Source organism: Pseudomonas sp. 2,4-D (genome assembly GCF_030418155.1).
GTDB classification, from domain to species: Bacteria; Pseudomonadota; Gammaproteobacteria; order Pseudomonadales; family Pseudomonadaceae; genus Aquipseudomonas; species Aquipseudomonas alloputida.
The window spans coordinates 1-99,809 of record NZ_JAUHUI010000019.1 but is presented as its reverse complement, the minus strand read 5'-3'; the positions used below and the strand labels follow the sequence as shown (position 1 = coordinate 99,809).

At 62.0% G+C, this 99,809-nt stretch carries 94 protein-coding genes, 1 tRNA gene and 1 pseudogene; 52 read left to right on the top strand and 44 right to left on the bottom strand.

All coding sequences use genetic code 11. From position 1 onward, the window contains the following. The 3 genes and pseudogenes from QYE47_RS15540 to QYE47_RS15530 form a co-directional block, all read left to right on the top strand. Positions 1 to 3,672, top strand: a 3,672-nt coding sequence (locus tag QYE47_RS15540; RefSeq protein ID WP_301159097.1) for an immunoglobulin-like domain-containing protein, incomplete at its 5' end; no start/stop codon positions are given. 145 nt (positions 3,673 to 3,817) lie between these two features. Further along, positions 3,818 to 4,159, top strand: coding sequence for a hypothetical protein (locus QYE47_RS15535; RefSeq protein WP_003255921.1), 342 nt, complete (start codon positions 3,818 to 3,820; stop codon positions 4,157 to 4,159). Between the two features lie 67 nt (positions 4,160 to 4,226). After that, positions 4,227 to 4,352 (top strand): annotated as a pseudogene (locus QYE47_RS15530) (ABC transporter permease); the annotation flags it as partial. 187 nt (positions 4,353 to 4,539) lie between these two features. Here QYE47_RS15530 and QYE47_RS15525 read toward each other — a convergent pair. Together QYE47_RS15525 and QYE47_RS15520 are read right to left on the bottom strand one after the other, a co-directional pair. Then, entirely contained in the window at positions 4,540 to 5,484 is a 945-nt protein-coding gene (locus tag QYE47_RS15525) for an RHS repeat-associated core domain-containing protein (protein ID WP_081343564.1), read from the bottom strand. A 300-nt stretch (positions 5,485 to 5,784) separates the two neighbouring features. Next, positions 5,785 to 6,345 (bottom strand): WYL domain-containing protein, encoded by a 561-nt coding sequence (locus QYE47_RS15520; protein WP_003255912.1) that lies wholly within the window; start codon positions 6,343 to 6,345, stop codon positions 5,785 to 5,787. A gap of 207 nt (positions 6,346 to 6,552) precedes the next feature. On the opposite strand from QYE47_RS15520, the gene QYE47_RS15515 reads away from it, so the two are divergent. The 7 genes from QYE47_RS15515 to QYE47_RS15485 all read left to right on the top strand — a co-directional run bounded on the left by QYE47_RS15515 (position 6,553) and on the right by QYE47_RS15485 (position 14,567). Continuing rightward, a complete protein-coding gene (locus QYE47_RS15515; RefSeq protein WP_014589291.1) occupies positions 6,553 to 7,347 on the top strand; it encodes a tetratricopeptide repeat protein in 795 nt (264 codons plus the stop codon). A 133-nt stretch (positions 7,348 to 7,480) separates the two neighbouring features. Continuing rightward, positions 7,481 to 7,933 carry a MarR family transcriptional regulator gene (locus QYE47_RS15510; protein WP_026031987.1) on the top strand — a complete coding sequence of 151 codons (453 nt, stop codon included), beginning with the start codon at positions 7,481 to 7,483 and terminating at the stop codon, positions 7,931 to 7,933. Beyond that, a complete protein-coding gene (locus QYE47_RS15505; RefSeq protein ID WP_070383344.1) occupies positions 7,930 to 10,017 on the top strand; it encodes an FUSC family protein in 2,088 nt (695 codons plus the stop codon). Before QYE47_RS15510 ends, QYE47_RS15505 begins: the two co-directional genes overlap by 4 nt. Beyond that, positions 10,014 to 10,226, top strand: a complete 213-nt coding sequence (locus QYE47_RS15500) for a DUF1656 domain-containing protein (protein WP_003255905.1) — start codon at positions 10,014 to 10,016, stop codon at positions 10,224 to 10,226. Before QYE47_RS15505 ends, QYE47_RS15500 begins: the two co-directional genes overlap by 4 nt. Then, on the top strand, positions 10,223 to 11,098 hold the full coding sequence (locus QYE47_RS15495; protein ID WP_010951565.1) for an HlyD family secretion protein: 876 nt from the start codon (positions 10,223 to 10,225) through the stop codon (positions 11,096 to 11,098). The genes QYE47_RS15500 and QYE47_RS15495 overlap by 4 nt, the downstream gene beginning before the upstream one ends. After that, complete coding sequence (locus tag QYE47_RS15490) at positions 11,095 to 12,513, top strand: efflux transporter outer membrane subunit (RefSeq protein ID WP_070383345.1); 1,419 nt, start codon at positions 11,095 to 11,097, stop codon at positions 12,511 to 12,513. Before QYE47_RS15495 ends, QYE47_RS15490 begins: the two co-directional genes overlap by 4 nt. 110 nt (positions 12,514 to 12,623) lie before the next feature. Then, positions 12,624 to 14,567 carry an FTR1 family protein gene (locus QYE47_RS15485; RefSeq protein WP_014589294.1) on the top strand — a complete coding sequence of 648 codons (1,944 nt, stop codon included), beginning with the start codon at positions 12,624 to 12,626 and terminating at the stop codon, positions 14,565 to 14,567. A gap of 62 nt (positions 14,568 to 14,629) precedes the next feature. On the opposite strand, the gene QYE47_RS15480 is transcribed toward QYE47_RS15485, so the two are convergent. Both QYE47_RS15480 and QYE47_RS15475 read right to left on the bottom strand, forming a co-directional pair. After that, entirely contained in the window at positions 14,630 to 14,875 is a 246-nt protein-coding gene (locus QYE47_RS15480; RefSeq protein ID WP_003255900.1) for a TIGR02647 family protein, read from the bottom strand. A 69-nt stretch (positions 14,876 to 14,944) separates the two neighbouring features. After that, positions 14,945 to 15,247 (bottom strand): hypothetical protein, encoded by a 303-nt coding sequence (locus tag QYE47_RS15475; protein ID WP_010951568.1) that lies wholly within the window; start codon positions 15,245 to 15,247, stop codon positions 14,945 to 14,947. A gap of 148 nt (positions 15,248 to 15,395) precedes the next feature. On the opposite strand from QYE47_RS15475, the gene QYE47_RS15470 reads away from it, so the two are divergent. Continuing rightward, on the top strand, positions 15,396 to 16,058 hold the full coding sequence (locus tag QYE47_RS15470; protein WP_019439226.1) for a glutathione S-transferase: 663 nt from the start codon (positions 15,396 to 15,398) through the stop codon (positions 16,056 to 16,058). A 124-nt stretch (positions 16,059 to 16,182) separates the two neighbouring features. Here the strand turns inward: QYE47_RS15470 and argH are convergent, their stop codons facing one another. Then, positions 16,183 to 17,577: an argininosuccinate lyase gene (gene argH, locus QYE47_RS15465; protein WP_070383346.1), complete on the bottom strand. Its 1,395-nt coding sequence runs from the start codon at positions 17,575 to 17,577 to the stop codon at positions 16,183 to 16,185. Positions 17,578 to 17,874: 297 nt separating this feature from the next. On the opposite strand from argH, the gene QYE47_RS15460 reads away from it, so the two are divergent. From QYE47_RS15460 to QYE47_RS15430, 7 genes are all read left to right on the top strand, one after another. After that, positions 17,875 to 18,618 carry a LytTR family DNA-binding domain-containing protein gene (locus QYE47_RS15460; protein ID WP_010951571.1) on the top strand — a complete coding sequence of 248 codons (744 nt, stop codon included), beginning with the start codon at positions 17,875 to 17,877 and terminating at the stop codon, positions 18,616 to 18,618. A 119-nt stretch (positions 18,619 to 18,737) separates the two neighbouring features. Beyond that, positions 18,738 to 19,679 carry a hydroxymethylbilane synthase gene (gene hemC, locus QYE47_RS15455; protein WP_014589297.1) on the top strand — a complete coding sequence of 314 codons (942 nt, stop codon included), beginning with the start codon at positions 18,738 to 18,740 and terminating at the stop codon, positions 19,677 to 19,679. After that, on the top strand, positions 19,676 to 20,443 hold the full coding sequence (locus QYE47_RS15450; protein ID WP_014589298.1) for a uroporphyrinogen-III synthase: 768 nt from the start codon (positions 19,676 to 19,678) through the stop codon (positions 20,441 to 20,443). The genes hemC and QYE47_RS15450 overlap by 4 nt, the downstream gene beginning before the upstream one ends. A gap of 45 nt (positions 20,444 to 20,488) precedes the next feature. Then, positions 20,489 to 21,589, top strand: coding sequence for a uroporphyrinogen-III C-methyltransferase (locus tag QYE47_RS15445; protein ID WP_003255892.1), 1,101 nt, complete (start codon positions 20,489 to 20,491; stop codon positions 21,587 to 21,589). Further along, entirely contained in the window at positions 21,586 to 22,824 is a 1,239-nt protein-coding gene (locus QYE47_RS15440) for a heme biosynthesis protein HemY (protein ID WP_014589299.1), read from the top strand. The genes QYE47_RS15445 and QYE47_RS15440 overlap by 4 nt, the downstream gene beginning before the upstream one ends. A gap of 222 nt (positions 22,825 to 23,046) precedes the next feature. Continuing rightward, positions 23,047 to 23,553, top strand: a complete 507-nt coding sequence (locus QYE47_RS15435; RefSeq protein WP_014589300.1) for a disulfide bond formation protein B — start codon at positions 23,047 to 23,049, stop codon at positions 23,551 to 23,553. 231 nt (positions 23,554 to 23,784) lie between these two features. Beyond that, the gene (locus QYE47_RS15430; RefSeq protein WP_014589301.1) at positions 23,785 to 24,255 is read left to right on the top strand and encodes an Rsd/AlgQ family anti-sigma factor; all 471 of its coding nucleotides are present in this window, start codon (positions 23,785 to 23,787) and stop codon (positions 24,253 to 24,255) included. An 8-nt stretch (positions 24,256 to 24,263) separates the two neighbouring features. Here the strand turns inward: QYE47_RS15430 and QYE47_RS15425 are convergent, their stop codons facing one another. Beyond that, a complete protein-coding gene (locus tag QYE47_RS15425; RefSeq protein ID WP_041166816.1) occupies positions 24,264 to 24,902 on the bottom strand; it encodes an FKBP-type peptidyl-prolyl cis-trans isomerase in 639 nt (212 codons plus the stop codon). A gap of 178 nt (positions 24,903 to 25,080) precedes the next feature. On the opposite strand from QYE47_RS15425, the gene QYE47_RS15420 reads away from it, so the two are divergent. Beyond that, on the top strand, positions 25,081 to 25,848 hold the full coding sequence (locus tag QYE47_RS15420) for an AlgP family protein (RefSeq protein WP_301159096.1): 768 nt from the start codon (positions 25,081 to 25,083) through the stop codon (positions 25,846 to 25,848). Here the strand turns inward: QYE47_RS15420 and QYE47_RS15415 are convergent. Continuing rightward, complete coding sequence (locus QYE47_RS15415) at positions 25,827 to 26,306, bottom strand: TIGR02444 family protein (protein ID WP_070383348.1); 480 nt, start codon at positions 26,304 to 26,306, stop codon at positions 25,827 to 25,829. The genes QYE47_RS15420 and QYE47_RS15415 overlap by 22 nt on opposite strands. 50 nt (positions 26,307 to 26,356) lie before the next feature. Here QYE47_RS15415 and QYE47_RS15410 point away from each other — a divergent pair, with 50 nt between their 5' ends. The 3 genes from QYE47_RS15410 (at position 26,357) to QYE47_RS15400 (ending at position 29,685) form a co-directional block, all read left to right on the top strand. After that, positions 26,357 to 28,267, top strand: a complete 1,911-nt coding sequence (locus QYE47_RS15410) for an ATP-binding cassette domain-containing protein (RefSeq protein ID WP_023389966.1) — start codon at positions 26,357 to 26,359, stop codon at positions 28,265 to 28,267. Next, on the top strand, positions 28,267 to 28,854 hold the full coding sequence (locus QYE47_RS15405) for a mechanosensitive ion channel family protein (RefSeq protein ID WP_014589306.1): 588 nt from the start codon (positions 28,267 to 28,269) through the stop codon (positions 28,852 to 28,854). The genes QYE47_RS15410 and QYE47_RS15405 overlap by 1 nt, the downstream gene beginning before the upstream one ends. A gap of 198 nt (positions 28,855 to 29,052) precedes the next feature. Next, on the top strand, positions 29,053 to 29,685 hold the full coding sequence (locus QYE47_RS15400) for a LysE family transporter (RefSeq protein WP_010951582.1): 633 nt from the start codon (positions 29,053 to 29,055) through the stop codon (positions 29,683 to 29,685). A gap of 48 nt (positions 29,686 to 29,733) precedes the next feature. Here QYE47_RS15400 and QYE47_RS15395 read toward each other — a convergent pair whose 3' ends face one another. Further along, a complete protein-coding gene (locus QYE47_RS15395) occupies positions 29,734 to 30,486 on the bottom strand; it encodes a slipin family protein (protein WP_014589307.1) in 753 nt (250 codons plus the stop codon). 2 nt (positions 30,487 to 30,488) lie between these two features. Next, complete coding sequence (locus QYE47_RS15390; RefSeq protein ID WP_014589308.1) at positions 30,489 to 31,835, bottom strand: nodulation protein NfeD; 1,347 nt, start codon at positions 31,833 to 31,835, stop codon at positions 30,489 to 30,491. 98 nt (positions 31,836 to 31,933) lie between these two features. Between QYE47_RS15390 and QYE47_RS15385 the strand changes: the two genes are divergently transcribed. The 3 genes from QYE47_RS15385 (at position 31,934) to QYE47_RS15375 (ending at position 33,404) form a co-directional block, all read left to right on the top strand. Next, positions 31,934 to 32,392, top strand: a complete 459-nt coding sequence (locus QYE47_RS15385) for an aminoacyl-tRNA deacylase (RefSeq protein WP_003255874.1) — start codon at positions 31,934 to 31,936, stop codon at positions 32,390 to 32,392. A gap of 61 nt (positions 32,393 to 32,453) precedes the next feature. After that, the gene (locus QYE47_RS15380) at positions 32,454 to 32,696 is read left to right on the top strand and encodes a DUF2789 domain-containing protein (protein ID WP_014589309.1); all 243 of its coding nucleotides are present in this window, start codon (positions 32,454 to 32,456) and stop codon (positions 32,694 to 32,696) included. Between the two features lie 69 nt (positions 32,697 to 32,765). Further along, the gene (locus QYE47_RS15375) at positions 32,766 to 33,404 is read left to right on the top strand and encodes a hypothetical protein (RefSeq protein WP_003255871.1); all 639 of its coding nucleotides are present in this window, start codon (positions 32,766 to 32,768) and stop codon (positions 33,402 to 33,404) included. Positions 33,405 to 33,410: 6 nt separating this feature from the next. Here QYE47_RS15375 and QYE47_RS15370 read toward each other — a convergent pair whose 3' ends face one another. The 3 genes from QYE47_RS15370 to QYE47_RS15360 form a co-directional block, all read right to left on the bottom strand. Beyond that, complete coding sequence (locus tag QYE47_RS15370) at positions 33,411 to 33,848, bottom strand: CBS domain-containing protein (protein ID WP_070383349.1); 438 nt, start codon at positions 33,846 to 33,848, stop codon at positions 33,411 to 33,413. Positions 33,849 to 34,017: 169 nt separating this feature from the next. Continuing rightward, on the bottom strand, positions 34,018 to 35,748 hold the full coding sequence (locus tag QYE47_RS15365) for a dipeptidase (RefSeq protein WP_070383350.1): 1,731 nt from the start codon (positions 35,746 to 35,748) through the stop codon (positions 34,018 to 34,020). Between the two features lie 162 nt (positions 35,749 to 35,910). Continuing rightward, positions 35,911 to 35,987 (bottom strand) — tRNA-Arg (locus QYE47_RS15360). A gap of 120 nt (positions 35,988 to 36,107) precedes the next feature. On the opposite strand from QYE47_RS15360, the gene QYE47_RS15355 reads away from it, so the two are divergent. The 4 genes from QYE47_RS15355 (at position 36,108) to QYE47_RS15340 (ending at position 40,762) form a co-directional block, all read left to right on the top strand. After that, the gene (locus tag QYE47_RS15355) at positions 36,108 to 36,233 is read left to right on the top strand and encodes an aryl-sulfate sulfotransferase (protein ID WP_014589313.1); all 126 of its coding nucleotides are present in this window, start codon (positions 36,108 to 36,110) and stop codon (positions 36,231 to 36,233) included. Positions 36,234 to 36,462: 229 nt separating this feature from the next. Next, positions 36,463 to 37,905 (top strand): NADP-dependent succinate-semialdehyde dehydrogenase, encoded by a 1,443-nt coding sequence (gene gabD, locus QYE47_RS15350; protein WP_010951596.1) that lies wholly within the window; start codon positions 36,463 to 36,465, stop codon positions 37,903 to 37,905. A 182-nt stretch (positions 37,906 to 38,087) separates the two neighbouring features. Next, positions 38,088 to 39,365 carry a 4-aminobutyrate--2-oxoglutarate transaminase gene (gabT, locus tag QYE47_RS15345; protein ID WP_003255866.1) on the top strand — a complete coding sequence of 426 codons (1,278 nt, stop codon included), beginning with the start codon at positions 38,088 to 38,090 and terminating at the stop codon, positions 39,363 to 39,365. A gap of 137 nt (positions 39,366 to 39,502) precedes the next feature. Beyond that, positions 39,503 to 40,762, top strand: a complete 1,260-nt coding sequence (locus tag QYE47_RS15340) for a response regulator (protein ID WP_014589314.1) — start codon at positions 39,503 to 39,505, stop codon at positions 40,760 to 40,762. A gap of 90 nt (positions 40,763 to 40,852) precedes the next feature. Here the strand turns inward: QYE47_RS15340 and QYE47_RS15335 are convergent, their stop codons facing one another. Then, positions 40,853 to 41,881, bottom strand: coding sequence for a sensor domain-containing diguanylate cyclase (locus QYE47_RS15335; protein WP_014589315.1), 1,029 nt, complete (start codon positions 41,879 to 41,881; stop codon positions 40,853 to 40,855). A gap of 99 nt (positions 41,882 to 41,980) precedes the next feature. After that, entirely contained in the window at positions 41,981 to 43,165 is a 1,185-nt protein-coding gene (gene desA / locus QYE47_RS15330) for a delta-9 fatty acid desaturase DesA (protein WP_070383351.1), read from the bottom strand. A gap of 146 nt (positions 43,166 to 43,311) precedes the next feature. On the opposite strand from desA, the gene dibA reads away from it, so the two are divergent. Continuing rightward, a complete protein-coding gene (gene dibA / locus QYE47_RS15325) occupies positions 43,312 to 45,207 on the top strand; it encodes a phosphodiesterase DibA (RefSeq protein ID WP_014589317.1) in 1,896 nt (631 codons plus the stop codon). Between the two features lie 27 nt (positions 45,208 to 45,234). Here the strand turns inward: dibA and QYE47_RS15320 are convergent, their stop codons facing one another. From QYE47_RS15320 to tcyJ, 9 genes are all read right to left on the bottom strand, one after another. Beyond that, on the bottom strand, positions 45,235 to 45,879 hold the full coding sequence (locus tag QYE47_RS15320; RefSeq protein WP_014589318.1) for a methionine ABC transporter permease: 645 nt from the start codon (positions 45,877 to 45,879) through the stop codon (positions 45,235 to 45,237). Continuing rightward, positions 45,869 to 46,978, bottom strand: a complete 1,110-nt coding sequence (locus QYE47_RS15315; RefSeq protein ID WP_014589319.1) for a methionine ABC transporter ATP-binding protein — start codon at positions 46,976 to 46,978, stop codon at positions 45,869 to 45,871. Before QYE47_RS15315 ends, QYE47_RS15320 begins: the two co-directional genes overlap by 11 nt. Position 46,979: 1 nt before the next feature. Beyond that, a complete protein-coding gene (locus QYE47_RS15310) occupies positions 46,980 to 47,780 on the bottom strand; it encodes a MetQ/NlpA family ABC transporter substrate-binding protein (protein ID WP_014589320.1) in 801 nt (266 codons plus the stop codon). After that, entirely contained in the window at positions 47,773 to 49,158 is a 1,386-nt protein-coding gene (locus tag QYE47_RS15305; protein WP_014589321.1) for an LLM class flavin-dependent oxidoreductase, read from the bottom strand. Before QYE47_RS15305 ends, QYE47_RS15310 begins: the two co-directional genes overlap by 8 nt. Beyond that, entirely contained in the window at positions 49,158 to 50,339 is a 1,182-nt protein-coding gene (locus tag QYE47_RS15300) for an SfnB family sulfur acquisition oxidoreductase (RefSeq protein ID WP_070383352.1), read from the bottom strand. Before QYE47_RS15300 ends, QYE47_RS15305 begins: the two co-directional genes overlap by 1 nt. A gap of 142 nt (positions 50,340 to 50,481) precedes the next feature. Further along, positions 50,482 to 51,723: an SfnB family sulfur acquisition oxidoreductase gene (locus tag QYE47_RS15295; protein ID WP_014589323.1), complete on the bottom strand. Its 1,242-nt coding sequence runs from the start codon at positions 51,721 to 51,723 to the stop codon at positions 50,482 to 50,484. Between the two features lie 313 nt (positions 51,724 to 52,036). Then, positions 52,037 to 52,795, bottom strand: coding sequence for an L-cystine ABC transporter ATP-binding protein TcyN (gene tcyN / locus QYE47_RS15290; RefSeq protein WP_003255850.1), 759 nt, complete (start codon positions 52,793 to 52,795; stop codon positions 52,037 to 52,039). 2 nt (positions 52,796 to 52,797) lie between these two features. Further along, positions 52,798 to 53,466 carry a cystine ABC transporter permease gene (gene tcyL, locus QYE47_RS15285; protein WP_003255849.1) on the bottom strand — a complete coding sequence of 223 codons (669 nt, stop codon included), beginning with the start codon at positions 53,464 to 53,466 and terminating at the stop codon, positions 52,798 to 52,800. After that, positions 53,463 to 54,257, bottom strand: a complete 795-nt coding sequence (gene tcyJ / locus QYE47_RS15280; protein ID WP_014589324.1) for a cystine ABC transporter substrate-binding protein — start codon at positions 54,255 to 54,257, stop codon at positions 53,463 to 53,465. The genes tcyL and tcyJ overlap by 4 nt, the downstream gene beginning before the upstream one ends. A gap of 309 nt (positions 54,258 to 54,566) precedes the next feature. On the opposite strand from tcyJ, the gene epsC reads away from it, so the two are divergent. Continuing rightward, a complete protein-coding gene (gene epsC, locus QYE47_RS15275) occupies positions 54,567 to 55,499 on the top strand; it encodes a serine O-acetyltransferase EpsC (RefSeq protein ID WP_003255846.1) in 933 nt (310 codons plus the stop codon). A gap of 270 nt (positions 55,500 to 55,769) precedes the next feature. Then, positions 55,770 to 57,773, top strand: coding sequence for a choline transporter BetT (betT, locus tag QYE47_RS15270; protein WP_003255844.1), 2,004 nt, complete (start codon positions 55,770 to 55,772; stop codon positions 57,771 to 57,773). Between the two features lie 124 nt (positions 57,774 to 57,897). Here the strand turns inward: betT and tauD are convergent, their stop codons facing one another. From tauD to tauA, 4 genes are read right to left on the bottom strand one after another with little or no spacing between them, the layout of a single operon-like run. After that, positions 57,898 to 58,731, bottom strand: coding sequence for a taurine dioxygenase (gene tauD / locus QYE47_RS15265; protein WP_014589327.1), 834 nt, complete (start codon positions 58,729 to 58,731; stop codon positions 57,898 to 57,900). Between the two features lie 48 nt (positions 58,732 to 58,779). Beyond that, on the bottom strand, positions 58,780 to 59,619 hold the full coding sequence (gene tauC, locus QYE47_RS15260; protein ID WP_014589328.1) for a taurine ABC transporter permease TauC: 840 nt from the start codon (positions 59,617 to 59,619) through the stop codon (positions 58,780 to 58,782). Continuing rightward, positions 59,616 to 60,404 (bottom strand): taurine ABC transporter ATP-binding subunit, encoded by a 789-nt coding sequence (tauB, locus tag QYE47_RS15255; protein WP_014589329.1) that lies wholly within the window; start codon positions 60,402 to 60,404, stop codon positions 59,616 to 59,618. Before tauB ends, tauC begins: the two co-directional genes overlap by 4 nt. Positions 60,405 to 60,417: 13 nt before the next feature. Further along, positions 60,418 to 61,389 (bottom strand): taurine ABC transporter substrate-binding protein, encoded by a 972-nt coding sequence (gene tauA / locus QYE47_RS15250; protein ID WP_003255840.1) that lies wholly within the window; start codon positions 61,387 to 61,389, stop codon positions 60,418 to 60,420. A gap of 474 nt (positions 61,390 to 61,863) precedes the next feature. Between tauA and QYE47_RS15245 the strand changes: the two genes are divergently transcribed. The 8 genes from QYE47_RS15245 (at position 61,864) to QYE47_RS15210 (ending at position 68,940) form a co-directional block, all read left to right on the top strand. Beyond that, the gene (locus QYE47_RS15245) at positions 61,864 to 63,204 is read left to right on the top strand and encodes an OprD family porin (protein WP_014589330.1); all 1,341 of its coding nucleotides are present in this window, start codon (positions 61,864 to 61,866) and stop codon (positions 63,202 to 63,204) included. 165 nt (positions 63,205 to 63,369) lie between these two features. Further along, positions 63,370 to 64,008 carry a peroxiredoxin gene (locus tag QYE47_RS15240; RefSeq protein ID WP_003255836.1) on the top strand — a complete coding sequence of 213 codons (639 nt, stop codon included), beginning with the start codon at positions 63,370 to 63,372 and terminating at the stop codon, positions 64,006 to 64,008. A gap of 219 nt (positions 64,009 to 64,227) precedes the next feature. After that, positions 64,228 to 64,821 (top strand): NADPH-dependent FMN reductase, encoded by a 594-nt coding sequence (gene ssuE, locus QYE47_RS15235; RefSeq protein ID WP_003255835.1) that lies wholly within the window; start codon positions 64,228 to 64,230, stop codon positions 64,819 to 64,821. 85 nt (positions 64,822 to 64,906) lie between these two features. After that, positions 64,907 to 65,872 (top strand): sulfonate ABC transporter substrate-binding protein, encoded by a 966-nt coding sequence (locus QYE47_RS15230; RefSeq protein ID WP_014589331.1) that lies wholly within the window; start codon positions 64,907 to 64,909, stop codon positions 65,870 to 65,872. 59 nt (positions 65,873 to 65,931) lie between these two features. Then, positions 65,932 to 67,080, top strand: a complete 1,149-nt coding sequence (gene ssuD / locus QYE47_RS15225; RefSeq protein ID WP_014589332.1) for an FMNH2-dependent alkanesulfonate monooxygenase — start codon at positions 65,932 to 65,934, stop codon at positions 67,078 to 67,080. A 10-nt stretch (positions 67,081 to 67,090) separates the two neighbouring features. Next, a complete protein-coding gene (gene ssuC, locus QYE47_RS15220; RefSeq protein ID WP_003255831.1) occupies positions 67,091 to 67,888 on the top strand; it encodes an aliphatic sulfonate ABC transporter permease SsuC in 798 nt (265 codons plus the stop codon). Further along, positions 67,885 to 68,697: an aliphatic sulfonates ABC transporter ATP-binding protein gene (ssuB, locus tag QYE47_RS15215; protein WP_014589333.1), complete on the top strand. Its 813-nt coding sequence runs from the start codon at positions 67,885 to 67,887 to the stop codon at positions 68,695 to 68,697. Before ssuC ends, ssuB begins: the two co-directional genes overlap by 4 nt. Before the next feature lie 27 nt (positions 68,698 to 68,724). Beyond that, on the top strand, positions 68,725 to 68,940 hold the full coding sequence (locus QYE47_RS15210) for a molybdopterin-binding protein (protein WP_003255829.1): 216 nt from the start codon (positions 68,725 to 68,727) through the stop codon (positions 68,938 to 68,940). A gap of 142 nt (positions 68,941 to 69,082) precedes the next feature. On the opposite strand, the gene QYE47_RS15205 is transcribed toward QYE47_RS15210, so the two are convergent. The 4 genes from QYE47_RS15205 to QYE47_RS15190 form a co-directional block, all read right to left on the bottom strand. Further along, positions 69,083 to 69,715 (bottom strand): TetR/AcrR family transcriptional regulator, encoded by a 633-nt coding sequence (locus QYE47_RS15205; RefSeq protein ID WP_010951618.1) that lies wholly within the window; start codon positions 69,713 to 69,715, stop codon positions 69,083 to 69,085. Then, positions 69,715 to 71,307 carry a glutamate--cysteine ligase gene (gene gshA, locus QYE47_RS15200; protein ID WP_041166819.1) on the bottom strand — a complete coding sequence of 531 codons (1,593 nt, stop codon included), beginning with the start codon at positions 71,305 to 71,307 and terminating at the stop codon, positions 69,715 to 69,717. Before gshA ends, QYE47_RS15205 begins: the two co-directional genes overlap by 1 nt. Before the next feature lie 138 nt (positions 71,308 to 71,445). Beyond that, the gene (locus tag QYE47_RS15195) at positions 71,446 to 71,829 is read right to left on the bottom strand and encodes a PaaI family thioesterase (RefSeq protein ID WP_010951620.1); all 384 of its coding nucleotides are present in this window, start codon (positions 71,827 to 71,829) and stop codon (positions 71,446 to 71,448) included. Continuing rightward, positions 71,829 to 74,153 carry a Tex family protein gene (locus QYE47_RS15190; protein ID WP_014589335.1) on the bottom strand — a complete coding sequence of 775 codons (2,325 nt, stop codon included), beginning with the start codon at positions 74,151 to 74,153 and terminating at the stop codon, positions 71,829 to 71,831. Before QYE47_RS15190 ends, QYE47_RS15195 begins: the two co-directional genes overlap by 1 nt. 217 nt (positions 74,154 to 74,370) lie before the next feature. Between QYE47_RS15190 and ompR the strand changes: the two genes are divergently transcribed. Beyond that, positions 74,371 to 75,111 carry a two-component system response regulator OmpR gene (gene ompR, locus QYE47_RS15185; protein ID WP_012270052.1) on the top strand — a complete coding sequence of 247 codons (741 nt, stop codon included), beginning with the start codon at positions 74,371 to 74,373 and terminating at the stop codon, positions 75,109 to 75,111. Between the two features lie 13 nt (positions 75,112 to 75,124). Then, positions 75,125 to 76,438 carry an ATP-binding protein gene (locus QYE47_RS15180; protein WP_014589336.1) on the top strand — a complete coding sequence of 438 codons (1,314 nt, stop codon included), beginning with the start codon at positions 75,125 to 75,127 and terminating at the stop codon, positions 76,436 to 76,438. A 97-nt stretch (positions 76,439 to 76,535) separates the two neighbouring features. On the opposite strand, the gene rimK is transcribed toward QYE47_RS15180, so the two are convergent. Then, a complete protein-coding gene (gene rimK / locus QYE47_RS15175; protein WP_003255817.1) occupies positions 76,536 to 77,441 on the bottom strand; it encodes a 30S ribosomal protein S6--L-glutamate ligase in 906 nt (301 codons plus the stop codon). Then, complete coding sequence (locus QYE47_RS15170; protein ID WP_004576370.1) at positions 77,438 to 77,920, bottom strand: ATP-dependent zinc protease; 483 nt, start codon at positions 77,918 to 77,920, stop codon at positions 77,438 to 77,440. The genes rimK and QYE47_RS15170 overlap by 4 nt, the downstream gene beginning before the upstream one ends. 109 nt (positions 77,921 to 78,029) lie before the next feature. On the opposite strand from QYE47_RS15170, the gene QYE47_RS15165 reads away from it, so the two are divergent. Further along, on the top strand, positions 78,030 to 78,431 hold the full coding sequence (locus tag QYE47_RS15165) for an RNA-binding S4 domain-containing protein (RefSeq protein ID WP_014589337.1): 402 nt from the start codon (positions 78,030 to 78,032) through the stop codon (positions 78,429 to 78,431). A gap of 27 nt (positions 78,432 to 78,458) precedes the next feature. On the opposite strand, the gene QYE47_RS15160 is transcribed toward QYE47_RS15165, so the two are convergent. Continuing rightward, positions 78,459 to 79,253 carry a phosphatase PAP2 family protein gene (locus QYE47_RS15160; protein WP_014589338.1) on the bottom strand — a complete coding sequence of 265 codons (795 nt, stop codon included), beginning with the start codon at positions 79,251 to 79,253 and terminating at the stop codon, positions 78,459 to 78,461. 120 nt (positions 79,254 to 79,373) lie between these two features. Here QYE47_RS15160 and hslO point away from each other — a divergent pair, with 120 nt between their 5' ends. The 3 genes from hslO to QYE47_RS15145 all read left to right on the top strand — a co-directional run bounded on the left by hslO (position 79,374) and on the right by QYE47_RS15145 (position 82,716). Beyond that, positions 79,374 to 80,273, top strand: a complete 900-nt coding sequence (hslO, locus tag QYE47_RS15155; RefSeq protein ID WP_014589339.1) for an Hsp33 family molecular chaperone HslO — start codon at positions 79,374 to 79,376, stop codon at positions 80,271 to 80,273. A gap of 179 nt (positions 80,274 to 80,452) precedes the next feature. Next, positions 80,453 to 81,994 (top strand): phosphoenolpyruvate carboxykinase, encoded by a 1,542-nt coding sequence (locus QYE47_RS15150; RefSeq protein ID WP_019438882.1) that lies wholly within the window; start codon positions 80,453 to 80,455, stop codon positions 81,992 to 81,994. Between the two features lie 281 nt (positions 81,995 to 82,275). Next, the gene (locus QYE47_RS15145) at positions 82,276 to 82,716 is read left to right on the top strand and encodes a thioesterase family protein (protein ID WP_014589341.1); all 441 of its coding nucleotides are present in this window, start codon (positions 82,276 to 82,278) and stop codon (positions 82,714 to 82,716) included. Positions 82,717 to 82,772: 56 nt separating this feature from the next. On the opposite strand, the gene QYE47_RS15140 is transcribed toward QYE47_RS15145, so the two are convergent. From QYE47_RS15140 to fdhD, 3 genes are all read right to left on the bottom strand, one after another. After that, complete coding sequence (locus QYE47_RS15140) at positions 82,773 to 83,255, bottom strand: glycine zipper domain-containing protein (RefSeq protein WP_010951626.1); 483 nt, start codon at positions 83,253 to 83,255, stop codon at positions 82,773 to 82,775. Between the two features lie 196 nt (positions 83,256 to 83,451). Further along, entirely contained in the window at positions 83,452 to 85,797 is a 2,346-nt protein-coding gene (locus QYE47_RS15135; protein ID WP_019438881.1) for an FdhF/YdeP family oxidoreductase, read from the bottom strand. Positions 85,798 to 85,802: 5 nt separating this feature from the next. Continuing rightward, entirely contained in the window at positions 85,803 to 86,633 is an 831-nt protein-coding gene (gene fdhD, locus QYE47_RS15130; RefSeq protein WP_019438880.1) for a formate dehydrogenase accessory sulfurtransferase FdhD, read from the bottom strand. Between the two features lie 175 nt (positions 86,634 to 86,808). On the opposite strand from fdhD, the gene lysM reads away from it, so the two are divergent. Next, positions 86,809 to 87,249 carry a peptidoglycan-binding protein LysM gene (lysM, locus tag QYE47_RS15125; RefSeq protein ID WP_014589344.1) on the top strand — a complete coding sequence of 147 codons (441 nt, stop codon included), beginning with the start codon at positions 86,809 to 86,811 and terminating at the stop codon, positions 87,247 to 87,249. Positions 87,250 to 87,360: 111 nt separating this feature from the next. On the opposite strand, the gene yrfG is transcribed toward lysM, so the two are convergent. Further along, positions 87,361 to 88,023, bottom strand: a complete 663-nt coding sequence (yrfG, locus tag QYE47_RS15120; protein WP_003255795.1) for a GMP/IMP nucleotidase — start codon at positions 88,021 to 88,023, stop codon at positions 87,361 to 87,363. A 64-nt stretch (positions 88,024 to 88,087) separates the two neighbouring features. Between yrfG and nudE the strand changes: the two genes are divergently transcribed. Together nudE and cysQ are read left to right on the top strand one after the other, a co-directional pair. Next, positions 88,088 to 88,654, top strand: a complete 567-nt coding sequence (gene nudE, locus QYE47_RS15115) for an ADP compounds hydrolase NudE (protein ID WP_003255794.1) — start codon at positions 88,088 to 88,090, stop codon at positions 88,652 to 88,654. Continuing rightward, a complete protein-coding gene (gene cysQ, locus QYE47_RS15110; RefSeq protein WP_014589345.1) occupies positions 88,651 to 89,469 on the top strand; it encodes a 3'(2'),5'-bisphosphate nucleotidase CysQ in 819 nt (272 codons plus the stop codon). The genes nudE and cysQ overlap by 4 nt, the downstream gene beginning before the upstream one ends. 160 nt (positions 89,470 to 89,629) lie before the next feature. Here the strand turns inward: cysQ and QYE47_RS15105 are convergent, their stop codons facing one another. From QYE47_RS15105 to rfbC, 4 genes are read right to left on the bottom strand one after another with little or no spacing between them, the layout of a single operon-like run. Further along, positions 89,630 to 90,085, bottom strand: a complete 456-nt coding sequence (locus tag QYE47_RS15105) for a YiiD C-terminal domain-containing protein (RefSeq protein ID WP_014589346.1) — start codon at positions 90,083 to 90,085, stop codon at positions 89,630 to 89,632. After that, positions 90,085 to 91,491, bottom strand: a complete 1,407-nt coding sequence (locus tag QYE47_RS15100) for a sigma-54 dependent transcriptional regulator (RefSeq protein ID WP_014589347.1) — start codon at positions 91,489 to 91,491, stop codon at positions 90,085 to 90,087. Before QYE47_RS15100 ends, QYE47_RS15105 begins: the two co-directional genes overlap by 1 nt. After that, positions 91,488 to 93,302, bottom strand: a complete 1,815-nt coding sequence (locus tag QYE47_RS15095) for an ATP-binding protein (protein ID WP_014589348.1) — start codon at positions 93,300 to 93,302, stop codon at positions 91,488 to 91,490. The genes QYE47_RS15100 and QYE47_RS15095 overlap by 4 nt, the downstream gene beginning before the upstream one ends. Positions 93,303 to 93,344: 42 nt before the next feature. Further along, entirely contained in the window at positions 93,345 to 93,890 is a 546-nt protein-coding gene (rfbC, locus tag QYE47_RS15090) for a dTDP-4-dehydrorhamnose 3,5-epimerase (RefSeq protein ID WP_014589349.1), read from the bottom strand. Positions 93,891 to 94,166: 276 nt separating this feature from the next. Between rfbC and aguA the strand changes: the two genes are divergently transcribed. Together aguA and QYE47_RS15080 are read left to right on the top strand one after the other, a co-directional pair. Beyond that, positions 94,167 to 95,273, top strand: coding sequence for an agmatine deiminase (aguA, locus tag QYE47_RS15085; RefSeq protein ID WP_014589350.1), 1,107 nt, complete (start codon positions 94,167 to 94,169; stop codon positions 95,271 to 95,273). Between the two features lie 192 nt (positions 95,274 to 95,465). Further along, positions 95,466 to 95,663 (top strand): hypothetical protein, encoded by a 198-nt coding sequence (locus tag QYE47_RS15080; protein WP_011953221.1) that lies wholly within the window; start codon positions 95,466 to 95,468, stop codon positions 95,661 to 95,663. Between the two features lie 66 nt (positions 95,664 to 95,729). Here QYE47_RS15080 and QYE47_RS15075 read toward each other — a convergent pair whose 3' ends face one another. Beyond that, on the bottom strand, positions 95,730 to 97,799 hold the full coding sequence (locus tag QYE47_RS15075; RefSeq protein ID WP_014589351.1) for a TonB-dependent siderophore receptor: 2,070 nt from the start codon (positions 97,797 to 97,799) through the stop codon (positions 95,730 to 95,732). A gap of 474 nt (positions 97,800 to 98,273) precedes the next feature. Here QYE47_RS15075 and QYE47_RS15070 point away from each other — a divergent pair, with 474 nt between their 5' ends. Then, entirely contained in the window at positions 98,274 to 99,593 is a 1,320-nt protein-coding gene (locus QYE47_RS15070; RefSeq protein ID WP_003255784.1) for an OprD family porin, read from the top strand. 125 nt (positions 99,594 to 99,718) lie between these two features. On the opposite strand, the gene QYE47_RS15065 is transcribed toward QYE47_RS15070, so the two are convergent. Continuing rightward, positions 99,719 to 99,809 (bottom strand): IS3 family transposase (locus tag QYE47_RS15065; RefSeq protein ID WP_144180385.1); only part of this gene is annotated, 91 nt, incomplete at its 5' end.

Genomic DNA, 99,809 nt, shown 5'->3' with positions numbered 1-99,809 from the left:
GTGGCCAAGCTGACCGCGACCCCGTCGGTCACCGAAGGCGGCGAGATCACTTACACCATCACGCTGACCAACAAAGATGGTCTGCCGATCAACAACCACAGTGCATTGACCTTCACGCTGAGCGACGGCAAAACCGTCATAACCGTGCCGGCCAATGGCACCGTGGGCACTGCCACCGTGGCTGCCCCGGACAACGTCTACGTCGGTACCAACGACTCTGTGATCAAATCGATCGCAACCGTTGAAGGTGCGGATGTCGGCAAGTTCGAGCAGCTGACACTGGACAAGACCCCGGTAAGCACCGCCGTGACCGACGAACCCGGTACGGGAACTCCGGGCACCGGCAACCAGGGTGATGTCACTACCGTCGGTATTACCGGCACGACTTCTCTGACCGAGGGTGAAACCGGCCAGTACACCCTGACGCTGAGCAACGCGGCCAAGTCCGAAGTCACTATCACCCTTAGCTACAGCGGTACCGCCAATAACGGTGAGGACTTCACCGGTATCGCGACGGTGAAGATTCCGGCCAACAGCACAGGCACGACCTTCAACATCGCTACCCTCAACGACAAACTGGTCGAAGGTACCGAGAACTTCGTCGTGAAGATCGAAACCGCCACGGGTGGTAACTTCGAGAATCTGCAGGTCGATAGCAGCAAATCGAGCGTGACGACCACCATTCTCGACAATGACCACCTGCCGGTTTCGCCTGGCGGCGCGGTATTTGGCGTGGAGGACACCGATTACGTGTTTGCCTGGAGTGATTTCAAAGTCACTGATGCCGATGGCAACACTGATCTATCCGTGACCATTACCTCGCTCCCGGCCGCCGGCAACTTGCAGTTCTTCAACGGTACTGCATGGGTAAATGTGGCCGTTGGCCAGGTGGTCAGCCAGGCTGATATCACTGCCAAGAACCTGAAGTTCGTCCCGGCCCTCAACCAGTCGGGTGCGGACAACTACGGTGGTAATGGCGTGGGTAACCAGAAGGCTGACTACGCCCAGTTCAAGTTCAAGCCGAACGATGGCACCAACCTGGGCAGCGAAGTGACCATGAAGGTCGATATCAGCCCGGTTGCCGATAAACCGACCCTGAGCTTCGGCAGCGCCGATATCGAGTCCAAAGGGCTGACCAAGGAAGTCTGGGCCAGCCTCAAAGGCCTGGGTACTGGCGGCAACGGCATTACCGGCGAGGATCTGAAGACGGTCTTTGCCAACTCCGGCAGCGCGAACTCCAGCAGCACCACGACCAACGTGCAGTCCGATGGCAGCGTCACCGCTGGCACTGGTTCGAAAACGTCGGGCCTGATCTACCTGGAAGCCGGCAAGGTCTATACCTTCAGCGGTTCGGCCGACGACAGCTTCGTGGTCACCATCGGTGGCAAGACTGTAGTCACGGCCACCTGGGGAGCCGGTGGCGGGGTTTCGGGTACCTTTACCCCGAATACCAGCGGCTACTACCCGATCGAGGTCTACCATGCCAACCAGTCCGGCCCAGGCAGCTATGACCTGAACATCCAGGTAGGCTCCGGTACCGTTACCGACCTGAGCAGCTCGAACGTCAAGATGTACCAGAACGTTACCGAGATGGCGAACGCAGGCCTGGGTGTGTCCGACCTGCACACCGTGAATGGTCAGAGCTACTACGACGGCTACAAGCTCAACGAAGGGCCTGAGGGTGGTTCGGTGAAACTGGTCGGTATTTCCACCGCCCTGACCGACACCGACGGCTCTGAAAGCCTGAACGTGACACTCAGCGGTATCCCGAAAGGTACCGTGTTGAGCGATGGTGCAGGCCACACGGTCACGGTCGGTACTGCCCCGGTCGATGTGACAGGCTGGAAACTCAGCAGCCTGACGCTGACCCCGCCGGCCTATTACAAAGGCTCGTTCGACATCACGGTCACCTCGACTGCCACCGAAAGCCTGGGCGGCTCGGCCATCACCACCGGCAAAATCCCGGTGACGGTGTACGCTGCGACCTACAAGGCCAGTGTGGGTACCTCGGGCAATGACACGATGACCGGTAGTGAAGGCAACGACATCATCGTCGCTGACGTATCCGGGCTGAACGTGGTTCAGGGCAAGAACTACAACATCGCCTTCATGGTCGACAGCTCGGGCAGTATGAGCGACAAGTCGATTGCCGACGCCAAGACGCAGTTGGCCTCGGTGTTCAACACGCTCAAGGCCAGCCTGGGCTCGGACACTTCGGGTACCGTAAACATCTTCCTGGTCGACTTCGATACCCACGTAAACAAGAACGTGGCAGTGAACCTTGCCGACCCGGATGCTTTGAGCAAGTTGCAGGCGGTATTGAACTCGATGGTGGGCGGCTACTACGGTGGCGGTACCAACTATGAAGACGCGTTCAAGACCACGTCCAACTTCTTCAACAGCACCATGGCCACCAGCAACAAAGGTGCGGAGAACCTGACTTACTTCATTACCGACGGTAAGCCAACCTATTATCAGAGCGATGAGTCCACCAACCCTAGCCTGTGGAAGAATGGCAAGAGCCTGGATGATGTAGTCAACGTCAACAACTACAAGATGGGTGACACGTTCAGTGCCTGGGCCGACGCGACTCACAAGGTCGAGATCAGCAGCAATGGGGTGGTCAAAGTGCTGACCTATACCGAGAACCGCCGAGGTGAGTTGGTGCTTGACTCCACCAAGACGGTCGGCACCCTTCATGCGCAAGGTGATGGAACCTATGAGCTCTCCAGCCTGGGCGGTACCGGCTACGCGGATTACTGGAACTTCGTCTACTCGGCCGCAGGTTCTACTGAAAGTTTCGCAGTATTGGGCGGCACCAATGGCTTGAGCAAAGTCCAGGCTATCGGCCTGAACAGCGATGTCACGCTGAACGATCTGAAACCGTACGACAGTGCCGGCAAGCCACAGACCAATATCGACCCGTCCGATTTGGCCAAGGCGATTCTCGGTCACTCCGAAGCAACGGTGCCAGGTGCCGACACCATTGATAGTGGTAATGGCAACGACATCATCTTCGGTGACCTGATCACCCTCAACGGTGTTGTCAGCGAGGGCTACCAGGCTCTGCAGACCTACGTCGCGCAGAAGAGCGGTGTTGAAGTCAGTGCGGTAACCACCAGCAATGTTCACCAGTACGTCACCGAGCACTACACCGAGTTCGATATCTCCGGTGCCAAAGACGGCAATGACATCCTGTCGGGCGGCAATGGCAATGACATCCTCTTCGGCCAAGGTGGCAGCGACACGCTCGATGGTGGCAAAGGTAACGACATCCTGCTGGGCGGTACTGGCAATGACACCCTGATCGGTGGCCAGGGCGACGATATCCTGATCGGTGGCAGCGGTGCCGACACCTTCGTATGGAAGGCTGGCGATATCGGTAACGACGTGATCAAGGACTTCAACAAGGCCGAGGGTGACCGTATCGACCTGAAGGACCTGCTGCAGGGCGAGAAGGGCAGCACCATCGACAACTACCTGAAGCTCACCACGGTGGAGGGTACGACCACGTTGCAAGTCAGCAGCGAAGGCAAGCTCAACGCCGAAGGTGGTATCGCCAACGCCGACGTGACCATCAAGCTGGAAGGCGTCAACTGGTCCAACCAGACGATCAACTCGTTGATCAGCGGTGCCGATCCGACCATCATCATCCACAACAAGGACAGCTGACAGACCACCGGGGCCGCACAGCGGCCCCGGCTCTTTCCTGCCACCCGCCAACAGCGCATACTCTGGCGCCGGGCCTGCGCGCCCGGCGATCTTTGCCTATGCTGCTGTCTACCAACAAGGAAACAACGTGACGAGGGACATCGCCATGTTCTACGTGCAACGCAACGCCGCCGGCCAGTTGCTGCGGGTGGAAGCAGCCGCGTTTGATCAGTTCACCGAAATGCTCCCTTCAGACCATGCCGATATCCAGGAATGGTTTGCCGATGATGTCGTGGAAAACAGCCTCAACCAGCTCAAACAAAGCGACCTGGACATGATCCGCGTGCTCGAGGACCTGATCGACGTGCTGACCGCCAAGGGCGTGTTCAAGATCACCGACCTGCCCGCCGGTGCGCAGGCCAAGCTGCTCAACCGTTCCACGGCGCGCAAGGCGCTCAGCAGCCTCAACAACCTGATTGACGAAGAAGAGCAGGGCGGGCTGATCTGACTGCAGGCGGTCCCCGCCGCAGGACAGTTATATGGTTGTACTTCAAGGGAATCTGGTGCTTGCGGCCTTGCCGTCAATCAAGCTGTGTGCCGGGTTGGCGGTGGTGATCCTGATCGGTCTTCTGGCGGAAGGGCTGGTGTTCAATAACCTGGAGGGGTTGACCGTGCTGCGTTGGGAGACGCCGCGTGGATGACCCGCACAAGCACCGAAGCGGTAAATCAAACTTATCAATATACGCCAGCCCCTCGCGCAGGTCCCCGCCACGGAGCAAAAGGTTGGGCTGGTTACATACGTATGCTGAAGCCGTCATCTTCAGAAACATTGAAAATGGATTCTTAAATGCAGCTGTCTAAACTTTATGTGCAAGGATAAGGAAAGATTCATGGCTCTTGCCGGATAACACTTACATTAAATTCGTCGTAATGCATAGAGTCGTGTATGCTAGTCATGTTTTTAATGGTATTTATTGGGGCTTCATTTAGATCGCCTGCCAATTTTTTTATGTGATTAGCATAGGCGGATCTGGACGGTATGCCCGTAACGGTTGTTGTGCCTAAATCGTGTTTGATTGCCATTGCCCACATTGATGCGGCTACAAGGTCTATGTAGTCATTTTGATTTTCTAGCATGCTGTTCTGAATCGAAGTGATTAGCTTTTTATGAGAGTTTATTTGGTTTACGACAGGTTGAAGGTTTGGATATGGCGGGGTGTCAATCGCTTCTGTATTGATCCCTTTTCTTTGTGCGGCAGTCTTTGCTTCGAGGCGGGCCTTCCGTTCATTGTAAGTCTTGAGCTTGTCAGTAGCTTTTTTAAGTAATTTTAGTGTGGGGCTAGAGGGACGAGCGCTTTTGTTAGAAACTTTACCGTGCCCGCTCGGGTCCGAGTGGTTTAGTGGGTCATTTTCACAATAAGCGTAGGCATTGAGACCGCCAGCGCCAAAGGGGCTCCAGACATCAGGAGTGAAAAAACGCATTAAAGACGAGCTGAGCAATCTGTAACTGCCCAGCAAATAGCAGTTCATCGAGGCTTCGGGCAACTGCCCATTAAATCGCAATCGACCACTGCTCTGAAATCGTTCTTTAGTGTAACCATATGGCGTATAGGCTAGGTTCACTAACGCGTTGGCATTTTTTGTGCGGATGACACTCCCGCTTGAGTCATCACCCGGTAAAATGGCGTAAGGTTCCCTCCCTGGCGGGAGGAGCTGTTCGCTGATGAGCTTTCTGTTGGCACGCAATGCCATCCAGGCTTCGTCTTGCGTCAACAATGTGCACAGCTGTTGGCCTTGATAGAAACGCCTGAGAATCTGGTCGCGACGTGACATTGTTAATCTCCTGTGATTCGGTAGGGCTGTAAAGACAGCATGGATGCAGACGCCATTTCGAACAACTGGTAAAAATACCAGTTTCAATGCGCAGGAGAGTAAAGCTCTTGGTGAGAGTGAATTGCTGCCGAACTTAGATTGTTTGCAGTCTTGTGCTCAAAATATTGAGTAGCTGAAATACGGTAAGATGTAGAACTAATTTGTAATCCTGTTTACACCTCTTCGTGGGAAAGCCCGCGTCTATAAGAATAGGATCAACTTGTGTAGGCGCGGGTTTACTGGCGAAGAGGCCGGTACAGGCTACAAATTCTGGTACTGAGCTGCCGCATTGCTCAGAATCCTGCCAATCTCTTCCCGCAAGCCGGCAGGCTGCTCTACCACCACCCTGTCCCCATGGCTCAACAGCCACCAGCGTAATGGCCAACCGTCACTTACCGTGCCGCGTAATCGATGCCCATGCTCCAGCGCCGTCAGTTGCATGTCGCTGCTCAACGGCGCATCCCGCAACTGCCGCGCCAGTGCATCGCTGATTCGCGCCACCAGCTCCACGCCCTCACCCTGCGATGGCTGCAATGCATCCCCTCGCAGATGTGTCAGCAAGTCGAAATTGCCGCGCAATTCGCCCACAGCACTGGCCGACCAGTGCCAACCGAACGGAATGCTCTTGTCATTGCGCTCCAGCGGGAATATCAGCGAAAGCTCGTTGAGGTCACGCTCGACAGTGCGTTTGCTGACCGTGAAGCCCACGTCACGCAGGCGCCAGACCAGCTCGGCGCTGGTTATGCCTGGGGAACGGCTGGGCAACTGGCGCAGCAGCGCCCACTGTCGGCTGAGGGTGGCGCGAGTGGTGGCGAACGGCAAAAGATAACGTCCTTGTCTAGGCTTGCCGCAATAGGATGGCGGCATGCGAGGGGCATGGCAATTGGCCACAGCCTGCTCAGATCAAGGAAGTCGCATTTGGTTGCCTCGTGCCGAATCGTTCGCGACAGGTTTTGACGTGACATCACGCAGAATCACGCCTCATCACAGCCGAAGGTTGGGGTTGTGCGTCGTTCAATGAGGATGAACATGTCTGTTGCCAGCAATATCCATTCGCTACTTGCCCGCCTTCTGCCCGAGCGGGTCATCGCCCCTCCTGCCCCGGCAGGAAGGCGACAGCGGCTGTTTTCCGGTGTGGGCTTGCCCAGCCAGCGGTCGCTGCTGGTCAACCGCCTGGATGAGGCCAACGACCTGCAGGCGGTGTATGTCGACCTGCGTCGCCAGGCATTGCAAGGCAGCGTGTCCGCATTGAACGACCTCGGCTGGATCTGGCTCAACGGCAAGTACTGGCGGGCCGATACCGTGCTGGCCGGGCACCTGTTGCGCATGGCGGCCCTGCAGGGCAATGCTGCTGCCTGGTTCAACCTTGGCCAGCAGCACTACTTCGGCAAAGGCATCGACCCTTCCTATGTGCAGGCGGCGGAGTGTTACCGGCAGGCCTTCGACCGCGGCATGCTGCATGCCGCCGCCGCACTGGGTGACCTGTACGAGGAGGAGGTGTGCGACGGTGACCTGGAATGGCAGGTTGACCTGGTGCAAGCCTATCAGTGGTTCTTGCGTGGCGCCGAACAGGGCGAGGCGCGTTGTCGTTTTGAAGTGGGCTACCGGTTGATGCATGGGCTGCACGTAGAGGCCAACCTCAAGGCAGCGCTGTACTGGCTTGAGCTGGCGGCAGCGGCGGGGGTGGTGCAAGCGGCAGAGGAGCTGGCGGTGCATTTCAGCAGCCGTGATGCGGTGCGGTATCAGGAGTGGCGGGACCGGGCGGTGCAGATGGGCAGCACATTGGCCTTGACCATGAAGCTGGAAGACCAGATCCATCCCTGAGTATGTCTCTTCAGTGCTGACTGAAAAATGAACAACATTTAACCCAGGCTATCCGTCGCCCCCTGTTGACGACAGGGGGATGTCGGGGCGTATATTGATAGTTAGCAAACTATGAATATATTTGGTTTTCTTCATGTCCCTTGATTTCCTGCGCCTGCAAGTCAGCAGTGGCCTGGTAGTCGCTGCCCGCCACTGGCGGCGCATCTGTCATACCGCCTTGACCGGCTACGGCATTTCCGAGGCCTGCGCTGCACCGCTGCTGATGATCGTGCGCCTGGGCGACGGCGTGCACCAGGTGGCTGTTGCCCAGGCCGCCGGGCTGGAAAGCCCGTCGCTGGTACGCCTGCTTGACCAATTGTGCAAAGCTGGCCTGGTGTGCCGCAGCGAGGACCCACTGGATCGCCGCGCCAAGGCACTAAGCCTGACCGCCGAAGGCCGTGCCCTGGCCGAAGCCATCGAAGCCGAACTGGTGCGCTTGCGCCGCGATGTGCTCGGCGGTATCGATCAGGCCGACCTGGAAGCTGCCTTGCGCGTGCTTCATGCCTTTGAGGCTGCCGGCCTGGGCAGTGCAGGCGGGGTGGCATGAACGGCTTCTTCAGCTCCGTCCCTCCGGCCCGTGACTGGTTCTACGGCGTGCGCACCTTCGGCGCGTCCATGATTGCCCTGTACATTGCTTTGCTCATGCAGCTGCCGCGCCCCTACTGGGCCATGGCGACGGTGTACATCGTCTCCAGCCCCTTCGTCGGCCCGACCAGCTCCAAGGCGTTGTACCGTGCCGTCGGCACGTTGCTCGGCGCTGGCGGGGCAATCTTCCTGGTGCCGCCGCTGGTGCAGTCACCGTTGCTGCTGAGCATCGCCATTGCCCTGTGGACCGGCACCTTGCTGTTCCTTTCGCTGAACCTGCGCACGGCCAACAATTACGTGCTGATGCTGGCCGGTTATACCCTGCCGATGATTGCCTTGGCTGTGGTGGATAATCCGCTGGCAGTGTTCGATGTGGCTTCTTCTCGCGCGCAGGAAATCTGTTTGGGAATCGTCTGCGCGGCAGTCGTCGGGGCTATCTTCTGGCCACGTCGGCTGGCGCCGGTGGTAGTCGGTGCCACCGGAAACTGGTTCACCGAGGCGATTCGCTACAGCGACACATACCTGGCCCGCGATGCCAGCGCCGACAAGGTCGGCGGTATGCGCGGAGCGATGGTCACCACCTTCAACTCGCTGGAGCTGATGATCGGTCAGCTCGCCCACGAAGGTGCTGGCCCGCATACCCTGAAGAACGCCCGCGAATTGCGCGGGCGGATGATCCATCTGCTGCCGGTGATCGACGCCCTCGGCGACGCACTGGTAGCCCTGGAAGGCCGCGCCCCGGCCCAGTTCGCCCAGCTTCAACCCGTGCTTGAAGCCGCTCGTGAATGGCTCAAAGGCACTGCCGACAGCGCTTCGGTAGCGCACTGGGTTGCGTTGCACGAGCAGATCGGCCGCCTGCAGCCCGCTACAGCCGCCCTCGATCAGCGCGCCGAGCTGCTGTTGTCCAACGCCCTGTACCGCCTGACCGAATGGGCCGACCTGTGGCAGGACTGCTGCACCCTGCAGCACGCCCTGCGTACCGATGATGCCAAGCCTTGGCGTGCGGTGTATCGCCACTGGCGGCTGGGCCGCCTCACAGCGTTTTTCGACCGTGGCCTGATGCTGTACTCGGTAGCCTCCACGGTCCTGGCGATCGTGGTCGCCTGCGGCCTGTGGATCGGCCTGGGCTGGAACGACGGCGCCAGTGCGGTAATCCTCGCGGCAGTTGCGTGCAGCTTCTTCGCCGCCATGGACGACCCGGCACCGCAGATCTACCGGTTCTTTTTCTGGACGCTGATGTCGGTCATCTTCTCCAGTCTGTACCTGTTTTTGGTACTGCCCAACCTGCACGACTTCCCGATGCTGGTACTGGCCTTTGCCGTGCCGTTCATCTGCATAGGTACCCTGACCGTGCAGCCGCGCTTCTACTTGGGCACCTTGCTGACCATCGTCAACACGTCGACCTTCATCAGCATCCAGGGCGCCTACGACGCCGACTTCTTCACCTTCCTCAACTCCAACCTTGCCGGCCCCGCGGGCCTTCTGTTCGCCTTTATCTGGACCCTGGTGATGCGCCCGTTCGGCGTGGAGCTGGCGGCCAAGCGCATGACCCGCTTCGCCTGGCGCGACATCGTCGAAATGACCGAGCCTGCGACCTTGGCCGAACACCGCCAGGTTGGCGTACAGATGCTCGACCGCCTGATGCAGCACCTGCCACGTCTGTCGCAAACCGGCCAGGACAGTGGTGTGGCACTGCGCGACCTGCGCGTGGGGTTGAACCTGCTCGACCTGCTGGCGTACATGCCGCGCGCCGGCCAGCAGGCTCGCGAGCGCCTGAACACTGTGGTCGAGGAAGTCGGTGCGCACTATGCCGCCTGCCTGCGTGCTGGCGAACGCCTGCATGCCCCGGCCGCACTGCTGCGCAACATGGAACGCGCTCGCCTGGCGCTGAACCTGGATGAGCTGTACGAGCGCGGCGATGCCCGCACCTACCTGCTGCATGCCCTGAGCGGCCTGCGCCTGGCGCTACTGCCGGGGGTGGAGGTGATGCTCGAACCCGCCGAACAACCGCAACTGCCCCCCGGGCTCGACGGAGCGCCCTTGTGATTGGTGAACTGGATATCAGCGGGGTGTTCCTGCCCACGCTGCTGGTGATGATGTTTGGCACCTACCTGCTGTTCCTGGGGGTGCACGCGGTGCTGGTGCGCCTGCATTTCTACCGCCTGGTCTGGCACCGGGCGTTATTCAACGTTGCCCTGTATGCCGTGCTGCTCGGCGCGGTGGACCACTTTTGTCGAAACCTGATGCTGCCATGAAAAAACCTTTGCTGACCTTGGGCCGTGTGGTCCTGACCTTGCTGGTAGTGACCTTCGCCGCCGTGCTCGTGTGGCAGATGGTGGTCTACTACATGTTTGCCCCCTGGACCCGTGACGGCCATATCCGCGCTGACGTGATCCAGATCGCCCCCGATGTGTCGGGATTGATCCAGAAGGTCGAGGTGCGCGACAACCAGACCGTCAAACGTGGCGACGTGCTGTTCACCATCGACCAGGACCGCTTCACGCTGGCCCTGCGTCAAGCCAAGGCAACCCTTGGCGAGCGCCAGGAGACCCTGGCCCAGGCTTCCCGCGAAGCACAGCGCAACCGCAAGCTGGGCAACCTGGTGGCCGCCGAGCAACTGGAGGAAAGCCAGTCCCGCGAGGCCCGTGCCCGTTCGGCCGTCAGCGAGGCGCAAGTGGCGGTCGATACCGCCCAGCTCAACCTTGACCGCTCGGTGGTGCGCAGCCCGGTAGACGGCTACCTCAACGACCGCGCGCCGCGTAACCACGAGTTCGTCACCGCTGGCCGCCCGGTGCTTTCGGTGGTCGACAGTGCCTCCTACCACGTCGACGGCTACTTCGAGGAAACCAAGCTGGGGGGTATCCATATTGGTGACGCCGTGGATATCCGCGTGATGGGCGACAATACCCGCCTGCGCGGCCATGTGCAGAGCTTCGCCGCTGGCATCGAAGACCGCGACCGCAGCAGTGGCGCCAACCTGCTGCCCAACGTCAACCCAGCGTTCAGCTGGGTACGCCTGGCCCAGCGCATTCCGGTGCGCATCGCCTTTGACGAAGTGCCGCAAGACTTCCGCATGATCGCCGGGCGTACTGCGACGGTGTCGATCATCGAGGGCCAGCGCCCATGAAACAGCTGATCCTGGCTGGCCTGTGCCTGTCGCTGGGGGCCTGCATGATGGTGGGGCCCGACTATGAGGTGCCTGGGGATGCGGCCGTGCAACGCAATGACCTGAACGGCCCGCTGCGCCAGGATGCCGACAGCGTCGTGTCGGCGCCGGTCCCCGAGGACTGGTGGCAGCTGTATCAGGATCAGCGGCTGAACGAGCTGGTGCGTCAGGCGCTGAGTGCCAACACCGAACTGCGCGTGGCGGCAGCCAACATCGCCAAAGCTCGCGCTCAGGTGGAGGTGGCTGAATCGCAAGGCGGCTTCAACGGTGGCGTCAAACTCGGCGCTCAGCGGTTGCAGGAGTCGGGCGAAGCCTTCCTGCAGCCTGAGAAGGTGCCGGTAGCCAACATCGGTGAGGCCATCATCAGTGCCTCGTACCAGTTCGACCTGTGGGGCACCTTCAAGCGTGGTACCGAGGCTGCCGAGGCAAATGCCGACGCGGTGCAGGCCGCTGCCGACACGGCCCGCATCACGCTTGTGGCGGACGTGGTCAAGGCATATACCCAGGTGTGCTCGGCCAACGAGGAATACCACATTGCCCGCGAGTCCCTCGATTTGCAGGAGCAAAGCGTGAAACTCAACCAGCGCCTGCGCGATGCTGGGCGTGGCGATGAAACCCAGGTCACCCGCTCGCAGACCCAGTTCAAATCCTTGCGTGCCGAACTGCCACGCTTCAAGGCCGAACGCGAGACGGGCATGTACACCCTGGCCGCGCTGCTGGCCAAGCCGGTCGACCAACTGCCCGCCGGAACCGCCGATTGTGCCGAGTTGCCGCACCTGAACCAGCTGGTTCCTGTGGGCGATGGCGCGGCGCTGCTCAAGCGCCGCCCCGACGTGCGCCAGGCCGAACGCCAGCTGGCTGCCGCCACCGCCTATATTGGCGTGGCTACCGGCGCGTTGTACCCGGACATCAGCATTGGCGCCCAGGTTGGCACCATCGGTATCCTGGAGAACCTTGGCGAGCCTTCGACCAACCGCTGGGGCTTTGGCCCGCAGATCAGCTGGAGCATCCCCACCAACGGCACCCGTGCCCGTATTCGCATGGCCGAGGCCTCGACCCAGGCGGCCCTGGCGCACTTCGATGGCGTGGTGCTGAACGCCATTCGCGAGACCCAGACCCGGCTGGCACAGTACAGCGCCTTGCTCGATCGGCGCGATGCGCTGGCCGAGGCGGAGAAGTCGGCGAAGGAAGCCGCGGACCAGACGCACCGGTATTATCAGGCAGGGCGTGAGTCGTTCCTGGCGGATTTGCAGGCCACGCGGACCTATACCGATATGCGTGCGCAGTTGGCTGCAGCCAATAGTCAAGTGGCGCAGGGACAAATTGCCGTGTTCCTGGCGTTGGGTGGTGGTTGGAAGGGCACCGCCAAGCCCTGATGCGATCCTTGAGGGCTGGTCCTCTATGCCCTCCACTTCATCTGATTTGTAGCAAGATTTTTCATGAAATCTGCCCAGCACCCTTGAGTGAAGCAAAGTGGAAGTGAACAATGTTCTCTTTCGCATTTCCTTCGAGACTGGCCATGAAAACCCGTTCCCGTCTGCTTGCCTGGCTGCCGGCTGCATTGCTCGGCCCGGTGCTGGCGCTGTGCAGCACCTTGGCGCTGGCCGAGTCCCCCGCCAATGCTGCCAAAGCCCAGCACCTGCTGGACTACATTGGCGCCGACTACCCGCCGACCGTGCAGGACGGCAAGGTGATCGACGAGGGCGAATACCGCGAGCAACAGGAGTTCAGCGCGGTATTGGCTGACCTGGTCAAAGGCCTGCCCGCAAATACTGAACAAGCGGCTTTGGAACAGGGCGTCCAGGCGCTGCGCCAGGCCATCGACCAGCGTCAGGAAGGTACTGCGGTCGCCAAACAGGCCCGGCAGTTGGGTGCGCGACTGGCGGTGGCCTACGAGGTCAGCCAGGCCCCGGTGATTACCCCGGACCCCGCCCGCGGCGCTGCGCTGTACGCACAGAACTGCTCGATCTGCCACGGCGACACCGGCGCCGGCGATGGCCCGGCTGGCGTGGGCCTGGAGCCTGCACCCGCCAACCTGCGCGATGTCTCGCGCCTGGATCAGTTAAGCCTGTTCGACCTCTATAACACCCTGGCCCTGGGTATAGACGGCACCGAAATGCCGTCGTTTGCCGACCAGCTGGACGACCGCCAACGCTGGGATGTGGCCGCGTATATCGCCAGCTTCACCGCCAAGCCGGAAGCGGGCAAAGGTGACAAGACCTGGAACCTCGCCGACCTGGCTCGCCAAACCCCGGCCGAAGTCGCCGTCAACGAAGGCACTGCGGCCGTCGAGGCATTCCGCGCCCAGCGTGCCCAGCCGCCGCAGGTAAAGCGCGGCCCGGCGCAATTGCTCGAATACACTGCCAGCACACTGGACAAGAGCCTGGCGGCCTACCGCGCAGGCGACCACGATCAGGCCTATGACCTGTCAGTGGCGGCCTACCTGGAGGGTTTCGAGCTGGTGGAAAGCTCGCTGGACAACATCGACACCCAGGCGCGCAAGGACACCGAAAAATCGCTGATGGCCTACCGTCAGTCCCTGCAGGACGGCCTGCCCGAGGCCCAGGCCGAACAGCGTCTGGCCGACGCCAAAACCAAGCTCGAGCAGGCGGCCAAGCTGCTGGGCAGCGATGGCCTGAGCTGGACGCTGAGCTATATCTCCGGTTTGCTGATCCTGCTGCGTGAAGGCCTCGAGGCGATTCTGGTGCTGGCGGCGATCCTGGCCTTCCTGCGCAATACCGGGCAGCAGTCGGCAGTACGCAGCGTAAACATCGGTTGGGGTCTGGCGCTGGTTGCCGGCTTCGCCACCTGGGCGCTGGCGGCCTATGTGATCGATGTGGGGGGCGCTCAGCGCGAACTTCTGGAAGGCTGCACGGCGCTGTTCGCCGCGGTAATGGTGCTGTGGCTTGGCGTGTGGATGCATGACCGCCGCCACGCTGCCGCCTGGAAGGACTACATCAAGAGCAGCCTGGTCAGCGGTGGCGGGCGCTTCGGCTTTGCCGTGCTGGCATTCTTCTCGGTATACCGCGAATTGTTCGAAGTGATCCTGTTCTACGAGACCCTGTGGCTGCAGGCAGGCCCCGCCGGGCATCAGGCGGTGCTGGCGGGTGGCGCGACGGCACTGGTGCTGCTGGTGGGCCTGGCCTGGGTGATTCTGCGGGGTTCGGCCAAGCTGCCGCTATCGCTGTTCTTCAGCATCAACGCCGCGCTGCTGTGCGCGCTGTCGGTAGTATTCGCCGGGCATGGCGTGAAGGCGCTGCAAGAGGCCGGTGTGCTGGGCACACGGCCAGTGGCGTTCTTTGAGTTTGACTGGCTGGGGATTCATGCCGATGCCTACTCGCTGTCGGCGCAAGCGGTAGCCTTGCTGGCCATCGTGTTCCTTTACGGCCGCTCGTGGCTGGCGGAAAAGCGCAGTGCTGCGGTCAACTGACTGGAGCCTTCGCGGTCCCACAGGGACCGCGCAGGGTCTCAGATCTTGCGCAAGCCTGATGCTCAGGCCGGCTGTGGCGCCTTGAGAATGTTCTGTAGCAATTGGACACTTTCAACGGCGTCATGACCCAGGCTGGTCAGGTAGCCGCCATCCGGCTGATCGGTCAGCCCCTTCTCATGCAGGCGTTGCGCAGCCGCGATCAGGGCAGGGGATGCGGTGCTGGTTATCTTGATGCCTTCCTGGCTGCTGTCGTGTTTGAACAGCGCGAGTACTTCCATTTCGTCGATCAAATCGGGGGTAAAAGGCATGGCGACTCCTGACTTCCAGACAAGGATTGCGGCACTTTCTACGGTGCCTGATCTTCGAGTGTAGCCGGGTTATTCGTCGTCGCCTTGATCCATCTCAGGCGGCAGCTCCGGCAGTGCCCGCAGAGCGTTCTCATACCACTCGCCGTTGAACGCACGGTCCTCTACCAGCATGTTGTCGATTTCGAAGGCCAGCACATGGGCCATCAGGTTCAGAATGTCTTCACGCTCATAGCCGACCAGCGTCAGCTTGTTGAACGTGGCCTTGGCCGCAGGCGGCTCGCCGCTTTCGATCTGGTTTTCGATGGCCTGGGTCAGCGTTGCCTCGGCGAAGGCTTCGTCGTCGTCATTGTCGATGTCGGTGGGCTCGCTCATCGCGGTACTCCTAGGATGGGATGCAACAGTGTGCCATGCCTGTGGCGGCAATGCCCGAGCATTGACGGAGTGCATGACGCTGGTCAGTGGCAGGTGTTCAGTCTATAAAGGCCACGCCAACCCCTTACGGCCTGGAGGCTGTTTCGTCATGCTCAAGCTTTATGGATTCTCGGTCAGTAACTACTACAACATGGTCAAGCTGGCCCTGCTCGAAAAAGGCCTGCCATTCGAAGAAGTCACCTTCTATGGCGGCCAGGCGCCACAGGCGCTGGAAGTGAGCCCGCGGGGCAAGGTGCCGGTGCTTGAAACCGAGCATGGCTTCCTCAGCGAAACCAGTGTGATCCTCGACTATATCGAGCAGACCCAGGGCGGCAAGGCGCTGCTGCCAGCCGACCCGTTCGGCCAAGCCAAGGTGCGGGAGCTGCTCAAGGAAATCGAGTTGTACATCGAGCTGCCTGCGCGTACCTGTTATGCCGAGTCGTTCTTTGGCATGTCGGTCGACCCGCTGATCAAAGAGAAAGCGCGTGCTGACCTGCTGGCCGGGTTTGCCACGCTCAAGCGCAACGGGCGCTTTGCACCTTATGTTGCGGGCGAGCAACTGACATTGGCAGACCTGATGTTCTGCTTCTCGGTCGACCTGGCCAACGCGGTGGGCAAGAAGGTGCTGGACATCGACTTCCTGGCGGACTTCCCGCAGGCCAAGGCGTTGCTGCAACTGATGGGGGAGAACCCGCACATGCCGCGGATCTTGGCGGACAAGGAAGCGTCGATGCCGGCCTTCATGGAGATGATCCGCAGCGGCAAGCGCTGAGTCTGGTGTTGAGCCCTTCGCGGGCATGCCCGCTCCCACAGGTCTGCACCGTTTTTGAAACTTGTGCAATACCTGTGGGAGCGGGCGTGCCCGCGAACGAGGGCGAAGCCCTCGCCTTGGGGGGTTAGCGAGACGCCAACAGGGCCTTGCCACGCACTACGGCAGCACGCACCTGCGCCGGCGCCGTACCACCAATGTGGTCACGCGCATTCACCGAGCCTTCCAGAGTCAGCACGGCAAACACGTCCTGCTTGATCTGGTCGCTGAACTGGCGCAGTTCGTCCAGGCTCATCTCGGCCAGGTCCTTGCCAGTGTCCACACCATACTTCACCGCGTGGCCAACGATCTCGTGGCAGTCACGGAAAGGCAGGCCGCGGCGAACCAGGTAGTCGGCCAGGTCGGTAGCGGTGGAGAAACCGCGCAGGGCCGCTTCACGCATGATGGCGTGCTTGGGCTTGATCGCCGGGATCATGTCAGCGAAGGCCCGCAGCGAGTCGCGCAGGGTATCGGCGGCGTCGAACAGCGGTTCCTTGTCTTCCTGGTTGTCCTTGTTGTAGGCCAGTGGTTGGCCTTTCATCAGGGTCAGCAGACCGGTCAGGGCGCCGAACACGCGGCCGCTCTTGCCACGTACCAGCTCTGGCACGTCCGGGTTCTTTTTCTGCGGCATGATCGAGCTGCCGGTGCAGAAGCGGTCCGGAAGGTCGATGAACTGGAACTGCGCGCTGGTCCACAGCACCAGCTCTTCGGAGAAGCGCGAAAGGTGCATCATCGCCACGCTGGCAGCGGCGCAGAATTCGATGGCGAAATCACGGTCCGACACGCCATCCAGCGAGTTGCCGGCCACGGCTTCAAAGCCCAGCAGCTTGCAGGTCAGTTCACGGTCGATCGGGTAGGTGGTGCCGGCCAGCGCGGCGCTGCCCAGTGGCATGCGGTTGGTGCGCTTGCGGCAGTCGACCAGGCGCTCATAGTCGCGGCTGAGCATTTCGAACCACGCCAGCAGGTGGTGGCCAAAGGTGACCGGCTGCGCCGTCTGCAGGTGGGTGAAACCAGGCATGATGGTTTCGGCTTCACGCTCTGCCTGCTCCAGCAGGCCCTGTTGCAGGCGGGTGATTTCGGCCAGGATCAGGTCGATTTCGTCGCGCAGCCAAAGGCGGATGTCGGTGGCCACCTGGTCGTTGCGGCTACGCCCGGTGTGCAGCTTCTTGCCGGTGATGCCGATGCGGTCGGTCAGGCGTGCTTCGATGTTCATGTGCACGTCTTCGAGGTCGACACGCCAGTCGAAGTTGCCGGCTTCAATCTCGCCCTGGATGGTTTTCAGGCCATCGATGATGGTGTCGCGCTCGGCGTCACTGAGCACGCCGACCTGCGCCAGCATGGTGGCATGGGCAATCGAACCCATGATGTCGTGACGGTACAGGCGCTTGTCGAAATCTACCGAGGCGGTGAAACGGGCGACGAAGGCGTCGACGGGCTCACTGAAGCGGCCGCCCCAGGACTGATTGGTCTTCTCGGTGCTCATGGATTCACTCATTGCAGGCGTGAACGAAAAAGTGGCGTCGATGATAGCAGGGTTGGGCTGGCTGCCGCAGGGCGCCGGTCGAGAGAAATGCCCGGAAAATCGCAGAGAAGGATTTCAAGGAATGAACGGCAGTGTTCCACGGACCGTCTACAGTTGGACAAAGGACTGGCAGTGAATCTGCCGGGCCGAGTGAATCTTTGGCCATCGCACCGGTCTAGAGCGTGACCGCAGTGTCGCTCGAACCACACCTGTCTACGCTATACCTGTGCGAGACTCATTCAGGAATCCAGCGCAATTATGAATGTCCTGATCGTTGATGACGAACCCCAAGGCCGTGAACGCCTCACCCGGCTGCTCGGCGAACTGGAGGGTTACACTGTGCTGGAGCCCAGCGCCACCAACGGCGATGAGGCCTTGGCGCTGATTGAAAGCCTCAAGCCCGATGTGGTCCTGCTGGACATCGGCATGCCAGGCCTGGATGGCCTGCAGGTTGCCGCTCGCCTGTGCGAACGCGAGGCGCCGCCCGCGGTGGTGTTTTGCTCCGGGGATGATGAATACGGTGCAGAGGCATTCAAGGACAGTACCCTCAGCCATGTGACCAAGCCCTTCCAGGCCCACGCCTTGCGTGATGCCCTGCGCAAGGCCGAAAAACCCAACCGCGCCCAATTGGCGGCGCTTACCCGGCCGGCCAATGAAGGCGGCGGCCCACGCAGCCATATCAGCGCCCGCACGCGCAAAGGCATCGAACTGATCCCGTTACCCCAGGTGATCTATTTCATTGCCGACCACAAGTATGTGACCTTGCGTCACGAAGCCGGTGAAGTGCTGCTTGACGAGCCACTAAAAGCCCTGGAAGACGAATTTGGCGAACGCTTCGTGCGCATCCACCGCAATGCGTTGGTCGCCCGCGAGCGCATCGAACGCTTGCAGCGCACCCCACTGGGTCACTTTCAGCTGTATCTGAAAGGCCTGGACGGCGATGCCTTGACCGTCAGCCGTCGCCATGTGGCCGGTGTGCGCAAGATGATGCAGACCCTCTGAGGCCCTTGGACTCGGCCCGCACCTGCACCTGAACTGCGTATGAGCTGTTGATCCGTATCTGCAAGCGATACCGGCGATGCTGTTATGATCGACGGTATTTCTCTGGATCGGGGCGTTTCATGTCCACTCGCGAAATCCGCATTGCCACCCGTAAAAGTGCTTTGGCCCTGTGGCAGGCCGAATACGTCAAGGCCCGCCTCGAGCAGGCTCACACCGGTCTGCAGGTGACCCTGGTACCCATGGTCAGCCGCGGTGACAAGTTGCTCGACGCGCCGCTGGCAAAAATCGGCGGTAAGGGGCTGTTCGTCAAGGAACTGGAAACCGCGCTGCTGGACAACGAAGCCGACATCGCCGTGCATTCGATGAAGGACGTGCCCATGGACTTCCCCGAGGGCCTGGGCCTTTACTGCATCTGCGAGCGTGAAGACCCGCGTGATGCCTTCGTTTCCAATACCTTTGACAGCCTCGAAGCGCTGCCCGCCGGCAGTATCGTCGGCACCTCGAGCCTGCGCCGTCAGGCCCAGTTACTGGCGCGCCGCCCGGACCTGCAAATCCGTTTTCTGCGCGGCAACGTCAACACCCGCCTGGCGAAGCTGGATGCCGGCGAGTACGACGCCATCATCCTCGCCGCCGCGGGCCTGATCCGTCTGGGCTTCGAAGACCGCATCACCTCCACCATCAGCGTCGATGACAGCCTGCCGGCAGGTGGTCAGGGTGCGGTGGGCATCGAGTGCCGCAGTGCGGACGTTGAGATCCATGCACTGCTGGCGCCACTGCACCATGTCGACACCGCTGACCGGGTGATGGCCGAGCGCGCGCTGAACAAACGCCTGAATGGTGGCTGCCAAGTGCCGATCGCCTGCTACGCGGTCCTTGAGGGTGACCAGTTGTGGCTGCGTGGCCTGGTCGGCCAGCCTAGCGGCGGGACCTTGCTGGTGGCCGATGCCCGTGCACCCCGTGCTGCCGCCGAGGCCCTGGGCGTACAGGTGGCCGAAGACCTGCTGGGGCAGGGCGCCGAGGCCATTCTGAAGGAAGTCTACGGCGAGGCCGGTCACCCGTGAGCCAATGGCGCCTGTTGCTGACCCGGCCTGCCGAGGACTGTGCGGCGCTGGCGCAAAGCCTGGCGGCTGCGGGAGTGGGCAGCAGTTGCCTGCCACTGCTGGAAATTGAACCTATTACCGTGCAAGCCCCACAGCGACTGTCGCTGGAGGGCTTGCATGACTTCCAGGCGATCATTGTGGTCAGCAAGCCGGCCGCCCGGCTGTTGCTTGAGCATCTGGCCGAGACCAGCATCCAGCCTCCGCAGCGAGGCTGGTTCACCGTGGGTGAGGCAACCGCCGGGGTGCTGCAGGGTGCTGGGCTGGAGGTTAGCTTTCCGCCGCGTGGCGATGACAGCGAAGCCTTGCTGGCACTGCCGGCCCTGCGCCAGGCACTTACCGAGCTGGCACCGCGTGTCTTGATCGTTCGCGGCGTCGGAGGTCGCGAACTGCTGGCAGAGCGTCTTGCAGAGCAAGGTGCTAGTGTCGAATATCTGGAACTGTATCGTCGCTGCCTGCCGGCCTACCCGGCGGGTACGCTGATGCGCCGCATTGAAGCGGAACGCCTCAATGGCCTGGTGGTCAGCAGTGGGCAGGGTTTTGAACATTTGCAGCAGATGGCCGGTGCCGATTGGCTGCGGTTGGCCCAGTTGCCGCTGTTCGTGCCCAGCCCGCGGGTCGCCGAGCAGGCCAAGGCCGCCGGGGCCCAACAGGTTGTGGATTGCCGTGGCGCCAGTGCCACGGCCTTGCTGGCAGCCGTGCAGCGTAGCGCTGCACCTGCCTCTTAAGGCGCTAAGCTGAATGCGGTGCGCCCCCATGCAAAGGATGGATACGTGAGCGAGACTGTCTTGTCCAATAACGATCAACCGTCGGCGCAGGCGCCTGCGGAACCCGTTACCACCCCACCTGCCAAGCGCTCCGGCAGTGGCCTGGCAGCGCTGGCCTTGCTGCTTGGAGCGGCCGGGGTGGCGGTAGGTGGCTGGGGTGTCTGGCAGGTGCGTCAACTGCAGGGCAGTGAGTTCAACCAGGGCCAGCACATCGAGGCGCTGACCCAGCGCGCCGAGGCGCTGCAGCAACGTGAACAGCAGATCAGTGCGCAACTGGCCAGTCTGCCAGCCGCCAGCGAGCTGGAAGACCGCCGGCGTTTGGTAGCCCAACTGCAGGGCGACCAGCAGCGTCTCAGCCAGCGCCTGGAAACCGTGCTGGGAGAAAGCCGCAAAGAGTGGCGTCTGGCCGAAGCCGAGCACCTCCTGCGGCTGGCTACCCTGCGCCTTTCGGCGTTGCAGGACATCACCAGTGCCAAAGCCCTGGTCGAAGGCGCCGACGAGATCCTGCGCGAGCAGAGCGACCCGGGTGCCTTCGCCGCCCGCGAGCAACTGGCCCGCAGCCTGGCCACGCTCAACAGCACTCAGCAACCGGACCGTACTGGCCTGTTCTTGAAACTGGCTGCACAGCGTGAGCTGGTACAGCAGCTGAGCGCCCAGTCCCCCGAGTTCGACAGTAACGCCGATGCGCTTGGCGCCCTGACCGCCGACGGTGATGGTGCCAGCAGGCTGTCGCAGTGGTGGGCAGAAATATCAAAGTACTTCCAGATCGACTTCAATGCCGATGAAAACGTGCGTCCGTTGCTGGCCGGGCAGCAACTGAACCAGCTGCGTCTGGCCCTGAGCCTTACTATCGAGCAGGCCCAGTGGGCGGCGCTCAATGGTGATGCCAAGGTTTACACGCAGGCGCTGGACGACGCCCGCAGCGTACTGCTGGCCAACTTCAACGCAGACAACCCGCAAAGCAAGGCCATGCTCGACAGCCTCAATGCCCTGGCCGATCAGCCGGTGTCGGTGGTTACCCCTGACCTTAGTGAAAGCCTGGCGGCAGTGCAGGCCTATATTCAGCGCCGTCACCTGCCGGCCGAGGCTGAAGGGGGCAAGCCATGAAGCGTGTCTACTTGTTGGCCGTGCTTGCGATCGTGGTTGCTGCGGCACTGGGCATCGCGGTCGCCAAGCACAGCGGCTATGTACTGATTTCCTATGGTGGCTTCCGTTATCAGTCGGGGCTGTGGGCAGCCTTGGCGGGTATTTTGGCGGTCGTCCTGCTGCTGTGGTTGCTGCGCTATCTGGTCGGCCTGGTGCTGACTTCCAGTGGTGTGGTCAACCCGTGGTCACGGCGTAACCGCAGCCGACGTATCCGCCTGGCGATCGAACAGGGCCAGCTCGATCTTGCCGAAGGCCGCTGGGCCAGTGCCCAACGGCACTTGCACCGTGCCGCCGAGGCTGAGCGCCAACCGTTGCTGTACTACCTTGGTGCCGCGCGTGCTGCCAACGAACAAGGCCGTACCGAAGACAGCGACAACTTGCTGGAGCGCGCCCTGGAGCGCCAGCCGCAAGCGGAGCTGGCCATTGCCCTGACCCATGCCCAGTTGCAAATGGATCGTGGCGAAAACGATGGGGCGCTGGAAACCCTGCTGGCAATGCAGGAACGCCACCCGCACAACGGCCAGGTGCTGCGCTTGCTACAACGCCTTTACGTGGAGCGCGGCGACTGGTCTGCGCTGATCCGCCTGCTGCCCGACCTGCGCAAGGGCAAGGTGCTGCCGGCCGCCGAGTTGGCTGCTCTGGAGCAACGCGCCTGGGGCCAGAACCTGAGCCTGGCGACCACCCGTGGCGAAGATGCGCTCAGTGCACGTCAATCCTTGGAGCGCGCTTGGCAGCAGCTGACCGCAGCCCAGCGCCAGGAGCCACAACTGGTGCTGGCGTACGCCGAGCAACTGCGCCAGGTAGGTGCCCAGAACGAAGCCGAACAAGTACTGCGCACGGCCCTCAAGCGCGACTACGAAAGCCACCTGGCCCGTCTTTACGGCCTGGTGCGTGGTGATGACCCGGTGCGTCAGCTGCAAACCGCCGAAGGTTGGCTCAAGGCTCACCCGCAAGACGCCAGCCTGCTGCTGACATTGGGCCGTCTGAGCCTGCAAAACCGCTTGTGGGGCAAGGCGCGTGACTACCTGGAAAGCAGCCTGCGCATGGAGCGCAACCCCGAGGCCTGTGCTGAGCTGGCCCGCCTGCTCGCGGGGCTGGGCGAGACCGAGCGCAGCAACCAGCTGTTCCAGGAGGGCCTTGGCCTGCTGGACGAGCGCCTGCTGGCGCTGCCTTTGCCAGAAGGCGTGCGCGCCTGACCTACCCCAAGGCCCGCGCAAAGGTGCGGGCATTGGGGGCAGGTAATTTATCTTCCGCTGTCAGTTTGATCTGAAGTCTATTTCTTCCGTCGCCTCCTACGGCATATCTGGAAATTTCCTACGCGTTTCAGTGACTTGTCGTTGCTGTCGTGCCTTGAAACAAAGCGTGTCTTTCCTCTACCGTTTCAAGCCACTACTTTTTCCCCGGGACCTTCACCGCCCATGCTGCCGGCCCGTTTGCGCACCTTTTTTCTTCCTGCCTGCCTGGTCGCACTGGCAGTACTGGTTGCGTCTTTCCGTCTGGAAAACACAGTGGGGCTGATGCCGTGCCCATTGTGCCTCAGCCAACGGTTGCTGCTTGGCGGGTACGCGCTCCTGTGTTTCGCAGCCGTGCTGCAGGCGCCGGGCACGCGGGGCATCCTTCGTTATGCTCGGCTGGCGCTGGGCTGCTCGCTGGCCGGCGCATTGCTGGCAGCACGGCATGTCTGGTTGCAGGGGGCTGAGGGGGTCAATGAGGTATGCCCGGTGCCGATCGGGCGAGTGTTCGAACAATCCTGGGGTGAGGCGGCACGGCAACTGTTGCTGGGTGGCCCGGATTGTCGTTCGCTTGCCTGGAGTTTTCTCGATCTGACACTGCCGGAATGGAGCCTGTTAGCCTTCCTGCTGCTGGCGGTGCTGCCCTTGAGTTGCCTGCTGGCGTATCGTTTCCGCACCCTGGCAAGAGCATGACCTGGCGCAAGGTTGTGCCATTAGCGCGACCAATGGTGATGTAACAGGGTATTAAACACTTGTATGAACTTTGTGTGCTGCGTACCTTGAAGGGCAGCACGCGCGGGAATAATCTCCCAGCACGCATACCGGAAAAACAACTGCTCGATGCCGTCCTGCTGATGTCACCTTTGTGCTGCGCGGTCGTGGTGCGAGGTGCAGCGGCATCTACCCAGAAGGGAAGAGATCGCCATGCTCGATAGTTGTCAGAACGCCCAGGAACGCTGGGGTGGGGTTCACAAGCTGATCGACCGTTGGCTGGAGGAGCGCCAGGAACTGGTGCAGGCTTTTCGCGCCCTGCGCGATGTGAGGCCAGCCTTCGCCGACAAGGACACCAACGGGGACTTTTGCGCCCTTCTGGTCGACTACGTTTCGGCGTGGCACTTCGAAGTCTGCGAGCAACTGGTCAGCGAGGCCAAGGCGTTCGGAGACGAGAAGGCGCTGAAGCTGGCCGAAGAGATCAACCCACGGATCAACGACAGTACTCAGATCGCACTGGCCTTCAACGACCATTGCGCCAAGGGGGAGTGCAAGGACACCGAACGCTTTGCCGAGAAGCTGGCCAAGTTGGGCGGGTTGTTGCATGAGCGCTTCGAGCTTGAAGACTGCCTGATCGAAGTGCTGCACAACGCACACAAGGAAGAGGGTGCAGTGCAGGCCTGAGGTTGGCGTCAGTCACCAACCGCCAGCAGTTCGATCTCGAATATCAAGGGGGTATAGGGTGCAATCAGGTCTCCCGCCCCCTCGGCGCCATAGGCTTGCGCTGAAGGAATTACCAAGCGCCATTTGGCGCCGGTGTGCATTTTCGGCAACGCGACCTGCCAGCCTTCGATAACCGAATCCAGGTTGAACCATTGGGGGGTTTGGTTTTGGTCGAATATTGAGCCATCCGGCAATCTGCCCACATAACGCACCTGCACTTTGCCGCCCGCTTTTGGCTGTGCGCCCGTGCCTGCCTGCAATTCGCTGTACAGCACACCTTCCGTTAGTTCGTGCACCCCATAACGCCCACGTTCATTAGCCATGAAACGCGTTTCGGCGGCCTGCAGCTTTTGCGTAGCGGCGTCACCTTCCTGGGCTTCAAGCTGCTGCAGCACTGCCTGCATGCGTGTCTTGTCGAGCTTGAGGGGTTGCCCCTGATAGGACTGTTTCAGGCCTTCGACCAGTGCATCCAGTTGCAAGCCCGGCATCTCCTGGCGCAGGCGTTCACCCAGGCTGGCACCCAGGCTGTAGGCCAAATCGTGGTCGTCGTTGTCGGCCAAGGCGAGGGGTGCCATCAGGCATAAACCCAAAACAAGATTTCGAGGCAACGCCTGACTCCCAAATACCAGCAATGATTAATTCAGCAACTACACTTTCACGCAGCTGCAAGATAACAACTTTGCCCAGGCATGCAACGCGGCGTAAACATTACGGTCAACATGCCCTAGCGGCGGTAGCAGCAGAAGCATAGTATGAGCCGCAATCTCGTCAGCCAGGAGGTAAACCATGTCGGCCAAAAAGAAGCCAGTAAGTACGCCGTTACACCTGCTCCAGCAACTTTCGGGCAGCTTGCTCGAACACTTGGAAGAGGCCTGCTCGCAAGCGCTGGCTGATGCGGAAAAACTGCTGGCGAAGTTGGAAAAGCAGCGTGGCAAGGCGCAGGAAAAACTGCACAACGGTCGCCTGAAACTGCAGGACGCGGCCAAGGCAGGTAAAGCCAAGGCGCAAAGCAAGGCGCAAAAAGCCATCGGTGAACTTGAAGAACTGCTCGAGTCTCTCAAGGAACGTCAAACCCAGACGCGCTCTTACATTCAGCAACTCAAACGCGATGCTCAGGACAGCCTCAAGCTGGCTCAGGGTGTAGGTAAAGTACGCGAAGCTGCAGGCAAGGCCCTTGATCAACGTGCGGCCAAACCGGCTGCCAAGGCAACCGCTGCTGCCAAGCCTGCGGCCAAACCAGCTGCCAGGGCGACCGCTGCCGCCAAGCCTGCGGCCAAACCAGCTGCCAGGGCGACCGCTGCGGCCAAACCGGCTGCCAAGGCGACTGCGGCAGCCAAACCTGCGGCCAAGCCAGCTGCCAAAGCCCCTGCTGCCAAGCCGGCCGCAAAACCAGCTGCCGCCAAGGCACCAGCACCCACGGCCGCCAAACCCGCCGCCAAACCTGCTGAAGCCAAACCCGCTACACCGGCCGCCGCAACCAACTCGGTGAGCCCGGCTGCTGCAGCACCGTCGGCACCTGTGAGCACGCCGTCTCAGGCACCTTCGGCGTCCTGAAGCGCAGCCGCTGCGACGCGCAACTGAACTAGCGCGTCATGATGCAGAGCCTGGTCCGGTGCCAGCCGGGCCAGCCAGTCGTCCGCGGGCTCATGGGAGCCCACGGGCCACTGTTGCGAACGTTCCTGCAAGCGCTCCAGCAAGGCTTTTTCTGCCTGTAACTCCAACCCCTTCACTTGTTCACGCAATGCGGCCAATTGTGCATCACCCGATGCTGGGGTTTGCCATTGCTGGCGCAGGCTGCGCAGCGGGGCGACCACGTCACGCTGCCAAGGCTCGGCAAGTTCTTGCAGTGCTTGCGCACGTTCGCCTAGTACGGCCACACCACGTGCTTGCAGCCAGGTCGCGCACAGCAGCAGGCAGACATCGCCACCCAGTGCCTGCAGTTCAAGGCAGGCGGCTTCCACGCCGGGCCTGGCATACAGGGCCAGGGCGTAATTCCACAGGTCGGTGTGCATGGTTCCACTCGCGCTATGGGCCGAGGAAGCTGGTAGACTCCGCGACCATCATGATCAGACTATCCAACCTCACTTTACAGCGTGGTCCGCAGCGCTTGCTAGAAGGCGCCGAGATGACCCTGCACGCCGGTCACAAGGCCGGCCTGATCGGCGCCAACGGCGCCGGAAAATCCAGCCTGTTCGCCTTGCTGCGCGGTGAACTGTCGCCCGATGCCGGTGACTGCCAACTGCCCGGCGACTGGCGCATCGCCCACATGCGTCAAGAGGTCGACACCCTCGACCGCCTGGCTGTGGACTATGTGCTTGACGGCGACGTGCGCCTGCGCAAGGTCCAGGCCGAACTGGCCGCGGCCGAGCAGGCCCACGACGGCACCGCCCTGGCGCGCCTGCACAGTGAGCTGGAAAGCGCCGACGGCTATACCGCCGACGCCCGTGCGCGCAAGTTGCTGGCTGGGCTGGGCTTCACCAACGACCAGATGGACCGCCGTGTCGGCGATTTCTCTGGTGGCTGGCGGATGCGCCTGAACCTGGCCCAGGCACTGATGTGCCCGTCCGACCTGTTGCTGCTCGACGAGCCCACCAACCACCTCGACCTCGACGCTATCCTGTGGCTGGAAGACTGGCTCAAGGGCTACCCCGGCACATTGTTGCTGATCTCCCACGACCGTGACTTCCTCGATGCCGTGGTCGACCATGTGCTGCACGTCGAGCAGCGCAAGCTCAACTTGTACAAAGGCGGCTACACCGCCTTTGAGCGCACCCGTGCCGAGCGCCTGGCGCAGCAGCAGCAAGCCTACGAGAAGCAGCAGGCGCAGCGCGCGCACATGGAAAAGTACATTGCCCGCTTCAAGGCGCAAGCCACCAAGGCCCGTCAGGCGCAAAGCCGGATCAAGGCCCTGGAGCGCATGGAAGAGCTATCGGCGGCGCATGTCGACTCGCCGTTCGACTTTGTCTTCCGTGAATCGCAGAAAATTTCCAGCCCGTTGCTTAGCCTTTCCGAAGGTCGCTTGGGTTATGGCGACAAGGCCATCCTCGACAAGGTCAAGCTGCAGCTGACCCCGGGTGCTCGTATTGGTCTGCTCGGGCCCAATGGCGCCGGCAAGTCGACCCTGATCAAGAACCTTGCAGGTGAGCTGGAGCCGTTGTCGGGCCGCCTGGTTCGTGGCGAGAACCTGGCTGTAGGCTACTTTGCCCAGCACCAGCTGGACTCGCTGGACGACAAGGCCAGCCCGCTGCTGCACCTGCAGCGCATCGCTCCTACCGAGCGTGAGCAGACGCTGCGCGACTTCCTCGGCGGCTTCGACTTCCACGGTGCCCGTTGCGACGAGCCGGTGGTGAACTTCTCCGGTGGCGAAAAGGCCCGCCTGGCACTCGCGCTGATTGCCTGGGAGCGGCCAAACCTGCTGCTGCTCGACGAACCGACCAACCACCTCGATCTGGAAATGCGTCTGGCGCTGACCATGGCCTTGCAGGAGTTTGCCGGTGCAGTGGTGGTGGTGTCCCACGACCGTCATTTGCTCAAGAGCACCACGGACGACTTCCTGCTGGTGGCCGACGGCAAGGTCGACACCTTCGACGGTGACCTGGAGGACTACAGCCGCTGGCTGGTCGAGTACCGCCAGCGCAGTGCGCCGGCCAGTACTGCACCGGTCAACCCGGACAAGACCGACAAGAAAGCCCAGCGCCAGGCTGCCGCAGCCTTGCGTCAGCAGTTGGCACCGCACAAGAAGGCTGCCGACAAGCTGGAAACCGAGCTCAACCAGGTGCACGCGCAATTGGCCGAGATCGAGACCGCGCTGGGTGATGGTGGCCTTTACGATGCGGCGCGCAAGGACGAGTTGCGTGACCTGCTGGCGCGCCAGACCCGGCTCAAGCAACGCGAAGGCGAGCTGGAAGAGGCCTGGATGGAAGCGCTGGAAACCCTGGAAAGCATGCAGGCCGAACTCGAGGCGTTGTCCTGATGGAGGAACTGCGTTCGCTGCTGCCAGGGCAATGGATGGACACCTTCTGGCTGGGTTTGCAGATCCTCCTGATCCTGGCAGCGGCGTTCATCCTGCAACGTATCGTCGCCCGCGGGCTGAGCCGTCTGGGCCAGCGTTACCCGTTACCGCCGGAGCTGCTGGTGCCCGTGCGCGGTGGCCTGCGCTGGCTGATCATGGGCAGCGCGCTGCTGTTCGTGCTGGAGCGCATGGGTGTTTCGGCAACCGTGTTGTGGACAGCACTTTCCGGCTTCGTAGCGGTAGCGGCGGTGGCCTTCTTCGCCATGTGGAGCGTGCTGTCCAACCTGTTGTGCGCGGTGTTGATCTTCACGGTCGGGCCGTTTCGCATCGGCGATGTGGTCGAGCTGGTCGACACCCTCGACAAGCCAGGCGTGAAAGGCCGGGTGATTGCTATCAACCTGCTTTTTACCACCCTGCTGGAAGTGCCCGAAGCGGGCGGAGCGCTGGTGCAGGTGCCCAATAGTCAGTTCTTCCAGAAGTCGGTGCGGCGCTGGCGCGGGGCCGAGGTACAGGCCCTGCACAAAGACACAGCTGCCGAAGCTGACTGAGCCTGTTCTGGCCCCTTCGCGGGCACGCCCGCTCCCGCAGGTATTCCACAGCGTCTGAAAATGCACTGTAGGTGTGGGAGCGGGCGTGCCCGCGAAGAGGCCAGGTCAGGCCACACAAATCCATCAGAAATCACTGGTTATTTTTTCGCCAAAACCTTAGCTTAACGTTTTGCAACATATGTTCGAGCGAGGTGTGTGATGTCGATGGAAGTATGGTTAGGCTTTTTTGCCGCCTGCTGGGTGATCAGCCTTTCACCCGGTGCCGGGGCGATTGCCTCGATGTCCAGCGGCCTGCAATACGGCTTCTGGCGTGGTTACTGGAACGCCCTGGGCCTGCAGCTGGGCCTGATCATGCAGATCGCCATCATCGCCGCCGGCGTCGGTGCCGTGCTGGCTGCCTCGGCCACGGCGTTCCAGGTCATCAAGTGGTTTGGCGTCGGCTACCTTGTGTACCTGGCCTATAAGCAGTGGCGTGCCCTGCCGATGGACATGAGCGATGAATCAGGCGTGCGCCCGATCGGCAAGCCGCTGAGCCTGGTGTTCCGTGGTTTCCTGGTCAACATCAGTAACCCCAAGGCGCTGGTGTTCATGCTGGCGGTGCTGCCGCAGTTTCTCAATCCCCATGCGCCGCTGCTGCCGCAATATGTGGCGATCACCGTGACCATGGTCACTGTCGACCTGCTGGTGATGGCGGGGTACACCGGGTTGGCTTCGCATGTGTTGCGCATGTTGCGCACGCCCAAACAGCAGAAGCGTTTGAACCGCACCTTTGCCGGGTTGTTCATTGGTGCAGCCACCTTCCTGGCGACCTTGCGCCGCGCGCCCGTCTGACAGAGCGCATACAAGCCATTCGCGGGAAAACCCGCGATTGGCCCATCACTATTTTTCCTTGTCCACCAACCCCTTCAGCAGATCTATCGGCAGCGGGAAGACGATGGTCGAGCTCTTGTCCCCGGCAATCATCCCCAGCGTCTGCATATAGCGCAACTGCATCGCCCCTGGCTCCTTGCTCAGCATTTGCGCGGCTTGCATCAGTTTCTCCGACGCCTGCAGTTCACCTTCTGCATGAATCACCTTGGCCCGACGTTCGCGCTCGGCCTCGGCCTGGCGGGCGATGGCGCGTACCATCGACTCGTTCAGATCCACGTGCTTGATCTCGACGTTGGCCACCTTGATGCCCCAGGCATCCGTCTGAGCATCCAGCACCTGACGGATGTCCAGATTAAGTTGCTCGCGTTCTGCCAACAGCTCATCCAGTTCGTGCTTGCCCAGCACCGCACGCAGGGTCGTCTGGGCCAGCTGGCTGGTCGCCACCAGAAAATCCTCGACCTGAATGATCGCTTTCTGCGGGTCGAGCACGCGAAAGTACAACACTGCGTTGACCTTGACCGAAACGTTGTCGCGGGTGATCACATCCTGCGGCGGCACATCCAGTACCACTGTACGCAGGTCGACCCGTACCATTTGCTGGATCACCGGGATCAACAGGATCAGCCCCGGCCCTTTGACCTGCCAGAAGCGCCCCAGCTGGAACACCACGCCCCGCTCGTATTCGCGCAGGATGCGAAACGCCGACAGGACCAGCATGGCCAGCACGATCAGCACAGCGCCGAAACCGAATTGCATGAACATGCTCATTCTCCTTGCGTCGCAGGGGCGGCGGCGCTCACTTCCAGCATCACGCCATGGCGCGCGGTCACCCGCACGTTCTGACCAGTTTGCAGCGGCGTTGCGCACCGTGCTTGCCATGGCTCGCCCTGAGCCAGCACGACACCACAGAAGGGGTCGCTTGCCATCACCTGGGTGACGGTGACCAGGCTGCCGACCAGGCCGGCGTCGCCACTGACCAGAGCCCGTTGCCGGGCCTTGAGGGCCATGCCCAGCACGCCACCGATCAGGAGTGCCGAGAGCAGCGCCAAGGTGCCGATCAAGGCCAGCGGGATGCCGAAACCGGGGGCGTCGGTGTCGATCAGGATCAATGCGCCGACCACAAAGGCAACGATGCCGCCGAAGCCGACCACGCCGAAACTGGGCAAGAAGGCTTCGGCGATCATGAAGGTGATGCCAAGCAGGATCAGCGCCACCCCGGCGAAACTCACCGGCAACAGCTGCAGCGCATACAGCGCCAGCAGCAGGCAGATACCACCGACCACACCGCCCACCGCAGAACCGGGGTTCATGAATTCGAACAACAGGCCGTAAACGCCGATCATGATCAGGATCAGCGCTACGCTGGGGTTGGTGATGACCGCCAGAACCCGTGTGCGCCAGTCTGGCAGGTGCTCGACCACGCTGGCGCCTGCGGTCTGCAACTGGCGTGGCTGGCCGGCCACCTGGAGCGTTTTGCCGTCGAGCTTGCGCAGCAGGTCAGACAGGTCATCGGCCACCTGATCGATCACGTTCAACCGCAAGGCCTCGCTGGCGGACAGGCTGACCGCCTCGCGCACGGCCTGCTCCGCCCAGTCGGCGTTGCGTCCGCGCATCTGCGCCAGGCCACGGATGTAGGCGGCGGCGTCGTTGACCTGTTTGCGAGCGAGAGTTTCATCGTCGCCGCCTTTGGCTTTGTCGTCACTGGGCGTGCCAGGCGCACCGCCGATCCGCACCGGCGTGGCAGCTCCCAGATTGGTTCCGGGCGCCATCGCCGCGACATGGCTGGCGTAGAGAATATAGGTGCCGGCGCTGGCGGCGCGGGCTCCGCTGGGGGCAACGTAGCTGGCGACCGGTACAGGGCTGGCGAGAATTGCCTTGATCATCTGGCGCATGGCGCTGTCCAGCCCGCCCGGGGTATCCATGCGGATAACCACCAGTTGCGCGCCTTGCGCCTGGGCCTGGCTGAGGCTGCGCACCAGGTAGTCGGCGCTGGCCGGGCCGATGGCGTCGTCGATGTTCAGCACCCATACCGCGCCGGGCGCTGCCTGGCCACCTGGCGTGATGCCAAGCAATAACAGCAGCAACAGCAAACGCCAGCAGCGGGCGATCACCTGTCGTCACCTCATTTGCGCGTATTACACAAGTTTAGCCCCGCCCACCCGTACCCGGCCTAAAATTGGAGATTGGGGGGCGAAACCGGAGGTGCATCATGCGTATGGCAAAGACCCTGCAGGCCCGCCTGGACAAGGCCAACTGCGACTACGACATTATTCCCCACCCACATTCGGCCACCAGCCTGGAGTCGGCCCGAACGGCCGGCGTGCCCGCCGAGCGGGTCGCCAAGTCGGTGATGCTCGATGACCGTCATGGCAACTACATCATGGCCGTGCTACCGGCCAACCGGCACCTGGACATGACCAAGGTGCGTATGTCCGGGGCGTGGCATCTGACCCGTGAAAGCGGTCTGCCGAGCCTGTTCAACGACTGCGAGCGCGGTGCCGTGCCGGCCCTTGGCGATGCCTACCAGATAAAAATGCTGCTCGACCCGAGTCTTACCCGCCAAGGCGATGTCTACCTGGAAGCGGGTGACCACGATCACCTGATTCACATGAGCATGGAGCAGTACATGAAACTGGTGCCGCACGCCGAAGTGCGCGAGCTGTGCTGATGTCTTCAAACCAATGCCAGGCGGGCGTCGTGGACGGCTTGCCTGGCGCTCAGGAGGAACCATGGAAGCGCCGATCCATCCCTTTGCCGACCTGTTCAAGCAGCTGGGCTTGCCCGACGATCCCACGAGTATCGATCAGTTCATCACCAGCCATTCCCCGCTGAAGAACGAAATCAAGCTGGTGGACGCGCCGTTCTGGAACGACTCTCAGCGGGCATTTCTCAAGGACAGCATCATTGAAGATTCCGATTGGGCCGTGCCCTTCGATCAACTCAACGAAGCGTTGCGCCGCCCCCGAAAATAAAGCGCCGAGCGGCACCTGACGAGTGATCGGCCGTTGCTATGCTCAGGAAAACAATAAGGGGATAGCGCGATGAAAGATCCCTACGCACCAGGTTTCTGGTGTTCCGTGACGATCCTGGGCACCCTGACGGCCAGTTACTTCTATGGCATCAGACAGACGCAACAGATGAACCAGGCCGTGCATTTCCTGTACGCCGCTGCCGCAGTCACTGTAGCGGTTGCACTGGTGGCGCTGACATGGATCGCCTGGCAGCAGCTGCGCCTGAATAAGCGCGAAGTGGTGCAGGGGCGAACGCTGCTGACCATCTGGAACACCAAGGTTGCGCTACGCCGCGTCGAGACGGTCTTCGACCGTTATTTCTGGGGCAGCTACTGGCATTCGGGGCGTACCTTCGAAGAGGTCATGGGCGAGCTCAGGGGCACTCCGCTGGAGCAGAGCCTGGATGCGCTGAAGCGCCAGTGCCGGGTGCTCGACCGCGAAATCCATGACCGTCATCACCACTGGCTGGCCAACGCTCGCGATCTGTCCAGCGTGGCCCAGGCGATGGCCCGCGAACGCTACCAGCTGGACCTCGGCGAGCCCACGCACAGCGGCCACGGCAATACGGCAGTGCTCAACCGTGACCTGGAAGTGCTGGTGTACACCTGGTCGGCGCGCTTGCGTAGCTTCGACCATCAGCTGGACGAACTGGAGCGCGCCTACCATTGAGGCGCTTCATTCGCCGCGGATGTACTGCTCCATTTGCTTGATCAGGCTCGCCTGTTCGTCAATGGTTTCCTTGACCAGGTCGCCGATCGACAGCAGGCCGAGCAATGTGCCGTTGTCGACCACCGGCAGGTGACGCAGGTGCCGGTCGGTCATCAGGTTCATGCAGAAATCGAGCTTTTGCTTGGGCTCCACGGTGACCACCGGTGCGCTCATGATTTCGCGTACCGGCGTGGCGGCGGAAGAGCGGCCCTTGAGGACCAGTTTTCGCGCATAGTCCCGTTCACTGACGATACCCACCACCTGGCCACCCTCGACCACGGGCAGTGCACCGACGTTTTTCTCCGCCAGCAGTTTCAGGGCGTCGAGCACCGAGTCATCCGGGCCGATGGTGTACACGGTCTGGTGCTGGGACTTGGTCTTGAGGATTTGTTCGACGTTCTTCATACGGGCCTCTGCGGGTGAAAAAACGCTGTCTCGGTTTAACTAAAGCATCCGGTACGGCGCTCTGCACGGCAATGCAGGAAACGGCATGGAGGCGATTGAAAAACGTCATGGGTGGTTGCTTGTGCCGGCCTCTTCTCGGCTTTACCCGCGAAGAGGCCGGTGCAGCCAATCAGAGTTTTGGCATCTGCCCGATCCGCGCCACCATCTCGCTCACTACCTGCAGGTCCAGCATGAACTGTTCCACGGTCTTGAACTCGTTGTCGTTGTGCCCGGTGTACTTCACGTCCGGCATGGCCAGGCCAAATTGCACACCGTTGGGAAGATCGTGCACCGAGGTCGCGCCGGCCGAGGTACCAAACTCATGCTTCATGCCCAGGTTCTCCGTGGCCACAGCGAGCAGGGCCTTGACCCATTCGCCTTCGGGGTTGCGGTACATCGGCTCGTCCAGGCTGTAATCGAACGCCACCGAGGTGTTGCTTTGCCGGGTCCATTTGCCCAGTTTGTCGGCCAGTTCGTCCTTGATCGTGGCGATCGGCTTCCCCTTGGGAATGCGCAGGTTTACCGCCAGTTTCAAGCCTTTGTCATCCACCCCGACAAAGGTCAGCGAGGTGGTCAGCGGGCCCATGAACGGGTCCTTGAAGGCAACGCCGAGCTTGTTGCCCAGGTAGTCCAGGCCCCAGTTGTCGGTGGCGTAGCGGGCAGCGTCGGTAAAGTGGTTGTGCTTGAGCGGCACCTGCTGGCCGAGGCCATTGATGAAGTCGAGCATACGCGCCACCGGGTTGATGCCGGATTCCGGCTCCGAAGAGTGTGCGGAAACACCGGTAACGGTGAGCAACACCTGCTTGCCGTCGGCCTTGGCGTCGATGCTGAAGTCGCTTCCATGCTGCTTCACGTATTTGGCGCCGGCTTGCTGCAGGTGCTTGGTCAGCTGTGCCGGGTTGTCAGAAATCAGGGTCGCTACCGAAGTTGTCGGGATCTGGTTGGTAGCCAGGCCACCGGTCAGGTTGACGATCTCGGCACCTTTGCCGCTGGCTGGGCGCTTATTGAAGCTGGCCATGACCGTGCCGTAGCCTTTCTCGGCAATCACTACCGGGTAGCCGCCGTCGAGGGCCAGGTTGTATTCGGGCGTAGGGTTGCGCTCGAAGTAGTAGGGGATGGCATCACCGCTGGTTTCTTCGGTGGTGTCGATCAGCAGTTTGAACTGCCGGGCGAGCGGCAGGTTTTCATCCTTGGCCACTTTCAGCGCGTACATCGCCACCACGATGCCGTTCTTGTCGTCCTCGGTGCCGCGGCCGTACATGCGGTCACCCACCAGGGTGACCTTGAACGGGTCCAGGCGCGTACCATCGGCCAGCTTCCAGTTGTCCGGGTTGACCGGCACGACGTCAGCGTGGGCATGGATGCCGATCACTTCCTTCCCGCTGCCCAGCGAGATCTCGTACACCCGGTTGTCGATGTTGCGGAAGGCCAGGCCGAAGCTGTCGGCCAAGGCCTTGATCCTGTCGGCGATCTTGAGGAATTCAGGGTTTTCGTACTGCGGCATACCCTCGACGTTGAAGGTGGGGATGGCTACCAGTTCACGCAGGGTTTCTGTAGCGGCCTTGCCATACTTGATGCGGGTATACAGGCCGAGCAGGCGGTTGATCTCGTCTTGTTGCCCGGCGGCCAGTGGCTTGTTGGCCAGGTAGGCGTCGACGGTTGCCTCGAGGTTGTCGGCCTTGCCCAGGTCGCTGCCTTTGAGCTTGCCGAGGAATTGCTTGAAGTCGCTTGGGTCGCTGCCGTCGAAGGCTTTGACGATAGCTGCGGACTGCTGCTGGGTGAGGTTGGCCTGGGCAGGCTGGGTGAACAGGCCGATGCTGGCCAGCAACAGGGTGGTGGCGGTGAGTTTTTTCAACTGCATGGTTGTGCGCATTCCTTCGCCAATCATTGTTATGGGTTACCCGTTCGGAGAACGGGAAGACGCCCACGCTAACATCAATGACCCGTGGCACGGGAGTACCAGAAAGGTGACATGGCGCACAAACGAAAAAGCCCCGGGCTCAGGCCCAGGGCTTTCTTGATATGGCGCACTCGGCGGGATTCGAACCCACGACCCCTGCCTTCGGAGGGCAGTACTCTATCCAGCTGAGCTACGAGTGCAACGCGCACGCATGATACCCATCTGTGTCGTTGACGTCCATCGCCTTGATCTGTAGCTGTTTTTACCGTGTTGGCTGTGCAGATCCCTGTGGGACGGATACACGACAATACAGATCGGAAATGAACAACGGTTGGTCGGGAGGTACCGGCCGGAACTGGGCGCACGTCAATGCCATCGATTACGGCGCCGATAACGACAGCATCATCGTTTCAGCCCAGCATCAGGGCGGAGTAAATTGGCCATGACAAGCAATGAAACGAATTTTGGCTTCGCCCCGCGTCCGGCCGCAGCATCGTCTACCCTTCAGCGGCCATTCTGCGGGCGATTTCAGATGGGCTGTTCAACCATTCGTTCTTTTTTTCGAACAGCCTATTGTCCAACACCCCAGCAGCCGCTTAGCATTCGTTTGAGATTTCAAACGCTCGATGCCCTGCCTTGGGCGCTTTTCAACAATCAACAATTCGGGAAGCCGACATGCAGCTCAAAGACGCTCAGTTGTTCCGCCAGCAAGCCTATATCAATGGTGAGTGGCTGGATGCGGACAACGGCCAGACCATCAAGGTGACCAACCCGGCCACCGGCGAAGTCATCGGTACCGTGCCGAAGATGGGCACTGCGGAAACCCGCCGCGCCATCGAAGCCGCCGACAAGGCCCTGCCGGCATGGCGTGCCCTGACTGCGAAAGAGCGCTCGGCCAAGCTGCGTCGCTGGTTCGAACTGATGATCGAGAACCAGGACGACCTGGCTCGCCTGATGACCACCGAACAGGGCAAGCCGCTGGCCGAAGCCAAGGGCGAAATCGCCTACGCTGCCTCGTTCATCGAGTGGTTCGCCGAAGAAGCCAAGCGCATCTACGGTGACACCATCCCGGGCCACCAGCCAGACAAGCGCCTGATTGTCATCAAGCAGCCAATCGGCGTTACCGCGGCCATCACCCCGTGGAACTTCCCGGCCGCCATGATCACCCGTAAAGCCGGCCCGGCCCTGGCCGCTGGCTGCACCATGGTCCTCAAGCCGGCTTCGCAAACCCCATACTCCGCTCTGGCGCTGGTCGAGCTGGCCCACCGTGCCGGCATCCCGGCTGGCGTGCTGAGTGTGGTTACCGGCAGCGCCGGCGAAGTTGGCGGCGAACTGACCGGCAACTCCCTGGTACGCAAGCTGTCCTTCACCGGCTCGACCGAAATCGGTCGCCAGCTGATGGAAGAATGCGCCAAGGACATCAAGAAGGTTTCCCTGGAGCTGGGTGGCAACGCCCCGTTCATCGTGTTCGACGACGCCGACCTGGACAAGGCGGTCGAGGGCGCGATCATCTCCAAGTACCGTAACAACGGCCAGACCTGCGTCTGCGCCAACCGTATCTACGTGCAGGACGGCGTCTACGACGCGTTCGCCGAGAAGCTGGCCGCTGCAGTTGCCAAGCTGAAGATCGGTAACGGCCTGGAAGAAGGCACCACCACTGGCCCGCTGATCGATGGCAAGGCTGTCGCCAAGGTCCAGGAACACATCGAGGACGCCGTCAGCAAAGGCGCCAAAGTGCTGTCCGGTGGCAAGCTGATCGAAGGCAACTTCTTCGAGCCGACCATCCTGGTTGACGTACCGAAGACCGCTGCTGTCGCCAAGGAAGAGACGTTCGGCCCACTGGCGCCGCTCTTCCGCTTCAAAGACGAAGCCGAAGTCATCGCCATGTCCAACGACACCGAGTTCGGCCTGGCCTCGTACTTCTACGCCCGTGACATGAGCCGTGTGTTCCGTGTCGCCGAAGCCCTGGAGTACGGCATGGTGGGTATCAACACCGGCCTGATCTCCAACGAAGTGGCGCCGTTCGGTGGTATCAAGGCTTCGGGCCTGGGCCGCGAAGGTTCCAAGTACGGTATCGAGGACTACCTCGAAATCAAATACCTGTGCATCAGCGTCTGATAGCACGGTAAAGGCTTTACCTCTGCCAGCGGGGCGCGAGAGCGACGTCTCGCTGGCCTTTTTTACATTGCAGTACCTGGTGGCCAGGGCGTTCACGACAGTCGATCAACGAATACTGTTCGCGAGCACTCCCAGCCGCCCCCGAATAAAAGCGCCATTCCTGTCGGCGCAATGAGGGCATTATGAGCAAAACCAACGAATCCTTGATGCAACGTCGTGTAGCTGCCGTCCCACGTGGCGTCGGCCAGATCCACCCGATCTTCGTCGACACCGCGAAGAACTCGACCGTGATCGACGTTGAAGGCCGCGAACTGATCGACTTCGCTGGCGGCATCGCAGTACTGAACACCGGCCACCTGCACCCGAAAGTGGTTGCAGCCGTGCAAGAGCAGCTGACCAAGGTCAGCCACACCTGCTTCCAGGTGCTGGCTTACGAACCCTACGTAGAGCTGTGCGAAAAGATCAACAAGCTGGTCCCAGGCGACTTCGACAAGAAGACCCTGCTGGTCACCACCGGCTCCGAAGCCGTTGAAAACGCCGTCAAGATCGCCCGTGCTGCCACTGGCCGCGCTGGCGTCATCGCCTTCACCGGCGGTTATCACGGCCGTACCATGATGACCCTGGGCCTGACCGGCAAGGTCGTGCCGTACTCCGCTGGTATGGGCCTGATGCCAGGCGGCATCTTCCGCGCCCTGTTCCCGAGCGAACTGCACGGTATCAGCGTTGACGACGCCATCGCCTCGGTCGAGCGCATCTTCAAGAACGACGCCGAGCCGCGCGACATCGCCGCAATCATCCTTGAGCCAGTGCAAGGCGAAGGCGGCTTCCTGCCAGCGCCGAAAGAGCTGATGAAACGCCTGCGCGCCCTGTGCGACCAGCACGGCATCCTGCTGATCGCCGACGAAGTACAAACTGGCGCTGGCCGTACCGGCACCTTCTTCGCCATGGAACAGATGGGCGTTGCGCCTGACCTGACCACCTTCGCCAAATCCATCGCTGGCGGCTTCCCGCTGGCCGGTGTGTGCGGCAAGGCCGAATACATGGACGCCATCGCTCCTGGCGGCCTGGGCGGTACCTACGCGGGTTCGCCGATCGCTTGCGCCGCGGCCCTGGCCGTGATCGAAGTGTTCGAGGAAGAAAAACTGCTGGACCGCAGCAAGGCTGTGGGTGAGCGCCTGACCGCTGGCCTGCGCGAAATCCAGAAGAAGTACCCGATCATCGGCGACGTCCGTGGTCTGGGCTCGATGATTGCCGTCGAAGTCTTCGAGAAGGGCACTCACACCCCGAACGCTGCTGCTGTTGGCCAGGTTGTCGCCAAGGCTCGTGAAAAGGGTCTGATCCTGCTGTCTTGCGGCACCTACGGCAACGTCCTGCGTATCCTGGTTCCGCTGACCGCCGAAGACGCGCTGCTGGACAAGGGCCTGGCCATCATCGAAGAGTGCTTCGCTGAAATCGCCTGATGTGACGCGCTTCAGAAAAAACCCGCCTAGGCGGGTTTTTTTATGCCCAGATAAGCCATGTGGCGCTATGGTTATCGGAGGACTGGCTTTGGAAGCTGCGACGGACTGTGTGTCAGGCTATTCAGGAGTAGTTGGCGATGAGCGCTGCAGCCCCCACCCCACCAAGCGTACTGATTGTCGAAGGCGATCCTTGGGTACGGGACATGCTCAGCGAGATGCTGCTCAGCGTGCGCTGTGACGCCCGCCTGCAGGTATGCGCGGATGGCTCGCAGGCACTCAGTGCCTTGTCCAGCAAGCCTGACCTGATCATCGCTGCCCGCGAGCTGGCCGGTGTCGACGGCCTCGACCTGCTGCGCAAGGTGCGCGCCAAAGGGCCAGGGGTGCCGTTCATTCTCATGAGTAACCGCAATGACAGCGCCAGTGTGCGCGAAGCGCTGCCCCTGCACCCCACGGCTTACCTGAGCAAGCCGCTGAACCTGGATAACCTGCGCAAGCGCCTGCAAGAGTTGCTGCTGGCCGTTGGCGAGGAGATTGCCTGCCCGATACCGGCGTTGCAGGCGGGAGCCAGCCTGCCAGCCTATCTTGAGCAGCGCCGCGCTACCGCCGATGGCGGGCCGCTGTTGGCCGATGTGCAGGTAGCGATCAATCGAGCGCTGAACCCCCAGGGCCTGAACCTCAGGGTGCTCGAAGAGGAAGTGCGTAACGACCCGCAAGTCACGGCGGTGCTGATCGCTGCCGCCAATAGTGCGGCATTGCACCGTGATGCCCCGGTGCAGACGTTGCTGCAGGCCCTGAACAAGCTTGGCAGTACCCAAAGCATGAACCTGATCCTGGGCATGACCCTCAAGCGCAGCGCACGCCTCAGTGACCCACTGTTGGCGGAGCACGCGACCCGTTACTGGGACCTGTCACTGCACACTGCCGAATATGGCCGCACCTTGGCGCGTATGCTCGAGCTGGACGAGGGACGTTGTTATTGCGCTGGCTTGCTGCATTGCCTGGGCGACCTGGCGGTGTTGCGCTGCCTGCAAGAGTGGCGCTTGGCCGGGGGAGATCTGGACGAGCGCAATGTGCAGCAATCGCTGGAAGAGTTTGGTGCGGCGTTCGGCTCGGCGCTGCGTACTCGCTGGCGTTTGCCGCTGGCACTGCGCGAGTTGATCGCTGCGATATACCAGTTGGGCGGTGGCGTTTACTCGCGGGAGATCCTGGCCATGAACCTGGCTGGGCAGTTGTCGCGGCTGCCGGCTGAGCAGGGGCTGGAGAAGGTGGCCAGCGGCAAGACGGCGCGCCTGCTCAAGCTTGGCCTGCCGGAGCTGAGGCGGTTGCGCAAGGTGGAGAACCCGGAAGTAAAGCCGCAGGAAGATCCGCCGGTGGCAGGGGCCGAGGTTTCCAGCTGAGATTCTGGGGCCGTCGTGGGCTTGCCCGCTTGTATGGCGCCGGCCCCGCGAATACCGGCCAACGCCGGAGTCCTGCCCCGTGCCGCCGGATCAGCCGCGGACTATCTGGTTCTTGCCCTGCCGCTTGGCCTGGTACATTGCCGCATCGGCCCGCGCATACAGGCTGTCCAGCGCCACATCCTCATCGGTCAGCCCGGTCAACCCCTGGCTCACCGTCACCCCGTACGTCTGCTGGCCATGGCTGAAGCTCAAGTGCTGAATCTGCCGTTGCAAGCGCTCGGCAATCTGCTCCGCGACCTGGGCGTTGCAGCCCGGAAACACCGCCGCAAATTCTTCGCCGCCAATGCGTCCGAACAGGTCGCCCCGGCGTAGCACGGCCTTGCCGCTGTCGGCGATGTGTTGCAGCACCTGGTCGCCTTCCTGGTGGCCATAGCTGTCATTGATGCGTTTGAAGTCGTCGATATCCAACAGCAGGAAAGCCAGCGGTGTACCGTCCGCGCGTGCACTGTCGAAGGCTTGCTGAGCACATTCGAAAAAGTGCCTGCGGTTACTGCTCTGGGTCAGCACGTCGGTGGTGGCCAGGCGCTGCAGTTCGCCTTCAAGCTGCTTCTTCTCGGTGATGTCTTCGGCGATACCGACAATGATTACCCGGTCGCCATCGTGCTGCTGGTTGATGTAGCACTTGTCGCTCAGCCAGCGCAGTTGCCCATCGGCATTGAGGATGCGGTACTCGCGGTCTTCCACCGCGCCCTTGAGCAGTACCTGGGCCAGGCTACGTTCGGCGAACTCGAGGTCGTCGGGGTAGATGCTGTCACGCCATTCGTTGTAGTCAGCCAGCACCAGGCTGACCGGGCGGCCGAAGATGCGCTCGTAGGCTGGGCTCACGTACAGCACCTGACGGGTTTCCCAGTCGAAGGCCCAGAGCACTGCGTTGACGCTGTCGAGCAACGAGCTGAACAGCTGATCACGCTCACTCAGGCGGGCAACCTCACCTTGGGCGTGGAGTAACGCCAGTAAAGTCTGGGCGGCTTCGGGAGGAGGGGTGCCGGGGAAAATCGTGGGAATGTTCTTGGCCATGTGCACGGAGCAGGTCTCAACGTGAAAGCGTGCGGCCAGCATCCGGCCCGCCACGCAGGCGATATTCCGGATTCGAGTGGAGAGGTGAGGGCGAAGTTCCGAATGGCACGCCCCGCTGGGGGGCGTGCCGATCAACGGCGGTCAGGCGCCGGTCGGGCGCAGCGAGTAAGTCTTGAGTTGTGCCGCGAAGTCGCGCAGTGCCTGGATGCCGCTGGTTTCGGCCTCATGTACCCAGTCTTTCATGGCTGCCAGCATGTCGTGGCCGTTAGCACTGGTGCGCGCCCAGATCTGCTGCAGGGCCAGGCGCTTTTCGTAGATGGTTTTCAGTGCCTGGCTATGCGCGAGCATGGACTCGATGCGCACGTGGTGGCGGTCTTCCAGGAGGCTGGTTTCGCGAGACAGCAGCCGCTTGGCACGGCGGAAGCGGTGGCGCACCGAGGCATCGACACGGGCCAGTTCCTGTTTCACCAGCGGGCCGATCACCAGCTTGCGGTACTGGGCCATGATCTGGAAGCGGTTGTTGAGGATGGCCATGGCGGTGTCCATGTCCAGGCTGGCCTTGCCGGCCACCCGGTGGGCGATGGGCGCCACGCGCTGCACCTTGGCCAGACGCAGCAGGCAGAACAGGCGGATCCACGCCCAGCCCATGTCGAACTCCCAGCGTTTGACCGAGAGCTTGGCCGAGTTGGGGTAGGTGTGGTGGTTGTTGTGCAGTTCTTCACCGCCGATGACGATGCCCCAGGGCACCAGGTTGGTGGCGGCGTCGCGGCATTCGAAGTTGCGATAGCCCAGGGCATGGCCCAGGCCGTTGACCACCCCGGCGGCCCAGAACGGAATCCACATCATCTGCACCGCCCAGATGGTGATGCCCAGGGTGCCGAACAGCAGCAGGTCGATCACCGCCATCAGTGCGATACCGCCCAGTTTGTAACGCGAGTACAGGTTGCGCTCGATCCAGTCATCCGGGCAGTTCTTGCCATAGATGCGCAAGGTTTCGGGGTTGCGCGCCTCTTCACGGTACAGCTCGGCACCTTTGCGCAGCACTGTTCCCAGGCCCTTGTACACCGGGCTGTGCGGGTCGTCGGGGGTTTCGCACTTGGCGTGGTGCTTGCGGTGGACGGAGGTCCACTCACGGGTGTTCTGCGCCGTGGTCAGCCACAGCCAGAAGCGGAAGAAGTGCTTGAGCGCGCCGTTGAGCTCCAGGGCCCGGTGCGCGGAGTAGCGATGCAGGTAGACCGTGACGCTGACAATGGTCACGTGGGTCATCAACAGAGTGATGCCGACCAGTTGCCAGGCCGACAGGTCGAGCAGGCCGTTATACCACATAGGTGCAAATACCCTCGAAATGCAGGGGGAAGGGCTGATTATCCCTTGGCGGGGAAATAAAACCAGTCAACCGTTGAGATAGGAGGTCACGACATGTTTCAGCCTTTATAATGCCCACTCCTTTTTGATGGCCTTTCCCACCCGACATGTCTGTTTCCGTTCGCGACGCCTTGCGCATGGCTGCGCTGTATGTGGTGCTCTCGATCCTCTGGCTTGCGCTGGCGGAGGTGATGCTGCACAGCATGACTGACGATCCCTTGGCACTGACCGTGGGGCGGCAGATCAACGTGGTGGTCTGGGTGCTGCTCAGTGCCTTGCTGATCTATGTGTCGCGCGTGCGCCTGCTCAATTTCATCGGTCATGGCGCGCGTTTGCGTTGTGAAGACCGTGAACGGCTGCGCATGGCTGCCGCAGTGTTCGACAGTACCCTCGAAGGTGTGCTGGTGACCGACCGCCAAGGCCTGATCGTGCACGTCAATCGTGCCTTCATGCGCATCACCGGCTACCAGCAGGATGAGGTCATCGGCCAGCGCCCGAGCAAGTTCAAGTCCGGCCACCATGGCCTGGCCTTCTACCAGGAGGTTTTCGCCACCCTGGCCGAGAAGGGCGAGTGGAGCGGTGAAATCTGGAATCGGCGCAAAAGCGGCGAGATCTACCCGCAGTGGCAGACTATTTGCGCCATTCGCGACGACGAAGGTGAGCTCAGCCATTACGTGGCGGTGTTCAGTGACATCAGCGCCATCAAGCATTCGGAACAGGAACTTGCCTATCTGGCCCACCACGACCCGCTGACTGGCCTGCCCAACCGCCTGCTGTTTACCGACCGGGTGGAGCAGGCATTGGCGGCGGCGCAGGCCAACAAGCGCGGTTGCGCCTTGTTGCTGCTGGACCTGGATCACTTCCAGAGCATAAACGACGGCCTGGGCCATACCATTGGCGACCAGTTGCTGAAGCTGGTGGGCGAGCGTCTGGGGGAGGTGTTGGGTAACGGTGTGACCCTTGCGCGTCTGGGCGGCGACGAATTCGGCGTGCTGGTCGAGAACTGCCAGCAGGTCGGCCAGGCGGGCAAGCTGGCGCAGTGCATCATCGAGCGTATGCGTGAGCCGTTTCAGTTCGAGGGCAACCGTCTGTTCATCAGCGCCAGCGTCGGAATCAGCCTTTACCCCAGCGATGCCTTGGGTGCCGAGCAATTGCTGCGCAATGCCGACTCGGCGTTGTACAAGGCCAAAAGCAACGGGCGGGCCTGCTATGCGCTGTACACCGAAGAGCTGACCGCCCATGCACAGCATCGGGTCGAGACCGCCGCTGAATTGCGTCGGGCCCTGGAGCAGGATGAACTGCGGGTGTACTTCCAGCCGGTACACGACCTGGCGTCAGGCCGACAGGTCGGGGTCGAGACGCTGGTGCGCTGGCAGCACCCCAGGCGCGGCCTGGTACCGCCGGGCGAGTTCATCCCGATTGCCGAACGCACCGGCCTGATTGCCGAGATCGATACCTGGGTGCTGCAACAGGCCTGTCGGCAAATGGTGCAGTGGCAGGCTCAAGGCCGGCAGCTGACATTTGTGGGGGTGAACATCTCCAGTCGCCTGTTTGGCCAGCATGAGCTGTATCGGCAGGTAGCCGAAGTGCTGCACGACACCGGCCTCGCCCCGGCCTTGCTGGAGCTGGAAGTGACCGAAAGCGCGGTGATGGAAGACCCTGAGGTGGCGCTGGAGCAACTGCACCGCTTGCGCGAACTGGGGGTGACCCTGGCCATCGACGACTTTGGCACCGGGTATTCGTCACTGCTGCGGCTCAAGCGTTTGCCGGTGCAGAAGCTGAAAATCGACCAAGGATTTGTGGCTGGGTTGCCAGTGGATGAAGACGACATCGCCATCGTGCGGGTGATCATCGCCTTGGCCCGTAGCATGGGTATGCAGGTGCATGCCGAGGGCATCGAGCAGGCGGAGCAGGCCAGCTTCCTGTTGCAGGAGGAGTGCCAGTTGGGTCAAGGGTACTGGTTCGGGCGGCCAGTGCCGGCTGAGGATCTTCGCTGGGATTGAGAGCGGGCTGCAACGCAGCCCTGGATTTCAGCGCTTGTTCAAACCCTTCGCCAGGCGGTCCCCGCCCAGTTGGATCAACGCCACTAACGCTACCAGCATGGCGATCACGGTCAGCATGATCTGGCTGTCGAAACGCTGGTAGCCATACCGATAGGCGATATCCCCAAGCCCGCCGGCACCAATCGCCCCGGCCATCGCCGACGAGTTGATCAAGGTCACCAAGGTAATGGTGAAGCCCCCGACGATCCCCGGCAGCGCCTCGGGCAACAGTACATGCCAGATGATGTGCCTGCGCCGGCAGCCCATGGCCTGTGCGGCTTCCACCAGACCATGGTCGACTTCACGCAGGCTGACCTCGGCAATCCGCGCAAAGAACGGTGTGGCGGCAATGGTCAGCGGCACCACGGCCGCCCACACACCATAAGTGGTACCCACCACCAGGCGGGTGAAAGGAATCAGCGCAACCATCAGGATCAGAAACGGAATCGAGCGGAACAGGTTGACGAAGGCGCCCAGCACCCGGTTCAGCAGCCGCGCCTCGAAGATCCCGCCCTTGTCGCTGGTGACCAGCAGCACCGCCATGGGTACACCCACCAGCAGGGCGATCAGTGACGAAACCCCAACCATCAGCAGCGTATCCAGCAAGCCTTCCAGCAGGCGATCAATCCACATGGCCCAATACCTCCACGTCCTCGGCCCAACGGCGGGCACGTTCCAGCAATTGATGGGTGTCGTGCGGCGAGTGTTGCACCGAGAGGATGAGTTGCCCCAAGGCATGTTCGCCGATGGTTTCCACGCCGCCCTGCAGCAGACGCACACGCCCGCCCAGGTCGTTGAACAGGGCAGACAGCTCTGGCTCGCCGAGCACCGTCAGTTTCAGCACTACGGCGCTGTTGCCGCTCGCCGGGCGGGCCTGGAGGCTGGCTTGCAGTGCGGCGGGTAGCTTGGCCTGCAAATGGGCGAGCAGGGTGCGGGTAACCTCGTGACGGGGTGAGCCAAACACCCGCCAGACCTCGCCCTGCTCGACCACTGCGCCGCGTTCCAGTACCACTACCCGGTGACAGATGTCGCGAATCACCGCCATTTCGTGGGTGATCAGCACGATGGTCAGGCCCAGGCGCTGGTTGATATCGCGCAGCAGCTCCAGGATTGAGGCGGTGGTTTCCGGGTCCAGCGCCGAGGTGGCCTCGTCGCACAGCAGGATCTCGGGGCTGTGCACCAGTGCCCTGGCAATGCCCACGCGCTGTTTCTGCCCGCCGGACAGTTGCGCCGGGTACACGTGATGTTTTTCCTGCAGGCCGACCAGTTCCAGCAATTCGCGCACTTTGCGCTGGCGCTCGGCCTTGGGCACGCCGGCGACTTTCAAAGGCAATTCGACGTTCTGCCACACGGTCTTGGCCGACATCAGGTTGAAGTGCTGGAAGATCATGCCGATGCGCCGGCGCAGGGCCACAAGGTGGTCCTCATCGAAAAGCGCGATATCCACCTGGTCGATCAATACGCGGCCCTGGCTGGGTTTCTCCAGGCGGTTGATGGTGCGCAGCAGTGATGACTTACCGGCGCCGCTGCGGCCGATGATGCCGAAGATCTCGCCATGGCGGATGTTCAAGTCGATGCCTTGCAACGCCGGTTGCGCCTGGCCCGGGTAGGTCTTGCCCAGGCCGATGAAGCGTACATGGGCTTCATTGACCTCGGGGCGCAGGGCCTGTTCTCTGGCCAATGGCGGCAGTGCTTGGGGTGTGGGCGCCCTGAGCGCGTTGGCCTGGCTCATTTCAGCCTTCCCAGCCGGCTTGGTAGAGCTTGCCGTGAGCTTTGTTCAACGCAGCGCGCACCGCTGGCGAATGCTGGTAGATGTCGACGAACTTGGCCAGGCGTGGATCGTCCTTGCTTTGCGGGCGGATGACGAACTGGATTACGTACTCCTTGTTTTCCAGCCCGTCGAACAGCAACGCCGAGGTGGCATCGAAGGTATTGGCCAGGCGGATGTAGGCCGGGTAACCCTGCACCAGGTCTGCGTCGTCGTAGGCACGTACCAGTTGCACCGCCTCGACCTGAAGGATCTTGAGCTTTTTAGGGTTGGCGACGATGTCATCCTCGGTGGCCTTGTAGCCCACGCCGGGCTTCAGGGTGATCAACCCTGCCTTGGCCAGCAGCAGCAGGCCGCGGCCGCTGTTGATCGGGTCGTTGGCGATGGCCACGCTGGCGCCTTCAGGCAGCTCGGCAAAGCTTTTGTACTTTTTTGAGTACAGGCCAACGTTGTTGATGATGCCCGGAGCGTAAGGCACGAGGTTGAAGCCTGCAGCAGCCTTGGCGTTTTCCAGGAACGGGATGTGCTGGAAGTAGTTCGCGTCGATGTCGCCGCTGTTGAGGCTGACATTGGGCGCAATCCAGTCGCTGAACTCGATCAGCTTCACTTCCAGGCCTCGCTTGTGGGCTTCTTCCACCGCGGCTTCCAGCGGAATGGCAAAGGCCGAGGTGGTACCGATCTTCAACGGCTCGGCAGCAAGGGCACCGGCGCACAGGCCGAGGGTGATGGCAATGGCCGCGACGGGCCGGAACAGTTTCTCAAGCATGGTGCAGGGCTCCAGTCGGGGCAGGGGTAAAGCGGTAAGCCGAGCCAGGATGGTCGGCGGGTAAGTGCGGGCGGTCGGCCTGGAACAGTTTTTCGCGCAGGGTGCCTTCGGTGTAGGCAGTCTTGTAACGGCCACGCTGCTGAAGTTGCGGGATGACCAGCTCGATGAAGTCCTCGAAGCTCTCCGGGGTGACGGTGCGGGTCAGGTTGAAACCGTCCAAGCCGGTTTCATCGATCCACGCGATCAACTGTTCGGCCACCTGCTCAGGCGCGCCGACCAGGGTTACGTAGCGGCCGCCCAGGGCGTGCTGTTGCAACAGGCGCCGGCGGGTCCAGGCGTTGTCTTGCAACTGGCGCGTGGCTGACTGGATGGCGTTGCCCTGGCTGAAGGCAATGGGTTGGTCCAGTTCATAGGCGGCGAAGTCGATGCCAGTGGACGCGGCGAAGTGCGCGACCCCCGCTTCGGCGCTGGCGTGGCGCAGGTACTCGGCGTGTTTGGCCTGGGCCAGTTGCTCGGTGGCCGCAACGATCACCGTGATGCCCATGAACACCTTGACCGCCTGCGGGTCGCGGCCGGCGGCCTGGGTGGCCGCGCGAACCTTGTCGACCTGGGCACGGGTGGCTGCCTTGTCCTGGCCACTGATGAACACGCATTCGGCATGGTTGCCGGCGAAGGCCAGGCCACGCTGCGAGCTGCCGGCCTGGAACAGCACCGGGGTGCGCTGCGGTGAGGGCTCGCACAGGTGGTAGCCTTCGACCTTGTAGAACTCGCCCTGATGCTGAACCTTGCGCACCTTGTCGGGCGAGGCATAGACGCGATGCTCGCGGTCGGCGACCACTGCGTCATCGGCCCAGCTGCCTTCCAGCAGCTTGTACAACACCTGCAGGTATTCATCGGCCTGGTCGTAGCGGCGATCATGCTCGGGTTGCTGCGCCAGGCCCATGGCCCGGGCGGCGCTGTCGAGGTAGCCGGTGACGATGTTCCAGCCCACCCGGCCATTGCTCAGGTGGTCGAGTGTGGAAAGGCGCCGGGCGAACAGGTACGGCGCCTCGTAGGTGAGGTTGGCGGTAAGGCCGAAACCCAGGTGACGAGTGACCGCAGCCATGGCGGAGACCAGCAGCAGCGGGTCGTTGACCGGCAGCTGGATCGACTCCTTGAGGGTGACGTCCAGTGACTGGCCGTAGATGTCGTAGGTACCGACGATGTCGGCAATGAAAAGCCCGTCGAACAGGCCGCGCTCCAGCAGGCGTGCCAGGTTGGTCCAGTAGTCCAGGGTCTTGTACTGGGTCGAAGTGTCCCGTGGGTGGGTCCACAGGCCGTGGTTGATGTGCCCGATGCAGTTCATGTTGAAGGCATTGAGCAGAATCTGCTTGGCCATCAGATGGTCCCCCGGCGTGGCGGGTTGGCATCGTTGAGGTAGTAGTTGCCGACGGCGTGGTATTTCCAGCGCACCGGGTCGTGCAGGGTGTGCACGCGAGCGTTGCGCCAGTGGCGGTCGAGGTTGTGTTCGGCCAATGTTGCCTGGCTGCCGCCCAGTTCGAACAGGGTGGTACCGGCGGTGAGGGAAATTTCGGTGCTGATGGCGCGTGCTTCGGCCACGGCAATGGAGGCGGCGGCCACATTGTCGGCAGTGCTGTCGTCGCGGGCGCGGTCGAGGTATTCGCCTGCGCGCTCCAGCAGGGCTTCGGCCGCATGCAAGCGGACCGCCAGATGGCCGAAGCTTTTCAGCGTCAGCGGGTCATCCGTGGCCTTGTCCAGGCCGGAGTCGACCCACGGACGGCTGCGGGTGCGGACGAAGTGCAGGGCGTCTTCATAGGCGGCGCGGGCAATACCGGTGTCGATGGCGGCATGGAGGATCTGCGCCAGCGGGCCGACCGGGGTGGGGCGCTCGAAGGCGCTCTGGAACGGCACCACGTCGGCTGCGCTGACGTACACGTTATCGAACACCACCGAACCGCTGCCGGTGGTGCGCTGGCCGAAGCCGCTCCAGTCGTCGATCACCTGCAGCCCCTGGCTGTCGGCCGGGACGAAGGCCAACTGTTGTATGCCTTGTTCATCCACGACCGAGGTTGGAATGCGCTGGGCATAGATGGCGCCTGTGGAATAGAACTTGCGCCCGTTGATGCGGAATCCATCGCCGTCACGGCTCAGGCGGGTGGTGCGCTCGTGGGCGGTCTTGGTGCCCAGCTCGGCCAGGGCATTGCCGAAACGGCGGCCGGCCAGTACCTCGGCGTACAGGCGCTGTTGCTGTTCGGGGCTGCCGTTTACCCGCAGCACTTCCAGACCGTAGAAATGATTCTGCGGAATCTGCCCGAGCGAACCGTCGGCCTGCGCGATACGGGCGATGACCTTGGCCAGGGTGACGTTGGACACGCCGGCACCGCCGAAGGCTTTGGGCACACTGATGGCCCACAGGCCGGAGCGGGTGAACAGCTCGAGTTCGGCCAGCGGCAGGCGGCGCTCGCGGTCGCGCAGGGCGCTGTCGCGGCGCAGTTGCTGGGCGATGTCTTCGGCGACGGCCAGGGCTTGGGCGTCGCTGGTGATGATAGCGATTGTCATGGAGTTCTCCGGGGGGCCGCTTCGTGGCCCTTCGCGGGCTTGCCCGCTCCCACAGGTGAAGTGATGCCAGTTCAGGCGGTGGCAATCCTGTGGCAGCGGGCAAGCCCGCGAAGGGCTGCGCAGCAGCCCCAAAGGCAGCAAATCAGATCCAGGAATGCCGTGCAGGCAAGGTGCCGTTGAGGTGGTAAGCGCCCACCGCGTGGTACTTCCAGCGCACCGGGTCGTGCAGAGTGTGCACCCGGGCATTTCGCCAGTGGCGGTCGAGGTTGAACTCGGCAAGGGTGGCGCGGCTGCCGGCCAGCTCGAACAGCTTTTCGCTGGCCTGCAGGGCAATCTCGGTGGTCAGCACCTTGGCCTCCGCCACTGCGATCGAGGCCCGTGCTGCGGCGTCGGCATCGATCGGAGCGGCATTGACCTCGTCGAGCACCCGAGCAGCCTTGCGCAGCAGCGCTTCTGCCGCGTGGAGTTCAAGCTTCAGGCGGCCGATGTCAGCGATCACATAAGGGTCGTCGCTAGCCCGCTCGACATTGGCTTCGATCCAAGGGCGGGACTTTTCGCGCACGAACGTGATCGCATCATCGATTGCCGCTTCGGCGATGCCGGCGTCGATCGCCGCCTGGATCAGCTGCGAAGCTGCACCCTGAATGTTGGGGATATCGCGCTGGCGCCAGTTGTCGATCACCAGTTCCGCGTCAACCGGCACCTGGTCCAGCAGCACGGTACCGCTGGCGGTGGTGCGCTGGCCGAACCCGGACCAGTCATCGACAATGCGCAACCCCGGGCTTCCCCGGCGCACGAATGCCAGGCGCTGGCGGCCTTCGTCGTCGAGGGCTTTTACCGCCACCCAATGGGCGAACAAGGCACCGGTGGAGTAGAACTTCTCGCCACTTATGCGGTAGCTGTCGCCGGCGCGCGTAATTCGGGCCTTGAGGGTGAGGGTATCCCTGGTGCCACGTTCAGGCCCGGCATTGCCGATGCGCCAGCCGTCGAGCACGCTTCGGAAGATCAGCGCTTGCTGCGCCTCGCTGGCCGTCAGGCGCAGCAGTTGCAGCATGCCGAACTGGTTCTGCGGGATCTGCCCCAGGGCGGGGTCGGCGGCGCTGATCAGGCGGAACACTTCGGCGACGGTTGCGAACGATACGTCGGGACCACCGTAGGCCTTGGGTACGCTGATGCTGCCCAGACCGCTTCGGGTAAACAGTTCGATTTCGGCCCAGGGCAGTTTGCGTTGCTGGTCGCGCCGTGCAGCTTGCTCACGGGCGACCTTGGCCAGCTCGCGGGCCGCTTGCAGGGCTTCGGCGTCGTTGCGCAGTACCTTGGCCGGCAGCAGCGGGGGCGAGCTGTCCAAATCGCTATGGAATTGGGTGTTGGCTTGGCTGGGCATCAGTGCCGCTCCTTGGCTGCACTCAATGCCCTGGCGTTCCGCACTGGGGTGATTGTGATCCTGACCATTCCTGACCTCACAAAATAGTTATGTCGCTACAGCTGATCGCGACAGACGTGTGCTGGTCCGGTGGTCCGGTATATATACCCTAATGATTTATAAAAATTTTATGAACTAACTTTTTGGAATAATTATAGAAGGGGCGATTTGTTACGGGCGTGCCGGCCTCTTCGCGGGTTAACCCGCTCCTACACATGCCTCAAGATCTGTGCACTGTAGGAGCGGGTTTACCCGCGAATGGGCCGGAACAGGTTTACTCGGAGGCCGCAGTCCCGAGGAACTTGCGCAAGAACTGCCGCGTACGCTCTTCCTTCGGCGCTGCAAACAGGGCCTTGGCCTCGCCCTGCTCCACGATCACGCCCTTGTCGAAGAAGATCACCCGGTTCGCCACGTCCCGGGCAAAGCTCATCTCGTGGGTGACGATGATCATGGTGCGCTTTTCCTCGGCCAGGCCGCGGATGGTCGCCAGTACTTCACCGACCAGCTCTGGGTCCAGCGCCGAGGTCGGTTCGTCGAACAGGATTACCTCTGGTTCCATGGCCAGGGCACGGGCGATGGCCACGCGTTGTTGCTGGCCGCCGGACAGGCGCCGTGGGTAGGCGTCTTCCTTGCCCGCCAGGCCGACTTTGGCCAGCAGGCGCCGGCCAAGCTCGATGGCCTGCTCGCGAGGCGTTTTCTTGACGATCACCGGCCCCTCGATCACGTTCTCCAGGGCGGTGCGGTGGGGGAACAGGTTGAAGTTCTGGAACACGAACCCGGCTTGCTGGCGCAAACGGCGAATCGCACCCTGCTGCCCGCCCAAAGGGCGGTTGGCATCGATGCTGATGGCGCCGATCTGGATCTGCCCGGCATCGGGAGTTTCCAGCAGGTTAAGGCAGCGCAGGAAGGTGGTTTTGCCCGAGCCACTGGGGCCGATGATGGCCACCACTTCACCGGGCTGCACGGTCAGGTCGATACCGTTGAGCACGGTCTGGCCCTTGAACCGCTTGGTCAGGCCTTTGACTTCAATCATGCTCAATGCTCCTGGTCATGCTGGTTGACCCGCGCTTCCATGCGGTTCTGGAAGTGCGCAAGGATGCTGCACAGCACCCAGTAGATGACCGCGACCGCCACGTACATGGTGAACACTTCGAACGTGCGCGCGGTAATCAGCTGGGCTTGGCGGAACAGCTCGGGCACCTGGATGGTCGCCGCCAGGGCGGTGTCCTTTACCAGCGAGATGAAGCTGTTGCCCAGCGGTGGCAACGCGGTGCGCAAGGCCTGTGGCAGGATCGCCCGGCGCATGGCTTGCACGCGGGTCATGCCGATGCTGGCGGCTGCTTCCCACTGGCCCCGGTCGATCGAGGAAATGGCTGCGCGCAGAATCTCGCAGATATAGGCCGCCATGTTCAGCGACAGGCCGATCAGCGAAGCGGGGATCGGGTCCAGCTCGATGCCGATTTGCGGCATGCCGAAATAGATGACGAACAGCTGCACCAGCAGCGGCGTGCCGCGGAAGAACGACACGTAGACCCGCGCCAGCCAGTTCAGCGGCAGAATCTTCGACAGCCGCATCAGCGCCAGGGCAAAGCCCAGCACCAGACCGAAGAACATGCCGCCGACACTGAGCAGCACCGTATAACCCGCGCCCTTCAGCAGGAAGGGCGCAGAGTCGACAACGAGTTGCAGGCTTTCAGCGATCATTTGGTGACATCGGCACCGAAGTACTTCTCGGACAGCTTGGCCAGCGTGCCGTCAGCTTTTAGCTTGTCGATGGCCTTGTTGATGGCTGCCAACAGTTCCGGCTCACCTTTGCGCATGGCCACGCCGCTTTCCAGGCGCGAGAAGGCATCGCCGGCAAGTTGGGTGTCCTTGGCTTTTTGCGCGTATTCCAGCGCCGCCAGGCGGTCGATCAGGATGGCGTCGATACGGCCGTTGCGCAGGTCAGCAAACTTGCTTGGGTCGTCTTCATAGGTGCGCACATCGGCTTGCGGCACGTCCTTCTTCACCCACTGTTCGTAGTTGGTGCCAAGGCCTACGCCGACCTTTTTGCCGGCCAGGTCCTGTGCGCCCTTGATGTTCAACTGCTCGGCTTTCTTCTTCAGGATCAGTGCCTGGATGCCGGAGACAGTGTAGGGCTCGGAGAAGTCGTACTTTTTCTTGCGCTCCTCGGAAATGGTCACCTGATTGACCACTACATCCAGGCGTTTGGATTCCAGCGCGGCGAGGATGCCGTCCCACTTGGTCGGCTGGATCTTGGCCTTGACCCCCAGCTCCTTGGCCAGCAGCTCGGACAGCTCCACTTCGAAGCCGGTCAGTTTGCCGTTTTCGTCCTGGAAGCTGAATGGCGGGTAGGTGCCCTCGAGGCCGACGTTGATGACGCCTTTTTCCTGGATGGTCTTCAATTGCTCGCCGGCGAAAGCCTGGCTGAGCAGGCCGGCACCCAGCAGGAGGGCCAGGCTGGCGTTGAGTAGCGGTTTGGCGAATTTCGACATGGCAGAGCCCCGCGCTTGTTGTCTAGGTAGTGAGGTGGCGACTATAGGGTTGGCTGATTAGGCCGGGAAATACTAAAAAATCACTTTAATATTCCCTTTTTTGATTTTTGCCAGGTGCCGGCTGCTTTGAGGGTAGGCGACGATACCCACTCCGTCATCGCGGCTTATGCCTGACTTAGCGCAGGATGGAATAAAGCGTTGTTTTTTCCAAGCCTCGGATTTGCCGTAAAGTGGATTGCATGCAGGCAGGTTCGGCCCTTTCGCGGGCCTGGCAACAAAATCAGATGGCCTATACGGCAGGAGAAAACCGTGAGCGAACAACCTTCATCCGCGCATTGGCAGTTGCAGAGCATTGTCACTGGCCTGCGCGGGGCCCGTGAGCAATGGCGCACCCGTAATGGCCGCAGTATTGGCGAGCAGGGCGGGCGCGAGCTGCCGTCGCGCGAAGCGATGCGACAGATTCTGGAGCAACTGTGCGGGGCGCTGTTCCCCATGCGCCTGGGGCCAGTCGACCTGCGCGAAGAAAGTGAAGACTTCTACGTCGGCCATACCCTGGATGCCGCGCTGACCGCCTTGCTGGCCCAGGCTCGTCTTGAACTTCGCTACGCGGCACGGCAAAGCAAGGCTGAGCTGGCTGGCGTCGACGCCCGTGCGCTGAGCCTGATCCAGGGCTTTGCAGCTGCGCTACCGGAACTGCGCGTTCTGCTCGACACTGATGTGCTGGCCGCCTACCACGGCGACCCGGCAGCGCGCAGCGTCGATGAAGTGCTGCTGTGCTACCCGGGCATCCTGGCGATCATCCACCACCGGCTGGCGCATCACCTGTACAAGGCAGGGCTGCCGCTGCTGGCGCGGATCAGTTCGGAGCTGGCGCATTCGGCCACCGGTATCGACATTCACCCGGGGGCGCAGATCGGCCCGAGCTTCTTCATCGATCATGGTACGGGTGTGGTCATTGGTGAAACCGCGATCATCGGCGAGCGCGTGCGCATCTACCAGGCGGTGACCCTGGGCGCCAAGCGTTTCCCCAGCGATGAGTCGGGTACGCTGCATAAAGGCCTGCCACGGCACCCGATCGTCGAGGACGATGTGGTGATTTATGCCGGGGCCACGGTGCTTGGGCGTATTACCATCGGTAAGGGTTCGACCATTGGCGGTAATGTGTGGCTGACTCGCAGTGTGCCGGCTGAAAGCAATATTACTCAGGCCAACCTGCAGCTGGATTGCCAGGACAAGAACTGATCCAGCAGTGCAATTGCCTGTGCCGGCCTCTTCGCGGGCAAGCCCGCGCCTACGACGGACGTACCAGATGTAGGTGCGGGTTTACCCGCGAAGAGGCCGGAACAGGACGACACCAATTGGCGCCCCAATTCGCATTGAAATCCGATCCATGTTTAACTTGAACGCTTGTTCAATGAAAAACGCTGGTCCGCTGCCGGTGTTCAACAGGAGGATTCCTTTGCTGAACCCGTTCATTCCGAACCTCACGTCATTCGACGAGGTGCACGCCCTATGAGTGCACCGAACCCTTCCGCTGCCAACGGCAAAATCCGCATGAACCCCCCGGTGTTCTACTTTGCGGCGAGTTTCATCCTCATCTTTGGCCTGGTAGTCATCTCCAACCCGCAAGCCGCAGGTGACTGGTTGCTGGCGGCGCAGAACTGGGCGGCCAACACGGTCGGCTGGTACTACATGCTGGCGATGACGCTGTACCTGGTCTTCGTGGTGGTCACCGCCTTGTCTGGCTACGGCAAGATCAAACTCGGTGCCGACCACGACGAACCCGAGTTCAGCTACCTGTCGTGGGCCGGCATGCTGTTCGCCGCCGGCATCAGCATCACGCTGTTCTTCTTCTGTGTCTCCGAACCGCTGACCCACATGCTGCAACCGCCGCAAGGCGAAGCCGGCACGGTCGAGGCCGGGCGCCAGGCGATGCAGATCCTGTTCCTGCACTGGGGCCTGCATGGCTGGGGGGTGTTCGCCTTCGTCGGCATGGCATTGGCCTATTTCGCCTACCGGCACAACCTGCCGCTGGCCCTGCGTTCGGCGCTGTACCCGCTGATTGGCAAGCGCATCAACGGCCCGATCGGCTATGCGGTGGATGGCTTCGGCATCATCGCCACGGTGTTCGGGCTGGGCGCCGACATGGGCTTTGGGGTGCTGCATCTGAACGCCGGCCTGGACTACCTGTTCGGTATCAGCCACAGCCAGTGGGTGCAAGTGATCCTCATCACCCTGATGATGGGCGCGGCTGTGGCCGTAGCCGTGGCCGGGGTGGAGAAGGGGGTGCGGGTGATGAGCGATATCAACCTGTTCCTGGCCTGTGCGCTGCTGCTGTTCGTGCTGTTCGCCGGGCCTACCCAGCACCTGTTCAACACACTGATCCAGAACCTGGGCGACTACCTGGGTGCGTTGCCGCGCAAGAGCTTCGACGTGTATGCCTATGGTGAAAACCGTGGCTGGCTGGGCGGCTGGACCGTGTTCTACTGGGCCTGGTGGATTGCCTGGGCGCCGTTCGTGGGCCTGTTCATCGCCCGCATCTCCCGTGGCCGTACCATCCGCGAGTTCGTCTTTGGCGTGCTGCTGATTCCGCTGGGCTTTACCCTGGCGTGGATGTCGATATTCGGCAACAGCGCCCTGGACCAGGTGATCAACCACGGCATGACCGCACTCGGCCAGTCGGCGCTGGACAACCCGTCGATGAGCCTGTACCTGCTGCTGGAAACCTACCCCTGGAGCAAGGCAGTGATCGCCACCACGGTGTTCATCAGCTTCGTGTTCTTCGTCACCTCGGCCGACTCGGGCACCGTGGTGCTGTCGACCTTGTCGGCCAAGGGCGGTGACGCTGATGAAGATGGGCCGAACTGGCTGCGTATCTTTTGGGGGGCGATGACTGCGCTGATCACCAGTGCGCTGTTGTTCGCTGGCAGCATCGATTCGTTGAAATCGGCAGTGGTGCTGACGTCGCTGCCGTTCTCGCTCATTCTGCTGTGCATGATGTGGGGGCTGCACAAGGCGTTCTACCTGGAGTCGCAGCGGCAGATCGCGCAGATGCACTCGCTGGCCCCGTTCGCCCAGTCACGTCGCGGCCGTGGCGGCTGGCGCCAGCGCCTGAGCCAGGCAGTGCACTTCCCGTCGCGTGATGAGGTGTACCGCTTCATGGATGATGTGGTGCGCCCGGCGATTGCCGATGTGCGTGAAGTGTTCGAGCAGAAAGGCCTGGTACTGATTACCCAGGACGACCCTAGCCATGACAACGTCAGCCTGAAGATCGGCCATGGCGAGGAACAGCCGTTCATTTACCAGGTGCAGATGCGTGGCTATTTCACGCCATCGTTCGCCTTGGGGGGGCTGGGTACGCAGGAGTTGAAGAACCGCCGCTATTACCGGGCGGAGGTGCACCTGAGCGAAGGCAGCCAGAACTACGACCTGGTGGGCTACAGCAAGGAGCAGATCATCAACGACATCCTCGACCAGTACGAGCGGCACATGCAGTACCTGCACCTGGTTCGCTGACCAAGGTCTCCTGTCATGGCCTCTTCGCGGGCTTGCCCGCTCCCACAGGCACGGCACCGGTTTCGAAACCTGTGTTGTACCTATGGGAGCGGGCAAGCCCGCGAAGAGGCCAGACAGGCAACCGCTAGAAAGGTGCATCCCCAAGGATGGTCGCCCGGTGCATCACCCGCCGGTTCGGCCGGTAGTCATCCACCGCAAAATGCTGGGTCACGCGGTTGTCCCAGAACGCCACGTCATGCTCCTGCCAACGCCAGCGAATGCTGAACTCCGGTCGCGTCGCATGGGCGAACAGCAGCCTCAGCAGCGCGTCGCTTTCCAGTTCGCTCAGTTCATTGATGCGTGTAGTGAACCCTTCATTGACGAACAACGCCTTGCGCCCGCTCACCGGATGTGTGCGCACCACCGGGTGCGACAGTGGCGGGTTGTTGCGCCGGGTGGCCTCCCAGCGCGCCAGGTCTTGCGGCGTGGTGCCAAAGCGCTCCAGCGGGAACGACTTGGTGAAGTCGTGGGTAGCGGTCAGCCCGTCCAGCATTTCACGCAGCGGTGCCGACAAGGCCTCGAAGGCCGCAATGCCGCTGGCCCAAAGGGTATCGCCACCGTAAGCAGGCAATTGCTTGGCGCTGAGTACCGCGCCCAGTGCCGGGGTCGGCAAAAAGGTCACGTCGGTGTGCCACACGGCGTTGTCGCGCACATCGGTAACCGCCGTGTCGAGCACCAGCACCTGTGGGGTGTCCGGCACGTTGGGGTAAATCGGGTGGATGTGCAGGTCGCCGAAGCGTGCGGCAAAGCGCGCCTGCTGTTCGGGGTTGATCGGCTGGTCACGGAGGAACAGCACCTGGTGCTGGAGCAGTGCCTGTTCGATGGCATCGCGCTCTTCTGCACTGATATCGCGGCTGAGGTCCACGCCGCTGATCTGGGCGCCAAGCGCTGGGCTTAGGGGGGTAATGGTCAGGCTCATGTCGGTCTCTTCAATCGGGCGCCAGTGTGCTGGCGTGGACAATGGAGTTCAGTGAATCTGCCCATGCCAGGGCACCAGCTTGCGTTGCAGGGCACGCAGGCTCATTTCCAGAGCGAAGGCGATCAGGGCGATCAGCAGGATGCCCAGCACCACTACGTCGGTGACCAGAAACTGCGCCGCCGACTGCACCATGAAGCCCAGGCCGCTGGTGGCGGCGATCAGCTCGGCGGCCACCAGGGTCGACCAGCCGACCCCCAGGCCAATGCGGATGCCGGTAAGGATGTCTGGCAATGCGCTGGGCAAAATGACGTGGCGGATCAGTTGGGCCTTGGTTGCGCCCAGCGACTGCGCCGCCCGCAGCTTGGCCGGGTCTACCGTGCGCACACCGGTGGCTGTGGCAATGGCGATGGGGGCGAAGATTGCCAGGTAGATCAGCAGCACTTTCGACAGCTCGCCGATACCGCACCAGATGACGATCAGCGGCAGGTAGGCCAGCGGCGGGATGGGCCGGTAGAACTCGATCAGCGGGTCGAGAATGCCGCGGGCCACGCGGTTGTAGCCGATGGCGATGCCGACTGGTATTGCGGTCAGGGTCGCAGCCACCAGCGCCAGGCCGATGCGGCCCAGGCTTGCGCCCAGGTGCTGCCACAGGCTGGCATCCATGTAGCCTTGGGTGAGCAAGGTCCATGCCTTGGACAGGATGTCGCCAGGCGAGGGCAGGAACAGGGGCTCTACCCAACCGGCAGCTGTCACCAGCCACCAGACCAGTAGCAGGCTGGCCAGGGTCAGGGTGCTGATCCAGCGGGTGGACAGTGGGCGGCGTAGCGTGGCGGCTGGCCGGGTTTGGGCGTCGTGTTTGCCGGCGACCGGCAGGTCCAGGCTGCTCATGCGCGCTCCTGCAGGCTTTGGCGTTGGGAAAACACCCGCGCCAGCACATGCTCGCGGGTTTCGATGAAGGCTGGATCGGACTTGATGGCCCTGGCCGATTCGCCAGCGGCATAGCGCTGGCCGAAGTTCAGCTGCAGGCGTTCCACTACGCGTCCCGGGTTGGGTGCCAGCAGTACCAGTTCGCTGGCGAGGAACACCGCTTCTTCGATGTCGTGGGTAATCAGGAACACCGGCTTGGCGGTGCGTTGCCAGACTTGCAATAGCAGCTCTTGCATCTGCTCACGTGTGAAGGCATCGAGGGCACCGAACGGTTCATCCATCAGCAATAACCGAGGGTCAGCCGCCAGCGCCCGGGCCAGGCCCACGCGCTGCTTCTGGCCACCGGACAATTGCCAGATGCGCCGTTCGCCGAAGCCATTGAGGTCGACCAGGGTGAGCATTTCGCGGGCCTTGGCCTCACGCTGGGCGCGGGGTACGCCGGCCAGTTCGAGGCCGAAGGCGACATTGCCCAGCACGTTCTGCCATGGCAGCAGGGCATCATCCTGGAACACCACGCCGCGTTCTGCACCGGGGCCTTGCACCGGCACACCATCGAGGGTGATGTGACCGCCACTGGGGGCGACGAAGCCGGCGATCAGGTTGAGCAGTGAGGTCTTGCCGCTGCCGGAAGGCCCCAGGGCCACCAGCAGTTGGCGTGGCCCTAGGCTCAGGTTGATGTCGGCCAGCACCGGGGTGCTGGCGCCTGGGTACTGTGCGCTGATGCGCTCCAGCTCGAGCAAGGCCATGACGGGCTCCGGATCAGTTTGGAAGGAACTTGGCGCTGACGTACGGCGAGTAGTCCGGCAGCACTGCTTCGACTTTGCCTTGCTGCTTGAGGAAGTTGGCGGTGTCCGTCAGCGCTTGGGTGGTCGGCGCGCCCAGGGCGTTGGCCTGGTCAGCGGCCAGCGGGTAGACGTTGCCCTCCAGCAGCACCGGGATGTCGCTGGCCTTGGCACCGGACAGCTTCACCAGCTTGTCTACGTTGCCCTTGTCGGCCAGCCAGGCTTTCGGGTCCTTGCGGTAGTCGGCGTAGGCATCGAGGGTGACTTTGGCAAAGGCCTTGACCACATCAGGGTGTTTCTCGGCGAAGTCCTTGCGCACGATCCAGGCATCGAAGGTAGGCGCGCCTTTCTGCGCCAGTTCGCCGGAGGTGATCAGGACCTTGCCGTTTTCCTTGGCTACGCCTAGGGCCGGGTCCCACACGTAGGTCGCATCGATGTCGCCGCGCTTCCAGGCGGCAATGATGGCCGGCGGCGCCAGGTTGAGAATCTGCACCTTGGAAGGGTCGATATTCCAGCTTTTCAGTGCGGCAAGCAGGCTGTAATGGCCGGTGGACACGAACGGGACGGCGACCTTCTTGCCGATCAGGTCTTGCGGCGACTTGATGCTGTCACGGGCCACCAACGCTTCACCCGCACCAATCTGGGTGGCGATGAGGAAGGTCTCAACCGGCAGCTTGCGGGTGGCCGCAGCGGCCAGCGGGCTGGAACCCAGGTAGCCGATTTGCACGTCGCCGCTGGCCACCGCAGTGATCACGTCTGCGCCGTTATCGAACTTGCGCCAGTCGATGCTGGCCTTGCTGGCTTTTTCGTAGTCGCCATCGACCTGCGCCACTTTGGCCGGGTCGACAGTGGTCTGGTAGGCCACTGTCAGGTCGGCTGCCTGGGCCAACCAGCTGGTGCTGGCGAGGGTCAGGGCGGCGAACAGGCGCAGCGGAGCGTGCGGGATCATGGTTGAACCTCTCGTCAGGCAAGTCGGGTTGGATGACGAGAAGGCTAAATGATCTAAGAAAATTAAAATAAATAACTTTTTTGCATTAGCTTAGGAGCCAAACGCTTTAAAGCCATGAGCCGTGGCTAAGCCAGAGGACCCTGCAAGACCCTATAGAACGATTCGGCATTAGGTTATGAGCAAACGTTTGCAAATAACCAAAAATTATTAAAAAATCATCTACTACAACGGATGGCAGTAAAGGTTCCTAATATATTCCTTAAAAGTCTTACAAATTCATAAAACAGTCATTTTGGATTTATAGGATTGTCATTATCCTGTAGCGCAGGTGGCGTCTTAGACCAAAGTCGCGAAATGTTTAGAAACGATTGACTTCACGGTCACGCTTTGGGACTAAATCGCCCATCCCGGTGAGCGGGGCATCAGACCCCTCCGCCAGAGATACACAAAAATTAGAACGTAGAGGAGCAAAACATGTACAAGTCCAGCCTGGCTCTGGCCGTGGCACTGGGGGTTCTCGCCCAACAAGCAGGCGCTGCCGGTTTCGTTGAGGACAGCAAGCTGTCGCTCAGCTCGCGCACCATGTACTTCAACAACGACAACCGTGAAGATCACGCAAAACCGGGTGCGGAGCGCCCGGACCAGCGTGAGTCGGGCCAGGGCTTCAAGCTCGACTACATCTCGGGCTTTACCCAAGGCACCGTAGGCTTTGGTGTTGATGCCCAAGCGCTGTGGGGTATTCACCTGGATGGCGGCGAGGGTTACCACAAGTCCGGCTTCTTCCCGGATGACGGCAAAGGTTCTGCAGCCCAGTGGGCTCGTTTCGGTGCCAATGCCAAGGCGCGCTTCTCCAAGACCGAAGCGCATTTTGGTAGCGCGCTCGCACCGAACCTGCCGATCCTGGTTTCCAACGATGGTCGTCTGCTGCCACAAACCTTCGAAGGTGGCACCATCCAGTCGAAGGAAATCGACAACCTGACCATTAACGCGGGTCAGCTGACCCACGCCATGGGCCGTGCTTCGAGCAACCGTACCGGTCTGTCTGTCGCCGGCTCCAATGCCGAAAGCAACAAGTTTCGCTACGGTGGCCTGGACTACAAGCTCACTCCAGACCTGACCCTGCAGTACTACTACTCGAACCTGGAAGACTTCTACAAGCAGCACTTCCTGGGCGCGACCCACGTGTTCAAGATCGCTGACGACCAGTCGTTCAAGACCGACCTGCGCTACTTCGACAGCAGCAGCGACGGCAAGAATGGCAACGACAGCGCTTACAACTTCAACAACAACGGTGGCTACGCCAAAAACACCGGCGAGATCGACAACAAGACCTGGTCCGCCATGTTCACCTATACCTTGGGTGGCCACGCGCTGATGCTCGGTCACCAGCAAGTGGGTGACGACGGTGGCTTCGTATGGTTGAACCAGGGCAGCCTGAGCAACGACAGCGGCACCTCGGAAGGTGCCGGCGGCTCCAGCTTCTACCTGTTCACCGACAGCATGATCAACCAGTTCGCCCGTGCTGGTGAAAACACCACCTTCGGTCAGTACTCCTATGACTTCGCGGCGCTGGGTGTGCCAGGCCTGAAGGCATCGGTTGCTTACCTGCGTGGTGACGATATCCGCAACAAGTCGGGCAGCGGCACCTACAATGAATGGGAACGCGATGCGCGCATCGACTACACCCTCCAGGAAGGTGCCCTAAAAGGCTTGGGCTTCAGTCTGCGCCAAGGCGTGTACCGTGGTGCCGGCGAGAGCAGTTCCGACCAGGATCAGGCTCGCTTCATCGTGAACTACACTTACAGCTTCCTGTAAGTCGTAGCCACAAAGAAAGCCTCGCCTAGTGCGAGGCTTTTTTGTGCCTGCCAATTCGTATGCATTATGGTTATAAATAAATCGTTATTTATTCTTTTTGTTTTTAACTGAATGCAGGCACATTGAACCCATACGCTACAGAACCCAGCCCAGGAGCCGCAGCCCATGAGCCTCAAACTCGGCGATATCGCCCCCGATTTCGAACAGGATTCCAGCGAAGGCAAGATCCGCTTCCACGAGTGGCTGGGCAACAGCTGGGGGGTGTTGTTCTCCCATCCGGCCGACTTCACCCCGGTGTGCACCACCGAGTTGGGCCTGACCGCCAAGCTGAAGGACGAATTTGCCAAGCGCGGGGTCAAGGCCATCGCCCTGTCGGTGGACCCGGTCGACTCGCATCACAAGTGGATCGATGACATCAACGAAACACAGAATACCGTGGTCAACTTCCCGATCATTGCTGACGCTGACCGCAAGGTGTCCGACCTTTACGACCTGATCCACCCGAACGCCAGCGACACCCTGACCGTGCGCTCGCTGTTCATCATCGACCCGAATAAAAAGGTGCGCCTGACCATCACCTACCCGGCCAGTACCGGGCGCAACTTCAACGAAATTCTGCGGGTGATCGACTCGCTGCAACTGACCGACAACCACAAGGTCGCCACACCGGGTAATTGGCAGGACGGCGATGAAGTGGTGATCGTGCCTTCGCTCAAGGATGAGGAGGAGATCAAGCAGCGCTTCCCCAAAGGTTACCGGGCGGTCAAACCCTATCTGCGCCTGACCCCTCAGCCCAATCGTTAATGGATTCCTCGTTGCATTGCTCTTAGCCAAGCAGGGATTTTCGGGCCGTTTCGACGGCCCTTTTTTATGCCTGCAAAAAACCTGTGCGAGCGGGCGCGCCCGCGAAGAGGCCCTTGTGAATAAAGACGATAATGGAATAAACAAATGAAAAAATATGATTTATAGATATATATAACAGCTGTTAATGTCACCTCCAACAGAACACAAGGAAGCGCAGCAATGCTGGTCGTCTCAATCGGTGGTAGCCCAAGTCTCCGTTCACGCTCCGGCGTGCTGCTCGAGCGTTCGCGCCAGTGGCTGCAGGATCGCGGCGTTGAAGTGGTGACGTTCCAGGTGCGTGACTTTCCCGCCGAAGACCTGCTGCATGCCCGTTTCGACAGCCCGCATGTACAACACTTTCAACAGCTGGTGGCCCAGGCCGATGGCCTGATCGTCTCCACCCCGGTGTACAAGGCTTCGTTTTCCGGCGCCCTGAAAACCTTGCTTGACCTGCTGCCCGAGCGCGCCCTGGCCCACAAGATCGTGTTGCCCATCGCCACTGGCGGCAGCATCGCCCACATGCTGGCGGTGGACTACGCATTGAAGCCGGTGCTGTCGGCACTCAAGGCACAAGAGACCCTGCAAGGGATCTTTGCCGACGACAGCCAGGTGGCTTACGCAGAAGGTACAAAGCCCGCGCAGTTGGTACAGGCGCTGGAAGAACGCCTGCACGACTCGCTGGAAACCTTCCACGTCGCCCTGGCCCGTCGGCCACGCCCCGTGGCCCCCGGCGTATTGAACGAACGTCTGATCAGCGCTCGCTGGAGCATCTGAACGGCATTACCCGCTTCACCACCTTACTCGCCCGTTAACGAGGCAAGCAGGTGCAACCCGAACCCCATTCGCACAGGAGAGCGCCATGCGCACAGTCTTCTTGCGTCGTGGTCTGGTCGCCCTGTTTGCGGCGGCTGTGTCCTTCGGCGCCATTACCCAAGCCCAGGCCGAGAGCCTGCGTATCGGTTACCAGAAATACGGCACCTTGGTGCTGCTCAAGGCCAAGGGCACGCTGGAGAAGCGCCTGGCCGAGCAGGGTGTACAGGTGCAATGGACCGAGTTCCCCGGCGGCCCGCAGCTGCTTGAAGGGCTGAACGTCGGTTCCATCGATTTTGGTGTCACCGGCGAGACCCCGCCTGTGTTCGCTCAGGCCGCTGGCGCTGACCTGCTCTACGTGGCCTACGAGCCGCCAGCGCCACACAGCGAAGCTATCCTGGTGCCCAAGGGCTCGCCCATCCAGTCGGTGAAGGACCTCAAGGGTAAAAAGGTCGTCCTCAACAAAGGCTCCAACGTGCACTACCTGCTGGTCCGCGCCCTGGAAGACGCCGGCCTCAAGTACAGCGACATCCAGCCTGTCTACCTGCCGCCGGCCGACGCCCGCGCCGCCTTCGAGCGCGGCAGCGTGGATGCCTGGGTGATCTGGGACCCCTACCAGGCCGCCGCCGAGCAGCAGCTGCAAGCGCGCACCCTGCGTGACGGCAAGGGCCTGGTCGACAACCACCAGTTCTACCTCGCCACCCGTAACTATGCGACACAGCACCCAGCGGTGATCAACACCGTGATCGAGGAGGTGCGCGCCGTGGGTGAATGGTCCCAGGCCAACCCGCAGGAAGTGACCGACCAGGTTGCCCCGCTGCTCGGCCTGCCTGCCGACATCACCCTGACCTCGGTCAAACGCCAAGGCTACGGCGCTGCGCCGCTGACCCCGGACGTGGTGGCCGCGCAGCAGAAGATCGCCGACACGTTCCAGGCGCTGAAGCTTATTCCCAAGCCGCTGAGTATCAAGGACGTGATCTGGACACCCCCTGCCAAGGTCGCTAGCGCGCCTTGATTGACAGCCTGAGCCGGGGCGCTGCTCCGGCTAGAGCCACCCTTGAGGAGACGACTCCAATGAGCCTTAACATTTTCTGGTTCCTCCCCACCCACGGTGACGGCAAGTACCTCGGCACTTCCGAAGGCGCACGTGCGGTCGACCACGGTTACCTGCAGCAGATCGCGCAGGCCGCCGACCGCCTTGGTTTTGGTGGGGTGCTGATCCCGACCGGGCGCTCCTGCGAGGACTCCTGGCTGGTGGCCGCGTCGCTGATCCCCGTGACCCAGCGCCTGAAGTTCCTTGTAGCTCTGCGCCCGGGCATCATTTCGCCGACCGTGGCAGCACGCCAGGCGGCCACCCTCGATCGCTTGTCCAATGGCCGTGCGCTATTCAACCTGGTGACCGGTGGTGATCCGGACGAGCTGGCGGGTGACGGCCTGCACCTGAACCACCAAGAGCGCTACGAAGCTTCGGTCGAGTTCACCCGTATCTGGCGCAAGGTGCTGGAAGGCGAAAACGTCGATTACGACGGTAAGCACATCCAGGTAAAGGGCGCCAAGCTGCTCTACCCACCGATTCAGCAACCACGCCCACCGCTGTATTTCGGCGGCTCCTCCGAGGCCGCTCAGGACCTGGCGGCCGAACAGGTCGAGCTGTACCTGACCTGGGGCGAGCCACCGGCAGCCGTTGCCGAGAAGATCGCACAGGTGCGCAAAAAAGCGGCCGCTCAAGGGCGCGAAGTGCGCTTCGGTATCCGCCTGCACGTGATCGTGCGGGAAACCAACGAAGCGGCTTGGGCCGCCGCCGAGCGCCTGATCTCTCACCTGGACGATGACACCATCTCCCGCGCCCAGGCGTCGCTGGCGCGTTTCGACTCGGTGGGCCAGCAACGCATGGCCGCCCTGCACGGCGGCAATCGCGACAACCTGGAAGTCAGCCCCAACCTGTGGGCAGGTGTTGGCCTGGTACGGGGCGGCGCGGGTACCGCGCTGGTGGGCGACGGCCCTACCGTGGCAGCACGGGTCAAGGAATATGCCGACTTGGGCATCGATACCTTCATCTTCTCGGGTTATCCACACCTGGAAGAGTCTTACCGCGTGGCGGAGCTGCTGTTCCCGCACCTTGATGTGCAGCGCCCAGAGCAGCCGAAAACGGGTGGTTATGTAAGCCCGTTCGGCGAGATGGTGGCTAACGACATCCTGCCCAAATCTGTGTCGCAGAGCTGAGGGCCTGGCCATGAGTCGTGCAACTTCTTCCAACCTGACCCAGCGCTTGGCGCCGTGGGCGCTGCCGGTGCTGCTGTTGGCCATATGGCAACTGGCCGTCAGCGCTGGCTGGCTGTCGACGCGTATCCTGCCGGCACCTAGCGCAGTGGTAAGCGCGGGCGTCGAGCTGGTGCGCAGCGGCGAAATCTGGACCCACCTGGCCATCAGCGGCTGGCGTGCAGGCCTGGGCTTTGTCATCGGCGGCAGCATCGGCCTGGTACTGGGCTTCATCACCGGCTTGTCGAATTGGGGTGAACGCCTGCTCGACAGCTCGGTACAGATGATCCGCAACGTGCCCCACCTCGCGCTGATTCCACTGGTGATTCTGTGGTTCGGTATCGACGAATCGGCAAAGATCTTTCTGGTCGCGCTGGGTACGTTGTTCCCGATCTACCTGAACACCTACCACGGCATCCGTAACGTTGACCCAGCGTTGGTGGAAATGGCGCGCAGTTACGGCTTGTCCGGTTTCGGCCTGTTCCGCCAGGTGATCCTGCCGGGGGCGCTGCCTTCGATCCTGGTGGGTGTGCGTTTCGCCTTGGGTTTCATGTGGCTGACGCTGATTGTTGCCGAAACCATTTCGGCCAACGCCGGCATCGGTTACCTGGCAATGAATGCTCGCGAATTTCTTCAGACCGACGTGGTAGTGCTGGCCATCGTGCTGTATGCCGTGCTCGGCAAGCTTGCCGACCTTGCGGCCCGAGGCCTGGAGCGTGTGTGGCTGCGTTGGCACCCGGCCTATCAAGTTGCCAGGAAGGAGGGCGCATGACCGTGCTCAAGGAACAGCCGCCACGCCTGCTGCGTGGCACCCCGCTGGCCTCCAAGGGCCTGCGCAAGACCTTTGGCCAGCGCGAAGTTTTGAAGGGTATCGACCTGCACATTCCGGCCGGCCAGTTCGTGGCCATCGTCGGCCGCAGCGGCTGCGGCAAGAGCACTTTGCTGCGGCTGCTGGCCGGGCTGGACCAACCCTCCGCCGGGCAGCTGCTGGCCGGTGCTGCGCCGCTGGAGGAGGCCCGTGAAGAAACCCGCCTGATGTTCCAGGACGCGCGGCTGCTGCCGTGGAAGAAGGTGATCGACAACGTTGGCCTTGGGCTGTCTGGCGACTGGCGCCCGCGTGCGCTGGAGGCCTTGGATGCGGTTGGCCTGGCAGACCGCGCCAACGAATGGCCGGCAGCGCTCTCGGGAGGCCAGAAACAGCGCGTGGCTTTGGCCCGAGCCTTGATTCACCAGCCCCGCCTGCTGCTGCTGGACGAGCCACTGGGGGCGCTGGATGCATTGACCCGTATCGAGATGCAGCAACTGATCGAACGCCTGTGGCGTCAGCACGGCTTCACTGTGCTGCTGGTCACCCACGACGTCAGCGAGGCGGTTGCCGTGGCGGATCGGGTGATTCTGATCGAGGACGGCGAGGTCGGGCTCGACCTCACTGTTGACCTGGCACGGCCCCGGGCGCGGGGTTCGCACCGTCTGGCCGCGCTGGAAAGCGAAGTGCTCAACCGTGTTCTGTCCACCCCGGGCACTGCGCCCGAGCCGGATCCTGTAGCCCCTCTGCCCACGCAGCTGCGTTGGGCGCATTGAATCCCAGAAGCCAAAAGGAAACAAACCATGACTATCAAAGCCATCAACGTTCGTAACCAGTTCAAAGGTACTGTGAAAGAAATCCTCGAAGGCCCGGTACTGTCGGAAATCGACGTGCAGACGGCTTCGGGTATCGTCACTTCGGTGATTACCACCCGTTCCGTGCGGGAGCTGGAGTTGCAGGTGGGCAGTGAAGTGATTGCCTTTGTGAAGTCGACTGAAGTGTCTATCGCCAAGCTGTGATGCGGCGGCTTGATATTGGGGCTGCTTTGCAGCCCTTCGCGGGCACGCCCGCTCCCACAGATACTTCGCAAGCTCCAGGGTGCGCGCGGGCTCTGTGGGAGCGGGCTTGCCCGCGAAGGGCCGCCAAGCGGCCCCAGATTTCTCAGCTGGAACGCTTGGCCAGAAACGGCGGCAGATACAACCCTAGATACGCCTCGAATACACGCTTGCCTTCCTCGGCCATGCGCGGGGTGATCGCCTCGTGCAACTGCACCGACCGTGCATATACCCGGTCGCTCAACTCCATGGCCAGGGCAAACACATCCACATCCGGTGGCATCACCGGCAGGTGAAAATGCTGGTCGAACAACTTGTGCATCAAGTCGCCCAGTTCCATGTCGTGCTGCCGGTCGGCCTGCACTACCTCGCTCAGGCCATGCTGCGCCAGGATCAACTGCCGCGCCGCCGCATCCTCGTGATAGATATCAAGCATGCGTTGTTCGATCAGCCGTGACAGTTCGTGCCAGGTACTGAACGCGCTGCTGTCGATAGGAGCGCTCAGGGCTTCGCGAAACGCCCGGTGCACATCTGCAGTAAGTGCCTCCAGCAAGGCCGGCACGCTGGCGAAGAAGTGGTACACCGACGAAGGCGGAATCTGCGCCCGCTCGGCCACGCTGTAGATAGAAAGTGCTGCCACCCCTTGTTCGGCCAACAGCTCACGCGCAGCCGCCAGGATCGCCTCGATCCTGGCCTGGCTGCTGGCGCGCGGCTTGCGCGGGGTGGTGGTGCGGTTCATCAACTGCTGATTGCCAGGATGCTGGCCTGGTAGGCGCCGACGAACAGGTCGAAGTCACCGACTTCGTCTTGCTCCAGCTCGGACTGCCTGGCGAGCGACTCGCGGGCCAGCGTCTCGAATGCTTGCTGCTTTTCGTTGCTCAGCGGTTGCTCGCGGAAAGTCTCGGCGTGCACACGGCTCTGGCGCAGCGAGAACTGGACGAAGCTCTCGTCATGCTCGGTCATGCGTGCCAGCACCTGGGCCGACGGGGTCAGCGAGGTGTCGTCGACCTTGGCCTGCTGCGCATCCAGGGCCTTGGCGTGCTCATCAGTGCCTTGCGCCTGGTCGAGCAGATTGGCCAATTGGCGGATACGCTCGATCAGCTCGCTGGCCCAGTCTTTCAGGCTGATCGGCTGGCCATTGCGGTGCAACTCCAGGCCCGGACGACGACCTTCCTTGACCACGGTCAGGAAGTTGCTGGTGCACTGGCCGCACTCGCCGTTGTCCAGTTGCGGGCTGTCTTCCAAGGCGCAGAACAGCAGGAATGCGTCGAGGAAGCGCGCCTCGGTCAGGTCGATACCGACCGGCAGGAACGGGTTGATGTCCAGGCAACGCACTTCCACATACTGCACGCCCCGCGAGGTCAGGGCCTGGATCGGCCGCTCGCCGGTGTATGTGACGCGCTTGGGGCGGATGTTCGAGTAGTACTCGTTTTCGATCTGCAGAATGTTGGTGTTCAGCTGAACCCACTCGCCATCCACATGCGTGCCGATTTCAACGTAAGGCGGGTAGGGCGTGCCAACGGCCTTGCGCAGGCTGTCGGTGTAGCTGGCCAGGTTGTTGTAGCAGGGCGTAAGACCGGCCTGGGCGTTGCTCTGATAACCCAGGTCGCTCATGCGCAGGCTGGTGGCATAAGGCAGGAACAGGGTTTCGGCATCCAGCTCTTCGAGCTGGTGCGGGCGGCCACGCAGGAAGCCTTTGTCCAGGGCCGGCGAGGCGCCGAACAGGTACATCAGCAGCCAGCTGTAGCGGCGGAAGTTACGAATCAGCGCGATGTAGGCCGACGACTGGTAGTCGCGGTCATTTTCAGTACTGCCTTCGGCTTCGCGCAGCAATGGCCAAAGCGCTTCGGGCAGCGAGAAGTTGTAATGAATACCGGCGATGCACTGCATGGTGCGGCCGTAACGCAGGGCCAGGCCCTTACGGTAGACGTGTTTGAGCTTGCCGATGTTCGAGCTGCCGTATTCGGCGATCGGGATATCCTCCTCGGCCGGCAGCGTGCAAGGCATCGACGGGCTCCACAGGTATTCGTCGCCCAGCTTGCTGTAGACGAAACGGTGGGTCTCTTCGAGGCTTTCGAGCACCTTGGCCGGGTCGGCCAGCGCCGGGGTGATGAACTCCAGCAGCGACTCGGAATAATCGGTGGTGATCTGCTCGTTGGTCAGCGCCGATCCCAGTGCTTCCGGATGCGGGGTCTGGGCCAGGCGACCTTCATCGGTCACGCGCAGGCATTCGCGCTCAATACCGTGCAGGCACTGCTTGAGCAGGGGGAGATTGGCGCCGAGCAGGCTCAGGCGGCGGTTGAGGAGTTCGCTCAAGATGTATTCCTTCACGCGTCAGTCGCCCCAATATGGGGGTAGAGATAACGGTCTACAAGGGTAGGAAGAAAGGAACTGGCGTTGTCGCCTGGTTTACGCGGTTCCAGCAGTGCCAGCGCACTGCTGAAAATACCGCAGATACTGCTTGGTGAGCTAGAGAACCGCGAAGGTTCCTTGCGCTTTGGCCACCAGCTTGTCGCCCTGAACTACGTCGGCGTCGACCACCAGGGTGCGCCGCCCAGCGTGCAGCACGCGGGCGGTGCACAGCACTTCGCCGTCGCTGACGGCACGCATGTAGTTGATCTTGCACTCGATGGTGACGCTTTGTTGGTCAAAGCCATGGCTGGCCGAGCAGGCCAGGCCCATGGCGATGTCCACCAGGCTGAATATCGCCCCGCCGTGCAGCTTCTGGCCACGGTTGCGCAACTGTGGCTCGAGCGCCAGGGCTACCTCGGCAACACCGCTGTCCAGGTGTTGCAGGCGGCAGCCTAGCAGCTGGCTGAAGGCGCTTTCGACGTATTCGCGAGGTACGTCCATTACTTCTTCTTCAGTTGCTTGGCGTTGGCGAACAGCGAGGCCATGGCATTGTTGGCCGGCGCAGCCGTGGCGGTTTCACGCTGGCGCGGTGCCTGCGGCTGGCGATTGCCGCCATTGCCACGATTACCACCGCGGTTGCCTTCGACCTTCTCGCCCGGGGTGTCGCTCATGCGCATGGACAGGCCGACGCGTTTGCGCGGGATGTCCACTTCCATGACCTTGACCTTGACCACATCGCCGGCCTTGACCGCTTCACGCGGGTCTTTGACGAACTTCTCCGACAGCGCCGAGATATGCACCAGGCCGTCCTGGTGCACGCCGATGTCGACGAAGGCGCCGAAGTTGGTAACGTTGGTCACCACGCCTTCGAGGATCATGCCCGGTTCCAGGTCCTTGAGGTCTTCGACGCCGTCCTGGAAGGTGGCGGTCTTGAACTCCGGACGCGGGTCGCGGCCGGGCTTGTCCAGCTCTTGCAGGATGTCGGTGACGGTTGGCAGGCCGAAGGTTTCGTCGGTGAACTTTTTCGGGTCCAGGCGCTTGAGGAAGCTGCTGTCACCAATCAGCGAGCGGATGTCGCGGTCGGTATCGGCAGCAATGCGCTGCACCAGCGGGTAAGCCTCAGGGTGCACCGCAGAGGCGTCCAGCGGGTTGTCGCCGTTCATCACGCGCAGGAAGCCGGCGGCCTGCTCGAAAGTTTTCTCACCCAGGCGGCTGACCTTTTTCAGTGCTGCCCGGGTGGCAAACGGACCATTGGCATCGCGGTGGGCGACGATGTTCTGTGCCAGGGTGGCATTGAGGCCGGAGATGCGCGTCAGCAGCGCCACCGAAGCGGTGTTCACGTCCACGCCCACGGCGTTCACACAATCCTCGACCACCGCGTCCAGGCCACGTGCCAGTTTCAGCTGGGACACGTCGTGCTGGTACTGGCCGACACCGATGGATTTCGGATCGATCTTCACCAGTTCGGCCAGCGGATCCTGCAGGCGCCGGGCGATCGACACGGCGCCGCGGATCGACACGTCCAGGTCTGGGAACTCGCGGGCGGCCAGTTCCGATGCCGAGTACACCGAAGCACCGGCTTCGGAGACCATGATCTTGGTGATTTTCAGGGCTGGATATTTCTTGACCAGCTCGGCCACCAGCTTGTCGCTTTCGCGGCTGGCGGTACCGTTGCCGATGGCGATCAGCTCCACCGAGTGTTTGGCGCACAGTGCGGCCATGATGGAAATGGTGCGGTCCCAGTCGTTCTTCGGCGCGTGCGGGTAGACCGTGGTGTGGTCCAGCAGTTTGCCGGTTGCGTCGACCACGGCGATCTTGCAGCCGGTGCGCAGGCCCGGGTCGAAGCCCAGGGTGGCGCGCGGGCCGGCCGGGGCGGCCAGCAGCAGATCGTGCAGGTTGTGGGCGAACACGTTGATCGCCTCGCCTTCGGCATTGTCACGCAGCTCGCCGAACAGGTCGGTCTCCAGGTGGGTGTACAGCTTGACCTTCCAGGTCCAGCGCACCACTTCACCCAGCCACTTGTCGGCCGGCCGGCTGCGGTTCTCGATGCCGACGTGGTTGCCGATCATCAGCTCGCACGGGTGCAGGGTGCCGGGCAGTTCTTCGCCGACCTTCAGCGAGACGCTCAACACGCCTTCGTTGCGCCCGCGGAAGATCGCCAGGGCACGGTGCGATGGCGCAGTACGCAGCAGCTCGTCATGAGCGAAATAGTCGCGGAACTTGGCGCCTTCTTCTTCCTTGCCGGCCACGACGCGGGCGCTGAGCACGGCTTCCTGCTTGAGGTAGCTGCGCAGCTTGTCGAGCAGGGCGGCGTCTTCGGCAAAGCGTTCCATCAGGATGTACTTGGCGCCTTCCAGCGCGGCCTTGACGTCGGCCACGCCCTTTTCGGCGTTGACGAAGCGTGCGGCTTCGCTTTCCGGGGCCAGGGTCGGGTCGTTGAACAGGCCATCGGCCAGTTCGCCAAGGCCGGCTTCCAGGGCGATCTGGCCCTTGGTGCGGCGCTTCTGCTTGTACGGCAGGTACAGGTCTTCGAGGCGGGTCTTGGTGTCGGCCAGCTTGATCTCGCGGGCCAGTTCCGGGGTCAGCTTGCCCTGTTCCTCGATGCTGGAAAGGATGCTGGCGCGGCGCTCGTCGAGTTCGCGCAGGTAGCGCAGGCGCTCTTCCAGGTGGCGCAACTGAGTGTCGTCAAGGCTACCGGTCACTTCCTTGCGGTAGCGAGCGATGAAGGGCACGGTCGAGCCTTCGTCCAACAGGCTCACGGCCGCCTCGACCTGCTGCGGGCGTACGCCCAGTTCCTCGGCGATACGGCTGTTGATGCTGTCCATGTAAACCACCTGACATTTGTGAATACGGGGGTCGCCTGTGGGCTTTTTGCCCGGCGGCGCTGGATGAAAGCCGCGCATTATACCCATCGCAAACGGCTTGCGGTGATGGCGCCCGGCCAGCCGGAACTGGCGCCGGGGGAAAAATCTGCTAACAATGCTCACGCAACGTGCAGCAATGGCTACGCCATAATGCGCGGCGATATCAGAGGAGTTATTCATGACCGGCACGCCAAACACCGCTGAAGGTGACAAGATTCTCATCGTCGACGACGATCCGGGGCTTAGCAGCCTGCTGGAACGTTTCTTCACCAGCAAAGGCTACCGTGCCCGTGCGGTGCCCAACACCGAGCAGATGGATCGCCTGCTGCAACGCGAGGTGTTCAACCTGGTGGTGCTCGACCTGATGCTGCCTGGCGAGGATGGCCTGTCCGCCTGCAAGCGCCTGCGCCAGCAGAACAACCAGATCCCGATCATCATGCTGACCGCCAAGGGCGACGAGCTCAGCCGCATCAAGGGCCTGGAGCTGGGCGCCGACGACTACCTGGGCAAGCCTTTCAACCCGGACGAACTGATGGCCCGGGTCAAGGCGGTGCTGCGTCGCCAGGCGCCGAGCGTGCCGGGAGCGCCGGGCAGCGAGGACGAGTCGGTCACCTTCGGCGACTATGAGCTGTCGCTGGCCACCCGCGAGCTCAAGCGTGGCGACGAAGTGCACATGCTCACCACCGGCGAGTTCGCAGTGCTCAAGGCCCTGGTGATGCACGCCCGCGAGCCGTTGACCCGCGACAAGCTGATGAACCTGGCGCGCGGCCGCGAATGGGATGCGCTGGAGCGCTCCATCGATGTGCAGATCTCACGCCTGCGTCGCATGATCGAGCCGGACCCGTCCAAGCCGCGTTACATCCAGACCGTCTGGGGCGTGGGCTACGTGTTCGTACCGGACGGAAACGCCGGAAAATGATGCCTGGACGTCGATGAAAACACCGCTCTGGTTTCCGCAAAGTTTCTTCGCCCGCACCCTGTGGCTGGTGTTGATCGTCGTTCTGTTCTCCAAGGCGCTGACCCTGGTCTACCTGCTGATGAACGAGGACGTGCTGGTCGACCGTCAGTACAGCCATGGTGTAGCGCTGACCTTGCGCGCCTATTGGGCCGCCGACGAAGAAAACCGCGACAAGATCGCCGAGGCGGCAGGTCTTATCCGGGTGACCGGCTCGGGTGTGCCCGAAGGCGAGCAGCATTGGCCCTACAGTGAAATCTACCAACGGCAGATGCAGGCCGAACTGGGTGACGACACCGAAGTGCGGCTGCGCATTCATGCACCGCCCGCGTTGTGGGTCAATGCGCCAAGCCTGGGTCCGGGTTGGCTGAAAGTGCCGCTGTACCCGCATCCATTGCGCGGGCAGAAGATCTGGAACGTGCTGGGCTGGTTCCTGGCCATTGGCTTGTTGTCCACAGCATCGGCGTGGATTTTTGTACGTCAACTCAACCAGCCGCTCAAACGCTTGGTGTTCGCTGCCCGCCAGCTTGGCCAGGGGCGCAGTGTGCGCTTGCCAATCAGCGATACCCCCAGCGAGATGACCGAGGTGTACAAGGCGTTCAACCAGATGGCCGAGGATGTCGAGCAGGCCGGGCGCGAGCGTGAGTTGATGCTGGCCGGGGTTTCCCACGACTTGCGCACGCCACTGACGCGTCTGCGTCTGTCGCTGTCTTTGCTGAACAGCGACAACGAGCTGAGCGATGACATGGTTCGCGATATCGAGGACATGGACGCGATTCTCGATCAGTTCCTGGCCTTCATCCGCGATGGCCGTGACGAGCCGGTGGAAGAGGTCGACCTTGCTGACCTGGTGCGTGAGGTGGTGGCTCCGTACAACCAGCCGGTAGAGCGTGTGCGCCTGTGCCTGGAGCCGATTCCACCGTTCCCGCTGCGCCGGGTTTCGCTCAAGCGCATGCTGGGCAACCTGATCGGCAACGCCCTGCACCATGCTGGCAAGGGGGTCGAGGTGGCTGCCTATGTGTCAGGTGACGAGAGTGCGCCGTATGTGGTGCTCAGTGTGCTGGACCGGGGCACCGGTATTGACGAGTCGGAGCTGGAAACCATCTTCAACCCGTTCATTCGCGGTGACCGGGCACGGGGCGGCAAGGGCACCGGGCTGGGGCTGGCGATCGTCAAGCGGATTGCTGCGCAACATGGCGGAAACGTGGAGTTGCGTAACCGGTCTGGCGGCGGGATCGAGGCGCGGGTCAGGTTGCCGCTGGGGTTGCTGCTGCCGCGTAATGCTGTGTGAGGCTCACTGGCCTCTTCACGGCTAAAGCCGCACCTACAGGGATTGTGCAGTACCTGTGGCAGCGGCTTAGCCGCGAAGCGGCGGGTACAGCCTTGAATCAGCCTTTGCCCTTGGTCCGGGTCTGATTGGGCCCGCCATTCTTCTCCAGGTGCTCGATGATCATCCCGGCGACGTTCTTGCCGGTGGTGACTTCGATGCCCTCCAGCCCTGGCGACGAGTTTACCTCCATCACCAACGGCCCGTGGTTGGAGCGCAGGATATCCACACCCGCCACGCTCAACCCCATCACCTTGGCCGCCCGAATGGCGGTGATGCGCTCTTCAGGGGTGATTTTTATCAGGCTGGCGACGCCACCCCGGTGCAGGTTGGAGCGGAACTCGCCCGGTTTGGCCTGACGCTTCATCGAGGCAATTACTTTGTCGCCTACCACGAAGCACCGGATATCTGCGCCACCGGCTTCCTTGATGTACTCCTGCACCATGATGTTCTGCTTGAGGCCCATGAACGCTTCGATCACCGACTCGGCCGCCTGGGGCGTTTCGCACAGCACCACGCCAATGCCCTGGGTGCCTTCCAGCACCTTGATCACCAGCGGGGCACCGTTGACCATCTGGATCAGGTCGGGGATGTCGTCCGGAGAGTGGGCGAAACCAGTGATCGGCAGGCCTATGCCGCGGCGCGACAACAGTTGCAACGAGCGCAGCTTGTCGCGCGAGCGGGCAATGGCTACCGACTCGTTGAGCGGGTATACGCCCATCATTTCGAATTGGCGCAGCACCGCGCAGCCATAGAACGTAACCGAAGCACCTATGCGCGGGATCACGGCATCGAAGCCTTCCAGCGGCTTGCCGCGGTAGTGGATCTGCGGCTTGTGGCTGGCAATGTTCATGTAGGCCCGCAGGGTATCGATCACCACCATTTCGTGGCCACGCTGGGTACCGGCTTCGACCAGGCGGCGGGTGGAATACAGACGCGGATTGCGCGACAGCACAGCGATCTTCATGCAGCACCTGTGACAGGGGAAAGGGTGGCCGGGAAGGCCGGTTTGTCTTGTACGTATTTCAGGCCTGGGTTCACTACCAGCTGGCCGTGTATCAGGGCCTTGGAGCCAAGCAACAGCCGGTAGCGCATGTTCTTGCGGCAGGCCAGGGTGAACTCCACCTCCCACACACCATCACCCAACGCCAGTGACGTGCGGATGACGTAGCGGGTCTGGGCGTGGCCGTTGGAGCTCTTGATGGTTTTCATCGTCACCAACGGTGCCTCGCAGCGGCGGTGGCGCAACTGCACCACCGAGCCCAGGTGCGCAGTGAAGCGAACCCAGGGCTGGCCGTCGCGCTCGAAGGGTTCCACTTCGGTGGCATGCAGGCTCGACGTGCTGGCACCGGTGTCGATCTTGGCGCGCAGCCCGGCCACGCCGAGGTCAGGCAGGGCGACCCACTCGCGCAGGCCGATCACAGTCAAATGGTCAAATGTCTTCACGAAGCGCACCCTGCGAATAAGGTGGTGAACTTTAAGCACGGCGGGGACTTTTTGCATCCGTATGTGAAGGTAGTACAGTTCGATGAAAGACAGAATCCGAGGTAACGGGATGGCACAAAAAGCCGAAGACGACGACAAGGTTCGCCTGGACAAATGGCTGTGGGCGGCGCGCTTCTACAAGACGCGAGCGCTGGCCAAGGCGGCGATCGAGAGTGGCAAGGTGCATTGCCGGGGCGAGCGTTGCAAGCCGGGCAAGGAGCCGCGGGTGGGCGACGAGTTCTTGCTGCGTACGGGCTTCGATGAGCGCACGGTGGTGGTGAAGGCGCTGTCGGTGGTGCGTCGTGGTGCCCCAGAGGCGCAGGCGTTGTACGAGGAAACTGAAGAAAGTGTGCGTCGCCGTGAACAGGCGGCTGAGATGCGTAAGGCCGGGGCCATGGGCGTGACCACCGATGGCCGGCCGACCAAGAAGCAACGTCGGCAGATTCACCAGTTGCATGGAAGTTACGATTGAATGGGGCTGCTGCGCAGCCCCAAAAATCTAGCGCAACACCGCCATTCTTCCGACCAACGGTAACGTGGACAGTAGCTTGAACAACGGCGCTGTCCAGCGCATCAACGCCTCGCTGCCTTTGGCCGCCAGCGGCGTGTAGTAGCTCCAGCCCAGTGCCAGTACGGCCATCAGCAAGCCGCCGATGTAGTCGTCCTGCCCCCAGTGGGCACCGGCCACCAGGCGCGGCAGCATGAACAGCGCTGCGAGCCCCCAGACCACCAGGTATTGCGCAAGACCGCGGCTGAACACGCTCATGAACAGCGCCCAGATCAGCAGCACCGAGGCGTGATCACCCGGGAAACTCTTGCTGGAGCGGTCCTTGAGTTCCCAGGCAGCCTCCAGGTTCGGGTAATAGTCACTCAGGTGCACGACGTCGTCGAAGATCATCGATGGACTCTTGTGTTGCCACCCGGCTGCATCCACCCACTTGGAAAACAGCGCACGAATCACCACTAAGAGGAGTAGCGTGACCAGAAAACCGAAAAATGCCTGGCGAACCTGAGTAGCCTTGAACACCCAGTCACCACGAATGAGCACCGCCAGCAGGATCAGGCCGACGACGATGTCGAACGGGCGTAGGCTGCCGATGGTCCAGATGTAGCGCCAGGTGGTGCTATCGGCCAGCGGCGCGTTCAGGCTGCGGAACAGCCACTCGTCGAAAGTCAGGCACAGGATCTGGCCAAAAGGCCATATCCAGAAACACAGTAGAGCGATGGGAAGCAGCGTACAGGCTGCCAATGGCCCCCAGGACCACCTTGCTTGGAACAGTGGTCGATTGTCCATAAAATACCTCTATTGCAAACAGGAATCGGAGCGCCTTGTGAGCGCTCTGTCACGGGTTCTCGCCGGTTTTCGACAACCCTTGTAACCATTTTGTCATCATTTTTTAGATAGCCGAAACCTATGAGCGATTTGCCTGATACCGATTTCACCCAACGTTTCATCTTCGACGAGCGCGATGTGCGCGGCGAGTGGGTGTCTCTCGATGACAGCTACGCCGCGGTGTTGGCGCGTCATGAGTACCCCCAGCCGGTCAAGGTGCTGCTCGGCGAGTTGATGGCCGCCACCGCCTTGCTGGTGGGTGCGATGAAGTTCGATGGCCTGCTGATTCTGCAGGCGCGTTCGGCCGGGCCGATTCCGCTGCTGATGGTGGAATGTTCCAGTGAGCGCGAGATTCGTGGCATGGCCCGCTACGAAGCGGACCAGATTCCGGCTGGTGCCACCCTGTCGCAGCTGATGCCCGACGGCCACCTGACCCTGACCATCGACCCGGTCAAGGGCCAGCGCTACCAGGGGACCGTCGACCTCGATGGCGCCAACCTGTCTGAATGTTTCACCAACTACTTCGTCCAGTCGCAGCAGCTCAATACCCGTTTCTGGCTCAATGCCGCAGGCGGCAAGGCCCGTGGGCTATTGCTGCAGCAACTGCCGCGTGATCGCCAGCCGGATGATGAAGAGCGCGAAGACAGCTGGCAGCATGTGGTCGCCCTGGCCAAGACGCTCAAGCCTGAAGAGTGGACAGAGGGCAACGAAACCCTGCTGCACCGCCTGTATCACGAAGACGCCGTGCGCCTGTTCGATATCCAGCCACTGCGCTTCAATTGCAGCTGTTCGCGGGAACGCTCCGGCAATGCGCTGGTCAGTCTGGGCGAGCACGACGCCAAGGCGCTGGTGGACGAATGTGGCGGGACGGTAGAGATCGATTGCCAGTTCTGCAACGAGCGCTACTTCTTCGATGCCAGCGATGTGGCGCAATTGTTTGCGGGTGGCGGTACTGACGTGGCCTCAGAAACTCGTCACTGAAACGTTAAATCACAGGATAATCTCCTGTCGAATTGCGCAAAAGCGCAGTTCTGACAGGAGGGGCCTACTTTTTTTGGGCGTTTCTGGCATAATCCGGCCACTTTTTTCGCTGTAGTAGTTTTTTCAAGACAACTACAAAACGTTTGGAGCACTCGGCCTCGGGCCGGATGGGGTATCTCATGACGCAAGCCAACAACACCGTGTACACCGACCTGAGCGTCGATGAGCTGGTAAAAGAAGCGCTGCAACGCGGTGAAGGCGTACTAGCCGATACTGGCGCACTGGTCGTGGAGACTGGTCACCGTACCGGCCGTTCGCCGGCTGACCGTTTCATCGTCGAAGAACCTTCCACCCAGGACGCCATTGCCTGGGGCCCGATCAACCGCAAGTTCCCGGCCGACAAGTTCGATGCCCTGTGGGACCGCGTCGAGGCGTTCAACAACGCCCAGGATCACTTTGTTTCCTACGTTCACGTAGGGGCGGCCGCGGAGCACTACCTGCCGGTGAAGATGACCACCCAGACCGCCTGGCAGAACCTGTTCGGTCGTTGCCTGTTCATTAACCCGGAGCAGTACAACCCGGCTGGCCGTGGCGAGTGGCAGGTCCTCAACGTTGCCAACTTCGTGTGCGAACCTGAGCGTGATGGCACCAACTCCGACGGTTGCGTGATCATCAACTTCGCCCAGAAGAAAGTGCTGATCGCTGGCATGCGCTACGCCGGCGAAATGAAGAAAGCCATGTTCTCGGTGCAGAACTTCCTGCTGCCGGCTGCCGACGTACTGCCTATGCACTGCGCGGCCAACATCGGTGAAGAAGGCGATGTAACCTTGTTCTTCGGCCTGTCCGGCACTGGCAAGACCACCCTTTCGGCTGACGAAAGCCGTTACCTGATCGGTGACGACGAGCACGGTTGGGGCGAAGGCGTTGTCTTCAACATGGAAGGCGGCTGCTACGCCAAGTGCATCGACCTGTCCGAGAAGAACGAGCCGGTCATCTGGAAAGCCATCAAGCACGGCGCAGTACTGGAAAACGTCGTTCTCGACGCCAACAAGCACGCCGACTATACCGATGTCAGCCTGACTCAGAACAGCCGTGCGGCCTACCCGCTGGAGCACGTTGCCAAGCGTTCGGAAGCGAACCTGGGCGGCGAGCCTAATGCAGTGATCTTCCTCACCTGCGACCTGACAGGTGTTCTGCCTCCGGTTTCGATCCTGAACAACGAGCAGGCGGCCTACCACTTCCTGTCCGGCTACACCGCGCTGGTCGGTTCCACTGAAATGGGCTCGGGCGGCGGCATCAAGTCGACCTTCTCCACCTGCTTCGGCGCACCGTTCTTCCCGCGTCCGGCTGGCGAGTACGCTGAGCTGCTGATCAAGCGTATCAACGGTTTCAACTCCAAGGTCTACCTGGTCAACACCGGCTGGACTGGTGGTGGCTACGGCGTTGGCAAGCGCTTCAGCATCCCCACCACCCGTGCCGTGATCGCTGCTATCCAGAGCGGCGCACTGGTCGGTGCCGAAACCGAGCACCTGGACATCATCAACCTGGACGTGCCGAAGGCCGTTCCGGGCGTTGAAACCGAACTGCTCAACCCGCGCACCAACTGGGCTGACAAAGCGGCCTACGACGAGGCTGCCAAAGGTCTGGCCAAGCTGTTCATCGAAAACTTCAAGAAGTTCGAAGTTTCCGACGCCATCAAGGCCGCTGGCCCGCAGCTGTAAGCCGAGCTCAGCCGCAACGAGAAAGCCGCCCCCAGGGGCGGCTTTTTTGTGGGTGCGGGCTTGCCCGCGAAAGGGCCGGGCCTGCTGGCCAATTTCCACCCGCGATTCACCGTCGCAGCCGCCATCGTATTCGCGGGTAAACCCGCTCCTACACATTGATCGGTGGTGGGCGCAGGCCGTCGTAGGAGCGGGCTTGCCCGCGAAGGGGCCCGCATAGGCAGCGAAAGTCTGGTTTTTCTGTTTCACTGTCAGCATCCATTGCGAAGACAAGAGCCAGCCAGATGACCGAAGCCCTTCAGCGAATTGCCTTCTCCCACTTCCACCCGATCCTCACCCGCCCCCAGGACAACGACCTGAACGGACACATCGCCGGTGCAACGGTGCACAGTTTTTTTGAAACCGCGATACAGGCGTTTCTCGTCGAACAGGCCGAACTGGACCTGCGGCACGGTGAACTGGCCGCCTTCGTGGTCAGTTCGGCTGCGGATTTCTACGCGCTACCGGGCTTCCCGGATTTGTTGGAAGTGGGGTTGGGAGTGACGCGTCTGGCGGGCAGCACGGTAGAGTACCGGCTGGCGCTGTATCGCCCGGGCGAACCGGAGGCGTGCGCAGCAGGCACGGTAGTGCAGGTGTTCATCGAGCGCGACAGTGGCCGGCCTGTGGCGTTGCCAGAGGCGCTGCAGGTTATCCTGTCCGGCCTCGTGCTGGAGCGGCAGGCATAAAAAAGCCCCGCTGGCAGGGGCGGGGCTTTTGTTGCCGGGGGCAGGGCCCTCAGGCGTTAGTCGCGCCAGTGGCGCTTGTGCTTGCGGTGACCATAGTGGTGACCACGGTCCCAGTGACGACGGTCGTCGTCGTAGCCGCGACGATAGCGGCGGCCATCGCGGTAATCGTCTTTGTCGGCCTCTTTGCCCAGGTAGTTACCCAGCGCACCACCGGCACCACCGCCGGCTGCCGCGCCAATGTAGCTACCCGTGGTGCCGCCCACGGAGCGACCGACCACGTTACCACCTGCAGCGCCCAGCGCGCCGCCGATAGCGGCCTCACCACGCTGGCGTTTGTCTGCGCCCAGGGCGCCACCTGCCGCACCGCCCAGACCGGCACCAATGGCGCCGCCGGTGCTGCCACCGATGGAGTTGCCCACGACTGAGCCCAGTACCCCACCCAATGCGCCGCCAATGCCGGCTTCGGTGGTGCCGCCTGCCATGGCAACGCCGCTGAGCAAGCTGAAAGACAACAACAGAATCGAGGAGTACTTCTTCATCAAGAGAGCCTCATAGGGATGACGAGGCGAATTTGAGGCTAAGAGGCGTGGCTGGCAACGGAAATCCGACGAGTAACACGAGTTGTACACAATTCTCTAACTTGCTGTATTTACTATGAAACTTTATCGTTTTTAGGCTGTCTGAGACCTTTATGACAAAGCCCTGAGCCGCCACGGAACAGGGCTTTTTTCGTTTTTACAGGATACGCCTGTCCTCGCTCGCACGCTCCAGCTTGATGGCAATGAACTTCGATGTCGGCGTATGGCTACCAACGCCAATGCTCTCCAGCGGCACCAGCGGGTTCACCTCCGGGTAATACGCCGCCGCCTGCCCGGCAGGTATGTCGAAGGCCAGCAGGGTAAAGCCTTGCACCCGGCGCACATGTTCATCCCCCCACAGCGAAACGATGTCGACCTTCTGCCCCGGCTGGAAGCCCAGGCGGATGATGTCGGCTTCGTTGGCGAACAGCACCTCGCGCTGGCCGCGCACACCGCGGTAGCGGTCGTCCAGGCCGTAGATAGTGGTGTTGTACTGATCGTGCGAGCGCATCGATTGCATGATCAAGTCTGGCAACTGGCCGCTGGCGCGTACGCGTTCGTCAAGCAGCGTGTCGGGCAGCAGGTTGGCTTTGAAGTTGGCGCGGCCGGTGCTGGTCGCCCATTCGCGGCTGGCCGCGCTGTTGCCCAGATAGAAGCCACCCGGGTGACGCAGGCGCTGGTTGAAGCCGCTGAAACCGGCAATGGTGTCGCCGATCAGGTCGCGGATACGGTCGTAGTCGGCCACCAGCCAGTGCCAGTCCACCGGTTGCTTGCCCAGCGTGGCGGCGGCGATGCCAGCGATCACCGCAGGCTCCGAGCGCATTTGCGTCGACAGCGGCTTGAGCTGGCCGTTGGAGGCGTGGACCATGCTGAACGAGTCTTCCACCGTGACTGCCTGCGGCCCTTCGGCCTGCAGGTCGATGTCGGTGCGGCCCAGGCATGGCAGGATCAGTGCCTGCTTGCCATGGACCAAGTGGCTACGGTTGAGCTTGGTGCTGATGTGCACGGTCAGTTCGCAGTTGCGCAGCGCCTGGGCGGTACGCTCGGTGTCGGGTGTGGCTTGGGCGAAGTTGCCGCCCAAGCCGATGAAAACCTTGGCCCGGCCATCGAGCATCGCATGAATGGCTTCGACGGTGTTATGGCCATTGCGCCGTGGCACAGGGAAGCCAAAGCGCTTTTCGATGGCATCCAGCAGCGCCTCTGGCGGGCGCTCGTTGATGCCCATGGTGCGGTCACCCTGCACGTTGCTGTGGCCACGCACCGGGCACAGGCCGGCACCGGGCACGCCGATGTTGCCACGCAGCATCTGCAGGTTGACGATTTCCTGAATGGTCGGCACCGAATGACGGTGTTGGGTGATGCCCATCGCCCAGCACATGATCACCCGCTTGCCCCGGCAGTACATGCGCGCGGCCAGTTCGATATCGGCCAGGGACAAGCCGGACTGTGCCTGGATGTGCGACCACGGCGTGGCGTCCACCACGGCCAGGTATTCATCGACGCCATGGCCATGTTCGGCGATGAAGGCGTGGTCGAACACGGCCGGTTCGCCGTTGGCCTGGGCTTCGCGTTCCCATTGCAGGACGAACTTGGCCATGCCGCGCAGCATCGCCATGTCGCCACCCAGGGCCGGGCGGAAGAAGGCGGTGTTGGTCGGACGGTCACTGTTGGTCAGCATTTCCAGTGGGTTCTGGGGGTGCTGGAAGCGTTCCAGACCACGCTCCTTGAGCGGGTTGATGCACACCACCTGGGCGCCACGCTTTACCGCATCACGCAGTGGGTCGAGCATGCGCGGGTGATTGGTGCCGGGGTTCTGGCCCCAGACAAAAATGGCGTCGGCGTGCTCGAAGTCGTCGAAAGTGACTGTACCTTTGCCGACCCCGACGCTTTGCCCCAATGCCACACCGCTGGCTTCATGGCACATGTTCGAGCAGTCAGGGAAGTTGTTGGTGCCGTAGGCGCGCACGAACAGTTGGTACAGGTACGCCGCTTCGTTGCTGGCACGTCCCGAGGTATAGAATTCGGCCTGGTCAGGGTTGGCCAGCTTGTTCAGTTCGCGAGCGATCAGGGCGAAGGCGGCATCCCAGCTGATCGGCAGGTAACGGTCGCTGGGTGCGTCGTAGACCATCGGTTCGGTCAGACGCCCTTGGTACTCCAGCCAGTAGTCGCTTTGCTGCAGCAGCGAGGTGACGCTGTAACGGGCGAAGAAGGCAGCATCGACACGGCGCTTGGTGGCTTCCCAGTTCACCGCCTTGGCGCCGTTCTCGCAGAACTTGACCATGCCGCTTTCCGGCGAATCCCCCCAGGCGCAGCCGGGGCAGTCGAAACCGCCGTTCTGGTTGGTCTTGAGCAGGGCGCGAATGTTCTTCAGCGCGTTATCGCTGCCGGCCCATGCCTTGGCCACGCTACGCAGTGCGCCCCAACCGCCGGCGGGGCCGTGGTAGGGCTTGTAGCGAGGGGGGGAGGCTGGGGTGTTGTCCGGAAATTGTTGGTACGAGGTCACGACTGTTACGACTCCGCCGCTGGGCTGTAGACCCGCGGTGCGCTGTGCTTGGGCAAGTGGATAAGGTTGAGGTTGTGCTTGCGCGCCCATTGCAGGGCAAGGCCGGTGGGCGCCGACAGGCTGACCAGGGTCTGGATGCCGGCACGCAGTACTTTCTGGATCAGCTCCAGGCTGCAGCGGCTGGTGACGATGGCCAGGCCACCCTGGGTGTCGATGCGTTGCCGCAGCAGGGCGCCGATCAGTTTGTCGAGGGCGTTGTGCCGGCCGATGTCTTCGCGGCCGAGCAGCAATTGGCCTTGGCGGTCCATGAACAGTGCTGCATGCACGGCACCGCAATGCTGGCCCAGTGGCTGGAAGGCGTCGATGCGCTCGCGCAGGCCGACCAGCCACTGGGCCGGGGGTAGGGGCGCACCCGGCAACACGGCCAGATCCGGTAGTGCCTGCTCCAGGGCCTCGACCCCACACAGGCCGCAACCACTGGTGCCGGCCAGTTGGCGGCGCTGGTTTTTCAGGTTCCAGAACGCCCGGCTGGAGATTTCCAGGTCGGCGTACATTGCCGAGCCGCTGCCGGAGAGCTTGAGGTCGTAGATTTCTGCGGTGCCTTCGACAATGCCGCTGCCGACGCTGAAACCGACGGCGAAGTCTTCCAGATCGGTAGGGCTGACCAGCATCACCGCCTGGTTGAGGCCGTTATAGACAATGGCCAGGGCCACTTCCTCGGCCAGCGGGGTGCTGTCGCGTTTGGCGTCGCTGAGCTGGACGTAATCGTAGGTGTTGCTGGCGGCGGGCATGGACAAGGGCGATGAGGCCGCGCAGACCGGAGGCTTGCTGTTCATCGGGGCGCTGAATACCGGCGGCTTTCTGATAGCACAAGCCTAGGCGCGTGGGCCGGCGGCGTCTAATCGCTAGGGTCTATGCCTTGATAGACCGCGTCGATTGGTCGCGCAGGGCGGAAGTGGTAAAGCTGACCTAGACTCCTGTGTCCAAGGTTTCGTCAACAAGGAGAGCGCAATGAGCCTGTTCAGTTTCGTGAAGGAAGCCGGCGAGAAGTTGATCGACCTGCTGACCCCTGGCAACGCCAATGCCGACGAGCAGCTTAAGAAACACGTGGAAGCTGTTGGCCTGGGCAACCCCAACATCACCGCCACTGTAGAAGGAGACAAGATCATCCTCAAGGGTGAAGTGGCCAGCCAGGAAGAGAAGGAGAAGATCATTCTTGCAGCCGGCAACATCAATGGTGTGGCCTGCGTGGATGACCAGATCACTGTGACAGGGCCAGTGGTCAAGGCGGCCCGGTTCGTTACGGTGAAAAAGGGCGACACGCTATCGGCCATTTCAGTCGTGGTTTATGGCAACGCCAACCAGTACAACAAGATTTTCGAGGCCAACAAGCCGATGCTGTCGCACCCGGACAAGATTTATCCGGGGCAGGTGCTGCGTATTCCTGAATGATCTCTGAAACCTGTACCGGCCTCTTCGCGGGCGCGCCCGCTCCCACAGGTTGAGCGCCCTCTCACGGCTGGCGCAGTAACTGTAGGAGCGGGTTCACCCGCGAAGAGGGCCTCATAGGCCTACCAGTAACTCCCGGTAATCCTCGACCGCCGCAAACTCTTCAGTATCCCGCGGCCCTGCTTTGCTATCCGGCTGGCGCACCGCCAGCAAGTGCCCCACACCAAACCGCCGTGCACTGCGCAGAATTGCCAGCGTGTCATCAATGAACAGGCTGCGTTCCGGTTCGAAGCCGATATCCGCCTGCAGGGCATCCCAGAACTGCGGGCTCTCCTTCGGGTAGCCATAGTCGTGCGAGCTGATCAGCCGCTCAAAGTACGGTGCCAGCTCCACCCGTTCCAGCTTCAGCGACAGCGAGTCACGGTGGGCATTGGTGATCATCACGACACGCTTGCCGGCCTGGCGAATCGCCGCCAGGAAGGTATCGGCATCCGGGCGCAGGGCAATCAGGTCGGCAATTTCCCGCTTCAGCTCGCGAATGGGCAGGCGTAGCTCGCGGCTCCAGAAGTCCAGGCAGTACCAGTTCAATGTGCCGGCATTGCGTTCGAACAGCGGTTGCAGCTCCATTTCCGCCATGGCCCGGCTTACACCGTGCAGCTCGGCATAGCGCTGGGGCAGGTGGTCCAGCCAGAAGCGGTTGTCGTAATGCAGGTCGAGCAGGGTGCCATCCATGTCCAGCAGGACGGTATCGATGGCAGACCAGGGAAGAACAGGCATGGGAAACTCTCGATCAGTCGGCAAGCCACGGTATAGTAACCCGTTCACGCCAAGGAGCCGCCCCATGCGCCAGAAACCCACCGTACTCAGCCGCGAAATTGTCGCCAGTAGCCGCCTGTTCCGCGTCGAAGCCGTACAGCTGCGCTTCAGCAATGGCGCCGAGCGCACCTATGAGCGCCTGGTGGGACGGGGTAACGGCTACGGCGCGGTGATGATCGTGGCCATGCTCGATGCCGAGCACGCCGTGCTGGTGGAAGAATACTGCGGTGGCACCGATGAATACGAGCTGTCGTTGCCCAAGGGTCTGATCGAGCCGGGCGAAGACGTGCTGGCGGCAGCCGACCGGGAGCTCAAGGAAGAAGCCGGTTTTGGCGCACGCCAGCTGGAGCACCTGACGGAACTGTCGCTGTCGCCGGGCTACATGAGCCAGAAGATTCAGGTGGTGCTGGCCAGCGACCTGTACGAAGAGCGCCTGGAAGGCGACGAGCCTGAGCCGATGCGGGTCGACAAGGTCAACCTGCGTGAGTTGTCGGCCTTGGCCATGCACCCGCAGTTCACCGAGGGCCGCGCCCTGGCGGCGCTGTACCTGGCCCGTGACCTGCTGATTCAGCGGGGGCTGTTGGAGCTATGAACGACCTGCAACTGATGCACGAAGTGGTCAAGCTGGCGCTGACGGCAGGCGAGGCGATCCTGCCATTCTGGCGCGCCGATGTCGCGGTGACCAACAAGGCCGACGATTCGCCGGTTACCGCCGCCGACCTGGCGGCGCACCGGGTAATTGCCGATGGCCTGCTGGCGCTGGCGCCGCAGATCCCGGTGCTGTCCGAAGAGGACTGCAATATTGCGCTGGCCGAGCGGCAAAGTTGGAGCCGCTGGTGGCTGGTCGATCCGCTGGATGGCACCAAGGAGTTCATTGCCGGCAGTGAAGAGTTCACGGTCAACATCGCCCTGATCGAGAACGGCGACGTGGTGTTTGGCGTGGTGTCGATGCCGACCAATGGACGCTGCTACTTCGGTGGGCGCGGGATGGGGGCCTGGCGTGCAGATGCCGGTGAGGCACCCCAGCTGATCCAAGTACGCAACGCACCCGCGCAGGGCGAGCGTTTTACCGTGGTGGCCAGCCGTCGGCATTCCAGCCCGGAGCAGGAAGCGCTGTTGGCCGGCCTTGGGGCTGCGGTGGGTGATCTGGAGCTGGCCAATATCGGCAGTTCATTGAAGTTCTGCCTGCTGGCTGAGGGCAGCGCAGACTGCTATCCGCGCCTGGCGCCGACTTCGCAGTGGGATACTGCAGCGGCGCAGGGCGTGGTGGAAGGGGCCTGCGGCGAGGTGATCGGGCTGGATGGCTTGCCATTCCGGTATCCGCCGCGCGAGTCGTTGCTTAACCCGTACTTCCTGGCATTGCCCGCCAATGCTGCATGGCGCCAGGCCTTCCTGAACCTGATTTGACGGAGTATCACCCTACCCTGTGGGAGCGGGCGAGCCCGCGAAGCAGGCACCGCGGTGCGGGGCACCGGCTTCGCCGGTGTTCGCGGGCCTGCCCGCTCCCACAGGTTTTGCGCCAGCCTTTGGGTTCTGTGCAGTGCAGTTGCTTTCAGCGGCTGCTGGGCTAGCGGTGCAAGACGTACTGGCCGCTGAATTTCACTGCAGGCTCGTCACTTCCGGCATTACTCACGGTGGTTTCCAACGGCAACCGCGCCCGCCCACGGCGCTGGTACATGGCCAGGAATCGCTCCCAGGTCTTTTTGTCGGGCGCGGTACAACGCGCCACTGCCGTGCCGGTCACTGGCAACGGGTAGCTGATCTGCCCTTCCTGGATGACGATATGCCCGTCATTGATCCCCAGTTCACGCAGGCGCAGGTGCAGCCAGCCCCAACCCACCAGCACTGCTGCGCAGTACAGGCTGCCGCCGAACATGGTGCTTTTGTGATTGACGTTGGCCGCCAGCGGCAGTTGCAGGCGCAGGGTGTGCTGCTGCCAATCGATCACTTCCAGGCCCATTTCGCGGGTCAGGGGGATGTCGCTGTGCAGTACGGACTGCAGGTACTGGCTATCGGTGCTCATTAACGGTTGTCCTCTTGATCGTCATGCCCTCCGCTGCCGCCGTCGAAGTTCAAGCCATGCTTGCGCAGCTTGTCGTGCAGGGTTTTGCGGGGGATACCCAGTGCTTCGGCCAGGCTTCGCATGGAGCCGTGTGGCTGGGCCAGTTCGGCGGCGATCAGCGAGCGTTCGAATTGCTCGACCTGCTCGCTGAGGTTGCCGCTGAGCATGGGCGCTGCCGGTGCTGCTGCCGAGGGCGCCTGGCCATCCAGTGCCAGTTCCAGGCCAAGGGCGAAACGCTCGGCGGCGTTCTGTAGCTCGCGGACGTTGCCTGGCCAGTCATGACGCAGCAGCAGGGCGCGTTGCGCGGGTTGCAGCGCATGCGGCGACAGGCCATGACGTTGGCTGGCAGCATCGGCGAAATGCTGGAACAACACCAATATGTCGTCGCCGCGTTCACGCAGTGGCGGAATACGCAGCGGCGCCACGTTCAGGCGGTAATACAAGTCCGCGCGGAAACGCCCTTGGTCGGCAGCCTGACGCAGGTCTTCCTTGGTGGCGGCTATGATGCGGATGTCCAGCGGGATCAACTGGTTGCCGCCCAGGCGTTCGACCACTCGCTCTTGCAGCATGCGCAGCAACTTCACCTGTACATCCAGGCTCATGCTCTCGATTTCGTCGAGGAACAGTGTACCGCCGTTGGCAAATTCGAACTTGCCGATACGGCGTTTCTGCGCGCCGGTGAATGCACCGGGCTCGTGGCCGAACAGTTCGCTTTCGACCACCGATTCGGCCAGCGCGCCGGCGTTGATCGCCACGAACGGCCCTTCGCTGCGGCTGGACAAGTCGTGCAGCGCGCGGGCCACCACCTCTTTGCCAGCGCCGGTTTCGCCCAGAATCAACACGTCGGCGCGGGTGCCGGCCAAGGCGCCGATCTGTTCGCGCAGGCGCAGCATCGCCGGTGAATGGCCGACCAGGCGGGTTGCCAGTTGCTGGCGGTCGCTCAGTGCCAGACGCAGGCTACGGTTGTCCAGCACCAGCCGGCGCAAAGCCAGGGCGCGGCGCACGCTGTCGAGCAGGGCGTCTGTGGCAAAGGGTTTTTCCAGGAAGTCATAAGCCCCGGCGCGCATCGCCTGCACCGCCAGCGGCACATCGCCATGGCCGGTAATCAGCAGCACCGGCAGTTCGCTGTCGCGGCCGTGCAGTTGTTCCAGCAACTGCAGGCCATCGATGCCCGGCATGCGGATGTCGCTGACCACCACGCCGGGCCAGTCGGCCTCGATGCGCTCGGCCAGGCCTTGGGCTTCGGCCAGGGCGACTACCTTGAGCCCGGCCAGGTCCAGGGTCTGGCTCAAGGCTTGGCGCAGGTGGGGGTCATCGTCGACCAGGATGACCTGGGCTCGGCTGTCGATCAGTGTCTCGGTGGTCATGCCGAGGGGTCCTCCGAATTGGGCAAAGTAGCGCCAGATGCGGCCACACGCAGCTGGAGGGTCAGCATTGCGCCACCTTCCGGGTGGTTGGCCAGCAGCAGTTCACCGCCCAGGGCGCGCATCAGGCTTTCACAGATGGCCAGGCCCAGGCCCAGGCCCTGGGTGCGGGTCTTGGTGGTGAAGAACGGCTCCTTGGCGTGCTCCAGGGCCTGGCGGCTGAAACCGGGGCCGTTGTCACGGATGTACAGGTAGACGCAGTCATCACGCTGCTCGGCACTTAGCCACAGGCGGCGCGGGTTGGCCTTTTCGGTCAGGGCGTCGAGGGCATTGGCCAGCAGGTTGCCTAGCACTTGGCGCAGGCGGGTTTCGCCGGCCTGTACCCACAAGGTGGCTTCCGGCAGGTCGCGGATCAGCTCTACGGCCATCGCCCGGCGGCGCTTGGCCAGTAGCGCCAGGGCATCGTCCAGGGCCGGCTGCAGGGCCACGCTCTCCGGGGCATGGCGGTCACGACGGGCGAAGGCACGCAGGTGGGCAATGATCGAGGCCATGCGCCCGGTCAGCTCGCCGATCAGCTTGAGGTTGCCGCGGGCGTCTTCGGTACGTTGGTGGTCGAGCAGGATCTCGGCGTTTTCTGCGTAGCTGCGGATGGCGGCCAGGGGCTGGTTCAACTCATGGCTGATACTGGCCGACATGGTGCCGAGCACCGACAGCTTGCCGGCCTGCACCAGTTCGTCCTGTGCGCGCACTGCCTCCTGCTGAGCGTTTTCGCGCTCCAGCACGGCATTTTTCAGGCGGGTGTTCAGGCCTTCAAGGTCGGCGGTACGTTCGGCCACGCGCTTTTCCAGTTCCTGGCGGCCACGGGCTTCGAAGTCGATGCGGTCGATGTAATGGCGCCGCCGTTGCATCACCAGGCCTGCCAGCAACATCAGTACCAGCAGCGTACCGGCACCGATGGCCATTACCGTCTGCACCGAGCGATCAACCAGCGTGCGCGGGGCAAGGATGCTGACTTGCCAACCAGTTTCCTTGATGTCGCGGGTCTGGGTGATCCAGGCCTGCGGGTTGAGAACCAGCGGCTGTGGGGCCTGGGTCGGATAGGGCTGGATGGCGATGATGGCCTGGCGCTCGGCGTCGGTCAGCGTGCGGGTAGCACGGAAGCGCCAGTCGGGACGCGAAGTCAGGATGACCACGCCATTGTGATCGGTCAGCAACAGCTGCTCGGGCGTACGGCCCCACAGGGTTTCGGTGTGATCGAGATCGACTTTGACCACCAGCACGCCGACGATCCGCTCGCGGTCGCGCACGGCCGCGGCAAAGAAGTAGCCCCGCTTGGCCGAGGTGGTGCCCTGGCCGAAGAAGCGGCCCAGGTGGCCAGCCATGGCTTCGTTGAAGTAGGGGCGGAAGGCGAAGTTTCGGCCGACGAAGCTGTCGTGCTTGTCCCAGTTTGAGGCGGCCAAGGTGTTGCCGCTGACGTCCATCAGGTACATCACCTCGGCACCGGTCTGCTGCACGATATCCTTGAGCAGGCGGTTGGCGTTGGTCACCGCTTCCAGGCGGAAAGGGTCGGCCAGCACGCCACGCAGCGCTGGCAGGTCGCCGAGAATTTGCGGCAGGGTTTCGTAACGGTGCAGGGTGCCGAGCAGGTTGGCGACATACAGGTCGAGGGTCTGGCGGTTCTGCGAGGCCAGTTCTTCCTGGTAATAGCGTTCGGCCAAATGATGCAGGGGCCACAGCAATGGGGCCAGGCTCAGCGCCAGCAGGGCCAGGCTGCGCCAGCGGGGACGGCGTGGGGGCGTCGGTTTTGCAATCATCACGTAAATGCGCCAGAAAAGTCTGACGCAATTATGCGCTACTTAAGGCAGCAGTTCCGCCTCTGCCAATGGCAGGCCTACCTTGTCCTTGTCCGATAACAGCGGTGGCTGCTGCAGCCCCCAGTCGATGTCCAGTTGCGGGTCGTCCCAGCGGATACAGCGGTCGGCGCCCGGGTTGTAGTAGTCGGTGGTCTTGTAGAGGAACTCGGCCGATTCACTCATCACCGCAAAACCGTGGGCGAAGCCGGGCGGAATCCACAGCTGGCGGTGGTTGTCGGCCGACAGGTGTACCGCAACCCATTTGCCGAATGTTGGTGAGCTTTTGCGCACGTCCACGGCGATATCGCGGATCTCCCCGTGCACCACGCGCACCAGCTTGCCCTGGGTGTTTGCCACCTGGTAGTGCAGCCCACGGAGCACGCCCTTGATGGAGCGCGAGTGGTTGTCCTGGACGAACGCCACGTTCACGCCGGTTTGCTGTGAGAACTCACGGGCGTTGAATGCCTCGAAGAAAAAACCACGGCTGTCAGCGAACACCTTTGGCTCGATGATCAGTACTTCAGGGATTGCTGTAGGGATGATGTTCATAGCGGCTCGCTGGCCCGTCGCTCAAGTATTGACCCTAGTCGGCCTTGCCGGAAATTTCCGCGCGTAGCTGTAACAGGATGCATAAGGTGTGGCTATGGTAGACAGCAGGCCGCTCCTTTCACCAGACCAGCGCTGACAGTGTCGATTGTTATCGATTTAAATTCGCCGAATGGCGCGGCATTCTTCGATTTTCAGGCTTCAAATATCGATATATATCGGTTATAAATTGGCAAACGCCCCAGCATACCCGGCTCAGGGCCATCACAGAGGTCACCCATGAAAACCCTCAACTCCACGCCCCGTGCCGATGGTTTCCACATGCCCGCCGAGTGGGCCCCGCAAACTCAGGTATGGATGGTCTGGCCGGAGCGCCCGGACAACTGGCGCCTGGGCGGCAAGCCGGCGCAGGCTGCCCACGTAACCCTGGCCAAGGCCATTGCCCGTTTCGAACCTGTGACCGTCGCGGCTTCCGCCGGCCAGTACGAGAACGCCCGTCGCCAACTCGACCAGCCGAACATTCGTGTGGTTGAAATCAGCAACGACGATGCCTGGGTGCGTGACACCGGCCCGACCTTCGTCATCAACGACCATGGCGAAGTACGCGGCGTAGATTGGGGCTTCAATGCCTGGGGCGGCTTCGATGGCGGCCTGTACGCACCTTGGAACCGCGACGAGGAACTGGCCGCCAAGCTGCTGGAAATGGAGCGCTGCCAGCGCTACCAGACCGAAGGTTTTGTGCTGGAAGGTGGTTCGATCCACGTAGACGGTGAAGGCACCGTGATCACCACTGAGGAATGCCTGCTCAACCGCAACCGCAATCCGCACCTGAGCCGCGAGCAGATCGAAGCGGTGCTGCGCGATCACTTGGCGGTCGACACCGTGGTATGGCTGCCCGATGGCCTGTACAACGACGAAACCGACGGTCACGTCGACAACTTCTGCTGTTACGTGCGCCCGGGTGAAGTGTTACTGGCCTGGACCGATGATTCCAACGACCCCAACTATGCGCGCTGCCACGCGGCCATGGATGTGCTGAAGAACACCCGCGACGCCAAGGGCCGCGAATTCATCGTGCACAAGATGCCGATCCCGGGCCCGCTGTTCGCCACTGCCGAAGAGTGCGCCGGTGTCGACCAGGTCGCCGGCAGCCAGGAGCGTGACCCGTCGGTGCGCCTGGCGGGTTCGTACGTGAACTTCCTGATCGTCAACGGTGGCATCATTGCCCCAAGCTTCGACGACCCGGCAGATGCTGAAGCCAGAGCGATCCTGGCAAGGATCTTCCCCGACCATGAGGTGGTGATGATCCCGGGCCGCGAGCTGCTCTTGGGTGGCGGCAACATTCACTGCCTGACCCAGCAGCAGCCGGCGCCGGTCAAGCGCTGAGCCCGTAATGAATGAGAGGCCCGTCATGTGACGGGCCTCTTTTTTGCGCGGGCGACGCCCGGAGGCCGAGCTGGCATACGTTTTGTATTGTTTTTCAAGCAGATAGCGAGATGGCACGGTCAGGCCGCGCCTCTGATCTGTAACAATACCTACGTAAATTAGCCGCTCACGGGCCAGGGAGTACGTGTGGACATGAACGCAGCAAGTGAGTCGGCTTTGCGCCCATCGGCAGTTGATCGCCAATCGCTCAGGCTTTTGGCGAAGCGGTTGAAACACCATGGAAGCATCAGGGTCAGGACGACCGACCCACGACGTCTGCTTGCCGGGCGATACCCCCAAGGGTTGATCAGCGAAGCAGAGATGCAGGCGCTGATGGCGGTGTGGCACTGATCGATTGCACCTGTACCTGCCTCTTCGCGGGCATGCCCGCGAAGAGGCAGGTACAGGCAACTAAGATCAGAAACTGTAGCTACCCGTCACCACAAGGCTACGTGGATCGCCCACCTGGATCTGCGCCGCACTGGTCGCCGAGCTGTAGTAGGTCTTGTCAGCAATGTTGCTCAATGCCGCCCGCACATCCCAGTCATGGGTCCGATACCCCGCCAGTGCATCCCAACGGCCATACCCTGGCAATACTGTGGTGTTCTGGTTGTCCGCATAACGTTCGCCCACCAGTGTCAGTCCGGTTTCGGCGTACCACCCCAATTCTGGCTTCCAGGTCACGAACAGGCTGCCATTGCGCTTGGCCACGTCATTGATGCGGTTGCCTTCCTGGCCGTTATTGTCCTTGACGATGATCGCATCCTGCAGGCCAATGCCGCCGCGTACATACCAGTTGCCGACGATGTTGCCGGTGGCCGTCAGTTCGATGCCGCGCGAACGCTGCATGCCGCTGAGCAAGATGATGTTCGGGTCGTTCGGGTCGCGGGTGCGGCGGTTGTAAAGCTCCAGCTCGTAGATCGCCAGGGTGGTGGTCAGGCGCTGGTCGAGCCAGTCACTTTTCACCCCGATTTCCTTCTGCCGGGTCTCTTCCGGGTCGGTTTTATTGGTGTTGCCCGGCGCCCCCGGGGTGATGCCGATCAAGCCGCCACCCACCGGTGAGAAAGTCTTGCTCCACGAGGCGTAGAACGAATGGTCGCGCCATGGTGTGTAGACCACGCCCAGGCGTGGGCTGGTACTGTTGCTGTCCTGCGGTTCGCGCACGCCATCCTTGTTGGTGGTTTCCACTTCGAACTGGTCAAAGCGCACGCCGGCGAGAACCTGCCACTGATCGTTCAGGCGAATCTGGTCCTGCAGATAAACCCCGCGGCTGTCGACCACGGTGTGGTTGTTGCTCGATACCGCCAACGTACCATTGTGCGGCTGGCTGGGTTTTCCCAGGCCTGGCAGGCTCTGGCTGCCGGCGCTGTATAGCAGCGGATCGCGCCGCTGGTTGCCGAACTCCAGGCCCAGCAGCAGCTTGTGTTCAAGGCCCAAGGTGTCGAAGTCGCCCTCGGCCTCCAGGTTGTTGAACAGGTTGCGGGTGTTCAGGTCCTGCTGCCAGCGTTGGCGGGTCAAGGTATTGGTGCCGGCGTTGTAGCCCGTGACATAGGTGTTGTCGAACTCGCTGTCGAGTTTGAACAGGCCCAGGGTGTGGCGCAGCTGCCAGGTTTCGTTCAGCTGGTAGTTCAGGCGCGAGCGCAGCGACTGGGCGCGGTCGTCAATGTAGTCGCGATTGTCGCCGTAGGTGGCGCTGCGGCTGACGTCTGCCGGGCGGCCGTTGACACTCGGGATGCCCCGGTCTGGTGTGCGGTTGTAGCGGCTGTATTCGTACTGCACCAGCCAGTTCAGGTCGGGGGTGATCTGCCAGCTGATCGACGGGGCGAACAGTTGGCGGCTGCCGTCGATACCATCGCGGAAGCTGTTGTTGTCCTGGTTGCCCATGTTCAGGCGCAGGCTGACCGTGTCGCTGGGGTCGGCGCTGAGGTCGGCATACAGGCTGCGCAGGTCTTCGCTGCCGGCCTGCGCTTCGATGGTCGAGCGGCGACCCGGCTCCGGTGCCTTGCTGACCCTGTTGACGATGCCGCCCTGGCTGCCACGGCCATACAGTACCGCTGCAGGCCCCTTCAGCACTTCGACCCGCTCGATGTTGTGCAGGTCGCGGATGTACTGGCTGTCGTCGCGGATACCGTCCAGGTAGAAGTCGTTGCTGGCCTCGAAGCCGCGGATGCGTACGCTGTCAAAACGGGTGTCGGCGCCGCTGCTGACGTTGGGGATACCCTCCAGCGCCTTGCCCAGCGTGTTGCTGCCGTAATCCAGCACATTGGCGGTTTTCACCGTATCGATGGCCTGCGGCACATAACGCACGGGCGTCGAGGTGCGGGTTGCGGTGCTCACCTCCTTGACCCGCGGGTTGTCCTTCTCGCGTTCGCTGTCGGCGGTAACCGACGACTCCGGCAGTGTGGTGGTGGCGGCACTGGCCAGGCTGGCGCTGAAAAGCAGCGACAGGCCAAGCGTCAGGGGTGAAAGACGGCAGGGTACAAGCATGGGCACATTCAAACCGGACAGTTGAAAATTAAGTGCGAATGGTAATGCTTGCTATTTACTCTTGCTTGGGTATTTGTAAAGGCTTGTCTTTACATATGTGTCCGTTTGTAACAGCCTCTGCGGCCACGCTCTGCCTGCTCCCAGGAAATTGTCCGTTCGATCAAATGGCAAATTCCTACACAAGATAAATTGTCCGCTGATAGCGCAAACCTGCATGGAAATGCACCAGACAGGCCGGTAATTTCGGTTATATCAACCTGCATTTCACGACTTTTTGACATTTGTAATCGCACACGGCTAGGATTCGGCCAACGCCTGCTGGCCATGGTATTGGCCAAGCTGCTGCCAAGGGCCGCCGTGAAATTACCGGTCGGCCCACCCGGCTGGATCCGCATAGCGTCGAACCTACGAAGGGGCGTTGGTTCCTGGCGTCATTTTGCAGCGCGTTTTTGATTAAGAAATAAGGAAAACAACATGTTGAAAACCAGGATCAGCCTGGTCGCCCTGGCGATGATCGCCGCGACCCAGGCTCAGGCCAATGACCAGGCTGACAGCAAGGGCTTCATCGAGGACAGTCACGCCAACGTCCTTCTGCGTAACGCCTACATCAACCGTGACAAGAAGCATGGCACCGACGACCAGATCGAATGGGGCCAGGCGTTCATCGCCAACTTCTCCTCCGGTTTCACCCAAGGCACCGTTGGCGTCGGTGTTGACGCATTCGGCCTGTACGCCGTGCGCCTGGATGGCGGCAAAGGTCACAACGGTGGTGGCGGCGTAGACTTCTTCAAACCGCACGAAACCACCAATGCCGAAGGCAACGCCAGCTCGCCGCACAACCTGGCGCGTGGTGGTGCTGCTGTGAAATTCCGCATTTCCAACACCGTGCTGAAGTACGGTGACCAGATGCCAGCACTGCCAGTGCTGCAGTACGACGATGCACGACTGCTCCCAGAAAGCTTCACCGGCACCCTGATCACCTCCAAAGAGATCCAGGGCCTGGAACTGAACGCCGGCCGCTTCACCCAGGAAGCGCGCAAGAGCGCCGAGCGCCGTGATGGTGGGGGCCTGAAGTCGATCAACGTCTTAGGTGGCAGCTACAAGTTCACCGACAACTTCACCGCTTCGCTGTACACCGCCGACAACGAAGATGTGATGAAGAAGCACTACCTGGGCTTGAACTACGTCTTCCCGATCGCCAGCGACCAGTCCCTGACCCTGGACTTCAACGGCTACAAGTCGGACATCAACAACAAGTACGTAAAAGCCGCAGGCCTGAACGGCGACTCCAACACCATCTGGAGCCTTGCTGCCACCTACGCGTACGGTGCGCACTCGTTCACCCTCGCTCACCAGCGCAGCACCGGCAGCACTGGCTACAACTACGGCTTCTACCAGAACGCCGGCGGCGTGGGTGACGGTGGTTCCACCATCTACCTGGCCAACTCGTACTGGTCCGACTTCAACGCCGAAGACGAGCGCTCCTGGCAGTTGGGCTACGGCCTGGACTTTGGTGCCTACGGCATTCCGGGCCTGACCTACAAGCTGGCTTACGTGGTGGGTGACAACATCAACACCCGTAACGTCGCCAACCCGCAAGGCTTCGGCGAAGGTAAAGAGCGCGAGATCTTCAACCAGATCCGTTACGTGGTGCAGGACGGCCCGGCCAAGGACCTGTCGATCAAGCTGCGTAGCTCGTTCTTGCGTACCAACAACGCTGTGCAGCAGAACGGTTACAACGACGACGGCAACGAAGTCCGCGTATTCGTCGAGTACCCGATCAGCATCTTCTGATCTGCGGTTGCTTGCATGAATGCTGGGGCCGCGCTGCGGCCCTTCGCGGGCTTGCCCGCTCCCACAGGTACAGCGTTGCCTTCGCTGGCGCTGCAATTGGACTGCCCCCCAAAAGTTGGACAGTTTTAAGCTGCAGCCTGAGCCCTGTATTCCACAGGGCTCAGGCCATTGAGTCTCAGCTTGATGCGATCATGGTTGTAGTAGTGAATGTACTCA

Bases quoted from the DNA above. Each gene is read 5' to 3' on its own strand.
- QYE47_RS15535 (WP_003255921.1), top strand. From the start codon at position 3,818: ATGTTCTACGTGCAACGCAACGCCGCCGGCCAGTTGCTGCGGGTGGAA.
- QYE47_RS15525 (WP_081343564.1), bottom strand. From the start codon at position 5,484: ATGTCACGTCGCGACCAGATTCTCAGGCGTTTCTATCAAGGCCAACAG.
- QYE47_RS15515 (WP_014589291.1), top strand. From the start codon at position 6,553: ATGTCTGTTGCCAGCAATATCCATTCGCTACTTGCCCGCCTTCTGCCC.
- QYE47_RS15510 (WP_026031987.1), top strand. From the start codon at position 7,481: ATGTCCCTTGATTTCCTGCGCCTGCAAGTCAGCAGTGGCCTGGTAGTC.
- QYE47_RS15505 (WP_070383344.1), top strand. From the start codon at position 7,930: ATGAACGGCTTCTTCAGCTCCGTCCCTCCGGCCCGTGACTGGTTCTAC.
- QYE47_RS15495 (WP_010951565.1), top strand. From the start codon at position 10,223: ATGAAAAAACCTTTGCTGACCTTGGGCCGTGTGGTCCTGACCTTGCTG.
- QYE47_RS15490 (WP_070383345.1), top strand. From the start codon at position 11,095: ATGAAACAGCTGATCCTGGCTGGCCTGTGCCTGTCGCTGGGGGCCTGC.
- QYE47_RS15485 (WP_014589294.1), top strand. From the start codon at position 12,624: ATGTTCTCTTTCGCATTTCCTTCGAGACTGGCCATGAAAACCCGTTCC.
- QYE47_RS15480 (WP_003255900.1), bottom strand. From the start codon at position 14,875: ATGCCTTTTACCCCCGATTTGATCGACGAAATGGAAGTACTCGCGCTG.
- QYE47_RS15475 (WP_010951568.1), bottom strand. From the start codon at position 15,247: ATGAGCGAGCCCACCGACATCGACAATGACGACGACGAAGCCTTCGCC.
- QYE47_RS15470 (WP_019439226.1), top strand. From the start codon at position 15,396: ATGCTCAAGCTTTATGGATTCTCGGTCAGTAACTACTACAACATGGTC.
- argH (WP_070383346.1), bottom strand. From the start codon at position 17,577: ATGAGCACCGAGAAGACCAATCAGTCCTGGGGCGGCCGCTTCAGTGAG.
- QYE47_RS15460 (WP_010951571.1), top strand. From the start codon at position 17,875: ATGAATGTCCTGATCGTTGATGACGAACCCCAAGGCCGTGAACGCCTC.
- hemC (WP_014589297.1), top strand. From the start codon at position 18,738: ATGTCCACTCGCGAAATCCGCATTGCCACCCGTAAAAGTGCTTTGGCC.
- QYE47_RS15440 (WP_014589299.1), top strand. From the start codon at position 21,586: ATGAAGCGTGTCTACTTGTTGGCCGTGCTTGCGATCGTGGTTGCTGCG.
- QYE47_RS15435 (WP_014589300.1), top strand. From the start codon at position 23,047: ATGCTGCCGGCCCGTTTGCGCACCTTTTTTCTTCCTGCCTGCCTGGTC.
- QYE47_RS15430 (WP_014589301.1), top strand. From the start codon at position 23,785: ATGCTCGATAGTTGTCAGAACGCCCAGGAACGCTGGGGTGGGGTTCAC.
- QYE47_RS15420 (WP_301159096.1), top strand. From the start codon at position 25,081: ATGTCGGCCAAAAAGAAGCCAGTAAGTACGCCGTTACACCTGCTCCAG.
- QYE47_RS15415 (WP_070383348.1), bottom strand. From the start codon at position 26,306: ATGCACACCGACCTGTGGAATTACGCCCTGGCCCTGTATGCCAGGCCC.
- QYE47_RS15410 (WP_023389966.1), top strand. From the start codon at position 26,357: ATGATCAGACTATCCAACCTCACTTTACAGCGTGGTCCGCAGCGCTTG.
- QYE47_RS15405 (WP_014589306.1), top strand. From the start codon at position 28,267: ATGGAGGAACTGCGTTCGCTGCTGCCAGGGCAATGGATGGACACCTTC.
- QYE47_RS15400 (WP_010951582.1), top strand. From the start codon at position 29,053: ATGTCGATGGAAGTATGGTTAGGCTTTTTTGCCGCCTGCTGGGTGATC.
- QYE47_RS15395 (WP_014589307.1), bottom strand. From the start codon at position 30,486: ATGTTCATGCAATTCGGTTTCGGCGCTGTGCTGATCGTGCTGGCCATG.
- QYE47_RS15385 (WP_003255874.1), top strand. From the start codon at position 31,934: ATGCGTATGGCAAAGACCCTGCAGGCCCGCCTGGACAAGGCCAACTGC.
- QYE47_RS15380 (WP_014589309.1), top strand. From the start codon at position 32,454: ATGGAAGCGCCGATCCATCCCTTTGCCGACCTGTTCAAGCAGCTGGGC.
- QYE47_RS15375 (WP_003255871.1), top strand. From the start codon at position 32,766: ATGAAAGATCCCTACGCACCAGGTTTCTGGTGTTCCGTGACGATCCTG.
- QYE47_RS15370 (WP_070383349.1), bottom strand. From the start codon at position 33,848: ATGAAGAACGTCGAACAAATCCTCAAGACCAAGTCCCAGCACCAGACC.
- QYE47_RS15365 (WP_070383350.1), bottom strand. From the start codon at position 35,748: ATGCAGTTGAAAAAACTCACCGCCACCACCCTGTTGCTGGCCAGCATC.
- QYE47_RS15355 (WP_014589313.1), top strand. From the start codon at position 36,108: ATGAACAACGGTTGGTCGGGAGGTACCGGCCGGAACTGGGCGCACGTC.
- gabD (WP_010951596.1), top strand. From the start codon at position 36,463: ATGCAGCTCAAAGACGCTCAGTTGTTCCGCCAGCAAGCCTATATCAAT.
- gabT (WP_003255866.1), top strand. From the start codon at position 38,088: ATGAGCAAAACCAACGAATCCTTGATGCAACGTCGTGTAGCTGCCGTC.
- QYE47_RS15340 (WP_014589314.1), top strand. From the start codon at position 39,503: ATGAGCGCTGCAGCCCCCACCCCACCAAGCGTACTGATTGTCGAAGGC.
- QYE47_RS15335 (WP_014589315.1), bottom strand. From the start codon at position 41,881: ATGCTGGCCGCACGCTTTCACGTTGAGACCTGCTCCGTGCACATGGCC.
- desA (WP_070383351.1), bottom strand. From the start codon at position 43,165: ATGTGGTATAACGGCCTGCTCGACCTGTCGGCCTGGCAACTGGTCGGC.
- dibA (WP_014589317.1), top strand. From the start codon at position 43,312: ATGTCTGTTTCCGTTCGCGACGCCTTGCGCATGGCTGCGCTGTATGTG.
- QYE47_RS15320 (WP_014589318.1), bottom strand. From the start codon at position 45,879: ATGTGGATTGATCGCCTGCTGGAAGGCTTGCTGGATACGCTGCTGATG.
- QYE47_RS15315 (WP_014589319.1), bottom strand. From the start codon at position 46,978: ATGAGCCAGGCCAACGCGCTCAGGGCGCCCACACCCCAAGCACTGCCG.
- QYE47_RS15310 (WP_014589320.1), bottom strand. From the start codon at position 47,780: ATGCTTGAGAAACTGTTCCGGCCCGTCGCGGCCATTGCCATCACCCTC.
- QYE47_RS15305 (WP_014589321.1), bottom strand. From the start codon at position 49,158: ATGGCCAAGCAGATTCTGCTCAATGCCTTCAACATGAACTGCATCGGG.
- QYE47_RS15300 (WP_070383352.1), bottom strand. From the start codon at position 50,339: ATGACAATCGCTATCATCACCAGCGACGCCCAAGCCCTGGCCGTCGCC.
- QYE47_RS15295 (WP_014589323.1), bottom strand. From the start codon at position 51,723: ATGCCCAGCCAAGCCAACACCCAATTCCATAGCGATTTGGACAGCTCG.
- tcyN (WP_003255850.1), bottom strand. From the start codon at position 52,795: ATGATTGAAGTCAAAGGCCTGACCAAGCGGTTCAAGGGCCAGACCGTG.
- tcyL (WP_003255849.1), bottom strand. From the start codon at position 53,466: ATGATCGCTGAAAGCCTGCAACTCGTTGTCGACTCTGCGCCCTTCCTG.
- tcyJ (WP_014589324.1), bottom strand. From the start codon at position 54,257: ATGTCGAAATTCGCCAAACCGCTACTCAACGCCAGCCTGGCCCTCCTG.
- betT (WP_003255844.1), top strand. From the start codon at position 55,770: ATGAGTGCACCGAACCCTTCCGCTGCCAACGGCAAAATCCGCATGAAC.
- tauD (WP_014589327.1), bottom strand. From the start codon at position 58,731: ATGAGCCTGACCATTACCCCCCTAAGCCCAGCGCTTGGCGCCCAGATC.
- tauC (WP_014589328.1), bottom strand. From the start codon at position 59,619: ATGAGCAGCCTGGACCTGCCGGTCGCCGGCAAACACGACGCCCAAACC.
- tauB (WP_014589329.1), bottom strand. From the start codon at position 60,404: ATGGCCTTGCTCGAGCTGGAGCGCATCAGCGCACAGTACCCAGGCGCC.
- tauA (WP_003255840.1), bottom strand. From the start codon at position 61,389: ATGATCCCGCACGCTCCGCTGCGCCTGTTCGCCGCCCTGACCCTCGCC.
- QYE47_RS15245 (WP_014589330.1), top strand. From the start codon at position 61,864: ATGTACAAGTCCAGCCTGGCTCTGGCCGTGGCACTGGGGGTTCTCGCC.
- QYE47_RS15240 (WP_003255836.1), top strand. From the start codon at position 63,370: ATGAGCCTCAAACTCGGCGATATCGCCCCCGATTTCGAACAGGATTCC.
- ssuE (WP_003255835.1), top strand. From the start codon at position 64,228: ATGCTGGTCGTCTCAATCGGTGGTAGCCCAAGTCTCCGTTCACGCTCC.
- QYE47_RS15230 (WP_014589331.1), top strand. From the start codon at position 64,907: ATGCGCACAGTCTTCTTGCGTCGTGGTCTGGTCGCCCTGTTTGCGGCG.
- ssuD (WP_014589332.1), top strand. From the start codon at position 65,932: ATGAGCCTTAACATTTTCTGGTTCCTCCCCACCCACGGTGACGGCAAG.
- ssuC (WP_003255831.1), top strand. From the start codon at position 67,091: ATGAGTCGTGCAACTTCTTCCAACCTGACCCAGCGCTTGGCGCCGTGG.
- ssuB (WP_014589333.1), top strand. From the start codon at position 67,885: ATGACCGTGCTCAAGGAACAGCCGCCACGCCTGCTGCGTGGCACCCCG.
- QYE47_RS15210 (WP_003255829.1), top strand. From the start codon at position 68,725: ATGACTATCAAAGCCATCAACGTTCGTAACCAGTTCAAAGGTACTGTG.
- QYE47_RS15205 (WP_010951618.1), bottom strand. From the start codon at position 69,715: ATGAACCGCACCACCACCCCGCGCAAGCCGCGCGCCAGCAGCCAGGCC.
- QYE47_RS15195 (WP_010951620.1), bottom strand. From the start codon at position 71,829: ATGGACGTACCTCGCGAATACGTCGAAAGCGCCTTCAGCCAGCTGCTA.
- QYE47_RS15190 (WP_014589335.1), bottom strand. From the start codon at position 74,153: ATGGACAGCATCAACAGCCGTATCGCCGAGGAACTGGGCGTACGCCCG.
- ompR (WP_012270052.1), top strand. From the start codon at position 74,371: ATGACCGGCACGCCAAACACCGCTGAAGGTGACAAGATTCTCATCGTC.
- QYE47_RS15180 (WP_014589336.1), top strand. From the start codon at position 75,125: ATGAAAACACCGCTCTGGTTTCCGCAAAGTTTCTTCGCCCGCACCCTG.
- rimK (WP_003255817.1), bottom strand. From the start codon at position 77,441: ATGAAGATCGCTGTGCTGTCGCGCAATCCGCGTCTGTATTCCACCCGC.
- QYE47_RS15165 (WP_014589337.1), top strand. From the start codon at position 78,030: ATGGCACAAAAAGCCGAAGACGACGACAAGGTTCGCCTGGACAAATGG.
- QYE47_RS15160 (WP_014589338.1), bottom strand. From the start codon at position 79,253: ATGGACAATCGACCACTGTTCCAAGCAAGGTGGTCCTGGGGGCCATTG.
- hslO (WP_014589339.1), top strand. From the start codon at position 79,374: ATGAGCGATTTGCCTGATACCGATTTCACCCAACGTTTCATCTTCGAC.
- QYE47_RS15150 (WP_019438882.1), top strand. From the start codon at position 80,453: ATGACGCAAGCCAACAACACCGTGTACACCGACCTGAGCGTCGATGAG.
- QYE47_RS15145 (WP_014589341.1), top strand. From the start codon at position 82,276: ATGACCGAAGCCCTTCAGCGAATTGCCTTCTCCCACTTCCACCCGATC.
- QYE47_RS15140 (WP_010951626.1), bottom strand. From the start codon at position 83,255: ATGAAGAAGTACTCCTCGATTCTGTTGTTGTCTTTCAGCTTGCTCAGC.
- fdhD (WP_019438880.1), bottom strand. From the start codon at position 86,633: ATGAACAGCAAGCCTCCGGTCTGCGCGGCCTCATCGCCCTTGTCCATG.
- lysM (WP_014589344.1), top strand. From the start codon at position 86,809: ATGAGCCTGTTCAGTTTCGTGAAGGAAGCCGGCGAGAAGTTGATCGAC.
- yrfG (WP_003255795.1), bottom strand. From the start codon at position 88,023: ATGCCTGTTCTTCCCTGGTCTGCCATCGATACCGTCCTGCTGGACATG.
- nudE (WP_003255794.1), top strand. From the start codon at position 88,088: ATGCGCCAGAAACCCACCGTACTCAGCCGCGAAATTGTCGCCAGTAGC.
- cysQ (WP_014589345.1), top strand. From the start codon at position 88,651: ATGAACGACCTGCAACTGATGCACGAAGTGGTCAAGCTGGCGCTGACG.
- QYE47_RS15105 (WP_014589346.1), bottom strand. From the start codon at position 90,085: ATGAGCACCGATAGCCAGTACCTGCAGTCCGTACTGCACAGCGACATC.
- QYE47_RS15100 (WP_014589347.1), bottom strand. From the start codon at position 91,491: ATGACCACCGAGACACTGATCGACAGCCGAGCCCAGGTCATCCTGGTC.
- QYE47_RS15095 (WP_014589348.1), bottom strand. From the start codon at position 93,302: ATGATTGCAAAACCGACGCCCCCACGCCGTCCCCGCTGGCGCAGCCTG.
- rfbC (WP_014589349.1), bottom strand. From the start codon at position 93,890: ATGAACATCATCCCTACAGCAATCCCTGAAGTACTGATCATCGAGCCA.
- aguA (WP_014589350.1), top strand. From the start codon at position 94,167: ATGAAAACCCTCAACTCCACGCCCCGTGCCGATGGTTTCCACATGCCC.
- QYE47_RS15080 (WP_011953221.1), top strand. From the start codon at position 95,466: ATGAACGCAGCAAGTGAGTCGGCTTTGCGCCCATCGGCAGTTGATCGC.
- QYE47_RS15075 (WP_014589351.1), bottom strand. From the start codon at position 97,799: ATGCTTGTACCCTGCCGTCTTTCACCCCTGACGCTTGGCCTGTCGCTG.
- QYE47_RS15070 (WP_003255784.1), top strand. From the start codon at position 98,274: ATGTTGAAAACCAGGATCAGCCTGGTCGCCCTGGCGATGATCGCCGCG.